The 111,244-nt window shown below is 72.5% G+C and carries 109 protein-coding genes (2 of these 109 only partly in view); 36 read left to right on the top strand and 73 right to left on the bottom strand.

The genetic code is table 11. From position 1 onward, the window contains the following. On the bottom strand, positions 1-79 hold the beginning of the coding sequence (locus AB0J42_RS06615) for an enoyl-CoA hydratase-related protein (protein ID WP_364289627.1). It extends 785 nt beyond the left edge of the window; the window shows 79 of its 864 coding nt (coding positions 1-79); the start codon lies at positions 77-79; its stop codon lies beyond the left edge, outside the window. A gap of 143 nt (positions 80-222) precedes the next feature. On the opposite strand from AB0J42_RS06615, the gene AB0J42_RS06610 reads away from it, so the two are divergent. Continuing rightward, on the top strand, positions 223-1,656 hold the full coding sequence (locus AB0J42_RS06610; RefSeq protein ID WP_364289626.1) for an LCP family protein: 1,434 nt from the start codon (positions 223-225) through the stop codon (positions 1,654-1,656). A gap of 64 nt (positions 1,657-1,720) precedes the next feature. Here AB0J42_RS06610 and AB0J42_RS06605 read toward each other — a convergent pair whose 3' ends face one another. From AB0J42_RS06605 to AB0J42_RS06570, 8 genes are all read right to left on the bottom strand, one after another. Further along, positions 1,721-2,731, bottom strand: coding sequence for an enolase C-terminal domain-like protein (locus tag AB0J42_RS06605; RefSeq protein ID WP_364289625.1), 1,011 nt, complete (start codon positions 2,729-2,731; stop codon positions 1,721-1,723). 11 nt (positions 2,732-2,742) lie between these two features. Beyond that, positions 2,743-4,110: an MFS transporter gene (locus AB0J42_RS06600; RefSeq protein WP_364289623.1), complete on the bottom strand. Its 1,368-nt coding sequence runs from the start codon at positions 4,108-4,110 to the stop codon at positions 2,743-2,745. A 194-nt stretch (positions 4,111-4,304) separates the two neighbouring features. Further along, on the bottom strand, positions 4,305-5,474 hold the full coding sequence (locus AB0J42_RS06595; protein ID WP_364289621.1) for a VWA domain-containing protein: 1,170 nt from the start codon (positions 5,472-5,474) through the stop codon (positions 4,305-4,307). Beyond that, on the bottom strand, positions 5,467-7,695 hold the full coding sequence (locus AB0J42_RS06590; protein ID WP_364289619.1) for a DUF5682 family protein: 2,229 nt from the start codon (positions 7,693-7,695) through the stop codon (positions 5,467-5,469). Before AB0J42_RS06590 ends, AB0J42_RS06595 begins: the two co-directional genes overlap by 8 nt. Further along, positions 7,692-8,756 (bottom strand): AAA family ATPase, encoded by a 1,065-nt coding sequence (locus AB0J42_RS06585; protein ID WP_364289617.1) that lies wholly within the window; start codon positions 8,754-8,756, stop codon positions 7,692-7,694. Before AB0J42_RS06585 ends, AB0J42_RS06590 begins: the two co-directional genes overlap by 4 nt. After that, positions 8,753-10,090, bottom strand: a complete 1,338-nt coding sequence (locus AB0J42_RS06580) for a DUF5691 domain-containing protein (protein ID WP_364289615.1) — start codon at positions 10,088-10,090, stop codon at positions 8,753-8,755. Before AB0J42_RS06580 ends, AB0J42_RS06585 begins: the two co-directional genes overlap by 4 nt. 121 nt (positions 10,091-10,211) lie before the next feature. Beyond that, complete coding sequence (locus tag AB0J42_RS06575; RefSeq protein ID WP_364289613.1) at positions 10,212-11,144, bottom strand: hypothetical protein; 933 nt, start codon at positions 11,142-11,144, stop codon at positions 10,212-10,214. Between the two features lie 35 nt (positions 11,145-11,179). Further along, the gene (locus tag AB0J42_RS06570; RefSeq protein WP_364289611.1) at positions 11,180-11,557 is read right to left on the bottom strand and encodes a hypothetical protein; all 378 of its coding nucleotides are present in this window, start codon (positions 11,555-11,557) and stop codon (positions 11,180-11,182) included. Positions 11,558-11,624: 67 nt separating this feature from the next. On the opposite strand from AB0J42_RS06570, the gene AB0J42_RS06565 reads away from it, so the two are divergent. Next, positions 11,625-12,188: a cupin domain-containing protein gene (locus AB0J42_RS06565; RefSeq protein ID WP_364289609.1), complete on the top strand. Its 564-nt coding sequence runs from the start codon at positions 11,625-11,627 to the stop codon at positions 12,186-12,188. On the opposite strand, the gene AB0J42_RS06560 is transcribed toward AB0J42_RS06565, so the two are convergent. Continuing rightward, positions 12,160-13,209 (bottom strand): alpha-hydroxy acid oxidase, encoded by a 1,050-nt coding sequence (locus AB0J42_RS06560; protein WP_364289607.1) that lies wholly within the window; start codon positions 13,207-13,209, stop codon positions 12,160-12,162. The two genes, AB0J42_RS06565 and AB0J42_RS06560, sit on opposite strands and share 29 nt — an antisense overlap. Before the next feature lie 208 nt (positions 13,210-13,417). On the opposite strand from AB0J42_RS06560, the gene AB0J42_RS06555 reads away from it, so the two are divergent. Then, the gene (locus AB0J42_RS06555; protein ID WP_364289605.1) at positions 13,418-13,783 is read left to right on the top strand and encodes an STAS domain-containing protein; all 366 of its coding nucleotides are present in this window, start codon (positions 13,418-13,420) and stop codon (positions 13,781-13,783) included. On the opposite strand, the gene AB0J42_RS06550 is transcribed toward AB0J42_RS06555, so the two are convergent. The 5 genes from AB0J42_RS06550 to AB0J42_RS06530 all read right to left on the bottom strand — a co-directional run bounded on the left by AB0J42_RS06550 (position 13,780) and on the right by AB0J42_RS06530 (position 19,240). Then, complete coding sequence (locus tag AB0J42_RS06550) at positions 13,780-14,262, bottom strand: MarR family transcriptional regulator (protein ID WP_364289603.1); 483 nt, start codon at positions 14,260-14,262, stop codon at positions 13,780-13,782. The genes AB0J42_RS06555 and AB0J42_RS06550 overlap by 4 nt on opposite strands. Before the next feature lie 51 nt (positions 14,263-14,313). Further along, positions 14,314-15,927, bottom strand: a complete 1,614-nt coding sequence (locus AB0J42_RS06545; RefSeq protein ID WP_364289601.1) for a sulfatase-like hydrolase/transferase — start codon at positions 15,925-15,927, stop codon at positions 14,314-14,316. A 97-nt stretch (positions 15,928-16,024) separates the two neighbouring features. Next, the gene (locus AB0J42_RS06540; RefSeq protein WP_364289599.1) at positions 16,025-16,906 is read right to left on the bottom strand and encodes a sulfotransferase; all 882 of its coding nucleotides are present in this window, start codon (positions 16,904-16,906) and stop codon (positions 16,025-16,027) included. A gap of 109 nt (positions 16,907-17,015) precedes the next feature. Beyond that, a complete protein-coding gene (locus AB0J42_RS06535; protein WP_364289597.1) occupies positions 17,016-18,863 on the bottom strand; it encodes an alpha/beta hydrolase in 1,848 nt (615 codons plus the stop codon). Positions 18,864-18,934: 71 nt separating this feature from the next. Beyond that, positions 18,935-19,240, bottom strand: a complete 306-nt coding sequence (locus tag AB0J42_RS06530; RefSeq protein ID WP_364289595.1) for a hypothetical protein — start codon at positions 19,238-19,240, stop codon at positions 18,935-18,937. A 161-nt stretch (positions 19,241-19,401) separates the two neighbouring features. Between AB0J42_RS06530 and AB0J42_RS06525 the strand changes: the two genes are divergently transcribed. After that, the gene (locus AB0J42_RS06525; RefSeq protein WP_364289593.1) at positions 19,402-20,937 is read left to right on the top strand and encodes an aldehyde dehydrogenase family protein; all 1,536 of its coding nucleotides are present in this window, start codon (positions 19,402-19,404) and stop codon (positions 20,935-20,937) included. Positions 20,938-21,044: 107 nt separating this feature from the next. Then, the gene (locus AB0J42_RS06520; RefSeq protein ID WP_364289591.1) at positions 21,045-22,352 is read left to right on the top strand and encodes a CehA/McbA family metallohydrolase; all 1,308 of its coding nucleotides are present in this window, start codon (positions 21,045-21,047) and stop codon (positions 22,350-22,352) included. A gap of 3 nt (positions 22,353-22,355) precedes the next feature. Here AB0J42_RS06520 and glnII read toward each other — a convergent pair whose 3' ends face one another. The 3 genes from glnII to AB0J42_RS06505 all read right to left on the bottom strand — a co-directional run bounded on the left by glnII (position 22,356) and on the right by AB0J42_RS06505 (position 26,769). After that, positions 22,356-23,375 (bottom strand): glutamine synthetase, encoded by a 1,020-nt coding sequence (gene glnII / locus AB0J42_RS06515; protein ID WP_364289589.1) that lies wholly within the window; start codon positions 23,373-23,375, stop codon positions 22,356-22,358. Positions 23,376-23,488: 113 nt separating this feature from the next. Next, the gene (locus tag AB0J42_RS06510) at positions 23,489-26,110 is read right to left on the bottom strand and encodes an AAA family ATPase (RefSeq protein WP_364289587.1); all 2,622 of its coding nucleotides are present in this window, start codon (positions 26,108-26,110) and stop codon (positions 23,489-23,491) included. Between the two features lie 11 nt (positions 26,111-26,121). Further along, a complete protein-coding gene (locus tag AB0J42_RS06505; RefSeq protein WP_364289585.1) occupies positions 26,122-26,769 on the bottom strand; it encodes a hypothetical protein in 648 nt (215 codons plus the stop codon). A 233-nt stretch (positions 26,770-27,002) separates the two neighbouring features. On the opposite strand from AB0J42_RS06505, the gene AB0J42_RS06500 reads away from it, so the two are divergent. Continuing rightward, positions 27,003-27,335, top strand: coding sequence for a carboxymuconolactone decarboxylase family protein (locus AB0J42_RS06500; protein WP_364289583.1), 333 nt, complete (start codon positions 27,003-27,005; stop codon positions 27,333-27,335). 291 nt (positions 27,336-27,626) lie between these two features. After that, positions 27,627-28,370: an SDR family oxidoreductase gene (locus tag AB0J42_RS06495; protein ID WP_364289581.1), complete on the top strand. Its 744-nt coding sequence runs from the start codon at positions 27,627-27,629 to the stop codon at positions 28,368-28,370. Between the two features lie 202 nt (positions 28,371-28,572). On the opposite strand, the gene ugpC is transcribed toward AB0J42_RS06495, so the two are convergent. Beyond that, positions 28,573-29,793: a sn-glycerol-3-phosphate ABC transporter ATP-binding protein UgpC gene (ugpC, locus tag AB0J42_RS06490; protein ID WP_364289579.1), complete on the bottom strand. Its 1,221-nt coding sequence runs from the start codon at positions 29,791-29,793 to the stop codon at positions 28,573-28,575. 181 nt (positions 29,794-29,974) lie between these two features. On the opposite strand from ugpC, the gene AB0J42_RS06485 reads away from it, so the two are divergent. Next, positions 29,975-31,039: a LacI family DNA-binding transcriptional regulator gene (locus AB0J42_RS06485; RefSeq protein ID WP_364289577.1), complete on the top strand. Its 1,065-nt coding sequence runs from the start codon at positions 29,975-29,977 to the stop codon at positions 31,037-31,039. Between the two features lie 7 nt (positions 31,040-31,046). On the opposite strand, the gene AB0J42_RS06480 is transcribed toward AB0J42_RS06485, so the two are convergent. Continuing rightward, a complete protein-coding gene (locus AB0J42_RS06480; protein WP_364289575.1) occupies positions 31,047-31,532 on the bottom strand; it encodes a glutathione peroxidase in 486 nt (161 codons plus the stop codon). Between the two features lie 425 nt (positions 31,533-31,957). Here AB0J42_RS06480 and AB0J42_RS06475 point away from each other — a divergent pair, with 425 nt between their 5' ends. Beyond that, positions 31,958-32,449: a transglycosylase SLT domain-containing protein gene (locus AB0J42_RS06475; RefSeq protein ID WP_364289573.1), complete on the top strand. Its 492-nt coding sequence runs from the start codon at positions 31,958-31,960 to the stop codon at positions 32,447-32,449. A gap of 24 nt (positions 32,450-32,473) precedes the next feature. Here AB0J42_RS06475 and AB0J42_RS06470 read toward each other — a convergent pair whose 3' ends face one another. Together AB0J42_RS06470 and AB0J42_RS06465 are read right to left on the bottom strand one after the other, a co-directional pair. Further along, positions 32,474-33,115 (bottom strand): TetR/AcrR family transcriptional regulator C-terminal domain-containing protein, encoded by a 642-nt coding sequence (locus AB0J42_RS06470; RefSeq protein WP_364289571.1) that lies wholly within the window; start codon positions 33,113-33,115, stop codon positions 32,474-32,476. 43 nt (positions 33,116-33,158) lie between these two features. Further along, positions 33,159-33,632 (bottom strand): nucleoside deaminase, encoded by a 474-nt coding sequence (locus AB0J42_RS06465; protein ID WP_364289569.1) that lies wholly within the window; start codon positions 33,630-33,632, stop codon positions 33,159-33,161. A gap of 57 nt (positions 33,633-33,689) precedes the next feature. On the opposite strand from AB0J42_RS06465, the gene AB0J42_RS06460 reads away from it, so the two are divergent. Both AB0J42_RS06460 and AB0J42_RS06455 read left to right on the top strand, forming a co-directional pair. Continuing rightward, positions 33,690-35,471, top strand: coding sequence for an ABC transporter ATP-binding protein (locus tag AB0J42_RS06460; RefSeq protein WP_364289567.1), 1,782 nt, complete (start codon positions 33,690-33,692; stop codon positions 35,469-35,471). After that, positions 35,468-37,291, top strand: a complete 1,824-nt coding sequence (locus AB0J42_RS06455) for an ABC transporter ATP-binding protein (protein WP_364289565.1) — start codon at positions 35,468-35,470, stop codon at positions 37,289-37,291. The genes AB0J42_RS06460 and AB0J42_RS06455 overlap by 4 nt, the downstream gene beginning before the upstream one ends. Here the strand turns inward: AB0J42_RS06455 and AB0J42_RS06450 are convergent. The 5 genes from AB0J42_RS06450 to AB0J42_RS06430 all read right to left on the bottom strand — a co-directional run bounded on the left by AB0J42_RS06450 (position 37,288) and on the right by AB0J42_RS06430 (position 39,475). Continuing rightward, on the bottom strand, positions 37,288-37,698 hold the full coding sequence (locus AB0J42_RS06450) for a hypothetical protein (RefSeq protein ID WP_364289563.1): 411 nt from the start codon (positions 37,696-37,698) through the stop codon (positions 37,288-37,290). The two genes, AB0J42_RS06455 and AB0J42_RS06450, sit on opposite strands and share 4 nt — an antisense overlap. Positions 37,699-37,801: 103 nt before the next feature. Beyond that, complete coding sequence (locus AB0J42_RS06445; RefSeq protein WP_364289561.1) at positions 37,802-38,110, bottom strand: hypothetical protein; 309 nt, start codon at positions 38,108-38,110, stop codon at positions 37,802-37,804. A gap of 114 nt (positions 38,111-38,224) precedes the next feature. Then, positions 38,225-38,560: a DUF202 domain-containing protein gene (locus tag AB0J42_RS06440; RefSeq protein ID WP_364289559.1), complete on the bottom strand. Its 336-nt coding sequence runs from the start codon at positions 38,558-38,560 to the stop codon at positions 38,225-38,227. Positions 38,561-38,562: 2 nt separating this feature from the next. Beyond that, complete coding sequence (locus AB0J42_RS06435; RefSeq protein WP_364289557.1) at positions 38,563-38,889, bottom strand: DUF202 domain-containing protein; 327 nt, start codon at positions 38,887-38,889, stop codon at positions 38,563-38,565. A 190-nt stretch (positions 38,890-39,079) separates the two neighbouring features. Beyond that, positions 39,080-39,475 (bottom strand): hypothetical protein, encoded by a 396-nt coding sequence (locus AB0J42_RS06430; RefSeq protein WP_364289555.1) that lies wholly within the window; start codon positions 39,473-39,475, stop codon positions 39,080-39,082. Positions 39,476-39,557: 82 nt separating this feature from the next. Between AB0J42_RS06430 and AB0J42_RS06425 the strand changes: the two genes are divergently transcribed. Continuing rightward, positions 39,558-39,815 carry a UBP-type zinc finger domain-containing protein gene (locus tag AB0J42_RS06425; RefSeq protein WP_364289553.1) on the top strand — a complete coding sequence of 86 codons (258 nt, stop codon included), beginning with the start codon at positions 39,558-39,560 and terminating at the stop codon, positions 39,813-39,815. 10 nt (positions 39,816-39,825) lie between these two features. On the opposite strand, the gene AB0J42_RS06420 is transcribed toward AB0J42_RS06425, so the two are convergent. Further along, entirely contained in the window at positions 39,826-40,965 is a 1,140-nt protein-coding gene (locus AB0J42_RS06420; protein WP_364289551.1) for a hypothetical protein, read from the bottom strand. A gap of 225 nt (positions 40,966-41,190) precedes the next feature. Between AB0J42_RS06420 and AB0J42_RS06415 the strand changes: the two genes are divergently transcribed. Continuing rightward, positions 41,191-43,173: an ATP-dependent DNA helicase gene (locus tag AB0J42_RS06415; RefSeq protein WP_364289860.1), complete on the top strand. Its 1,983-nt coding sequence runs from the start codon at positions 41,191-41,193 to the stop codon at positions 43,171-43,173. A gap of 7 nt (positions 43,174-43,180) precedes the next feature. Here AB0J42_RS06415 and AB0J42_RS06410 read toward each other — a convergent pair whose 3' ends face one another. The 18 genes from AB0J42_RS06410 to AB0J42_RS06325 form a co-directional block, all read right to left on the bottom strand. Further along, positions 43,181-43,936, bottom strand: coding sequence for an SGNH/GDSL hydrolase family protein (locus tag AB0J42_RS06410; protein WP_364289549.1), 756 nt, complete (start codon positions 43,934-43,936; stop codon positions 43,181-43,183). 91 nt (positions 43,937-44,027) lie between these two features. Continuing rightward, complete coding sequence (gene aroB / locus AB0J42_RS06405; RefSeq protein WP_364289547.1) at positions 44,028-45,104, bottom strand: 3-dehydroquinate synthase; 1,077 nt, start codon at positions 45,102-45,104, stop codon at positions 44,028-44,030. Next, entirely contained in the window at positions 45,101-45,601 is a 501-nt protein-coding gene (locus AB0J42_RS06400) for a shikimate kinase (protein ID WP_364289545.1), read from the bottom strand. The genes aroB and AB0J42_RS06400 overlap by 4 nt, the downstream gene beginning before the upstream one ends. Next, complete coding sequence (gene aroC / locus AB0J42_RS06395) at positions 45,598-46,779, bottom strand: chorismate synthase (RefSeq protein WP_364289543.1); 1,182 nt, start codon at positions 46,777-46,779, stop codon at positions 45,598-45,600. The genes AB0J42_RS06400 and aroC overlap by 4 nt, the downstream gene beginning before the upstream one ends. A 44-nt stretch (positions 46,780-46,823) precedes the next feature. Continuing rightward, on the bottom strand, positions 46,824-47,504 hold the full coding sequence (locus AB0J42_RS06390) for an A24 family peptidase (protein WP_364289541.1): 681 nt from the start codon (positions 47,502-47,504) through the stop codon (positions 46,824-46,826). Positions 47,505-48,092: 588 nt separating this feature from the next. After that, complete coding sequence (locus AB0J42_RS06385) at positions 48,093-48,623, bottom strand: SseB family protein (RefSeq protein ID WP_364289539.1); 531 nt, start codon at positions 48,621-48,623, stop codon at positions 48,093-48,095. A 100-nt stretch (positions 48,624-48,723) separates the two neighbouring features. Further along, positions 48,724-49,380, bottom strand: coding sequence for a GntR family transcriptional regulator (locus tag AB0J42_RS06380; protein ID WP_364289537.1), 657 nt, complete (start codon positions 49,378-49,380; stop codon positions 48,724-48,726). Positions 49,381-49,426: 46 nt separating this feature from the next. After that, on the bottom strand, positions 49,427-50,581 hold the full coding sequence (locus AB0J42_RS06375) for a 4-oxalomesaconate tautomerase (RefSeq protein WP_364289535.1): 1,155 nt from the start codon (positions 50,579-50,581) through the stop codon (positions 49,427-49,429). Further along, positions 50,578-51,375, bottom strand: coding sequence for a DUF1932 domain-containing protein (locus AB0J42_RS06370; protein ID WP_364289533.1), 798 nt, complete (start codon positions 51,373-51,375; stop codon positions 50,578-50,580). Before AB0J42_RS06370 ends, AB0J42_RS06375 begins: the two co-directional genes overlap by 4 nt. 125 nt (positions 51,376-51,500) lie before the next feature. Continuing rightward, positions 51,501-52,202, bottom strand: coding sequence for a 4-carboxy-4-hydroxy-2-oxoadipate aldolase/oxaloacetate decarboxylase (locus AB0J42_RS06365; RefSeq protein WP_364289531.1), 702 nt, complete (start codon positions 52,200-52,202; stop codon positions 51,501-51,503). 12 nt (positions 52,203-52,214) lie between these two features. Further along, positions 52,215-52,940 (bottom strand): PIG-L deacetylase family protein, encoded by a 726-nt coding sequence (locus tag AB0J42_RS06360; protein WP_364289529.1) that lies wholly within the window; start codon positions 52,938-52,940, stop codon positions 52,215-52,217. Between the two features lie 67 nt (positions 52,941-53,007). Next, complete coding sequence (locus AB0J42_RS06355; RefSeq protein ID WP_364289527.1) at positions 53,008-53,181, bottom strand: hypothetical protein; 174 nt, start codon at positions 53,179-53,181, stop codon at positions 53,008-53,010. Positions 53,182-53,245: 64 nt separating this feature from the next. After that, on the bottom strand, positions 53,246-54,331 hold the full coding sequence (locus AB0J42_RS06350) for an FUSC family protein (RefSeq protein ID WP_364289525.1): 1,086 nt from the start codon (positions 54,329-54,331) through the stop codon (positions 53,246-53,248). Positions 54,332-54,381: 50 nt separating this feature from the next. Beyond that, positions 54,382-55,065 carry an alpha/beta fold hydrolase gene (locus tag AB0J42_RS06345; RefSeq protein ID WP_364289523.1) on the bottom strand — a complete coding sequence of 228 codons (684 nt, stop codon included), beginning with the start codon at positions 55,063-55,065 and terminating at the stop codon, positions 54,382-54,384. 10 nt (positions 55,066-55,075) lie between these two features. Beyond that, the gene (locus AB0J42_RS06340) at positions 55,076-55,468 is read right to left on the bottom strand and encodes a hypothetical protein (RefSeq protein WP_364289521.1); all 393 of its coding nucleotides are present in this window, start codon (positions 55,466-55,468) and stop codon (positions 55,076-55,078) included. Then, complete coding sequence (locus AB0J42_RS06335; protein ID WP_364289519.1) at positions 55,465-55,911, bottom strand: hypothetical protein; 447 nt, start codon at positions 55,909-55,911, stop codon at positions 55,465-55,467. Before AB0J42_RS06335 ends, AB0J42_RS06340 begins: the two co-directional genes overlap by 4 nt. 10 nt (positions 55,912-55,921) lie before the next feature. Next, complete coding sequence (locus AB0J42_RS06330) at positions 55,922-56,713, bottom strand: carbon-nitrogen hydrolase family protein (protein ID WP_364289517.1); 792 nt, start codon at positions 56,711-56,713, stop codon at positions 55,922-55,924. Next, the gene (locus tag AB0J42_RS06325; protein ID WP_364289515.1) at positions 56,673-57,617 is read right to left on the bottom strand and encodes a DUF418 domain-containing protein; all 945 of its coding nucleotides are present in this window, start codon (positions 57,615-57,617) and stop codon (positions 56,673-56,675) included. The genes AB0J42_RS06330 and AB0J42_RS06325 overlap by 41 nt, the downstream gene beginning before the upstream one ends. A gap of 22 nt (positions 57,618-57,639) precedes the next feature. On the opposite strand from AB0J42_RS06325, the gene AB0J42_RS06320 reads away from it, so the two are divergent. Further along, positions 57,640-58,806 (top strand): pyridoxal phosphate-dependent aminotransferase, encoded by a 1,167-nt coding sequence (locus AB0J42_RS06320; RefSeq protein WP_364289513.1) that lies wholly within the window; start codon positions 57,640-57,642, stop codon positions 58,804-58,806. On the opposite strand, the gene AB0J42_RS06315 is transcribed toward AB0J42_RS06320, so the two are convergent. The 3 genes from AB0J42_RS06315 to AB0J42_RS06305 form a co-directional block, all read right to left on the bottom strand. Continuing rightward, positions 58,803-59,912 (bottom strand): ring-opening amidohydrolase, encoded by a 1,110-nt coding sequence (locus tag AB0J42_RS06315; protein ID WP_364289511.1) that lies wholly within the window; start codon positions 59,910-59,912, stop codon positions 58,803-58,805. The two genes, AB0J42_RS06320 and AB0J42_RS06315, sit on opposite strands and share 4 nt — an antisense overlap. A gap of 98 nt (positions 59,913-60,010) precedes the next feature. Further along, entirely contained in the window at positions 60,011-61,501 is a 1,491-nt protein-coding gene (locus AB0J42_RS06310; protein WP_364289509.1) for a carboxyl transferase domain-containing protein, read from the bottom strand. Positions 61,502-61,541: 40 nt separating this feature from the next. After that, a complete protein-coding gene (locus tag AB0J42_RS06305) occupies positions 61,542-62,699 on the bottom strand; it encodes a CoA transferase (RefSeq protein ID WP_364289507.1) in 1,158 nt (385 codons plus the stop codon). 73 nt (positions 62,700-62,772) lie between these two features. Between AB0J42_RS06305 and AB0J42_RS06300 the strand changes: the two genes are divergently transcribed. From AB0J42_RS06300 to AB0J42_RS06290, 3 genes are all read left to right on the top strand, one after another. After that, on the top strand, positions 62,773-63,309 hold the full coding sequence (locus tag AB0J42_RS06300) for a hypothetical protein (protein WP_364289505.1): 537 nt from the start codon (positions 62,773-62,775) through the stop codon (positions 63,307-63,309). Between the two features lie 279 nt (positions 63,310-63,588). Next, positions 63,589-63,825, top strand: coding sequence for an LD-carboxypeptidase (locus tag AB0J42_RS06295; protein ID WP_364289503.1), 237 nt, complete (start codon positions 63,589-63,591; stop codon positions 63,823-63,825). A gap of 41 nt (positions 63,826-63,866) precedes the next feature. Beyond that, on the top strand, positions 63,867-64,472 hold the full coding sequence (locus AB0J42_RS06290) for a hypothetical protein (protein WP_364289501.1): 606 nt from the start codon (positions 63,867-63,869) through the stop codon (positions 64,470-64,472). Here AB0J42_RS06290 and AB0J42_RS06285 read toward each other — a convergent pair. Continuing rightward, entirely contained in the window at positions 64,453-64,989 is a 537-nt protein-coding gene (locus AB0J42_RS06285) for an NUDIX hydrolase (protein ID WP_364289499.1), read from the bottom strand. The two genes, AB0J42_RS06290 and AB0J42_RS06285, sit on opposite strands and share 20 nt — an antisense overlap. Positions 64,990-65,116: 127 nt before the next feature. Here AB0J42_RS06285 and AB0J42_RS06280 point away from each other — a divergent pair, with 127 nt between their 5' ends. After that, on the top strand, positions 65,117-66,349 hold the full coding sequence (locus tag AB0J42_RS06280) for a hypothetical protein (RefSeq protein ID WP_364289497.1): 1,233 nt from the start codon (positions 65,117-65,119) through the stop codon (positions 66,347-66,349). 316 nt (positions 66,350-66,665) lie between these two features. On the opposite strand, the gene AB0J42_RS06275 is transcribed toward AB0J42_RS06280, so the two are convergent. From AB0J42_RS06275 to AB0J42_RS06265, 3 genes are read right to left on the bottom strand one after another with little or no spacing between them, the layout of a single operon-like run. Beyond that, positions 66,666-68,474 carry a hydantoinase B/oxoprolinase family protein gene (locus AB0J42_RS06275; protein ID WP_364289495.1) on the bottom strand — a complete coding sequence of 603 codons (1,809 nt, stop codon included), beginning with the start codon at positions 68,472-68,474 and terminating at the stop codon, positions 66,666-66,668. Beyond that, positions 68,467-70,470 (bottom strand): hydantoinase/oxoprolinase family protein, encoded by a 2,004-nt coding sequence (locus tag AB0J42_RS06270; RefSeq protein WP_364289493.1) that lies wholly within the window; start codon positions 70,468-70,470, stop codon positions 68,467-68,469. Before AB0J42_RS06270 ends, AB0J42_RS06275 begins: the two co-directional genes overlap by 8 nt. A 6-nt stretch (positions 70,471-70,476) precedes the next feature. Then, on the bottom strand, positions 70,477-70,848 hold the full coding sequence (locus tag AB0J42_RS06265; RefSeq protein ID WP_364289491.1) for a hypothetical protein: 372 nt from the start codon (positions 70,846-70,848) through the stop codon (positions 70,477-70,479). Between the two features lie 74 nt (positions 70,849-70,922). On the opposite strand from AB0J42_RS06265, the gene AB0J42_RS06260 reads away from it, so the two are divergent. Next, positions 70,923-71,576: a thymidine kinase gene (locus AB0J42_RS06260; protein ID WP_364289489.1), complete on the top strand. Its 654-nt coding sequence runs from the start codon at positions 70,923-70,925 to the stop codon at positions 71,574-71,576. Here the strand turns inward: AB0J42_RS06260 and AB0J42_RS06255 are convergent. The 3 genes from AB0J42_RS06255 to AB0J42_RS06245 all read right to left on the bottom strand — a co-directional run bounded on the left by AB0J42_RS06255 (position 71,561) and on the right by AB0J42_RS06245 (position 74,001). Next, on the bottom strand, positions 71,561-72,229 hold the full coding sequence (locus tag AB0J42_RS06255; RefSeq protein ID WP_364289487.1) for a DsbA family oxidoreductase: 669 nt from the start codon (positions 72,227-72,229) through the stop codon (positions 71,561-71,563). The two genes, AB0J42_RS06260 and AB0J42_RS06255, sit on opposite strands and share 16 nt — an antisense overlap. Positions 72,230-72,267: 38 nt before the next feature. Further along, on the bottom strand, positions 72,268-73,164 hold the full coding sequence (locus AB0J42_RS06250; RefSeq protein ID WP_364289485.1) for a hypothetical protein: 897 nt from the start codon (positions 73,162-73,164) through the stop codon (positions 72,268-72,270). A 156-nt stretch (positions 73,165-73,320) separates the two neighbouring features. Further along, positions 73,321-74,001, bottom strand: coding sequence for a carbon monoxide dehydrogenase subunit G (locus tag AB0J42_RS06245; RefSeq protein WP_364289483.1), 681 nt, complete (start codon positions 73,999-74,001; stop codon positions 73,321-73,323). A gap of 181 nt (positions 74,002-74,182) precedes the next feature. On the opposite strand from AB0J42_RS06245, the gene AB0J42_RS06240 reads away from it, so the two are divergent. Continuing rightward, positions 74,183-75,526: a cytochrome ubiquinol oxidase subunit I gene (locus AB0J42_RS06240; RefSeq protein WP_364289481.1), complete on the top strand. Its 1,344-nt coding sequence runs from the start codon at positions 74,183-74,185 to the stop codon at positions 75,524-75,526. A 10-nt stretch (positions 75,527-75,536) separates the two neighbouring features. Continuing rightward, positions 75,537-76,421 (top strand): cytochrome d ubiquinol oxidase subunit II, encoded by an 885-nt coding sequence (cydB, locus tag AB0J42_RS06235; protein WP_364289480.1) that lies wholly within the window; start codon positions 75,537-75,539, stop codon positions 76,419-76,421. Here cydB and AB0J42_RS06230 read toward each other — a convergent pair. The 7 genes from AB0J42_RS06230 to AB0J42_RS06200 all read right to left on the bottom strand — a co-directional run bounded on the left by AB0J42_RS06230 (position 76,415) and on the right by AB0J42_RS06200 (position 84,342). Beyond that, positions 76,415-77,275, bottom strand: coding sequence for a leucine-rich repeat domain-containing protein (locus AB0J42_RS06230; RefSeq protein ID WP_364289478.1), 861 nt, complete (start codon positions 77,273-77,275; stop codon positions 76,415-76,417). The two genes, cydB and AB0J42_RS06230, sit on opposite strands and share 7 nt — an antisense overlap. Before the next feature lie 63 nt (positions 77,276-77,338). Then, positions 77,339-79,687 (bottom strand): aerobic carbon-monoxide dehydrogenase large subunit, encoded by a 2,349-nt coding sequence (cutA, locus tag AB0J42_RS06225; RefSeq protein WP_364289476.1) that lies wholly within the window; start codon positions 79,685-79,687, stop codon positions 77,339-77,341. Next, entirely contained in the window at positions 79,684-80,166 is a 483-nt protein-coding gene (locus AB0J42_RS06220; protein WP_364289474.1) for a (2Fe-2S)-binding protein, read from the bottom strand. Before AB0J42_RS06220 ends, cutA begins: the two co-directional genes overlap by 4 nt. Then, a complete protein-coding gene (locus AB0J42_RS06215; protein ID WP_364289472.1) occupies positions 80,163-81,035 on the bottom strand; it encodes an FAD binding domain-containing protein in 873 nt (290 codons plus the stop codon). The genes AB0J42_RS06220 and AB0J42_RS06215 overlap by 4 nt, the downstream gene beginning before the upstream one ends. Next, the gene (locus tag AB0J42_RS06210) at positions 81,032-82,390 is read right to left on the bottom strand and encodes a solute carrier family 23 protein (protein ID WP_364289470.1); all 1,359 of its coding nucleotides are present in this window, start codon (positions 82,388-82,390) and stop codon (positions 81,032-81,034) included. The genes AB0J42_RS06215 and AB0J42_RS06210 overlap by 4 nt, the downstream gene beginning before the upstream one ends. A 141-nt stretch (positions 82,391-82,531) precedes the next feature. Then, the gene (locus AB0J42_RS06205) at positions 82,532-82,735 is read right to left on the bottom strand and encodes an RNA-binding S4 domain-containing protein (protein WP_364289468.1); all 204 of its coding nucleotides are present in this window, start codon (positions 82,733-82,735) and stop codon (positions 82,532-82,534) included. Positions 82,736-82,746: 11 nt separating this feature from the next. Then, positions 82,747-84,342 (bottom strand): PucR family transcriptional regulator ligand-binding domain-containing protein, encoded by a 1,596-nt coding sequence (locus tag AB0J42_RS06200; protein WP_364289466.1) that lies wholly within the window; start codon positions 84,340-84,342, stop codon positions 82,747-82,749. Positions 84,343-84,473: 131 nt separating this feature from the next. Between AB0J42_RS06200 and AB0J42_RS06195 the strand changes: the two genes are divergently transcribed. The 6 genes from AB0J42_RS06195 (at position 84,474) to AB0J42_RS06170 (ending at position 92,803) form a co-directional block, all read left to right on the top strand. Beyond that, complete coding sequence (locus AB0J42_RS06195) at positions 84,474-85,325, top strand: DUF2877 domain-containing protein (protein ID WP_364289464.1); 852 nt, start codon at positions 84,474-84,476, stop codon at positions 85,323-85,325. After that, complete coding sequence (locus AB0J42_RS06190) at positions 85,322-86,677, top strand: FdrA family protein (RefSeq protein ID WP_364289462.1); 1,356 nt, start codon at positions 85,322-85,324, stop codon at positions 86,675-86,677. The genes AB0J42_RS06195 and AB0J42_RS06190 overlap by 4 nt, the downstream gene beginning before the upstream one ends. Beyond that, positions 86,674-88,071 carry a DUF1116 domain-containing protein gene (locus tag AB0J42_RS06185; protein WP_364289460.1) on the top strand — a complete coding sequence of 466 codons (1,398 nt, stop codon included), beginning with the start codon at positions 86,674-86,676 and terminating at the stop codon, positions 88,069-88,071. Before AB0J42_RS06190 ends, AB0J42_RS06185 begins: the two co-directional genes overlap by 4 nt. Before the next feature lie 134 nt (positions 88,072-88,205). Beyond that, the gene (locus tag AB0J42_RS06180; protein WP_364289458.1) at positions 88,206-90,518 is read left to right on the top strand and encodes a protein kinase; all 2,313 of its coding nucleotides are present in this window, start codon (positions 88,206-88,208) and stop codon (positions 90,516-90,518) included. Between the two features lie 123 nt (positions 90,519-90,641). Further along, entirely contained in the window at positions 90,642-91,457 is an 816-nt protein-coding gene (locus AB0J42_RS06175; RefSeq protein ID WP_364289456.1) for an MOSC N-terminal beta barrel domain-containing protein, read from the top strand. Positions 91,458-91,510: 53 nt separating this feature from the next. Then, positions 91,511-92,803 (top strand): MFS transporter, encoded by a 1,293-nt coding sequence (locus AB0J42_RS06170; RefSeq protein ID WP_364289454.1) that lies wholly within the window; start codon positions 91,511-91,513, stop codon positions 92,801-92,803. On the opposite strand, the gene AB0J42_RS06165 is transcribed toward AB0J42_RS06170, so the two are convergent. Beyond that, positions 92,778-94,343, bottom strand: coding sequence for a bifunctional 3'-5' exonuclease/DNA polymerase (locus AB0J42_RS06165; RefSeq protein WP_364289452.1), 1,566 nt, complete (start codon positions 94,341-94,343; stop codon positions 92,778-92,780). The genes AB0J42_RS06170 and AB0J42_RS06165 overlap by 26 nt on opposite strands. Before the next feature lie 20 nt (positions 94,344-94,363). Next, complete coding sequence (locus AB0J42_RS06160) at positions 94,364-95,848, bottom strand: metallophosphoesterase (RefSeq protein ID WP_364289450.1); 1,485 nt, start codon at positions 95,846-95,848, stop codon at positions 94,364-94,366. 144 nt (positions 95,849-95,992) lie between these two features. Between AB0J42_RS06160 and AB0J42_RS06155 the strand changes: the two genes are divergently transcribed. After that, positions 95,993-96,394, top strand: a complete 402-nt coding sequence (locus AB0J42_RS06155; RefSeq protein WP_364289448.1) for a hypothetical protein — start codon at positions 95,993-95,995, stop codon at positions 96,392-96,394. Between the two features lie 298 nt (positions 96,395-96,692). On the opposite strand, the gene AB0J42_RS06150 is transcribed toward AB0J42_RS06155, so the two are convergent. After that, positions 96,693-98,246 carry an FAD-binding oxidoreductase gene (locus tag AB0J42_RS06150; protein WP_364289858.1) on the bottom strand — a complete coding sequence of 518 codons (1,554 nt, stop codon included), beginning with the start codon at positions 98,244-98,246 and terminating at the stop codon, positions 96,693-96,695. A 31-nt stretch (positions 98,247-98,277) separates the two neighbouring features. On the opposite strand from AB0J42_RS06150, the gene AB0J42_RS06145 reads away from it, so the two are divergent. The 4 genes from AB0J42_RS06145 to AB0J42_RS06130 all read left to right on the top strand — a co-directional run bounded on the left by AB0J42_RS06145 (position 98,278) and on the right by AB0J42_RS06130 (position 102,188). Continuing rightward, the gene (locus AB0J42_RS06145) at positions 98,278-98,820 is read left to right on the top strand and encodes a helix-turn-helix domain-containing protein (protein ID WP_364289446.1); all 543 of its coding nucleotides are present in this window, start codon (positions 98,278-98,280) and stop codon (positions 98,818-98,820) included. Then, complete coding sequence (locus AB0J42_RS06140; RefSeq protein ID WP_364289444.1) at positions 98,817-100,316, top strand: glycerol-3-phosphate dehydrogenase/oxidase; 1,500 nt, start codon at positions 98,817-98,819, stop codon at positions 100,314-100,316. The genes AB0J42_RS06145 and AB0J42_RS06140 overlap by 4 nt, the downstream gene beginning before the upstream one ends. 587 nt (positions 100,317-100,903) lie before the next feature. Continuing rightward, on the top strand, positions 100,904-101,776 hold the full coding sequence (locus tag AB0J42_RS06135) for a sucrase ferredoxin (RefSeq protein ID WP_364289442.1): 873 nt from the start codon (positions 100,904-100,906) through the stop codon (positions 101,774-101,776). 100 nt (positions 101,777-101,876) lie between these two features. Continuing rightward, on the top strand, positions 101,877-102,188 hold the full coding sequence (locus AB0J42_RS06130; RefSeq protein WP_270159808.1) for a WhiB family transcriptional regulator: 312 nt from the start codon (positions 101,877-101,879) through the stop codon (positions 102,186-102,188). A 223-nt stretch (positions 102,189-102,411) separates the two neighbouring features. On the opposite strand, the gene AB0J42_RS06125 is transcribed toward AB0J42_RS06130, so the two are convergent. After that, positions 102,412-102,645 carry a DUF397 domain-containing protein gene (locus tag AB0J42_RS06125; RefSeq protein ID WP_364289439.1) on the bottom strand — a complete coding sequence of 78 codons (234 nt, stop codon included), beginning with the start codon at positions 102,643-102,645 and terminating at the stop codon, positions 102,412-102,414. A 125-nt stretch (positions 102,646-102,770) separates the two neighbouring features. After that, positions 102,771-103,673 (bottom strand): helix-turn-helix transcriptional regulator, encoded by a 903-nt coding sequence (locus tag AB0J42_RS06120; protein ID WP_364289437.1) that lies wholly within the window; start codon positions 103,671-103,673, stop codon positions 102,771-102,773. Positions 103,674-103,796: 123 nt separating this feature from the next. Between AB0J42_RS06120 and AB0J42_RS06115 the strand changes: the two genes are divergently transcribed. After that, complete coding sequence (locus AB0J42_RS06115) at positions 103,797-104,279, top strand: ATP-binding protein (protein WP_364289435.1); 483 nt, start codon at positions 103,797-103,799, stop codon at positions 104,277-104,279. On the opposite strand, the gene AB0J42_RS06110 is transcribed toward AB0J42_RS06115, so the two are convergent. Continuing rightward, the gene (locus tag AB0J42_RS06110) at positions 104,276-104,938 is read right to left on the bottom strand and encodes a phosphoribosyltransferase family protein (protein WP_364289433.1); all 663 of its coding nucleotides are present in this window, start codon (positions 104,936-104,938) and stop codon (positions 104,276-104,278) included. The genes AB0J42_RS06115 and AB0J42_RS06110 overlap by 4 nt on opposite strands. 59 nt (positions 104,939-104,997) lie before the next feature. Further along, positions 104,998-106,095, bottom strand: a complete 1,098-nt coding sequence (gene rsgA, locus AB0J42_RS06105; protein WP_364289430.1) for a ribosome small subunit-dependent GTPase A — start codon at positions 106,093-106,095, stop codon at positions 104,998-105,000. Between the two features lie 283 nt (positions 106,096-106,378). On the opposite strand from rsgA, the gene AB0J42_RS06100 reads away from it, so the two are divergent. The 3 genes from AB0J42_RS06100 (at position 106,379) to AB0J42_RS06090 (ending at position 108,402) form a co-directional block, all read left to right on the top strand. Continuing rightward, positions 106,379-106,927: a sigma-70 family RNA polymerase sigma factor gene (locus tag AB0J42_RS06100; RefSeq protein WP_364289428.1), complete on the top strand. Its 549-nt coding sequence runs from the start codon at positions 106,379-106,381 to the stop codon at positions 106,925-106,927. Then, positions 106,924-107,628, top strand: coding sequence for a zf-HC2 domain-containing protein (locus tag AB0J42_RS06095; protein WP_364289426.1), 705 nt, complete (start codon positions 106,924-106,926; stop codon positions 107,626-107,628). Before AB0J42_RS06100 ends, AB0J42_RS06095 begins: the two co-directional genes overlap by 4 nt. Before the next feature lie 507 nt (positions 107,629-108,135). After that, complete coding sequence (locus AB0J42_RS06090) at positions 108,136-108,402, top strand: hypothetical protein (RefSeq protein ID WP_364289424.1); 267 nt, start codon at positions 108,136-108,138, stop codon at positions 108,400-108,402. A 260-nt stretch (positions 108,403-108,662) separates the two neighbouring features. Here AB0J42_RS06090 and glyA read toward each other — a convergent pair whose 3' ends face one another. From glyA to AB0J42_RS06075, 3 genes are all read right to left on the bottom strand, one after another. Beyond that, the gene (glyA, locus tag AB0J42_RS06085; protein WP_364289422.1) at positions 108,663-109,913 is read right to left on the bottom strand and encodes a serine hydroxymethyltransferase; all 1,251 of its coding nucleotides are present in this window, start codon (positions 109,911-109,913) and stop codon (positions 108,663-108,665) included. A gap of 178 nt (positions 109,914-110,091) precedes the next feature. Then, positions 110,092-111,039 (bottom strand): YihY/virulence factor BrkB family protein, encoded by a 948-nt coding sequence (locus AB0J42_RS06080; protein ID WP_364289420.1) that lies wholly within the window; start codon positions 111,037-111,039, stop codon positions 110,092-110,094. A 61-nt stretch (positions 111,040-111,100) separates the two neighbouring features. Beyond that, positions 111,101-111,244, bottom strand: the 3' end of a protein-coding gene (locus tag AB0J42_RS06075) for a YccF domain-containing protein (protein WP_364289418.1). The gene runs 231 nt beyond the window's last position; only the last 144 of its 375 coding nucleotides appear in the window; the start codon falls outside the window, past its right edge; the stop codon is at positions 111,101-111,103.

Here is a 111,244-nt window from a genome sequence, read left to right as displayed (position 1 = left end):
CGTTGAGGCGGTCGGGGCGGTTGAGGGTGATGGTGGCGACCTGGTCGGCCACCTCGTACGTGATCTCGGTGAACGCCATGAACCGAATCTTATTCGGCTCCAGATGTTCATCTGTTCATAAACGTGGATTTCGTATTTTGTCCGTAGGCTCCCGCCTCGAATTCGGCCTATGTGGTGGTTCGCGGGGAAGCGGGGGGAACGTTGTTTCAGGGGAGGATTCGGGTGGGTGCGTTGCGGCTTGTCGGGTGGTTGGTGCTGTCCGCGCTGGCGCCCGGAGCCGCCCACCTGAAGGCGGGGTGGCGCAGGACGGGCCTGACGCTGCTCGGCTGCTACGCCGCCGCCCTGCTCGGGCTCCTCGCCGTCGTGCTCACCATCGGCGACCTGCGGGTCGCGGTGGGCACGCTGGTGAGCGACGCCTGGCTCACCGTCATCCTCGTCGTGACGGCGCTGCTGGGCGTCGCGTGGTTCGCGCTGATCGTGCACTCGTTCACGGTGCTGCGGCCGGGGCGGCTGCGCCAGGCCGAGCAGATCGTCACCGGCGCGCTCGCCGGGCTGGTCGCCGTCTCGGTGCTCGCGCCGTTCGCGGTGGCCTCGCAGTACGTGTGGACGGGGCGGGAGACGCTCAACGAGATCTTCAAGAACCCCGGCACCGACCCGCTGGCCCAGGGCGACGGGCAGGTGCCCGCCGAGGACCCCTGGGCCGGCCGCGAGCGGGTCAACATCCTGCTGCTGGGCGGCGACGCCGACGACCACCGGCCCGGCGTGCGCACCGACAGCATGCACCTGGCCAGCGTGGACGTGAAGACGGGCAACACGGTGCTGTTCAGCCTGCCGCGCAACCTGGAGAACGTGCGGTTCAGGCCGGGCACGCCGATGGCCGAGCGCTTCCCCGACGGCTTCCGGCTTCCCCCCGACCCCGGCGGCGGGCGCAGCGACCTGCTCAACAGCGTCTGGGAGTACTCCGACGCGCACCCGGAGATCTTCGGCGGCCGGCGGAACATGGGCCCTGAAGTGCTGATGGACACCATCGGGTACACGCTGGGCCTGGAGGTCGACTGGTACGCGCTGGTCAACATGTGGGGGTTCGCCCGGCTCATCGACGCGATCGGGGGCGTCACGCTCACCGTCGAGCAGGACGTGATCTTCGGTAAGTACAACGAGGGGCTGGTGAAGGCGGGCACACGCAGGCTGAAGGGCGCCGACGCCATGTGGTACGCGCGTTCCCGCACCAACAGCGACGACTACACCCGTATGCGCCGCCAGCGGTGCGTGATCAGCGCCCTGCTCGACCAGGCGGACCCGGCGACGGTGCTGACCAGGTTCACCGCGATCGCCGGGGCGACCCGGGAGCTCATCCAGACCGACATCCCCCGCGACATGCTGACCCACCTGGTGCCGCTGGCGCTGAAGGTGCAGGACGCGAAGGTGACCAGCATCCAGTTCGTGCCGCCGCTGATCAAGACGTACGACCCGGACTGGCGGGAGATGCGCCGCCTCGTCCGCCGCTCCCTCCGCGAATCGGGCAGCACCACGCCGGTCGCGGCCTCGGCCACCCCCGAAGCCACCGCCACGCCGGACCGTACGAAGACCCCGAAGAAGAAGGGCCGGGACCGCCCCTCCGCCACCGATCTCGCCGAAGGCTGCGGCCAGGCCTGACCCCCCTCCGGCACCGGCCCGGCGCGATGAGGGTCTTCGCCCGTACGAGAAACCCGCCGCGGGGTCAGGCGGTGAAGGTGAAGTAGTCCTTGGCCAGGCGGCGCAGCCGGGTCTCGTCGACGGTGTGGCCGAGGCCGGGCTGGGTGAACGGGACGGCGATGACGCCCGCGTTGGCGCCGACGATCGGGGTGACGATCTGGTTGTTGCGCGGCGGCTGCGTGACGTCGCAGGGCAGCGTGCAGCCCGGCAGGCTGGCGACGGCGACGGTGGCCGCCCGGGCCAGACCGGCGCCCTGGCCGCCCGCGCACTGGATGTCCCAGCCCGCCGCCACGGCCCGGTCGTGGGCGCGGCGGGCCTCGCTGAGCGACGGGAACGCGGCCGGCCGCAGCAGCAGCACCCTGGCCGCGCGCAGCGTCAGATAGTCGTCGAGCTCGGCGGTCCGGCTGACCTCGACCGCGACCGAGGCGCTCACCTGGTCCTGGAGGTCGGCGTGCGCGTACACGTCACCGGCCTGGAAGGGGCGCTCGATGACCTCCAGCCCGTAGGCGTCGAGCGCGACGAGCTGGGAGCTGTCGGTGTAGGCGTTGCCGCAGTCGACGGCGAGGGTGAGCGCGGGGTAGGCGGAGCGCACCGCCCGGACCGGCTCGACGTCCCAGCCGGGCCGGACGTCGAGCGTCACGTGGCCGTAGCCGGCGCACACCTGCTGGTTGACCCGCGTCACCAGGCTCTCGATGGACGTGTCGGGGGTGAGCCGCACGGTGGCCATCAGGGAGGTGCGGGTGCCGCCGAGCGCGTCGGCGAGCGGCACGCCGCGCATCCGCGTCCACAGGTCCCAGCAGGCCATGTCGACGGCCGGATCGCCGCTGGGCACGCTGTCGGGATGCTCCCAGTCGACGCCGATGAGCAGCGCCCCGAGCGTCTCCTCCAGCCTGGACCAGGACTTGGGCGCGGGGCTGACGGCCTCGCCCCAGCCGGTCATGCCGCCGTAGTCGGTCAGCTTGACCAGCAGGCTCTCCGTGCGCCCGCCGTACGGCAGCACCACACGGAGCACCTCCAGCTCCCGCACTCGCGGCATGAACCCCCCTTTTAAGGCTCGGTAACCTCCAGTGTGCCTTCCGTCGCGGGGTGAACGAAACGGGGAGCCACCCACGCGGCGCCGAGGGCGAGCAGCACGGTGAACCCGAACGCGATCAGGTAGCCCTGCCCGGTGGCCGTGAACAGGGCGCCGCTGATGGCGACGGCGGCCACGGTGAACACCGATTCGCCGACCCCGAGCGCGGCCGCGTTGGCGCCCTCCTCCCCCTTCGCCGACATCTCCAGCACCAGCACCGACACCGTCGGATGGAGCATGCCGATGCCGAACCCGGAGATCGCCATCGCCACGTGCGCCAGCCCGACCGGAACCCCGTCGATCAGCACGAACGACACCAGCACGATGCCGGTCGCGATCAGGAGGGCGCCGCCGCGCAGCGCCGTCAGGTGGCTGATCGAACCGCGGCCCTTGATCCAGGACCCGGCCGACCAGCCGAGCGCGCCGACCGTCAGCACCACACCGGCCGCGGGGATCGACAGGCCGCGCTCGCGCGTGAGCATGAGCGGGATGAGGACCTGCGCGGCCATGAGCGAGCCGTAGGCGAGACCGCGCAGCACGGGCCCGCTCGGCAGGCCGCGGGCGGCCCGGAGCGCCCCTGGGAGCAGCAGCCGGGGCAGCGCGACCGCCAGCAGGACACCGCCGGCGGCGAGCAGCGGCACACCGGCCAGCTTGAGCGCGCTGCCGTACTGGATGAGCGCGGCGGCCACGGCGGTGAGCCCGCCCCGGACCAGCTTGGCGCCGATCCCCGGCCCGTCCGCCGCGCCCATGCCGCCCTTGACCTCGTCGCCGGTGCCCCGCCAGAGCAGCAGCGCCGCCGGGACCACGATGATGGACACGCCGTAGAAGATCCACCGCCAGTCCGTCTGGGCCACCAGCCCGGCGATCGAAGGTCCCACCATCGACGGCACCACCCACGCGGCCGAGAACAGGGCGAACACCTTCGCGTGCAGCTCCTGCGGATACACCCGGGCCACGAGCACGTACAGCGCCACCTGCGTGAGACCGCCCCCGAGGCCCTGCACGAACCGGCCCAGGACGAGGACCTCCATGGTCGGGGCCGCGCCCGCGATCAGCAGCCCGGCGACGAACGCGGTCACCCCGGTGGCGATGGGCGGCATCGGCCCGCTCCGGTCGCCCCACCGCCCGCCGAGCACGGTGCCGACCACGCTCGCCGCCAGGGTGGCGCTGAACGCCAGGTTGTACAGGTGCAGGCCGCCGAGGTCGGCGACCACGGCCGGCATCGCCGTCGTCACCGCCATCGCCTCGAAGGCCACCAGCATGATCAGGGCGACCAGCCCCACGCTGAGCCCGCGGTATCGGGAGGAGAGCACGCCGGGGGCGCGCCCCGCAGTCGTCGTCATGATCGCCAAGCTAACGCCATCCGCGGGGTCGGCACATCGGGCGCAGGACGTACGCCCCCAGCCCTAGAGCACCCACAGCCATACCGCTCCACGTACGCCCCCGGCCCTGGAGAGCGCCCACCGCCATACCGATCCACCCATCCGCTGCGCTCGGGACCCGGCGGTCGAGAACCGGGCCGTCGTGTCCGGTCAGTTCAGGGGCCGGTCCGGCCCTGGTCGCCGAGGTTGTGCTCCGCCCAGCAGCCGATGTCGCGGCGTTCGAGCGCCGCCGCCATCAGGCCGGGGAAGGCGTCCGGGGTGCACGCGAAGACCGGTACGCCGATCGCCGCGAGCGCCGCCGCGTTGTCGTGATCGTAGGACGGCGCGCCCTCGTCCGACAGCGCCGGCAGCACGATCACCTGGACCCCGGCCTGCGTCATGGCGGCCACCCGGCGCAGCATCTCCTGCCGGATCCCGCCCTCGTACAGGTCGCTGATCAGCACGAAGACGGCGTCGGCCGGCCGGGTGACGAGGCCCTGGCAGTACGCGATCGCCCGGTTGATGTCGGTGCCGCCGCCGAGCTGGGTGCCGAACAGCAGCTCCACCGGGTCGTGCAGCCGGTCGGTCAGGTCGGCGACGGAGGTGTCGAACGCCACCAGCGACGTCTTGAGCGAGCGCATCGAGGCCAGCACCGCGCCGAACACGCCCGCGTACACCACCGAGGCCGCCATCGACCCGCTCTGGTCGACGGCCAGCACCACCTCCCGCTGGAGCGCCCGCTGCCGGCGGGCGTGGCCGACGAGCCGCGACGGGACCACCGTCTCGTGCTCCGGCAGGTAGTTCTTCAGGTTGGCCCGGATGGTGCGGTCCCAGTCGATGTCGGCCACCCGCCTCGGGCGGTGGGTCCGGGCGCTGCGGTCGAGGGCGCCGGTGACGGCCGCCCTGGTCTTCTGGGTGAGCCGCCGCTCCAGGTCGGCCACCACCGCGCGGACCACGGCCCTGGCGGACTCGCGGGCCTGGTCGGGCATCACCCGGTTGAGCGACAGCAGAGTGCCCACCAGGTGGACGTCGGGCTCGACGGCCTCCAGCATCTCCGGCTCCAGGAGCAGGCGGGTGAGGTTCAGCCGTTCGATGGCGTCCTTCTGCATCACCTGGATGACCGTGGCCGGGAAGTACGTCCTGATGTCGCCCAGCCAGCGGGCCACCCTCGGCGCGGACGCCCCCAGCCCGCCGTCCCGCCCGCCCGGCTTGCCCTGCCCGTACAGGGCGGTCAGCGCCGCGTCCATCCCCGCGTCGGCGCCGCTCAGGCCGTGGCCGGTGCCGTCGGCGTCGCCGCCGCCCAGCACCAGCCGCCACCTGCGCAGCCGCTCGTCCCGGTCAGCCATCCGCCCTCCCCAGGATCTCCAGCACGGTGCGCGCGGCCGCCGCCGCCCGCCGTTCGTCCAGCTCCGGCTCCGGCCCGGCCGCGCGCCCGCCCCGCCGCACGCGCTCCCCCACCGCTCTTCTCTCCGGTACGGAGAAACCGGCGAACGTCCGCCTGAGCAGGGGCAGCACCTCGACGAACCGGTCACCGCCGAGCCCGGTGATCCACTCGTCCACCAGCGCGAACAGCCGCGGATCGTGCACCAGCAGCAACCCGCCACCGGACAGGAACCCCTCCACCCAGGCGGCCGCCCGCGCCGGCGACTCCCCGGCGGACACGGCCCTGGCCATCCGATCGGCCGCATCGCCGATCACCCCGGCGTCCAGCAGAATCCGGGTCAGCCGCCCCTCGACCAGCCCGTGCAGATCCCGCCGCCCGCACAGCCCCCGCAACGTCCCCAGCCACCGCTCCCGCGACGACGCCACCCCGGGCTGCCGGTCCCCTTCCTCCCGCGTGTCTTCGTCCAGCAGTCCCACGGCCGCGTGTACGAGGTCGATGTGGGTGAGAATCCCGGCCGCCGCCTCGTCGTCCAGGCGGGTGACCGCGACGGGCAGGCCCACGCAGATCCGGTCCAGCATCGACCGCACGATCGCCGCCAGCCCTTCGGCGGGAGTCCCCCGTACGTCGCCGTACCGGTGGGCGCGGACCATCGCCGGCAGCGCCGCCATGAGCTGGGTGACGTCGGCGCCGAGCGCGGCCCTGGCGGACAGCGCGGCCAGCACGTCGGGCAGCGCCTCGGGCAGGTCGGCCAGCAGGCACCGCTCCACCAGCTCCGTCAGCTCGGCCAGCGACACCCCGCCCCCGGACCGCGGGTCCGCAGGGGACGGGGCGCCGGTGGCGCGGTCGCGGGCGGCGCGGGTGGCCGCCGCCTCGACCGTGGTGCCGAGGGCCGCCCGCTCGATCAGCGCCAGGTCGTACTCCGGCTCCCACCGCAGCCGCCACGTCTCCCGGAACGTGCCCTTGCCCCGCGCCTCCCCCGGCTCGCCCCAGCCGGCCCCGAGCAGCCGCAGCCGGTGGAGCAGGTGGCTGCGGGCCAGGTCGAGCGGTTTGCGCAGGTCCAGGTCGAGCTCCCGGTCCTCCGCCTCCGGCCTGAGCCGCACCTTGCGCTGCTGGTCGCGCAGGTCACGCTGGAGCGGCACCAGCGGCGTGCCGTCGGTGACCCGCCCCAGCCGGTCGCCGACGACCAGCCGCCGGTGGACCAGCTCGACCATGAGCTCGTCGCCCTCGCACAGCACCGCCCGGACCGCCTCGGTGACCTCGCTCAGCCCGGCCAGCGGCCGTCCGCGCAGCGCCGCCAGCCCGTGGGCGAGCCGCGACGCCTCGATCACGTGCGCCGGCGACACCGCCAGCCCCTCCTCGCGCAGCACCCCGGCCGCCCCGGTCAGCCAGCGTTCGATCGGCTGGTCGGGGGCGGTGAACAGGTGGTCGTACCAGCCGGGCGAGGAGATGCCCGCCCCGTAGCCGCTCCACCAGGCCAGCCGCCCGTACGTCCACGGCACCCAGGTCAGCTCGGCCTTGACCCGGGGCATCCCGCGCAGCACCGCGTTGTCGTCCTTGACGGGCGGCAGCGGCCCGGTCAGCGCGGGGACGTGCCAGGCGCCGCAGATCACGGCGATCCGTTCGTGGCCTTCCTTGACGGCCGCGCGGAGCGTCCTGCGCATGTACGCCTCGCGCCTGGCCTCACGCCCTTCCGGCGCGTATCCCTCCCGGACGGCGGCCACGGCCTCGGCGATCACCTCGAACGGCGTGTCGCCCCGGTGCTCGACCACGTCCTCCCACCACCGTTCCGGGTCGTCGTAACCGGCGGCGCCGGCCAGCGCCGCGATGGGGTCGATCCGTACGCTCTCCCCCGGTGGCTCAGGCTCGGCCTCGGCGAGGCTGTGGGCGGCGGGCAGGTCGCAGAACCGGACCGGGACGCCCGCCGTGACCCCGTACAGGATCGCCTGCCACTCCGGCGAGAAGCGGGCGAACGGCCAGAAGGCGGCGCGCGTCGGGCTGCCGGGGACGTGGGCCAGCAGCGCGACCGGCGGCTCCAGGTCCGGTGCGAGGCGGACGAGGGCGTCGGCCTCCGGCGGGCCCTCGACGAGGACGAGGCCGGGCCGCAGGCGTTCGAGCTCGGCCCGGACGGCGCGGGCCGAGCCGGGGCCGTGGTGGCGGACCCCCAGGACGGAGACGCCGGTCATGAGACCTCGCGGCAGGCGCGGTAGAAGTCGCGCCAGTCGGACCGTTCGCGGACGACCGTCTCCAGGTATTCGTGCCACACCACCCGGTCGGACACCGGCTCCTGCACCACGGCGCCGACGAGGCCGGCGGCCACGTCGGCGGGCCGCAGCACGCCGTCGCCGAAGTGGGCGGCCAGGGCGATGCCGCTGGTCAGGACCGAGATGGCCTCGGCGGTGGAGAGGGTGGCGCTGGGCGACTTGACCTTGGTGCGGCCGTCCTCGGTCAGGCCGGCCCGCAGTTCGCGGAAGACGGTCACCACGCGGCGGATCTCCGTCAGAGCGGTGGCGGTCTCGGGCAGTTCCAGGGAGCGGCCGAGCTGGGCGACGCGGCGGGCGACGATGTCGACCTCCTCCTCGGCGGTGGCCGGGACCGGCAGCACGACCGTGTTGAAGCGGCGGCGCAGCGCGCTGGACAGCTCGTTCACGCCGCGGTCGCGGTCGTTGGCGGTGGCGATGACGTTGAACCCGCGCTCGGCCTGCACCTCGCGGTTCAGCTCGGGGATCGGCAGCGTCTTCTCCGACAGCACGGTGATGAGCGCGTCCTGCACGTCGGACGGCATGCGGGTCAGCTCCTCGACCCGGGCCACCCGCCCCTCGGCCATGGCCCGCATCACCGGGGACGGGGTCAGCGCGTCCAGGGACGGGCCCTCGGCCAGCAGCCGCGCGTAGTTCCAGCCGTACCGGATGGCCTCCTCGGCGGTGCCGGCGGTGCCCTGGACGAGCAGGGTCGAGTCGCCGCTGATGGCGGCGGCGAGGTGTTCGGACAGCCAGGTCTTGGCCGTGCCGGGGACGCCGAGCAGCAGCAGCGCCCGGTCGGTGGCCAGGGTGGCGACGGCGACCTCGACGATGCGGCGGGCTCCGATGTACTTGGGCGTGACCCGGTCGCCGTCGCCGAGCACGTAGGTGGCGACCGCCCACGGCGACAGCTTCCAGCCGGGCGGGCGCGGCCGGTCGTCCTCCTTGGCGAGCAGGGCCAGTTCGTCCGCGTACTGGTCTTCGGCGTGCGGACGCAGAACGGTCATCGGATCTCCTTGAACATGTCGGCACGGAAGCGCAGCATGGCGGCCACCTGCTGGACGGGAGGCGCGGGCGAGAAGCTCGCGGCCAGCGGGGCCAGGCCCGGGTCGAGGCGTTCGCCGGCCAGCCGGACCAGCTCGCCGAGGTTCCACGGCTGGGTGGCGGCCACCTTGACGATCTTCCGCAGGACGGCCGAGGCGAGCGGCTCCCGCCAGCAGGGCGCCACCCCGCCCAGCACCATGATCAACTGGCTGTCGAGCTCGTGGTCGCGGGTGAAATCGGCGGCGAGCTCCTGCTGCTCGTCCGGGCCGAGCGCCTCCAGCAGGTCCGCGATCGGGTCCCACGCGAACATCGCCCGCGCCCACGCCGGGTCGCGCTGCAGCACCGCGGCGCGCACCCAGCCCGCCTTCACCTCGCCGTCCCACTCGGGGATGCGCCGGGCGAGCAGGTCCGCGGGCTCGCCCCACATCGTCAGCGGCGCGCGGGCGATGACCTGCTGCAGCCACCAGGCCCGCTCGCCGAACCCGCGCGGCGGCCTGGCCCGGATGCCGTCGCGTTCCATCTCCCTGTCGCAGGTCGCGGGCGGTTCGGCGAGGACGACGCCGGGGCTGACGGTCAGGCAGGCGCGGGCCCGCTCCGCCATCCGCCGCGACAGCCTCGACTCCGGCAGCCGGGTGAGCAGGTTGGCGGCCTCCTGACGGACCTCGCGCCGCCGGTCGTCCAGCGCCGACTCCAGGAACGGCTCGTCGGCCATGGACAGCCCGTCGGCCAGCAGCTCCACGAACGCCGCCCGGTCGTCGGGCGTCTCCCGCTCCCACGTGCTCTCCAGCAGCCGCCGCGCCCCGGCCGGGTCGCGCTTCCGGAGCCGCCGCAGGTAGGCGCGCCGGTCGGCGGCGCTGCCCAGCTCCCAGGTCTCGCCGGTCGGCTCGTCCAGGAGGTAGGCCCAGGCGGGGTTGCGCGCCGCCAGCCACCTTCCGCGCCGCCCGGCGATCACGCCGAGGTGGGCGCGGACCGACCGGTCCCAGCGTCCCCGTTCGAGCAGTTCGGGCAGCACGTACGGGGGCACCCGGCGGCCGGTGGCGGCGGCGACGGCCAGCCATTCGGGCAGGAGCCGCTCGTACTCGCCGCCCAGGATGCGCGTCAGCCGCTCCGCGGCCGGCCTGCCGACCGGCTCCTGCTCTTCCTCGGGCGCGGCCTCCCCGCCCCCGGTCTGTACGGGTCTGCGCCCGGCACGCCGCCTGGCCACCTCCACGGCGGCGGCGCCCAGCAGGTCTCCGTCGTACGGGCGGCGATCGGTCCCGACGAGGGCCGTCGAGGCCAGCTCCTCCCATGGGCTCACGGACGCTCACCGCCGGTTGACCCGTTCCCCGCCATCAGGTTCTCGTCAGGAAGCACTCGGATGTTCAACCGCCGTTCCGCACCGGATCGCGGGCCCCCGCTGTCAGGGAGCATTCGGGTGTTCAGAGGATCACCACCGTCCCGTCGTCGTTCCAGGTCGTCAGGGGGCGCAGACCGCGCGGCGTCCACTCGGCCGCCACTGTCACCGGCCGCCCGCCGGACACGGCGAGCAGCCGCCACACCCCGCGCCAGGAGGGCAGCAGCGGGAACCCGGCCAGCGTGTCCTCCCCCGGCACCACGCCGGTCAGCACGAGCGGCCAGGACTCGGTCCACGGATCGGCGGCCAGCGCGGCGGCGACCTCACCCATCGCGTCGTCGGCGCTCAACCCGGGCGGCGGCCCCCCGGAACCGGAGGGCGATCCCATGGAACCCGGCTGCGGTCCCCCTGAACCGGGCTGCGGTTCAGGGGAGCCGGGGGGCACGTGCTCATGGGCCACCAGCGCGCGGAGCGGGGCAGCGCCGGGGTAGAAGGCGAGATCGGCGTCGATCGCGGTCCCCGTCACCAGAGAGTCGTCCAACGCCTGGCCGGTCGGCGCGAACGTCAGGACCAGCGCCGCCCGCCCCGTCTCCCGGCCACGCAGCCAGACGCGGCGGGCCGTGATCCGGTCCTGTTCCTCGTCGCGGCTGCCCAGCACGTCCCACCGGTCGCGGACCCTCGGCCGGGCCAGCACCTCCTCACGGGTGACCGGAAACCCGACCCGCATCAGCACCGTCTCGGCCAGATCCGGCGGCAGTTCGGCCCGCTTCCGGTAGGCGACGGCGAGCAGATGAAGCAGGGCGTACTCCTCCAGCAGCCGCCCCGGCCACTCATCCTGCTCCCTCACCCGGGCGAGCCTCGACACCATCCCGGCCACCCCGGGCGCCTGCGCGTCGATCAGCCGCTTGGCCAGCCCCTCCCACTCGGACGGCCCCGCCGTGGCCAGCCCCTGCCGGACCTGATCGGCCAGCCACCGCTCCAACTCCGCCAGCCCGGCCGCCACCCGCCCATGCCGCACCGACTCCCCACCCCGACCCGGGGGTGTCACGTCGCTCAGTCGCACAGCGCGCCCCCACGCCATTCTGGCCGCCCCAGGACGACGCTCTCTTCGGGGACGGCGAACCGATCGCCGCTTCGCCGCAAGGCAGCGCTGTGCCGGTCACCGCAGCCCGTGTCGCCGAACCGCTCCCGGCCCACCGCTTTCGTGCCGATCGGGGATGACTGCTGCGCCTGGCAAGACCAGCTCCGCCCCAGGACGGCGGGCGTGTACCGGAGGGCGGGCGAGGCCAGGTCGACGCAGGTGGTCCCGTCGTACGGGCGCTCGTCGTACAGCGTCGCGCGCGGTCGCCGCCGGCCCGGTGTGCAGACCTGCGGGGAGGGCTGGCCGGGGGCGGGGGAGAGGAACCGATCGCGGTTCCACCGTTCGATCACCCGCCGCACATTAGCCACGCCGACCGACATTTCGCGAGCGTGCGACCGCCGACCGTAGAATCCGCGGATGGAGCTGATGATCTACCCGGACGGGCCGGTGTTCGAGGTGGCCGACGAGGAGGACGCGCTGGCGCGGGGCCTGGAGGGGCAGCTCGTGCTCGACCGTACGCGCTTCCTGCGGCGGGACGTGACCGGGGCGCCGGTGGGGTTCGTGCCGCGCCCGCCGGTCGCGCGGGCGCTCGATCTGCTGCCGCATCCGGAGGGCGGGTGGTTCCGGGAGACGTGGCGGGCGGGCGTCACGTTCCGTCCGGACGGGTACGGGGGCGAGCGGGCGAGCGCGACCGGAATCTACTTCCTGCTCCAGCCGGGCGAGGAGTCGGTGCCGCACATGGTGCGGTCCGACGAGGTGTGGCTGTGGCACCGGGGCGGGCCGCTGCGGCTGGTGATCGGGGACGAGAGCGTGATGCTGGGGCCGGACGTGGAGCGGGGTCAGGTGCCGCAGGCGGTGGTGCCCGGCGGGGTGTGGCAGTCGGCCAAGCCGGCCGGGGACCGGGAGGTGCTGGTCAGCTGCGTGGTCTCGCCGGGGTTCGACTTCGCCGACTTCACGGCGCTGCCGCCGGACCGTCCGTGACCACCAGGTCGCGCGGCACCTGACGGGCCGAGCCGACGCCGCACAGGGTGAGCGCGTTGGCCAGTTCGGCGCGGAGCATCTCCAGCACGCGGGAGACGCCTTCCTCTCCTGCCACGGTCAGCCCCCACAGGACGGGCCTGCCGACGGCCACCGCGGTGGCGCCGAGGGCGAGTGCCTTGACGACGTCGGTGCCGCGCCGTACGCCGCCGTCCAGCAGGACGGGCACGCGGCCGCGGACCGCGGTGGCGATCAGCGGGAGCCGGTCGATGGTGGCGGGGGCGGAGTCGAGCTGGCGTCCGCCGTGGTTGGAGACGATGATCGCGTCGGCGCCGTGCGCGACGGCGAGGTCGGCGTCGGCGGGGTGCAGGATGCCTTTGAGTACGATCGGCAGCGACGTGATACCGCGCAGCCAATCCAGCTCTTTCCAGGAAATATCCGGAGAAAGGGTGACCTGCCGGATGTCACCGTCTCCGCCCAGGTTCGGGCATGACAGCCCCGGCGGCAGTTCCAGCAGCGCGCTCCTGGCCCGCTCCCCGGGCCGCAGCGCGGGCGAGTCTACGGTGATCACCAGCGCCTTGCAGCCCGCCGCCTCGGCCCGCCGCACCAGAGACTCGGTGTACCCGAGGTCCGGCTGCAGGTAGCACTGGAACCACAGGTCCACCCCGGTGGCCGCGACCTCCTCCATCGCCACCGTCGACAGCATCGCGGTGATCATGACGACCCCCGCCCCGGCGGCGGCCCGCCCGGTGGCCAGCTCCCCCTCGGGGTCGGCCAGCCGGTGGAAGGCGGTGGGCGCCACCAGCACCGGCATCGACGCCGCCGTGCCCGGCAGCGTGACGTCCAGCGCGGGCTCGCCGGCGCCGGTCAGCACCCGGGGCACCAGCATGAGCCGCCGGAACGCCGCCTCGTTGGCCCGGAGCGTGACCTCGTCCTGGGCCCCGCCGGCGAAGTAGTGGTAGATGTCGGGGTCGAGCTTGTTCTTGGCAGCTTCTTCGTACTCGCGAAGGTTGACCGGATTCACCCACCCAATGTGCTCTTAACCGGCGGGGCTGGCAATGACAAGTCTCAAGGCGTACGCTCCAGTAGCGCAGAGTGACACCGTTGACGCGCAGCGGCGAGAATCGCGGGACTTGGCGCATGTAAGTCGCGATTCTTGGGTACGGCATGGATTCATTGCACTGTGCAATGATGATCAAGGGTGAAATGTCACACTTCTGGAGGGCGGAGACGTGCAGCCCGGCTTCTCCTGGCTCATCACCCCGAACGGCGGCGCCGCGGTCCTCAGCCTGATGGGCGAGCTCGACATCTCGACGTCGGCCGAGTGCGCCCGGGCCATGGCCGAGGCCATCGCGAGCACGGAGCCCGCGCGCGTCGTCGTCGACATGAAAGGCGTCGAGTTCTGCGACTCGTCCGGGCTCAGCGTGCTGGTCTCGGCTCTCACCGGGGCGGAGGCGTCCGGCGGCGTCCTCGTCCTCTGCGAGCTCCATCCGCGCGTCCAGCGGGTGCTCGGCATCACGGGCCTGCACCGGCGGTTCCGGACGTACGACACCGTGCCGGAGGCGGTCGCCGCCCTGCCCCGGCCGATCACGTCCTAGGCGTCGGGCCAGCCCATCGGGTGCGGCCCCTCCCCCGGAGGTTCCCCGGCCGCCTCGTTGAAGGCGTTCATGGCCGCGACCAGGGCGCGGCACTGCTCGGGTGACATGCGTGCCACTATCGCCGCTATCTCGTCGCGGCGCCGGGCGGTCACCTCGTCCACGACATGCCGGCCCTCCGGGGTGAGCCGCATCAGGCTCTCCCGGCGGTTGAGCGGGTTGACCTCGCGCACGACGAGGTCCGCGGCGGCCAGCCGGTCGGCCATCCGCATGGCGGTGGACGGGTTGACGCCCAGCAGCTCCGCCATCGTGACGAGCTTGGTCTCACCCAGGGTGGCCAGCACCACCAGCATCCGGAACTGCGACAGCGTGACCTGACCGGCCACCGCGCCGAGCGAGCGCGCGGCGATGCCGACGAGCAGGCGGGTGCCCGTCAGCACCGCCGACGTCACCGCGGAGAGCTGGTCCGCCCGCTCCGACATAGCCCCCTTTGTACACGCTTCACATCACGGGCTTCCCCACTGTGCGACATATCACACGACGGAGCGGTGGCGATGGACCCGGCGGAACGTGTGCCGCCTGTTCTTCGCCCGGAAGACCGCCGACCCGGTGACCTGCCCGCGCCCGGGCACCCGGAAGGTCGCGCTGACCTCCTCGCCCGGCAGCAGCTCGGCCACCTCCCGCCGGGACGTCACCTTCTGCCCGCCCGGCGGCTTCAGCCCGAGCCGCACCCGCCGCCACGGGACGGCCGAGCCGTTGACGAGCGTCACGGTGACCCGGTCGCCCGAGCTGGTCACCCGGAGCCCGTACGGGCGGCGCGGGTCGTCGCCGATCGCCGCGTCGAGCAGCTCCATCAGCTCGGCGACCACCTCGGGGTGCTCGGCCGCCAGGTCATGCCGCTCGCGGATGTCCTCGTCCAGGTCGTACAGCTCGATGCGGCCCTCGGGACCGGCGCCCGCGATGCCGGGCTCGAACCTGATCAGCTTCCACCGGCCGCGCCGGATCGCCTGCGCCTTGCGCGGCCGGTTCCAGATCAGGTGGTCGTGGTCGGGCCCGTCGCCGCCGTGGAGCATGCCGCGGAAGGAGCGGCCGTCGATCCCGTCGGGCGCCGGCACGCCCGCCAGGTCGGCCAGCGTCGGCAGCAGGTCCCAGTAGGCCACCGGCCGCTTCTCCACCCGGGGGCGCAGCTTCGGCGACCAGGCGATCAGCGGCACCCGGATGCCGCCCTCGTACAGGTCGCGCTTGTCGGCCCGGAACGGGCCGTTGGAGTCGAACAGCCGGGGCGTCACGCCCTTCTCCCGGTGCGGGCCGTTGTCGCTCATGAACAGCACGATCGTGTCGTCGGCCACGCCCGCCTCGCGCAGCGCGGCCAGCAGCTTGCCCACGTACGTGTCGAGCAGCGTGACCTGGGCGGCGTGGCGGCGGTTGGGGCGGGTCCACGGCTTGTTCTTGTAGCGCCCGGCGTTGCCGGGGACCTCGCTGGGCGCGTGCGGCAGCGGAGTCGGGAAGTAGAGCAGGAACGGCCGGTCGGACGGCTGCTTGATGAAGTCGATCGCCTGCCGCAGGAACAGGTCGGGCGCGTACTTCCGGCCGGTGATCGACACCTTGCCGCCGTTGTGCCACAGGTAGGTGGGGAAGTACTGGTGGGCGTGGCGGTGGGCGATGTAGCCGAAGAACTCGTCGAAGCCGCGCTCGTTCGGGTGGGACGGCTGGCCCGGCAGCTCGGGGCCGAACCCCCACTTGCCGATGCAGGCGGTGCGGTAGCCGGCCATCTGGAGCAGCTCGGCGAAGGTCAGGTCGTTCTCGTTGAGCGAGCGCTGCGGGCCGCCCTCGGGGTTCTCCCGTACGGTGGCGTGCCCGGCGTGCAGGCCGGTGAGCATCGAGGCGCGCGACGGCGCGCAGAGCGGCGCGCCCGCGTAGGCGGCCTCGAAGCGCACCCCCTGGGCGGCCATCCGGTCGATGACGGGGGTGGCGATCTTCTTCTGGCCCTGGACACCGATCTCGCCCCAGCCCAGGTCATCGGCGAGGATGATCAGAAAGTTGGGCCGGGAGGCGAGCGCGGCCTGCGCCGGCGCCGCCATGGCGGGGACGGACAGGCCGGCCAGCGCACCCGCGAGGAGGGTGCGGCGTGAGGGAGCGGGGATCATGCAGGACACCTTCGAAGCATCGTGAGACCGGGGTGCGAACCGCGGGAGAACGGCAAGCGAACTCTGCCGGAGCCGTGTAACGAAACGGCCGTGCTCGTCAGCAGTAGTCCCAGAGCCTGCAGATCTCCTCGAGCTCGGGCGGCAGCTCGTCGTTCGAGGGCAACGGGCGGCCAGCGACGACGGTACCGGCCTTGATCTTGTCACGCCAGTCACCTACTCCTTTCTCGAACGCACCGTGATCCTTGTCTCCGTAGCGGAGCATGCCGGGCTCCCACTCCACGCCCAGGAACGCGCAGAGCCTCCTGAGCTCCCCTTCGGGGTCCGCCACCAGGTCCTCGTAGCGCAGGGTGTGGCCCTCCAGGTGGGTGCGGGCCTCCTGGAGATAGGTCATGTACGCGAGAGTCCGCGGCACGGCCTCGGCCATGGGCCGCTTGACGGGGTCGGCCTCGTGCCAGGACTGCACGATCGACGCCGGGTGCCGCAGCAGGAACACGAACCTGGCGTCCGGCCAGCACGTCCTGAGGCGCTTCCACACGAACACGTTGCTCGGCGTCTTCTCCACCAGGATCGGCTTGCCGCTGCGGGACAGCTCCCGGTGGAGCATCCGGTCCCAGACGAGGTGCTCGACGTCGGCGTGCGTATGGCCGAGCAGCCGCATCGCCTGCCGGACGGGGTCGGTGGTGAACGCCACCGTCATGCGGCGGAAGTGGGTCTCGATCGGCGAGTGGATCCGGCTGTGGGTGTTGAGCATCACCCGCAGCAGCGTGGAGCCGGACCGCACCGACGCCAGCAGGAAGACGGGTTCGCGCAGCAGCCGGTCGTGAACCGGGTCGACCGGCCCGCGCACCTCGTCGCCGGGCAGCCGCCGCGTCTCCGGAGCCGGCTGCGGCGCCTTCACCGCCCGCTTCCTCCCGGCCCTGGTGATCGTGTAACCGGTCAGTCCCTCAAGCGTCGCGTTGGCCCTGTACTTCCAGCTCATGGCCCGCCAACGTACGGGCGGCCGGTGAACCCCCGGTTAACCCGAGCGCGTCGCGAGGTGTCCCCCCGGCGGCCATGCCCCCGCATCGGCCGCCGGGTGTACGGACTGACTACACCGTCGGTCCCGCCTGCCGGGGAGCGCTGAACCGTACGCCGTCGAAGGTCCCGGTGATCGCCGGCCGGTCTTCGGCGGTGAACGCCGCCCAGCTCATCCGCACGTCATGGACCCGCCTGCCGGCGGAGACCCGCAGCTCCGCGGCGGCCGTCCCGTCGCCGCCGAGCCGGATCTCCCCGCTGACCTCGACACCGGGGACGTACCGAACCCGGTCCAGCCCGACCGAACCGTCCCCGAACGTCACCCGGCCCCCGCGCAGCCCCGGCTCATCCGTGGCTCCGGCGTAGAGCATCGTGGCCGGGTTACGCCGGGCGACAGCGTCGGCCGCCGTCGCGAAAGCGCCTCCGAGCAGCGCCCGCCGCCTGCCGTCCAGCCCGGCGGCGGGCACGGCGGCGACCTGCGCCGGCGACCGCGGGAAGGCACCGACGGCGCGGTAGTTCTCCGCCGTGCACGAGGCACCACCCGTCACCGGCCCGTCCCGGTCCTCGGCGTGAAGATCACCCGGCACCCGGCCTTCGGTGAGGAAGTCCCGCATGACGCCGCGCACGCACTCCGTCATGTCGCCCCGCCCCATCGCGAGGCTGTGGCCGCCGAACGGGACGCGCAGGAACGTGGCACCCGGGAAGGCTTGCAGCGCCTCGGCGACCTCGGCGGGCCGCATGGTGTCGAAGTCGCCGCCGACGGCGAGGACCGGCACGTCCGGCAGGGCGAGACCGGGCGGCACCGGGGCGCCTGCACCGGCCGGCACGGGCCAGTGCAGGCAGAAGTCGAGATCCGTCAGCGCGCCCACGTCGGAGGGCTCGTACGGGGCGAGCGGCCGCTCCTCGCGGAAGTGGCGCTCCAGCTGCTCCAGCCGCTCGGCCGGGGAGGCGTCCCGGTCGTAGACGAACGCCTCGTCGTTGCAGCGGTGCGCCAGATAACCGGCCCACTCGGGGCCTTCCAGAGGCGGCCCCACGGTGTCCGGCACGCGGCGGGCCAGGCGCCGCAGCGGTTCCCGGTCGCCGCGCAGATAAGCCGTGGCGGCGGCGGTGGCCTCCCGGCCGATCACCGGTTCGTACGCGGAGCCGAGGGACACGAGCCGGGCGATCGACACCTCCGGGTCGGGGTGCGCGCGGACCTTCTTCACCAGCCTGGACCAGGTGCCGCTCGCCGACCCGGGCAGCGTCCGGCAGGCCCGCGACCGCTCGCACACCAGGTCGAGCCCGTGGACGGCGCTGCGGAGCGGCCAGCGCGCGTACCCCTCGGGCGAGACGGTGACGGTGCTGTCGAGGAAGACGGCGTCCAGCGCGCCGGGGTGCCGCGCGGCGTACGCCTGCGCGTACAGGGTGCCGTAGGAGTTGCCGTAGAAGGCGACGGAGGGGACGCCGAGCGCCCGCCGCACCGCGTCCATGTCGTTCACCACCTGCCCGGCGGTGAAGAACAGGGCGCGCGGCCCGAGATGATCGGCGCAGGCGGCGACGCTCGCCGGATCCGTCAGCTTCAGGCCCGGGCAGAGCAGCGGCGAGGACTCCCCCAGCCCGCGCGGCTCGACGACCAGCAGGTTGTGGTGGTCGAGCACGGGACCGAGCGCCTGCTGGACGGCGGGCAGGGCGGATAAGGCGGGGGCGGGCCCGCCGGGGTTGGCGAGGACGGTGCCGCGCGCCCGTTCCTTCGCCGGGATCCACGCGAACGCGACGCTGATCCGCTCCGACGCCGGGTCGTCCCAGTCGAGCGGCACCGAGATCGTCCCGTCGCATCTGGTCACCGCCCCGGCGCACTCGCGGACGGCGGAGGCGGCGGCGGGCACGGGCTGGGCGATCGATGCGGCCGCCACGAGCCCGGCGGCCAGGGTTCGAGTGAGCATGCGTTCATCGTCCGGCGGCGGATCGCCCCTTTCCTCCGCCACCGGCACGAAATCCACCTAGGAGCGAGCTCCTACGCGCTGGCGAACAGGTCGTAGTGGTCCACCGTCAGCTCCTTGCCGACCAGGAAGCGCTCGTCCTCCGGGTAGAAGACCGCCACCGACGGGTCCTCACCGGCGAACGCTTTGACGGCCTCCCACGAGTCCCACATGGTGATGAGGAAGAACTCGGTGCGCTCCCCCGCGTCGCGGCGGGTGAAGTAGGCGCCCCGGTTGCCGGGGGTGGCGGTGTACTCGGCGAACCCGGTGCGCATCAGGTACGCCTCGTAGTCGGCCGCGTCGGCGGCGCGCGTCCAGCCTCTCCAGGTACGAATGATCATAGGCGTCACGCTAACTCCCGGCTCTCCAGCGCGCGTCCGGCGGAAGCCGGGAAAATACGCCTGTGCGCGGCGAAGACCAGGTTTTCAGGGGTTACGCCCCGAGGGTTGGGGATTTTCCTGGGAGATGATTGTCTGTCCGGAGAACCTGCGAGGAGGCACCGGTGACCCGTCAGATTGTTTCGGTCGTAGGTGGCAAGGATGCCGCCGGCGAGGACACGTACACCTCGGTCAATCCCGCCCGGCTAGGCGAGGTGGTGGCGCGGGTGGGCCTGGCCGGCGCCGACACGTTCGCCGGCGCCTGCCGGACCGCCGGGGACGCCCAGCGGGAGTGGGCGAAGGTCCCGGCCCCGGTCCGCGGCCGGGTGGTCGCCTCGATCGGCCGGCTGGTGGAGGCCAACGCGGAGAGCCTGGCCGCGCTGGTCACCGAGGAGATCGGCAAGCCGTACGCGGAGGCGCTCGGCGAGGTGCGGGAGATCGTCGACACGTGCGACTTCTTCCTCGGCGAGGGCCGCAGGCTGTACGGGCAGACGGTCCCGTCGGAGATGCCGGACAAGAACCTGTTCACCTTCCGCAACCCGGTCGGCGTGGTCGCGGTGATCACGGCGGGCAACTTCCCGGTGGCGGTCCCGTCGTGGTACCTGGTGCCGGCCCTGCTGTGCGGCAACGCGGTGGTGTGGAAGCCGGCCGAGTACGCGGCGGCGTCGGCGCACGCGATGTACCGGCTGTTCGCGGCGGCGGGCCTGCCCGACGGGGTGCTGAACGTGGTCTTCGCCGACGGCTCGCAGACCTTCGCGGGCCTGGAGAAGGCGCTCGGCGAGGGCACCCTGCACAAGATCGGGTTCACCGGGTCGAGCGAGGTGGGCAGGAAGATCGGCGAGCTGGCGGGCCGTCACCTGCAGTCGCCCTGCCTGGAGCTGGGCGGCAAGAACCCGATGGTGATCATGCCGGACGCCGATCTGGACCTGGCGGTGGAGGGCGCGCTGTTCTCCGGGTTCGGCACGGCGGGCCAGCGCTGCACCAGCCTGGGCACCGTGATCGTGCACGAGAGCGTCCACCGGGACTTCACCGACCGCTTCGCCCGGGCGCTCGACGCCGCCCGCGTCGGCGACCCGCGCGAGGACGTGCTGGCGGGCCCGCTGCTCGACCGGAAGTTCGCCGACCGGTTCGAGGAGTTCCTGACCTGGATCCAGCCCCACCACCGGGTCGTCTCGGGCCCGACCGGGCGGATCACCGCCGACAACCCGCGCGGCGGCTTCACCGGCGACGGCGGGCTCTACTACCACCCGGTGGTGGTCGACGGGGTCCGCCCGGACGACCGGATCTTCCTGGAGGAGACGTTCGGCCCGATCGTCGGCGTCACCACGTTCACCGGCATGAGCGAGGCGATCGAGCTGGCCAACCGGCCCGGCTACGGCCTGTCCAGCTCCATCTACACCACCGACCCGAAGCACGCGTTCGCGTTCCGCGAGGGCGTCTCGGCGGGCATGGTCAGCATCAACAACTCGACGTCCGGGGCCGAGGCGCACCTGCCGTTCGGCGGCAACGGCAAGTCGGGCAACGGCAGCCGCCAGTCGGGCATGTGGGTGCTCGACCAGTTCACCCGCTGGCAGTCGATGAACTGGGACCACTCCGGGCGGCTGCAGAAGGCGCAGATGGACGTGGCGGAGATTACCCCCGATCTCGGGTTCCGGCTCTAGGTCTTTACCACGTGGTGTAAGAGAAGCCACCCCGCCGGGCAGGGGGCCCTTCCCGGCGGGTGACGGCCATGTCACGATAGGCAACCTTCGATCACGGGGAGAAGCCGATGCGTGACTATCTGAGACCATTACCTGGTCGGCCGGTCCTCCGCCTGCGGGCCGGCTTCCCGTGCCGCTGGAGCGTGCGCACCCGCGACGGGCGCGGCTGGTGCCCGCCGGGAACGGTCCCGGCGCGCGATCTCGGCGGCCTGCCGTACTTCCACGGCGACGATCTCGTCCTGCCGGTGCCCCGCGAACCGGTCACGGTCCGGGCGGCGAGGGGCACGGAGTACGGGTGCGCGGAGACGACGCTGCTGCCCGGCGACGGCGAGACGCTGGTGGAGCTGACCCCGCCGCGGCTCTACGACGCGGCGGCGCGCGGCTGGTACGGCGCCGACCTGCACGTCCCGCTGACCCGGCCGCCCGCCTGGGTGGCCGCCGCCCAGCAGGGCGAGGGCCTGCACGTGGTCAACGTGGCCCCGGGCGACGGCGAGACGCTGGAACACTGGTCGGGCCGCGACCTGCCCTGGTCGGACGACGGGCGCCTGGCCCGGGTCGACCTGGTCCTGCCGATGCCGGGCCTGGACGCCTGGCCGCTGTCCAGCGTCGCGCGGCGCGAGCTGCGCGCCCGCGGCACCCTCGTCGGCTACGCGAACGCCTGCGACCGGCCCGACAGCACGGCCGACCAGCTGATGAGCGGCGGCGACCCGGGCTTCGACGCGCGCCTGGCCGTGGTGGACGCCGCGCTGGGGCTGGCCGACGCCTTCCCGTCGCCGCTCGGCTCGCCGCGCGCCTACCGGCGGCTGATCGGCGCGGGCAACCGGGTGGCGGCGGCCGGCGGCCGTACCCGCCGCCTCGGCCCGATAGGGCGGGAACGCACGTACGCGCGCGTCGACGGGCCGCTCACCTCCGGCGCTTACGCGGAGGCGGTGCGGCGGGGCCGCACGTTCGTCACCACCGGCCCGTTCCTGGAGCTGGAGGTGGACGGCCGGGGGCCGGGCGACACGCTCGACCTGGCCCCGGGCGGCACGGCCGGGGTGACGGCGCGGGTGCTCGGAGACGGGGTGACGCGGGTGCGGCTGCTGACCGCCGACGGCGAGCTGGCGTCGGGGCCGCCCGGCGAGGTGGCCGCCGTCCTGCCGGCGGAGCGTCCGACGTACGTGGTCGCGGTCGCCGAGGGCGGCGGCCGGGTGCTCGCCCACACCAGCCCCGTCTACCTGGACGTGCGTCACCGGCGGGTGACCAGGGAGGAGGACGTGACGTACTGCCTGCGCTGGCTGGACCTGCTGGAGAAGGAGATCAGGGACCGGGCCGCCGAGGAGGGCCTGGAGGTGCTGGACGAGGCGCGCCGCGTCTACCAGGCCCGGCTGCGCTGACGGTCAGACCTGGCCGGCCTTCTCCAGGGCGGCGCAGCAGGTGCCGACCAGGAGGCGGGTGACCACGTACGGGTCGACGTTGGCGTTCGGGCGGCGGTCCTCGATGTAGCCCTTGCCGTCGGCCTCGACCTGCCACGGGATGCGCACGGACGCGCCGCGGTCGGCGACGCCGTAGGAGTACTCGTGCCAGGCGGAGGTCTCGTGCGCCCCGGTCAGGCGGCTCTCGATGTCGGCGCCGTACTGGCTGACGTGCTCCATCGGCTTGTCGCCCTCGCCGAGCGCCTCGCAGGCGGTGATGACCGCGTCGTAGCTCTCCCGCATGGCCCGGGTGGAGAAGTTGGTGTGGGCTCCGGCGCCGTTCCAGTCGCCGCGGGCGGGCTTGGCGTCGAGCGTGGCCTCCACGCCGAACTCCTCGGCGGTGCGGTAGAGCAGGTAGCGGGCCACCCAGACGTGGTCGGCGACCTCGACCGGGCCGGCCGGGCCGATCTGGAACTCCCACTGGCCGGGCATCACCTCGGCGTTGATGCCGGAGATCTTCAGCCCGGCGGCGAGGCAGCGGTCGAGGTGCAGCTCGACGATGTCGCGGCCGAACACGGCCTCGGCGCCGACGCCGCAGTAGTAGTGGCCCTGCGGGGCGGGGAAGCCGCCCTCGGGGAAGCCGAGCGGGCGGCTGCCCTTGAAGAAGGTGTACTCCTGCTCGATGCCGAACCACGAGTCCTGCTCGGCGAACTGCTCGGCGACCGGGCGGAGCATGGCGCGGGTGTTGGTCCGGTGCGGCTCGCCGTCGACGTGCTCGACCTCGCACAGGACGAGCCGGTCGGCGCCGCCGCGGATCGGGTCGGGGCAGGTGAACACGGGGCGGAGTACGAGGTCGGATCTGGGGCCGGCGGCCTGGTTGGTGCTGGAGCCGTCGAAGCCCCAGACCGGCGGCTCCGCTCCGTCGGCCAGGATCCGGGTCTTCGAGCGCAGCAGGGCGGTGGGTTGGGTGCCGTCGATCCAGATGTACTCGGCCTTGTAGGTCACAGCGGTCCTCTCCCCGTAAGCGTCAGCCACGCCGAGTCTTGCCGACCACCGTTTCCCGATTTTTGCCCTTATGTGACAGGCGTGTTAACCCGCGCGTCTTTTCCGGATTCCGGTCAGGCGGTCCCGTGCCGCCGGTTCCCGTCGTAACCGAGCAGGCGCATCGCGGTGTCCGGGTCCAACGCCGCCGCCAGGAACTGGGCGCGGGCGTGCGCCTCGTCCCGGTCCCGCTCCGCCTTCGCCTGAGCCGTACGCATCGCCTTGACGGCTGCGGAGGTGAGCCCGACCCCGGCCACCACCGCGACCACCACCACGAACAGCGTGATCAGCAGCCACGGCGAGGCGGCGGCCAGCGGATCGGGCGCGGCGGCAACACCACTCTCCGACCCTGCGGCAGGCGTCGTGGCCAGCACCCCGGTCAGCGCCAGCGCGAAAATGATCGCCACCCCGACCAGCGTGAACACACTCCCCGCGACCACCCACACCCGCCCCCGGCCCGCACTCTCCGTGTCATGCGATCCCCCAGCCCACGGCAGAAACTCCGCCGACATGTCAGATCTCCCTCCGGAAGAGACCGCGGCCCCCACGCCGGGGATGGCCAGTTGGCTCCTGCCTGCAAAACCCCCACCGGGAGCCGTGCCAGGGGGAACCTCGCCGTGGAAGGTCGTGGTGGCGTTCACCGGGGTCGGGGGACGCTTTCCTGGCACGTACGGAAGCTGCCGGGCTGGGCGGCGGCGTTCCCGGTGCGCGCTGACCGCTTCCGCGTGATACTCCTCCAGTTCCCGGAAGAGGTCGTCGGAGGCGTAGGCCGCGCCGTCGACGAGCGGTCCCCGCCGCCGCTGGAAGATCGCCACCACGTCGGCGGCGCTCACCGTCCGGTGCGTCTCCAGCGCGTGTGCCAGGCACAGCACCTCGCGCCGGTGCTCGCGGAGCAGTTCTCCCGTCTTCTCCAGCAGGCGCACCAGCCTGTCCTCGATCCGCTCTGCCAGGGGCGGTTCGCCGATCTTCAGGTCCCGGAGGGCGGGAAGCGAGGAGACGTTCGTCCCCATCCCCCAGGACGACTCCATGAGCGCGCTCAGGAAAGTAGCCGCGTGCAGGTCCCCCGAGACGTCCGAGGAGCTGTCGTCATCGAAGAACATCCGCTCCCCCGCCAGGGAGGCGAGCGAGACCATCACGTCCGCCTCGTACTCCGACCTCCAGCGCATCGCCCGGCCCCCAGTCCCGGCGACGGCGACTTTCTCGATGGTGACGACGTCGGTCTCCAGGTGGCGGCGCGTCACGTACGCGACCACCGCGTGGCAGGCCTCGTGCACAGCGGCCGCGTGCCGCTCGCGCTCGACCTGATCGGCGGGCGTGCCGAGCCGTCTGACCCGCAGGGCGTGCAGGACGTCCGCCCAGGTGACGCCCTCCCGCCCGTCGCGGAGTGCGGCGAGCAGCGACTCGTTGACCAGGTCCTCGATGGCGGCGCCGGTCGCGCCCGGGGTGAGCGCGGCGAGCCGGTCGATCTGGTCCGCGGTCAGCGTGTGCGCCACCTTGCCCAAGTAGCCGCGGTAGGTGCGCACCCGCCCGGCCCAGGACGGGTGGCCGACCTCGCAGACCCGGTCGACGCGCCGCAGCAACTCGTCATCCAGGCCGTCCGGCCGCCCGGCGGTCAGCACGACGAGGACGCGGTACGGCGGAGCGGACCGCATCCCCAGCAGCCGCCCGACCACGGTCGGCCTGCGCGGCCCGCGCAGCGCGGCCAGTTCGCTGACCAGCGCCCGCCCGCCGCCGGTGAGGGACCCGTCTTGTGAGGCGAGCAGCGCACGGCTCTCCTGCGACAGGTGGCCGAGGCCGTGACAGCCCGAGAAGTCGGCATCCCGCCTCGCCGGGCCGAGGGCGTCCAACCCGTCGAAGAGGACGACCACCCCGCCGTAGCGGCGCGCCAGCCGGCGGAGCCTCCAGAAGAGCGCCCTGACTTTGAGCCCGCCCGCCTCCGCTGGCCCGCCGGTGAGCGCGCCCGCCTCCACGACCACATACGGTGTGCCGGTCTCTCCGGCGACGGCCTCGGCGATCAGTTTCTTGCCGGTGCCCGGCGGCCCCCACAGCAGCAGCGTGCCTGGCGCGTACCCGCCCCGCTCCTCGATCGCGCCGGGTCTCGCCAGGAAGAGGGCGCTCTCCCGGGCCCGCTCGACCGCGCGGTCCTGCCCCCACACGTCGGCGAAGCGGACCCGGATGTCGCCGGGAAGACACGTCCGCACGCCGCCCCTGGACAAGATCAAGACCAGTCCGGCCGCCAGAGCAATGGCCAGCAAGGACACCAGCACGGCCTGCACCGCGAACGGCAGCGGCCCGAACAGCATCGCCGGGACGTGGAACAGCGCCTGCGGCGGGCTGGTGCCGAGCATCACGGCGAGCAGCCCCACCAGCAAGGCGATCTTCATAACGCGTGCGAGCCTCGGGTCGGCACGGCCGGAGACGCCGCCCCAGAACCGGCGGTAGGCCGCCCAGCGCTCGCTCATCAAAAGATGGGCCTGCCGGGCCGCTTCGGCCCCCATCAGCCAGAAGATCCACGGGTGCTCGCCGGAGACCGTCCGCGCCCCGTCGGCGAACGGCATGACGCCCGCGTACTCCGCCGTCACCTTCCAGGTGAGCAGCAGGTGTACCGCGGCCAGCCCGAGGAGGATCTTGACCCGGTCCCAGAGCCGCGTCCTCGTGGCACCAGGGGCGCGCAGCTCGTCATGGCGCGTGGTCGTCACGGGATGCCCCCTCATCCGGGCAGTCTGAGCAGGCGGAAGGAACCGGCGATCTCGTCGAACTCGCCGGCGCGCGCGGCGAAGCAGTCCGCCTCGCAGGCGAGGAGCATCACCGCCAGGCTGGTGCCGGTGTCGTCCAGGATGGCCGTCTGGTCGAACGTCTGGACGGTGCCGCCGATCCGGTAGTTGTAGCGGACCCGCACGCCCCTGGCCCCGCCGTCGAGGGCGAGCTCCAGGTCCATGAGCGGCTCGAAGTGGCTGAAGGCCGGTGCCCGGCCCGACTCCAGCTCCGCCGTCAGGTAGGCGGTGCGGGTCCGGTCGGTGACCGGCAGGAGGAAGTCCCGCATCCGGTTGAGCGAGATCTCGTTCCGCTGGCGGTCGGTCAGGCGGTGGACGGTCACGTACACGAACGGGTCCGCCGAGCCGAACAGGTGCTCGGGCGCGGGGCTGGCCGCCTGGTCGAAGGCGGCCGACCAGGACGCGGGGTCGGCGGGGGCGTCGCGGGACAGCACCCGTTCGAGCGCGTAGGCGTCCACCCGGGAGAAGGAGGCGGGCACCTTGAAGTAGGCGGTGCCGTCCCGGTCGCGCACGTAGTGGAAGGCGGGCTGGCCGCACGCGGGCAGGGTCACCGCCACGGCGACGAGCGCGACCCACTTCTTCACCAGGGCTGACCTCCGCTTGACGAGGCACCGCAGTTGTTGTGCCCGCTTTCTCCGGAATTGAGCCCTGCACTTTGCGGAAATCTTGACCAAATCTTGGCCTTAGATTGGTCTCGACCGTTACAGATCAGCAGGATTACCTGTCGTCATGGCCTGACTTCCGCTCGCCCCTCTTGGTCACCGCGAAGGAGTGGCCCAAGATGAAGCCACCCCCCTTCACGCGACCGGAGCGCACGATGACAGAACCGGCAGGCCCGGCCACGGAGACCGTCGACTCGTACGGCATGACGGCGGAGCGCGCCTTCGCCGACCTCTGGTCGCGGGAGACGCTCTCCCTCCGAGAACGCCGCCTGCTCCTGCTCGGCCTCCTCGTGGGCCTGGGCATCGACGACCAGGTGGCGATCCACCTCGACGCCGCCCTGCGCACCGGCGACCTGGACGAGACAGAACTGCGCGAGGTCGTCGTCTTCCTCACCCACTACGCCGGCTGGGCCCGCGGCACCCAGCTCAACACCCAGGTCGAGAACCTGATCGAGACGGTCAGACGCGAACGCGCCCCCAGACACTGACGCCCCTCCACGCCACCTTCCGGGTTCTCACCACCTACGCCCACACCTCCTGTTTTCCCCACCCACGCCCACGCCTTCCGGTTTCCCCACCTACGTCCACACCTCCCGGTTTTCACCCTTACGGCGGAGCAGGCGGGCCGAAGGCTCGCTAACGGCGCCCAGCCCGAGGGGTTTCCCAAATGGCCTTTGATTTTTGCCCTTGGCTTTTGGGTTTCCACCCCTGCACGAACAGCACTTCCAGAGCAACCACCGCCGCGACGGAGCCCCTCGCACCCGCGTTAAGGTTTCAGCATGCCTACCGCACTGATCACCGGCGCCACCGCCGGCATCGGCGCCGCCTTCGCCCGCCGCCTGGCCGCCGACGGTTTCCGACTGGTCCTGGTGGCCCGTGACGAGCAGCGGCTCGGTGAGTCCGCCGAACGCCTGAGGATGAGGTACGGGGTCGAGACCGAGGTCCTGCCGGCCGACCTGTCCACCGACGAGGGCCTGGCCCGGGTGGAGGAGCGCTGCCGGGCGGGCGTCGACCTGCTGGTGAACAACGCCGGTTTCGCGCAGCGGCACGACTTCCTCGACACGCCCGTGGAGGACGAGCTGCGCATGCTCAAGGTCCACTGTGAGGCGGTGCTGCGGCTGACGCTGGCGGCGCTGCCGGGGATGCGCAAGCGCGGCAAGGGCGCGGTGGTCAACGTCGGTTCGGTGGCGGGGTTCTTCACCCGCGGCACCTACAGCTCGTCCAAGGCCTGGGTGGCCAACTTCAGCGAGTCCACGGCGGCGGCGATCCCCGAGCCGGGTGTCAAGGTGATGGTGCTCTGCCCGGGGTTCGTGCGGACGGAGTTCCACCAGCGCGCCTCGATGGACATGTCCGGCATGCCGGGGTTCATGTGGCTGAACGCCGACAAGGTCGTGGCCGAGGCGCTGCGCGATCTGGCGCTGGGCAAGTGGGTCTCGATCCCGAGCCTGCGCTACAAGGCGATCGTCGCGGTCGGCAGGTTCCTGCCGCGCCGCCTGGTCGCGGAGCTCTCCGCCCGCATCTGACGCGTGCTTCTCACCGCGACACGGCTTCAAGAACACAGAACCCTTTTGGGGAAACCCCTCGGGCTGGGCGCCGTCAGCGAGCCTTCGGCCCGCCTGCTCCGCCGTAGGCGGTGAAAATCACGGAACCACAGGGAACGGGACGGGCCCTCGCCGCGGGAGGGGGTCGCGATGAGGGCCCGGGAATCGGAAGCCGGAGTGCGGGTCAGCGGCCGACGTTGGCCGGGTGGCCGATGGCCAGGCCGCTGGCCTTGTCGAAGAAGTGCAGGTTGTGGGTGTCGACGACGAGGTCGATGGACTGGCCGTGGCGGACGTGGCTGCGGGCGTTGACCCGGGCGGTCCACAGCGACTTGTCGCCCGACAGCGGCAGCGAGGCCTCCTCGTCGTCGCCCGTGTCGGCGGCGGCGACGGTGTCCTTGTGCTCGACCGGCGGGGCGTCGATCAGGAACAGCACGTTGATCTCGGAGCCGAGCTCCTCGGTGACCTCCGCCTTGGCGGTCAGGGTCGCCCAGCCGTTGTCGGCGTGGGCGCCGGCGGAGGCGGCGTCCTCGAAGTCGGACGGGCGGATGCCGAGGATGACCTTCTTGCCGAGGTACTGCTCGAGGCCGGGCTTGTCGTTGAAGGTGGAGTCGGGGATGGGCAGCCGGTAGCCGGCGAAGGCGACCGCGACGCCGCCGTCGCGGACCAGCTCGGCCTCGACGAAGTTCATCGACGGCGAGCCCATGAACCCGGCGACGAACAGGTTGACCGGCCGGTCGAAGAGGTTCTGCGGGGTGTCGACCTGCTGGAGCAGGCCGTCGCGGAGGACGCAGACGCGGTCGCCGAGGGTCATGGCCTCGACCTGGTCGTGGGTGACGTAGACGGTGGTGACGCCGAGGCGCTCGTGCATCTGGTTGAGCGAGGCGCGCATGGAGACGCGGAGCTTGGCGTCGAGGTTGGACAGCGGCTCGTCCATGAGGAAGGCCTGCGGCTCACGGACGATGGCGCGGCCCATGGCGACTCGCTGGCGCTGACCACCGGACAGGGCGGCGGGCTTGCGCTTGAGGTAGGTCTCCAGGCCGAGCATCTTGGCCGCTTCCTGGACCCGCTGCTGGATCTCGGCCTTGGGCATCTTGCGCAGCTTGAGGCCGAAGGCGAGGTTCTCCTCGACCGTCATGTGCGGGTAGAGCGCGTAGTTCTGGAACACCATCGCGATGTCGCGGTCCTTCGGCGGCAGGTGGTTGACCACCTTGTCGCCGATGGAGATCTCACCGGCGCTGATGTCCTCCAGGCCCGCGATCATGCGGAGCGCGGTGGACTTACCGCAACCGGAGGGGCCGACCAGCACCATGAACTCGCCATCCTTGATCTCAAGGTTGAGCCCGTTCACAGCTTTGACGCCACCGGCGTAGATCTTGTCGACATTGTTCAGAACGATGGATGCCATGACAGTCCTTCACACTGCAGGGCAAGGCCCCGGTTTGTCGGTGCGGAGAGTCCACACGCGTGGATACGTTTTCAAGCATCCCACCGCGAAGGCGACATACCTGTCAAGCGTTTCCGGCTAATCCGGCCATACAGGAACGACGAACTTCCCGAAACGGCGAAAGCGTGATGGAATCGTTTCCATGGAAAAGCGGGCGACGATCAAGGATGTGGCCGAGGCGGCGGGCGTGGGCATCGCCACCGTCTCCAGGGTGCTGTCCGGCGGTTCGGCCAGCCCCGAGACCCGGGAGCGGGTGCTGGCGGTCGCAGCGCAGCTCGACTACCGCCCCAGCGCGACCGGGCGCAACCTGCGCCAGCGCCGCACAGGCGGGCTCGGGCTGCTCGTCCCCGACGTGACCGACACGTTCTTCGGGCGGCTCGCCGACGGCGTGCTCGCCTACGCCCGCTCGGCCGGGGAGCCGGTCGTGCTGGCCGCGACCGGCGCCGACCCGGAGCAGGAGTCGGAGATGATCGGCATGCTGCTGGAGCAGAGCGTGGACCGGGTGGTCGCGGTCCCGGCGGGCGACGCCGAGACGTGGCGGCCGGCCGTCAGGGCGGGGATGACCGTGGTCTTCGCCGACCGCCTGCCTCTGGAGTCCGCCGACGGCGCCGAGCCGGACGACGACGCCCCCGACCGCGACCTCCTGCTCCTCGACGGCCTGCCGGTGGCCGCGCCCCCGCGCCCGCTGGACGCCCCGGCCGTCCTCGCCGACGACCGGTCGGGCATCCGCACGGCGGTGCGCTACCTGACCGGGCTCGGCCACCGGCGCATCGCCTACCTGGGCGGGCCCGGGCACCACGGGCGGGTGGAGGCGTTCCGCGAGGCGCTGGGGGCGCCGGTGGACGAGGAGCTGATCGTCTTCGCCACCGGGACCCGCGACTCCGCCTACGCCGCCGCGTCGGGGCTGTTCCAGAGCCGTCCGGACGTGACGGCGGTGGTGGCGGGCGGCAACGTGCTCGGCGAGGCCGCGGTGCTCGCGGCCAGGGAGCTGGACCTGCGGGTGCCGCAGGACGTGTCGCTCATCATGTTCGACGACGTCCCCTGGGCTGAGCTGTGCTCGCCGCCGCTGACGGTGATCGCCCAGCCGGGGCGCGACATCGGCTACCGCGCGGCGGAGCTGGCCCTGCGCACCGGCGCCCGCCGCCCGCGCACGGTGGTGCTCCCCACGGAGCTCATCGTGCGGGCCAGCTGCGGCCCGCACCGCTGAGGAGGCGTCAGAGGACCTTCTCGATGGCCGCCACGACCGCCGGGTCGGTGGGTGCCGTCCGGGGGCGGAAGCGGGCCACCACGGCGCCCTCGCGGTCCACGAGGAACTTCTCGAAGTTCCACTGCACGTCGCCGGCCTCGCCCTCGGCGTCCGGCGCCTGCACCAGCCGCTCGTAGAGGGCGTGCCGGCCGGGGCCGTTCACCTCGGCCTTGGCCAGCAGCGGGAAGTCCACCCCGTACGTGGTCGAGCAGAACTCCTGGATCTCCTCCGCGCTCCCCGGCTCCTGCCCCATGAACTGGTTGCAGGGCACGCCGACCACGCTGAACCCGCGCGGCCCGTACTCCTGGTGGAGCTTGACGAGGTCGGTGTACTGCGGGGTGAGGCCGCACTTGGAGGCCACGTTGACGATGAGCAGGGCCTTGTCGCCGGCGAGGGCGGCGAGGGTGGTCGGCTCGTCCGCCAGGGTGCTGACCGGAATTTCACGAAGGTTCATGGCCTGACCATATGAGATGCCGCCGGTCCCGCCGGAACCGCGTGTCGCGTCCAGGGACCGTGCCAATCCCACGGCTGGGGCTGATCCAAACCCCAGGCTTGCGCGTGTTTCCCGGAAAGCGTGGGCCATGATCGCGCCGGGCCGCTCCATCCGGGCCCAACGAGACCGCCCATTGTCCGCATCGATCCCGCAAACACCTGTCCTTCGCGTGTCCCGGGTTCCGGAGACGCGTGCTCGCGCGTACTAGAAATCCGGCTAACAGGACATGTCGTGGAGCTCTCCGGGCCGGTCGGCGAAAGCCGGCCGGAGCAAGGATCCCGGAGGGCCGCGCGGACCTGTCCCGTCCGAGCCACGGACGCGGACCGGCAGGGCGCCGGGGAAGCGAAGCGCGCCCGTCCGCACGCGACCCGACCGCGAGGATCGAATTGGACAGCAAGCGCACACTACGCAGCACGATCGTGACCCTGGCCGCCGTCACCGCCGCGCTCGGCGGGATGGAGCTGGCGGCACGAGCCGACACGGAGAGCCGCGAGGGCGGCTACGCCGAGGCGCCGGTGACGCAGGTCCGTACGTGGCGGACCAGCGCGGAACCCCGGGTCACGGCCCGCCTCCCGCGGCACAAGAGCAAGCGTTTCGCCCTCGACCAGGTGGTGCGCAGGTCATGGGGCCTGCGCGAGTACAAGTGCCTGGACAGCCTGTGGACCAGGGAGAGCGGCTGGAACCACCGCGCCGTCAACCGTTCGTCCGGCGCCTACGGCATCCCGCAGGCGCTGCCCGCCGGCAAGATGCGGGGAGCGGGCAAGGACTGGCGGCACAATCCGAAGACCCAGATCCGCTGGGGTCTGGCCTACATCAAGGGGAGATACGGCAGGCCGTGCGGCGCCTGGGGGCATTTCAAATCACACAACTGGTACTGACCGGCACCGGAGGGCATCCGCGGCTCACCGGGTGCCCTCCCTCCGGGCGGGGTGGACCGCGATCGCCTGGATGAGCAGCTCGACCCCGAACTCGAACTCCGCCTCGGGATCGTCGTGGCCCAGCAGCTCCGACAGCGCGCTCACCTCGGGGAACAGCTCCGGATCGACCTCGCCCGCGTCGATCGCCGAGCCCCGGGCGGGGGCGAAGCCGGGCGTCACGCCGACCTCGCGCAGCAGCGAGCCGACGATGAAGGTGATGAACAGCCGCATCACCCGCACCGCGTCGGCCCCGTCGAACCCGGCGCTGCGCAGCGTCGCCAGGGCCCGCTCGACCGGCAGCAGCACGGCGTGGCCGTGGAGCTGGCGGCTGACGACGAGCATCGTGCAGCGCGGGTAGTGGTGGGCGATCTGGCGGAAGGCGCGGGCCTGCATGCGGACCCGGTCGGTCCAGTGGGCCTCGGGGTCGTCGGTGAACTCGATCTCGCTGAGCACGCTCTCGGCCACCGCGTCGAGCAGGGCGTTCTTGCTGGGCACGTGGTTGTAGAGCGACATGACGCCGACGCCCAGCTCGGAGGCGATGCGCCGCATGGAGACGGCGTCGGCGCCCTCGCGTTCGACGAGTTCGACCGCGGCGGCGACGATCCGGGCGCGGGACAGCGGGGCCATGCCTCATTCTAGGCAGCCGCCGCGCGCCCGGGCGCCGCCAGGTCTAGGAGTGGAAGCGGCGGTGCAGGTCCTTGACCTGGTCGGCGAGCTCGGGCACGGGACCCTCCACCACCGCGCCCGGCACCACCTCGCGGATCGGCAGCGTGCGCACCGGCGGCGCCGGGACCCCCAGCTCGCGCAGCCACTCGGCCAGCTGCGCGGAGGAGGAGGCGTAGACGATCCTGCCGAGCCCCACCCAGCCGTGGGCGGCCGCGCACATCGGGCAGTGCTCCCCCGAGGTGTAGACGGTGGCCGCGGCGCGTTCCTCCGGGCTCAGGTGGGCGGCGGCCCAGCGGGCGAGCTCGAACTCCGGGTGGCGGGTGTGGTCGCCGGTCTCCACCACGTGGTTGTGGTCTTCCTGCAGGACCGTGCCGTCCGCGCTCACCAGCACGGAGCCGAAGGGCTCGTCTCCGGCGGCTAGCGCCTGGGCCGCGAGCTCGACGCATCTGCGCAGGTGACGAAGGTCTGTCTCGTTCATGAGACCCACCATGCCATGCCGGAAAACGGCTTGAGGTGCCGTACTAGCCTTGGAGGAATGCCTCCTGATACGCGCGTTCCCCGTCGTTCCCTGCTCGAAAAGGTATCTCTCTGGCGGTTACGAGGCTATCTCCGCCCTTATGTCGGAAAACTCATCTTCTGCTGGCTGGCCGCGGTCGCCGGCATCGCCGCCAGCATCGCGTTACCGCTGGTAGGCGAGCGGGTCGTCGACGGGCCGGTCCGCGACGGAGACGCCGGGGCGCTGCTGCTGCTCGGGTCCGTCGCGCTGGGGCTGGGCATCGTCGAAGCGCTTCTCATCTTCCTGCGCCGGTGGACGCAGATCGGCCCGGTGCTCGGGCTGGAGACGCGCATCCGCGACGACCTGTACGCGCACCTGCAGCGGCTGCCGATGAGCTTCCACGGGCGGTGGCAGTCGGGCCAGCTGCTCTCACGGGCCACCACCGACCTGTCGACGATCCACCGGTTCCTCGGCTTCGGCATGCTCTTCCTGGTCATGAACATCCTGCAGCTGGTCACGGTGACCGTGCTGCTGCTCAACATGTACTGGCCGCTGGGCGTGCTGGTGACCGTCTCGGCGGTGCCGATCGTCACGCTGTCGCTCCGGTTCGAGAAGCGCTACATCCGCATCTCCCGTCAGGTGCAGGACGAGCAGGGCGACCTGGCGACGCTGGTGGAGGAGTCGGCCCTGGGCGTCCGCACGATCAAGGCGTTCGGCCGCCGCCACCACGTGTTCGAGCGCTACGACGAGGCGGCGCGCAAGCTGTACGGGACGTCGATGGAGAAGGTGCGGCTGTCGGCGCGGTTCTTCACCTTCCTGGAGGTCATCCCGAACGTCACGCTGGCGCTGGTGCTGCTGCTCGGCGCGCTGGCCGTGGGGCAGGGCTCGCTGACGCTGGGCGCGCTGTTCGCCTTCACCACCCTGATGCTGCAGCTGGTGTGGCCGATCGCCAGCCTCGGCTACCTGCTGGCCATGGCGCAGGAGGCGATGACCGCCGCCGACCGGGTCCTGGAGGTCCTGGACACGGTTCCGGAGATCCAGGGCGGCCGGGCCCGCATCGAGCGGCCCCGCGGCCACCTGCGGTTCGAGGGCGTGGAGTTCCGCTTCCCGGGCGCCGACCGGCCGGTGCTGCGCGACCTGTCGCTGGAGGTGCGGCCGGGCGAGACGGTCGCGGTGGTGGGCGCCACCGGGTCCGGCAAGACCACGCTGACCGCGCTGGTGCCGCGGCTCCTCGACGTCACCGCGGGCCGGGTCACGATCGACGGCCACGACGTGCGCGACCTGGAGCTGACCGAGCTGCGCTCGATCGTGGCGACCGCGTTCGAGGAGCCGACGCTGTTCTCGATGAGCGTGCGCGAGAACCTGACGCTCGGCCGCCGCGACGCGACCGAGGAAGAGCTGGAGCGGGCGATCCGCACCGCGCAGGCGATGTTCGTGTACGACCTGCCGTGGGGCCTCGACACCCGGATCGGCGAGCAGGGCATGTCGCTGTCGGGCGGCCAGCGGCAGCGGCTGGCCCTGGCCCGGGCGGTGCTGAGCAAGCCGCGGATCCTGGTGCTCGACGACACCCTCTCGGCGCTGGACGTCGAGACCGAGGCGCTGGTGGAGGCCGCGCTGCGCGAGGTGCTGCGCGAGGCGACCGGGATCGTGGTGGCGCACCGGGCCTCGACCGTGCTGCTGGCCGACAAGGTGGCGCTGCTCGCCGGCGGCACGATCACGCACGTCGGCCGCCACCACGACCTGCTGGCCGAGGTGCCCGAGTACCGGGAGCTGCTGGCCCAGGACGCCGATCTCGACCCGTCGGAAGGAGCCCTGCGTTGACCACCGCCACGACCGGCTGGCGCGGCGTCGCCTCCGAGAACCAGGACGAGCTGTCCGACCAGGTGAGCGGCCTGCTGCGGGCCCGTTCGCGCAGGCTGCTGGGCGACCTGCTGGCCCCGCACCGCAAGACCATCGCGCTGCTCACCGCGGTCGTCATCGCCTCCAGCGGGGCCGGGCTGGCCATCCCCTACCTGGTGAAGGTGGGCATCGACGAGGGCATCCCGCCGATGCAGCGCGGCGCGGGGCCGGGCACGCTGCTGATGGTGGTGGGCGTGATCCTGGCGGCGGCGGCCGCGCAGGCGCTCACCCGGCAGGCGTTCCTCACCATGTCGGGCCGGATCGGCCACGGCATCCTGCTGGAGCTGCGCCGGCGGGTGTTCGACCACTTCCAGCGGCTGTCGCTGAGCTTCCACGAGAAGTACACCTCCGGCCGGGTCATCTCGCGGCTCACCTCCGACGTCGAGGCGATCGCCGAGCTGCTGCAGGCCGGTTTCGACCGGCTGGTCACAGCGGTGCTGACGATGGCCGGCACCGCCGTGCTGCTGCTCGTGCTGGATGTGAAGCTGGGGCTGGTGGCGCTGGTCCCGCTGCCGATCCTGCTGCTGTTCACCCGGTGGTTCCGCCGGCAGTCGGCGATCGCCTACCGGCGCGCCACGGAGACGGTGGCGCTGGTCATCGTGCACTTCGTGGAGTCGATGACCGGCATGCGGGCGGTGCAGGCGTTCCGCCGCGAGCCGCGCAACCAGGAGATCTTCGCACGGCTCAACGACGACTACCGCGAGGCCAAGGCGCGCAGCATGAGACTGGTCGCGCTCTTCACGCCGGGCGTCAAGCTGATCGGCAACGTGACGGTGGCGGCCGTGCTCTTCTACGGCGGCTGGCTGGCCTTCCACGGGGAGGTCACCGTGGGCGTGCTCACCGCCTTCCTGCTCTACCTGCGCGGCTTCTACGAGCCGATGCAGGAGATCAGCCAGTTCTACACCACGCTGCAGTCGGCCGGCGCGGCGCTGGAGAAGCTGTCGGGCGTGCTGGAGGAGGAGCCGTCGGTGCCCGAGCCGCGCGCGCCGCGCCCGCTGCCGGGGGCGCGCGGCGAGGTGCGCTTCGAGGGCGTACGGTTCGCGTACGTGCCGGAGATGCCGATCCTGCCCGGCCTGGACCTGACAGTGCCCGCCGGGCAGACCGTGGCGCTGGTCGGCTCCACCGGGGCGGGCAAGACGACGCTGGCCAAGCTGATCTCCCGCTTCTACGACCCGACCGCCGGGCGGGTGCTGCTGGACGGGGCCGACCTGCGCGAGCTGGACGAGACGACGCTGCGCCGGGCGGTCGTCATGGTGACCCAGGAGAACTTCCTGTTCAACGGGTCGGTGATGGACAACATCCGGTTCGGCCGGCCGGACGCCTCCGAACGGCAGGCGCGGGAAGCGGCGCAGGCGATCGGCGCGCACGACTTCATCATGTCGCTGCCCGACGGCTACGACACGGACGTGGGCAAGCAGGGCGGGCGGATGTCGGCGGGCCAGCGGCAGCTGGTGGCGTTCGCGCGGGCGTTCCTGGCCGACCCGGCGGTGCTCATCCTGGACGAGGCCACCTCCAGCCTGGACGTGCCGAGCGAGCGGCTGGTGCAGCGGGCGCTCCGCACCATCCTCGCCGACCGCACGGCGCTGATCATCGCGCACCGGCTGTCGACCGTGGAGATCGCCGACCGGGTGCTGGTGATGGAGCACGGCAGGATCGTCGAGGACGGGCCGCCGGACCGGCTGATCCGCTCCGACGGCCGCTTCGCCGGCCTGCACCGCGCCTGGCTGGAGAGCCTCTCCTAGTGCGGGTGCGCGGTGGCCGCCCACTCCACGACCCGGTACGCCTCGTACGCGGCCGCCACCAGCGCCGGCACCCCGAGCGCGACCAGCAGCCGGTGGTGGCGCGGCGCCCGTCTCGCCGTCACCGGCGGCGGGACGGCGCCGGGCGCCGCCGGGTGCGCCGGTTCCGGATCGGCCGCCGAGATCAGCTCCGGGTGACGGGCGAGATAGCCGTCGGGGAACGTGGTCACCGCGAAGGCGCCGCAGGCCGGGCAGCACGCGCCCGACCAGGGAGGCTGCACGACGACGCCGTCCCTCAGCCAGGTCTCGCCCCGGTCGCCGAGCCTGACCGTGTAGACCTCCTCCCAGACGTGCCAGCAGCGCAGGCACTCCAGCGGCCAGAGCCTGCGGGCACCGGATTCGTCGTGCATGGGAACCTCCCCCGGGGGTCAGGGATCGTCATCCGCACGAAGTGTCCGCCCGGGCCAAGGCTCCGGCAAGACGGAATTTACGACACTCTCTGTTAGAGAAATATCACCATCTGTTACGCCTCCAGCCGGGGAGACGCCTCGGCGCCGGGCTGACCAGCGGGGTGCTGTCGGGTTCGGCGGGCCGTGGGATCAGCTCCGGATGATGGGCGAGATAGCCGTCGGGGAACTGGACCGTCTGATGGCAGCCGCACCGCGGGCAGATCTCGGCGGCCGAAGGCGGCGGCACCTGCACCCCGCCCCGCAGCCAGATCTCGCCGTCGCGGCCCTCCACCTGCCGGACGAGGTACTCCTCCTCCCACACGTGCCAGCAGGCCCGGCACTCGAAGGGGACCTTCCTGATCTCGTCTTTCATGAGGTCACCTCCCTCTCCTCCGAGTGTCCGCCTCGCCCCCGGGACCCCGCAAGCGGTCGTCACCGCACGAAACCAACCGGTCGGGATAGTCCCGTACTCACGCCCGCCTCGTCCTCACCGCACCGTCAGCACGAACACCAGCGCCCCAGCGACCACGGCGAGCGTGCCGAGCCAGGCGACCACCGCGTCGGCCTTGGCGTTCAGCGGCGCGCCGCCGTGCAGCGCCCGCTGCACCTGACGGAAGCGCGCCCCGGTCCGGATGAGCAGGATCGCGCCGCAGAACGCCGCCAGCGCGAACAGCACCGCGGCCGGGCGCGGCAACCCGGCGGGCACCGCCAGCGCGGCGGCGCCCAGGCCGCCGGTCGCCAGGATGACGGCGGTGCGTACCCAGGCCAGCCGGGTGCGCTCGCTCTGCAGCCCTCGGTCCCAGATCCGGAGCGGATCCTCCATGGTCAGGCCGCTAGCAGGATCATCACCAGGGCCAGCACTGCCACGGTGGCGACCCCGTACCCGAAGACCGACGCCAGCGCGGGCGGCGGGAGAGGCGCCTGGGCGCTCAGCGCGCGCTGGATGTTGCGCCAGCGCGGGTAGGCCATGCCGGCGGCCAGCGCCGACAGCACGACCAGGATGACGGCCAGGGTGGTGCGCAGCCACGGCTCGAACGCCGTGTCGGGAACCGCGGCCATCGCCACCCCGCCCGCGCTGAGCGCCAGAGAGGTGCTCAGCCAGGTGAGGAACGTGCGCTCGTTGGCGAGCGTGAATCGCGGGTCAGGCTCCATGGAAGCACGATATTTCGCGCCTATTCTCCCTAGAGAAAGCGGGTTGACTTGGGTGGTCAGGACCCGGCGCGACGCGCTTTCTCCGTCCACGACCAAGGCTTTCAAAGCAGGACGGCGCGTCCTCGTCTCAGGCCCTTCGAGCAGTACGGCGCGTTCTCGTCTTCCCGGAGAAAGCGATCGACTCCGGCGGTCAGCCGCCGGCGCAGGCCTCGGCGACGCGCTTGACGTAGGCGGCCGTGTCGGTGCCGACCTTCTGGACCGCGTCCACCGCGTCGTTGACGTTCTGCACGTCGATGTTCTTCAGCGTGGTGGCGAGGTTGTCGGAGGCTTCCTTGATGGTGGTGTTGGCGGCCTTGTCGGCCAGGTCGTTGAGCTTGGCGGCGGTGTCGTCGAGCGCCTTCTCCATCGCCTGCGGGTCGTTAGCCAGGTCGGCGAGCTTCGACGTCAGCTCCGTGACGATCTTGGGAGCCTCCAGGCACGCCTGGGCCCGGTCGACCGTGTCGTTGACCTCGGCGCAGCCGGTCATGACGAGCACGAGAGCGGGGACGGCGGCGAGGGACGCGAACCGGCGGTAGCGGCGGGGCATGCCCCGACCCTACCCATCGCGGCCGACACGCGGCGCGGGCCCCGGATGTGATCGGCGTCACGCGGTGTCTAGGATCGCGGACATGGCTATGTGCGAGCATCTGACCGAGGCGGGAGACCCCGAGGCCCGCACCCCCGAGGGGTGCGAGGAGTGCCTGGCGGCGGGCGGCCGATGGGTTCACCTGCGCCGGTGCCTGTCGTGCGGCCACGTCGGCTGCTGCGACTCCTCCCCGGGCAAGCACGCCACCGCCCACTTCCGGGCGACCGGGCATCCGGTGGTGCGCTCGTACGAGCCGGGCGAGACCTGGTGCTGGTGCTACGCCGACAGCCAGATGGGCTGACGGCGGGCGCTCACCACTCGCGGCGGTCGTGCTGCTCCTCCTGGTCGGGGCGGAGGCGTTCGCCGGTCGAGAACAGCGGCTCGTCCAGGTACGGGCGGCTCCGGTCGGGTTCCTGGTGGCCCATGGACATCAGGGGGTCCGCCGGGTTGGGGGCGCCGTTGTAGTGGTCCTGGCCGTAGCCGGTGTTCTGGCCGTAGCCGGGGTCCTGCCCGTAGGAGGGGTCGACGCCGTAGCCGGGGTCCTGGCCGTACGAGTGGTCGCGCCGGTAGCCGGAGTCCTGGGTGTACGAGGGGTCCTGGCGGTAGCCCTGGTCCTGGTTGTAGTCCTGGCCGTACCCGGGGTCCTGGTTCTGGAACGGGTCCTGGCGGCGGCCCGCGCCCGGGATGCCGTGCATGGGCGTGCCCACGCCGGGCCCGCTGCTCGGCACGGTGCGCGGCTGCTGCTGGTACTGGCCGCCGCCGTAGGAGTCGCCGCGCTGCTCGTAGGAGGGCTCGGCCGGGAAGCCGAGCGGGTCGGTGTGCGGGGGCTGGCCGCCGGGCATCTGGTAGACCGGCTCGGCCTGCTCGTCGGCGTACTGGGGGCCGCTGAAGGGCTGCTGGTCCTGCTGGACGTACTGCGGGCCCGAGTAGGGATCGCGGTAGCCGCCGTCGGGCGCGTACTGGGGGCCGGTGAACGGCTCGTTCGCCTGGTCGGCGTAGTGCTGGCCGCCGTACTGGGGCGTGGCGGTGCCGCGCGGCGGGGTGTTCTCGCCGTGGGAGGCGACGAGCTTGTCCTGGTGGCCGGGGTTGCCCCGGGCGACGAGCACGTCGTTGGGGCCGAGCGGCGCGGCCGGCCGTTCCTCGTGCGGCGGCCGCTGGGCGGGCCGGTGGTAGGTGCCGGTGCCGGGGATCGCCTCGGTGCCGGGGTCGGGGGCGGCGTCGGCCTCGCCGGGCTGGGTCTCGCCGGTGGCCTCGGCATACCCCTCGTCGAGGGTGTCGATCAGGCGGTCGACGTCGTCCAGTGGCATGCGGAAGCTCGCGGTGCACATCTCGCCGCGCCACAGGCTGAGCACGAGCGTGCCCTCGTGCCAGGTGACCCGGAGGCACCGCTCCTGACCTCGGGCATCGAAGAAGACTTCGCCGAACGACGGCAACGGGACAACTTCCGACATGGCAGACATCCTGCTAGTACCAGCCTTTATCCGTCCACTCAACCCCGGAAAACCCTACTAAACCGGACTTCCCATCCCACTCATGAACCCCTCGTTCATATGGCCCCCCGTTGGAGTTGCACCGCCAGTGTCCCACGGGACGCGGCGGCGGGGTCCGCGAATACCCGGATGCGCATGCCCGATCACACAGCCGATCCCATCGCGTCCGGCGCGGCGGACCCCGGAATGCGGGTAGCGTTTAGTGCCGTGCCGGACTCCCATCTCCCACCAGTCGACTCCCTGCTCGCCGCCGCCGTCAACGCTCTCGGAGGGAGCGAGCGGCAAGGTCAGATCACGATGGTCAAGGCGGTGCAGCAGGCCATCGACGACGGCGACCATCTCGCCGTCCAGGCCGGCACCGGCACCGGAAAGTCGCTGGCCTACCTGGTGCCGTCGGTCCGCCACGCGATGCGTACCGACAAGCCCGTGGTCGTCTCCACGGCCACGATCGCGCTGCAGCGCCAGCTCGTCGACCGCGACCTGCCCCGGCTCGCCGAGGCGCTCGGCAAGGAGCTGCCGCACGAGCCGACCTTCGCCATCCTCAAGGGCCGCCGCAACTACCTGTGCCGCTACAAGCTGACCGCCGCCTGGCCCGAGGAGGACGAGCAGGACCAGCTGTTCGACGCCCGCGACGTGAGCGCCACCGGCCGGATGGTCCAGCGCATCCAGGAGTGGGCCGAGGAGACCGAGACCGGCGACCGTGACGAGCTGGTGCCCGGGGTGAGCGAGCAGGCCTGGCGGCAGTTCTCCGTCAGCGCCCAGGAGTGCCTGGGCGCCAGCCGCTGCCCCAGCGGCGCCGAGTGCTTCGCCGAGCTGGCCCGGGCCCGGGCGGGCGAGGTCGACGTGGTCGTCACCAACCACGCGCTGCTCGCCATCGACGCGATGGGCGAGCTGCCGGTGCTGCCCGAGCACGAGCTGGTGGTGGTGGACGAGGCCCACGAGCTGGTCGACCGGGTCACCTCGGTCGTCACCGGCGAGCTGTCGGAGACGTCCGTCGCGCTCGCGGTGCGCCGGGTCGGCCGGCTGATCGACCAGCCGATCGCCGACCAGCTGATGGAGGCGAGCGAGGACCTCAAGGCGCTGCTGGCCGCCGCCCCGCCGGGCCGCGTCGACGAGCTGCCGGAGGTGCTGGCCCTGACGCTCGCGCTCGTCCGCGACAGCGCCGCCCGCTGCCTGACCGCGCTCGGGCCGCGCGGCGGCGACAAGGACGACCCCGACAAGGCCGGCCAACGCAAGGCCGCCTTCACCGCGCTCGACGAGGTCCACGACACCGCCGTGCGCATGCTGGAGGCCTACGGGCACGCCTCCGAGACCGACCGGGCCGAGGTCGTCTGGCTCGACGGCGCCACCGACCGGCGGCCGCCGACTCTCCGCATCGCCCCGCTCAACGTCGGCGGCATGCTCCGCGACAAGCTCTTCGGCGAGCGCACCGTCGTGCTCACCTCCGCCACGCTCGCGCTCGGCGGCAGCTTCGACGGCATGGCCCGCCAGTGGGGGCTCGGCGACGACGGCTGGCAGGGCATCGACGTCGGCTCCCCGTTCGACCACCCGCGCGCCGGCATCCTGTACGTGGCCAAGCACCTGCCGCAGCCCGGCCGTGACGGCCTGCCGCAGGCCTACCTCGACGAGATCGCCGAGCTGATCGAGGCGGCGGGCGGGCGCACGCTCGGCCTGTTCTCCTCGATGCGCGCCGCCAAGGCCGCCACCGAGGCCCTGCGCGACCGCCTCGGCGTGCCGCTGCTCTGCCAGGGCGACGACTCGACGATGCTGCTCGTCAAGCAGTTCGCCGAGGACGAGGAGACCTGCCTGTTCGGCACGCTCTCGCTCTGGCAGGGCGTCGACGTGCCGGGGCCGGCGCTGCGCCTGGTCATCATCGACCGGGTGCCGTTCCCCCGCCCCGACGACCCGCTCACCTCCGCCCGGCAGCGCCACGTCGCCGCCAAGGGCGGCAACGGCTTCATGACGGTCGCCGCGACCCACGCGGCGCTCCTGCTCGCCCAGGGCACGGGCCGGCTGCTGCGCTCCCAGGACGACAAGGGCGTCATCGCGGTGCTCGACCCGCGGCTGGCGACCGCGCGCTACAGCGGCTTCCTCCTCAGCTCGCTGCCGCCGTTCTGGCGTACGACCGACCCGGCCATTCCCCGGGCCGCGCTGCGCCGCCTGCGGTGAGCCGGGGTCACGACCACTGGGAGAGCTCCGGGCGCTTCGGGGACAGCCCGTCGCCCGAGGAGACGCCCCGGATGCGCCGGGCGACCCACGGCACCAGATACTCGCGGATCCACTGCGCGTCCTCGCGGCGCCGGGCGCGCGGGTCGACGCTCCGCTCCGGCCACACCTTGTGCCAGTCGTCGAACGGCACGCCGAGCACGTCGAGGACGCGGGCCGCGACCAGCCGGTGGCCGTCGGCGTTCATGTGGAGGCGGTCCTCGCTCCACGCCCGCCAGTCGCGCAGCCCCTGCATGGACCACTGGTCAACCAGGCGGCACCCGTACAGGTCGGCGATCGAGCGGATGTGCAGGTAGTAGATCGCGAAGCGGCCGCGCAGGCGGCGCATCAGCGGCGTGTCGCGCGGGTCGACCCCGGTGAACAGCAGCACGTCGGCGCCGGTGGCGCGCAGGTCGCGGACGGCGCGCGACAGCTTCTTGGCCATCACGTCGGGGTCGCTGCCGGGGCGCAGCAGGTCGTTGCCGCCCGCGCAGAAGCTGATCAGGTCGGGGGACATCTCGATCGCCAGCGGCACCTGCTCGGCCACGATCTGGTCGAGCAGCTTCCCGCGGACCGCCAGGTTGGCGTAGCGGAAGGACGGGTCGTCCTGGGCGAGCCGTTCGGCGACGCGATCGGCCCAGCCGCGGAAGTGGCCGTTGCTGCCGGGGTCGTTCAGGCCTTCGGTGAAGCTGTCACCGAGAGCGACGAAGGAGCCGTAGTGCCTCATGACCGGGTGTTCATCTCCGCGTTTCTCGTGCTGCGGCGGGGGCCCCACGACTTTAGTGGGTCGGCCGCGCGGACGCCCGCCGCCGCCCGTTTCATGACCGGGCGATGACCTTGTACGCGCTCTCCAGGAGCTCCTCGGGCGGCCCTTCCAGCCGGGCGGGCACGGCGAGCTCGTCCAGGACGACGAAACGCTGCTTGGCGCCGCGGTTCTTCTTGTCGAGGCGCATGTGGTCGCGGAGCGCGGGCCAGGCACCGGCGTCGTAGGTGACGGGCAGGCCGACCGAGGTGAGGATCGACCGGGTGCGGCCGACCAGGTCGGCACGGCCGTCGAGCCGGGACAGCTCGGCCGCGTACATCATGCCGATGGCGACGGCCTCGCCGTGACGCATCCGGTAGTCCTCGGCGCGCTCGATGGCGTGGGCGAGCGTGTGGCCGTAGTTGAGGATCTCGCGCAGGCCGGACTCGCGCAGGTCGGCGCCGACTACTTCGGCCTTGACGCGGATCTTGCGCTCGATCAGCTCGCGGGTGTGGGGCCCATCGGGGCGGGTGGCGCCGTCCGGGTCGGCCTCGATGAGGTCGAGGATGACGGGATCGGCGATGAACCCGCCCTTGATGATCTCGGCCAGGCCCGCCACGTAGTCGGCCCGGGGCATGGCGTCGAGGACCGACAGCTCGCAGAGCACCCCCGCCGGGGGCAGGAAGGTGCCGACGAGGTTCTTGCCCTCGGGGGTGTCGATGCCGTTCTTGCCGCCGACCGCGGCGTCGACCATGGCGAGCAGGGTGGTGGGCACGAGCACCACCTGGACGCCGCGCAGCCAGGTGGCGGCGGCGAACCCGGCCAGGTCGGTGGTCGCGCCGCCGCCGACGCCGACGACCGCGTCGGAGCGGGTCATGCCGTGGCGGCCGAACGCCGACCAGAGCCCGGCGGCCACCTCGGCGGTCTTGCACGCCTCACCGTCGGGCACGGGCAGCGCCACCACGTCGTATCCGGCCTCGGACAGGGCGCCGGTGACGGGGCGGGCCAGCTCCGGCAGGCCCTCGGGGTGGATCACGGCGACCGTGGAGACGCCGGGCCTCAGCAGCCCGGGCAGCTCGGCGTAGACGCCGGTGCCGACCACGACCTCGTACGGGCTCTCCCCGCCCACAGGGATCCTCGTCGCTCCGCTCATCGGCCCAGCCCCTTCACGATCTCGTCGGCGAGCTCGGCCGGCTCGCGCTTGTCGGTCACCACCGTGAGCGCCGCCAGCCGCTCGTAGACGGGCCGCCGCTCCTCCATCAGCTTCCTGAGCTGACTGCGCGGGTTGAGCACGAGCAGCGGCCGGGCCGAACCGAGGCCGACCCGCTGGACCGCGTCGGCGAGGCCGACCTGGAGGTAGACGACGGGCAGGCCGTCGAGCAGGGCCTGGGTCTCCTCGCGCAGCACAGCGCCGCCGCCGAGCGAAAGCACGCCGTCGTGCTCGGCCAGCGCCTTGCGCACGGCCTCCAGCTCCAGCTCGCGGAAGTGTTCCTCGCCGTCGTCGATGAAGATGTCGCTGACGGGCTTGCCGGCGACGGCCTCCACGTCGGCGTCGGTGTCGCGGAAGGCGACGCCGAGACGCTCGGCGAGCAGGCGGCCGACGGTGGTCTTGCCGGACCCGGGCGGGCCGATCAGCACGGCCTTGATCATTTGATCACCATGGAAGAGAGGTAGCCGGACAGGTTGCGCGCGACCTCCTCGACGGAGTCGCCGCCGAACTTCTCCACCGCCGCGTCGGCCAGCACCAGCGCCACCATCGCCTCGGCGACGATGCCCGCGGCGGGCACCGCGCACACGTCGGAGCGCTCGTGGTGGGCCTTGGCCGCCTCGCCGGTCTTGACGTCGATGGTGGACAGCGCCCTGGGGACGGTGGAGATGGGCTTCATGGCGGCGCTGACGCGCAGGATCTCGCCGTTGGTCATGCCGCCCTCGACGCCGCCCGCCCGGTTGGTGATGCGCCGCACACCGTCCGCGGAGGTGTACTCGATCTCGTCGTGGGCCTGCGAGCCGGGCCTGCGGGCGGTCTCGAAGCCGTCGCCGACCGCCACCCCCTTGATCGCCTGGATGCCCATGAGGGCGGCGGCCAGGCGGGAGTCGAGCCGGCGGTCCCAATGGGTGTAGCTGCCGAGGCCGGGCGGCAGGTTGTAGGCGAGCACCTCGACCACGCCGCCGAGGGTGTCGCCGTCCTTGTGGGCCCGGTCGATGCGCTCCACGATCGCGGCGCTGCCCTCCGGGTCGGCGCAGCGGACCGGGTCGGCGTCGATGCGCTCCAGGTCGCCGGGGCCGGGCAGGGTGGTCGCGGGACTCTCGACGCCGCCGATCGAGGTGACGTGGCTGAGGATCTCGACACCCAGCGCCTGCTTGAGGAAACGGCGGGCGACCTCGCCGAGCGCGACGCGGGCCGCGGTCTCGCGGGCGCTGGCCCGGTCGAGGACGGGGCGGGCGTCGTCGAATCCGTACTTCTGCATGCCCGCCAGGTCGGCGTGGCCGGGGCGGGGCCGCGAGCGCGGCGCGTTGCGGGCCAGGCCCTCCAGCTCGGCCGGGTCGACCGGGTCGGCCGCCATGACCTTCTCCCACTTGGGCCACTCGGTGTTGCCGATGCGGATGGCGACCGGGCTGCCGATGGTGCGGCCGTGGCGGACGCCCCCGACGATCGTCACCTCGTCCTGCTCGAACTTCATCCGGGCGCCGCGGCCGTAACCGAGGCGGCGGCGGCGCAGGGCCTCGTCGATGGCGGCCGTGGTCACCTCCACGCCTGCGGGCAGGCCCTCCAGGATGGCGACGAGCTCAGGGCCGTGGGACTCTCCGGCGGTCAACCAGCGCAACATGCGTCCAAGTCTTCCATGTGCGGCCGGGTGGAATGTCCGCGCGTTCACCTGCCGAGACAGAGCCCGGCCAGGGCGCCGAGCAGCATGAAGGGGCCGAACGGGAACTCGGTCCGCCGATCGCCGCGCCTGGTGACGAGCAGCAGGACCGCGTAGAGAGCGCCGAGCAACTGCCCGCCGACGGCGGCGACCACCCACGACTGCCAGCCCACGGCCGCGCACGCCATGCCGATCAACCCGGCCAGCTTGACGTCGCCCAGCCCCAGGTCAGCGGGCCTGATCACCCAGAGCAGCCCATAACAGACGGCCAGCGCCAGCCCGCCCGCCAGTCCTCTGGGCAACTCCCCGGTCGGTAACAGAGTGAGCGCCAGAATCGGATACGACGGCAACGTGATCACGTCAGGCAACCGCGCCGTACGCCAGTCGACCGCCGCCAGCGCCGTCCCCACCACAGCCGCGTACGCATACGCAGGCCCTGCCCGCCACACCACCACCGCCAGCACCCCAGCGGTCATCAGCTCGTACGTAGGAGGCCACACAGGCAGAGGCACCGTCCGCAGCACGGCCCTCAGCGCGGCCCGCCCCTCAGCCCGCGGATCGTCCGGCTCCGCCTCGAACCCGCCCACCAGCGTCCGCACATACCGCCCGGCGACGACCCCCACCAGCCCGGCCACCACGACCACCGCGAACTCCGGCACCACACCCCACACCGCCGGATTCAGGAGCACGCCCGGAACTCTACGCCCGCCGCCGCCCCTCCGCCGGTCGAACCCTCACGCCGCCCGCCTTGCCTCCACCGGTCGAACCCTGGCGCCGCCCGCCTCATGGTCGAACCGTCACGCTGCCCGCCTTGCGAGGCGACACCACGGAACCTTCGCGCGCACGCGCCCCCGCCTCACTTCCGCCCATGCCCTCGTCCGCCGCACTTCACTGCGGACACCAACCTGGCGGACCCCATCCGGCGCACCCCTGCACGGCCCGACTTCCCGGCGGGTAGTCCCCTGAGAAACGGAGGCACACCGGCCGAGACCCCGCCTGGCACTGCTCTCGTGCGGCACGACCTCACCTGTCGTGCGGCGCGCCCCACCCCCCCCTGGCCCAGCCTCGCGCGGCGCATTCCCGGAGCAGTGGACGCGGCATCCTCGACCAGCGGGTCCCTGGCGTGCGGTTTCCCCGCATGACTAGGGGTCGGCTCGTCGTCTCCCTTGCGTGGCAGGTCCACTGCGACGGTTCCTCGGGGTGGCAAGACCTCGGGTTGGCAGGTCACCTGCGGATGGTTTCTCGCGGTGGGGAAACCTGGGGGTCCGGGAGCGTGGTCAGGAACGAGAGGTCTTTCTGGAGAACCAGCGGCGTTTTCTGGGGGGTTCGGGGCGGGCGACGGTGAGGCCGTCTAGGGTGCCGGACTTGATCGCGGCCAGGGCGCGGAGCACTTCGCCCTCGATGACGAAGGGGATCGGGCCGGCGACGTCGATCACTACGGCGGCGGCCTTCTCCTGGGTGGCGGCCTCGCAGATCTGGAGGGCGGTGGCCTGGATGGGACGGGCGTCGGGGCGCCAGCGGCGCAGGGGGTCGGTGCCGGTGAAGGCGAGCACCGCCTCGCGGCCGTCCTTGCCGACCAGTTTGGGGAGCGCCATCTCGCTCTCCTTCTCCTGCCGCAGCCCGTTCGCGCCCACCTCGGACGAGATCAGCAGGGCGACGACGGGCACCAGCAGCCGGTTCCCGGTGAGCGCGTTGAGCACCCGGTCGGGCCCGGCGGTGCCCGCCTGGTAGGCGGCCAGGGCGGCGCTCACTTCCGGCGGCGTGCTGCCGTCGTCGCCGGCGTCGAGAGGAACGGGAATGGTCAGCACGCCTTCGACCCTATCCGGGCCGCGGCCTGCCCGGTCCGTCAGGCCCGGGCGAGGGCATCTGCCGCCGTCGACTTGGCGATCTGACGGCCTGCCCGGTCCGTCAGGCCCGGGCGAGGACGTCCGCCGCCGTCGACTTGGCGATCTGGGTGATCACGTCGCGGAGGTGGTCGCGCATCGCGCTCTCGGCGGCGGCGGGGTCGCGGGCGACGATGGCGTCCACGATCCTCTCGTGCTGGACGAGGGAGGCGGCGGCCCGGCCCGGCTGCAGCGACAGGCGGAACTGGTGGCGGACGAGCTGGCCCTGGAGCCGGACGAGGATGTCGCGGGCGGTGCGCTGGGCGGCGATCTCCCGTACGAGGGCGTGCAGTTCGGCGTTGAGGTCGGAGTAGGCGAGCGGGTCGTGGGCCTCGACCCGTTCGCGCATGGCCCGTTTGAGGTCGAGGAGCCGTTCGGCCTGCTCGGGGGTGACGCGTTCGGCGGCCTTGGCGGCCAGCAGGCCCTCGACGACCATCCGCACCTCGGTGATCTCGACCGCCTCCGCCGTGGTCACGACCCGGACGCGGGCGCCCTTGTTCCGTTCGACCTCGACCAGGCCTTCGCCGACGAGTTCGCGCAGCGCCTGGCGGACGGCCGATCGGCTCGCCCCGTACAGTTCGCACAGATCGGCCTCGACCAGCCGCTGTCCGGGGGCGAAGTCGCCGGAGAGGATCGTGCGGCGGATCCTGGCGGCCACGTCGCCGGTGGCCCCGGCAGCCATTGGGTCACCTCCTGTGAGCGGATTGTGAACATTCTAGTTGACGATCTCAGCCGGGCCGGGGCCAGACGAGGCCGTCGAAGAGCTTGCGCGCGGTCCGTACGACTCCCGCACGGCGGACGCGCGGCCCGTCCATCTCGATCGAGGCGTCGAGGAAGCCGGTCGGGTGCTCGATCCTGACCGTCTCCCCCGTACGGACCGTGAGCCCGGCCGCGACCGAGCCGCCGAGCAGGGCGGCGGTCGCGACGGAGACGGCGCCCAGCACGCCGATCGAGGTGTGCACGCGGTGCGGGATGAAGGTGCGGGTCGACAGCGCGCCGCCGTCGCGGGGCGGGGCGACGAGGGTGACCTTGGGCACGGTGGTTTCGCGTACGTCTCCGAGCCCCATCAGTTCGCCTGCCCGCAGGCGGACGCGCTCGACCTTGGCCCTGAGCACGGGGTCGGCCTCCAGGGCGGCGGGCGTTTCGTACCCGGTGACGCCGAGGGAGGCGGCGGGGGCCAGGACCACCGGCATGCCGTTGTCCACGCAGGTGACCGGGACGCCGTCGATCTCGTCGGCGGGCGAGCCGGTGGGCAGGAGGCTGCCGCAGGTGGCGCCCTCGGTGCCGGTGAAGTAGAGGGTCACCGGGGCGGCGGGGAACGGCACGCCCGAGATGGCCGTGCCGCCGTCGTAGCGGACCCTTCCGCCGGGGGTGGCGACGACGGCGGTGGCCGTCCCGCCGCCGTTGCGGATGCGGACGCGGACCTCGGTGGTGTCGCCGGTGGCCGGGCAGAGGCCGCGTTCGATGGCGAACGGGGCGACGCCTGCGAGCAGGTTGCCGCAGGTCTGCCGGTCGGAGACGCGTGGCTCGGCGGTGCCGATCTGGAGGAACAGGTAGTCGACGGTGCCGTCCGGGCCGGGTGAGACCACCGCGACCTTGCTGGTCAGGGGGTGGCCGCCGCCGATGCCGTCGATCTGCCGCTCGTCCGGGGAGCCCATGATGCGCAGCAGCAGGTCGTCGCGGCGGGCCGGGTCGGCGGGCAGGTCCTCGGCGAGGAAGTAGGCCCCTTTGGAGGTGCCGCCGCGCATCAGCATGCAGCGAATGCCGTCCGCGCTCACGGGCGGGGTACTCGGCGGGTGGGCACGGATGCCCGCCGTACTGACAGGCGGGGCGGTCCGCGGGTGGGCGCCGATGTCGTCCGCGCTGATGCCGTCTGTACTCACGGGCGAGGTACTCCGCGGGTGGGGACCGACTTCAGGATCTCGGCGGTGGCCAGGGCCATCGCGCCCGGCTCTCCGGCGGCTGCGGCCATCTCGGCGGCGGCGTCCATTTCGGCGGCCCGGCGGACGCTGTGAAGGGCGGTGCCGTCGAGGAGGCGGCGGATCATCTCGCCGTCGAGCTCGGTCAGGGTCTCCACGAGGTGGTCGTGGCACCAGCGGCCCAGGCCCTGCGCGTCGGCCACCCGCAGGGACTCGACCAGGAGCGCGGTCAGGCCCTTCACCACGATGCTGCGCAGCAGCTTGCGGGCGGCCGCCTCGCCGACGTCGGTGCCGAGCGGGGTGACGTCCATGCCGGCGGCGGTCAGCAGGGCGGCTGCCTGGGCGGCGCCGGGGCCGGCGGCCAGGACGGGCGTCTTCTCCCGCAGCCGGGGCACGGGTGCCATCAGGACGCCCTCGGCGAAGGTCAGCCCGTGCGCGGCCGCCTCCGCCGCCAGTTCGCGCTTGAGGTGGGGGCTGCCGGTGGACAGGTCGAGGTAGACGGCGCCGCCGGCGGTGTGGCCGAGCGCGGACTTCAGCGCCCCGGTCGCGTCGGCGGCGGCGGTCAGCGACATGATCACCTCGGCGTCCGCCACGGCCTGCTCCGCACTGTCGGTGACCGTGAAGTCCACCGGCCGGTCCGTCCAGGCCGGGTCGTATCCGGACACGCGCGCGTACGGGCTCAACCCCGCCGCGATCGCGGACCCCGCCTCCCCCAGCCCGAGCAGCGCCAGCCGCGGCCCCGCAACCCCTCTGTCCACCGGCCCTCCTTCACCGCTCCCTCGTTCCACGGCCCGTTCCTCCCCTCGCCTACAGCCGCCTGCCGTTCACGGCCCGCGCCGTCATCCTCCGGCCGTCTCTCCTCCACCCCAGGGCGGCCTGCCGTTCATGGCGGGTCTTCCGGCAGGTGGTCGACGTAGCGGACGCCGAGGCGTTCCAGCACGTCGCGCAGCCCGTACATGTCGACGCCGAGGACGCCGGACTCCAGCTGGGCGCGCTTGCCCTCCTCGGCGGCGATCCTGGCGCGGGAGGCGGCCAGCACCTCGGCCGCGCGGGCCCGGGGGACGCACATCACGCCGTCGTCGTCGGCGACGATCACGTCGCCCGCGCGTACGATCTGGCCGCCGCAGACGACGGGGACGTTGACCGAGCCGGGGCTGGCCTTGACGGTGCCCTGCGCGGAGACGGCGCGCGCCCAGACGGGGAAGCCCATGCCGCGCAGCGTGGCGATGTCGCGCACCCCGGCGTCGGTGACCAGCCCGATGACGCCGCGGGCGCGCAGCGAGGTGGCGAGCAGGTCGCCGAACATGCCGTCGGTGGAGGGCGAGGTGGTGGTGACCACAAGGACGTCGCCCTCCCGGCACATCTCCACCGCCGCGTGGATCATGAGGTTGTCGCCCGGGTGGCTCGACACCGTCACCGCGGGGCCCGCGATGACGGCTCCGTCCTGGCGGGGCAGGATCGCGGGGTCCACGAGCCCGGTGCGGCCCGCGGCCTCGTGGACGGTGGCCACTCCGGCGTCGCGCAGTCCCGCGACGACGTCGGCGGGGACGCGCGTCACGTTGCGTACGACGTAGTGCCCGGCCATGCGCAGCCCCTCTCAGGCCAGCTCGGTGGTGACCTGCGGGTAGACCCGCTGGTAGGCCTCGGCGTAGGTGTCGACGGGCAGCCCCAGGTTGGGGCCGCTGTTGCGCTTGGCCTGGACTCCGCGCCGGCGTCCCAGATCGGTGTAGTACTCGACGAGGTGCCCCTGGGCGCCGAGCACCCGCATGGCGGCCTGCTTCTGCTCCCACACCGGCGTGATGTCCAGCAGCACGTCGGGCCGGAAGTCGCAGACCTCCGGCTGGTGGGGTTCGAAGCAGAAGACGGGCGGCGCGCCGATCACGTCGCCGTCGCCGGGGACGCCGGGCGCCTGGGCGAGGATGCGCGTCTTGCGGGCGATCTCGCCGGCGACCGGGTGGTCGATGTTGTACGGGTCGTTCGGGGCGTGGGTGAGCACCGCCGAGGGCCGTACGGTCCGGTAGAGGTCGATCAGGGACTGGATCAGCTCGGGCGTCTCGGTGAGCGGGTAGTCGCCCGCGTCGTAGAAGACCACTTCGGCGCCGAGCACGGCGGCGGCCTTCTCGCCCTCCTCGCGGCGGACCGCCTTGACCTCCTCCAGGGTGTGTCCCCGGCGCCAGAGCCGGGCGGACTCGCCGCGTTCGCCGAAGCTGAGGCAGGCGATGACCGCCCGGTTTCCGCTCTGTGTGGCCAGCGCGATGGCGCCGGCGGCCCGCCAGACGAAGTCTCCGGGGTGGGCGGTGACGACCAGTAACGACCCTCGCATGCCATGCCTCCTAGATCAGCGGCAATATTGTTGACAATATCGCCGCCAAATCGGGTCGACAATAGGCTCAGGTGAGGTCGCCGAGCTTCTTGCCGGAGGCGCGCAGGGCCCGTTCCATCGCCTCCCTGCCCTGGGTCCTGGGCTCCCGGCCGGGCTCCTCCACCGGTTCCCCGTCGTCTTCCGCGGCATCCAGCAGCGGTTCCTCGTCGGTGCGGGGAGGGTTCTCGTCGGGCGTGCTCATCCGGAGTCCTTCCTGGTCAGAGCCATGACTGCGCTCTTCTACCCGCCCGGGGACCAGGAAACCGTCAGCCGTCCACGGGCGGCAGCGCCCCGGCGGTCTCCTCCTGGCCGGCGCCGGTGGCGTGCAGCAGGTCGACGACGATGGACCGCAGCTGCGCGAGGATCACCGACGAGGAGAAGCCGACGCCGTCGTCCGGGCGCTGCCGGGTGGCCACGGCCAGCAGGGCCTGCCGGGCCAGCACGGGCTCCCGGCCCGCCCCCAGCTCCAGCTGGAGCAGGAGCGCCGCCTCCGACACCTCGCGCATCGACTCCGCCAGCGACGCCGGGGGCGGCTGCGGCTCGCCGAGCGCGGCGAGTGTGCGGCGGGCCAGCACCCTGGCGTTCCTGAGCGCGTGGTCCACCGGCTCGGCCGCGGTCTCGTACCGCGCCAGGATGGCCCGCCGGTGCCAGTGCAGCGGCGAGATGAGGATGATCTCCTTGCTGGTCTCCAGCGCCTGCTCGAACTCCTCCACCGCCGTCTGCGTGCCGCGCGCCTCCTCCAGCGCCGCGGCGGCCAGGTCGGCGTCGCGCTTCTCGATGGCCTCGGCCGCCTGCTCCAGCGCGGTGGAGAGGGCGTCGAGCACCCCTGAGGCGTGCTTGGCCGCCAGGGCGAGCGGGCTGGCCGGCATCAGCGCGACCGCGACCAGGCCCACGGCGCCGCCGACGAGCGCGTCCAGCATCCGGTCCAGGCCGCCCATGTCGTCGCCCGGCAGCACGGCCGCGACGAGCACGGCGGACGAGGCGACCTGGGCCACGAACAGCGCCCCGCTGTCGAGCAGCACCGCGGTGGCCATGGCCAGCGCCACCACCAGCGCGATCTGCCAGGCCCCCGACCCGATCCAGGCCACCAGCAGGTCGCCCACGCCGACGCCGAGGCTGACGCCGACGACCAGCTCGGCCACCCGGCGCAGGCGCTGGCCGAGCCCGATGCCGACGCTGATGAGCACCGCGATGGGGGCGAAGAACGGGCGGGCGTGGCCGAGCACCTGGGTGGCGACGATCCAGGCCACGCCGGCTCCGACGGAGCTCTGCGCGATCGCGGGGGCCATCAGGCCGAACGTGCCCAGACGTTCCCGCATGTGATCGCCGAACTTCGCACCCACCCTTGTCATCCCTGCCGATCATACGGAAATTCCGGTCACACCGGCCATCCCGGCTGATATCAGCCCGAAAAGGCAGGGCCGTCCAGGAAAGCATCCACCGCGCGCCGGAAAGCCGCCCGCTCGGTGACGTGCACCAGATGACCGGCCTCGATGGTGACCAGCTTGGCGCCGGGGATGCGCTCGGCCAGCAGGCCGGCGCGGAACGGGCTGGCCTCGCCGCCCGAGATGACCAGGGTGGGCGCGGTGATCCGGGCCAGCCCGTCGAGCCAGGCCGGGTCGGGGTGCCGGAACTGCCGCTCGGTGTCGTGCATCATGCGCCAGTCGAAGCCGACCGAGCCGTCCTCGACGAGGGCCGGCCGGTCGCGCATCGGCGCGGGCAGCGCCGTGTCCTCCAGCACCAGCCGCGCCACCCGCTCCGGATGGCGCATGGCCAGGTGGTAGGCGACCATCCCGCCGAGCGAGTGGCCGATCACCGTGGCGGTCGCGGCGCCGTGCCGGTCGAGCAGGGCGGCGACGTCCTCGGCCATCTCGGGGATCGGGTACGTGCCGGGGAAGTCGCTGAGGCCGTGACCGCGCAGGTCGGGGACGAGGACGTGGTAGCGGGCGGCGAAGTGTTGCGTGAAGCCGTTCCAGTCGTTGTGGTCGGCCGTCCGGCCGTGCAGCAGCACCAGCACCGGCGCCGCCGGATCACCTTCCTCCCGGTAGGCCAGCCTGATCCCGTTGACATCGGCTTCGCGTATCACATGAGGGACCCTACGGCACCGGGACACGCTCGACACGAAGGGAGAAAACCTCCTCGCGCGGCACCACGACCTCGTAGGCGCCGTGGTCGACCATCCAGTAGCCCAGCGCCTCGGCCTTCATCCCGCTGTGGCCGGTGTAGGCGATGTGCAGGCCGTCCTCGTCCTCGTCGAGCACGATGCACGGCTCGCCGCCGAACGTGCCGACGGTACGGATGAGCACCAGCCACTCCAGCTCGCCCCGGGCGACCGTGCGCCGCCAGTAGCCGGAGGCGTGCTCGAACCCCTCCAGCTCCTCCTCGCTGAACAGCACCACCCGGTCGTCGGGACCGAGCGCGGCGGGCAGCGTCAGCTCGCCTAACCGGGCGGCGAACCCGGAGGCGACCGGCGTGATCTCCTCGCTCATGCCGCCGGCCGCCAGGTCAGCCCGTCGTACTCGGCGAACGGCCGCTCGCCCGAGCCGGTGATGTGGACGATCCGGGCGCCTGCCGGGATCGGCATCGGGACGGTGTGGAACTGCGGCACCACGTGCTCGCGCGAGGTGGTGAACCCGTTGCCGGCGAACGGCGGTGCATCGCTCCAGTCGCCGCCCATGTGCGGGCCATAGGGGACGGAGTAGGTGTCGACGTCGCGGGCGTGCCAGCGCAGCACATACAGCTCGGGCACGCCGGGGGTCAGCTCCGAGCCGTCGAACGACAGGTCGAGGCCGAGGAAGTAGTCGCGCGGGGTGGTCAGCCGGGCGCAGTCCTGCACGCGGTAGACGTACCCGGAGATCACCGTGCGCTTGCCCGACAGGTACGGCACGAGCAGACGCGGCGGGACCACCTTCTGCATCTGCGTTCCGCTCACGATTACCACTTTACGATCGGTCGACCCCGAGAACCCGATGTTCGAGGCAGGGCAAGGTCGCCCGCGCCCAGGCGGTGACCTCCTGGTCCACCTCGACCACCCGAACCCCGGCGGGGGTGCCGAGGTCGGCGCGGACCACGCCCATCGGGTCCACCAGCATGCTCCGCCCTACCCCGAATCCGTCGGAAGACTCGGCCGGGTTGGGGGCCTGGCCGACGGCGGCGGTCCACATGGTGTTCTCCAGGGCGCGGGCCCGCACCAGCGTCACCCAGTGGTCCTCCTTGAGCGGCCCCGAACCCCAGGCCGCGATCACCGCGAACAGCTCGGCGCCCCGGTCGACCAGCGCCCTGGCCAGCTCGGGGAAGCGGATGTCGTAGCAGGTGATCAGCCCGATCCGGAGCCCCGCCAGCTCCACCACGACCGGCTCCGCGCCCGGCGCGACCATGTCGGACTCCTTGGCGCCGAACGAGTCGAACAGGTGGATCTTGCGGTAGGCGGCCTTGATCTCGCCGGAGGCGTCCAGCGCGACGGCGGTGTTGTGGACCAGGCCCTCCGCCGGCTCGAACACGCCCGCGATCACCGCGAGGCCGTGCCGCTTGGCGGCCTCGGCCATCCCGGTGACGAACGGGCCGTCGAGCGGCTCGGCCAGGTCGGTCACCCGCCGGCCGATGCGGGTGAGCGTCGCCTCCGGAAAGATCGCCAGGTCGGCTCCCTCCGCTCTGGCGAGCGCTTCGCGCACCCGCCGGAGGTTGACAGACGGATCAGGCGACACCGGGATCTGGCAGAGGGCGATTCTCGTCACGGCCCGACTCTAACCGGTTGGGCACGTAACGGAACCTGGTGAGCATGCGCCAGATCCACTCCAGCGGCCCGTAACGGAACCGGCTCAGCCACCACCGGCTGAACGCCGCCTGCGCGGCCAGCGTCACACCCGCGACGGCGAGGACCCGCCACCGGGTGGGGTCGGCGTCGACCAGCCCCGCGGTGAAGACGATGACCAGCGTGCCGGAGACGTAGTTGGTCAGCGCCATCTTGCCCATCGGCTCCAGCACCGCCGACAGCCACGGCCGCAGCACCAGCACCAGCCCGGTCGAGTAGGCGGCCACCGCGGCCAGGTCGGACAGCAGCACCAGCGTCGGCGTCCGGCCCGGGCTCGACGCGGCCGCCGTCAGCAGCACCGCCGCCACCGCGCTGACCCCGAAGGCCGGCAGCAGCAGCCCGCGCGGCGGCCTGAGCTGCATGAGCGCCATGCCCAGCAGGAACATGCCGGGGATGAGCAGCACCCCGCCGCCGATGAAGAACACCGCCCACGCCACGGCCCCCAGCCCGAGCAGCAGCACCGGCAGCCCGGGCGACAGGAAGGAGACGGGCAGCAGCACCAGCGCGCCGTAGAAGGCGTAGTCCGTCAGCACCTCCCCCTCGTACCAGGTGTGCTGGATCAGCCCGAACACGAACAGCCAGAAGAGCCGCGACAGCAGCATCCACCGGCCGGCCCGCTCCATGAACAGCACGAAGCTGATGCCGAACAGCAGCGAGAAGATCGGGTAGAAGCGGCCCTGGAGCAGCGCGTCGATCGGCCAGTCGAGCGGGACGGGCAGCCCCTTCTGGGCGTGCTGCCAGGTGTTGACCACCATGATGCCGCCCACCGCGAAGCCGCGGAGGGCGTCCAGCTCACGAATGCGCGACAGGGAACTCAGGGGATCCACCTTAGCGCCGTACATTGAGCATGTGACGGAACCACTTGTCTCCCGGATGCGCTCCTTCGGCACCACGATCTTCGCCGAGATGAGCGCGCTAGCCGTACAGACCGGAGCGATCAACCTCGGCCAGGGCTTCCCCGACACCGACGGCCCGGCCGCCATGCTGGACCGCGCGGTGCGCGCGATCCGTTCCGGCGCCAACCAGTATCCTCCGGGCCCCGGCGTGCCGGAGCTCCGACAGGCCGTCTCCGAGCACCGCGACGCGCACTACGGCCTCTCCTACGACCCCGACGGCGAGATCCTGGTCACGGTCGGCGCCACCGAGGCCATCGCCGCCGCGATCCTGGCGCTGTGCGAGCCGGGCGACGAGGTGGTCGCCTTCGAGCCGTACTACGACTCGTACGCGGCCTCGATCGCGCTCGCCCAGGCGCGGCTGGTCGGCGTGACGCTCCGCCCGCACGGCGGGCGGTTCGCGTTCGACCCGGACGAGCTGCGCGCCGCGATCACCCCGCGCACCCGCCTGATCCTGGTCAACTCCCCGCACAACCCGACCGGCACCGTCTTCACCGGCGAGGAGCTGGCGCTCATCGCGGAGCTCTGCCGCGAGCACGACCTGATCGCCGTCACCGACGAGGTGTACGAGCACCTGACGTTCGACGGCGTCGGCCACGTCCCGCTGGCCACCCTGCCGGGCATGCGCGAACGCACGGTGATGATCTCCTCGGCCGGCAAGACGTTCTCGGTGACCGGCTGGAAGACCGGCTGGATCTGCGCCCCGGCCCCGCTGGTGACGGCGGTGCAGACCGTCAAGCAGTTCCTCACGTTCACCGCGAGCGCGCCCTGGCAGGCCGCGGTCGCCTACGGGCTGCGGCACGAGCGCGCCTGGGTGGCCGCGCTCCGCTCCTCGCTGCAGGACAAGCGCGACCGGCTCATGGAGGGGCTGGCGGCGGCCGGGTTCGAGGTGTTCAGGCCGGCCGGCACGTACTTCGTGCAGACCGACATCCGGCCGCTCGGCTTCGACGACGGGCTCGCCTTCACCCGCCGGCTGCCCGAGCTGGCCGGTGTCGTCGCCATCCCCACACAGGTGTTCTACGAGCACCCCGAGCGGGGCCGCCACTTCGTCAGGTTCGCCTTCTGCAAGAAGGACGAGGTCATCGACGAGGCGGTGGCCCGGCTCAAGCGGCTGTCGGGCTAGCCCTGGTCGTCGCCGAGGTCCACGATCGCGGCGACCGGGCCGCCGCCCGAGGGGCCCTGGTGCACGGCGGCCACCGACACGAACACCGCCGGGTCGCCGGTGACGGAGGCCGTCACGCCGCCGACGGTCGCCTTGATCTGGCGGTGCCAGTGGACGTCGGAGTCGTCGAGCATGATGTTGCGCCGGCCGCGCACCCGCCCCGACGGGTCGGCCTCGCACTTCAGGAACACGTTGACCAGGCGCCCGCCGAGGTCGGAGTGGTGGGGGCGGTCCGGCAGCGCCAGCCCGGCGTCGCGGATCGCCTCCCAGATGCCGTCGGCGTCGAGCGCGTCGCGCATGACGCTGTGGCCGATCCGGAAGCGCCCGCCGATGCCGCGCACGTTGCCCACCAGCACGATCTGCGCCCGGTCCAGCTCCACGCCGGACGAGCAGGACGCGACCGACGAGTAGAGCGACAGGTCCTTGTGGATCTGCTCGGCGGTCGGCATGTCGATCTCGCCGAGCGCGACCGCGATGCCGAGCGCGGTGGTCGAGTTGGACAGGTCCATCGACGGGCCCGTCTCCTCGATCACGGTGTCCTTGCCGCGGCTCTTCGCGTCGGTGATCGTGGCGAGCGTGAGCAGCGGCGTCTTCGTCTGCACGTAGTGGACGTCGCGCGGGTCGTCGATGCCGGCGATCTTCATCGCCTCGCGCACCCCGGCCGCGACCTTCTCCACCATCGCGGGCCTGCCGATGTCCTCCGGCAGGATCACGTCGCTCATCGCCACGCCGACCGACAGCCGGGGCTCGTCCGTCTGCTCCGCCTCCGCCGGGTCGGTGGTGGCGAAGATCGTGGCGTGCGGGCTGAGCACCCCGTCGGTGCCGCCCGACCAGACCAGCGGCACGCTCTCCGGCGACGGGTGCCCCTTGGCGGCCAGCACGTCGCGGAAGGCCCGGTCGGCGAGGATGCGGGTGTAGTCGTTCACCCCGCCGTTGCCCTCGGTCTTGCCGATCACCGCGAGCACCCGCCGCGCCTCGATCACCCCGTCGTCGATCAGCCGCTCCAGCCCCGAAGCGTCCGTGACGCTCTCGATCGGAACCTTGCGCACGTCAATCGGATCCGGCATCCCGCGCCCTTTCTCACCAGTGCAAACCGCGTCAGCGGCATACCCGTGGTTCACATTAGTGACGCAGGATCCGGCATTTCACTGGCAATGTCTGCCAACTAGCCGCCCAGGTTGCGGTAGCGGTCGAGCCTGGCCGCCTTGCGGTCGGCCGGGCTGCGCCGCAGCAGCATGCCGATCTCGTACTCCAGGGCCCGCCCCACCCGCTCGCAGAACGCGCGGTGCTCGTACGCGGCGTCCGGCCGCTCCGGGATGATCCGGTCCACGATGCCGTCCTCGCGCAGGTGGGTGGCGCGCACCCGCTGGGCCTGGGCGATCTCGGGGGCGAAGTCGACGCTGCGGTACAGGATCGTGGAGGCGCCCTCCGGCGGCAGCGGCGACAGCCAGCCGTGCTGGGCGCTCAGCACCCGGTCGGCGGGCAGCAGCGCCAGCGCCGCGCCGCCCGCGCCCTCGCCCAGCAGCAGGCAGACCGTGGGCGCGTCGAGCGTGACCAGCTCGGCCAGGCTGCGGGCGATCTCGCCCGCCAGGCCGCCCTCCTCGGCCGCCTTCGACAGCGCCGCCCCCGAGGTGTCGATCACCGTCACCAGGGGCAGCCGCAGCTCCTCGGCCAGCCGCATGCCGCGCCTGGCCACCCGGAGCCCGCCGGGGCCGAGCGGGGCGCGGGCCCGCTGGCCGTACCGGTCCTGCCCCAGCACCACGGCCGGGGCCCCGCCGAACCGCGCCAGGGCCAGCAGCAGCCCCGGCTCCTTCTCGCCCGCGCCGGTGCCGCTCAGCGGCGTCACGTCGGTGGCCGCCAGCTTCAGCAGCTCGCGCACCCCCGGCCGGTCGTCGCGGCGCGAGCGGGTGATCGCGTCCCACGCCTCGACCGGCCGCAGGTCCTCCTCCGGCTCCTCGCCGGGCGGGACGTGCTCGCCGCCCGCCGCCAGCACGCTGAGCGCCCGGATCGCCACCTCGCGCACGTCCTCCGGCGGCACCACCGCGTCGATCAGCCCGTTCTCGTACAGGTTCTCCGCGAGCTGGACGCCCGACGGGAACGGGTAGCCGTACAGCGACTCGAACACGCGCGGCCCCAGGAACCCGATGAGGGCGCCCGGCTCGGCCGCCGTGACGTGACCCAGCGAGCCCCACGAGGCGAACACCCCGCCGGTCGTCGGATGCCGCAGGTAGACCACGAACGGCAGGCCCGCCGCCCGGTGCGCCTGCACCGCCACGGTGATCTTGATCATCTGGGCGAAGGCCAGCGCGCCCTCCTGCATCCGGGTGCCGCCCGAGGCGGTGGCGGCCAGCAGCGGCAGCCGCTCCCTGGTGGCCCGCTCGATCGCGGTGACGAGGCGCTCGGCCGCCGCCACCCCGATCGACCCGGCCATGAACGAGAACTCGCACGCCACCACCGCCACCCGGCGGCCGTCCAGCAGCCCCTCCCCCGAAACCACGGCCTCGTCGTAACCGGACTTGGCCCGCGCCGCCGCCAGTTCCTCGGCGTACGAGGAGCCCGGCTCGGCCGGCTGGTCGGGGGGCGCGTCCCACGACCGCCACGACCCCTCGTCGAGGACCGTCTCGATCATCGTGCGCGCATCCGGACGGCTCACCATCACTCCCTCGTAGTCACCCGCGGGCGGAACCAGTTCCTGGTCATCGCTCGCGCTCTTCGAGCCAGCTCAGCACCGCGTCCTCGTCCTGGCCGAGCATCGGCGGCGCGGTGTGGCTCACCCCGGTCAGCCCGTCGAAGCGCAGCGGCGGGCCCGGCAGCTCGATCGGGCCCAGCACCGGGTGGTCGACCTCGACCAGCAGGCCTTGTGAGCGGGTCTGCTCCCACGCGTACACCTCGTCGATCGTGCGGATCGCTCCGGCCGGGACCCCGGCCTCGCTCAGCTTGGCCAGCCAGTGGGCGCGGTCGTGGGCGGCCAGGGCCTTCTCCATGTCGGCGATCAGCTCATCCCGGTGAGCGAATCTGTCCCTGTTGGTGGCATATTTCGCCATATTTGGATCAATGTCGAGTAGCTCGGCGACCTTTCTCCACTGGCCGTCGTTCGCCGCCGCGATCTGCAGCATCCCGTCGGCGCACCGGAAGGCGCCGTACGGGGCGATCGAGGCGTGGTGGTTGCCGTTCGCGCCCGGCACCTTCCCGCCCACCGTCCACGCCGTGCCGTGGTACGCGTGGACGCCGGTGACCGCCGCCAGCAGCGACGTCCGCACCACCCGGCCCCGGCCCGTGCGCTGCCGCTCGTACAGCGCCGCGACCACCCCGTACGCGCCGTGGATGCCCGCGAGCAGGTCGGCGATCGACGCGCCCACGCGGTACGGCTCGTCGGCGGACGGGCCGGTCAGCGACATCAGCCCCGCCTCGCCCTGGGCGATCTGGTCGTAGCCGGGACGGCCGCCCTCCGGGCCGTCGTGGCCGAACCCGGTGATCGACAGGAGCACCAGGCGCGGGTTCAGCTCGTGCAGGCGGTCGGCGGAGAAGCCCAAGCGGTCGAGCACGCCGGTGCGGAAGTTCTCCACCAGCACGTCGCTCTGTTTCACCAGGCGTTCGACGAGGGTCTTGCCCTCCGCGCTCTTCAGGTCGACGGCGATGGACTGCTTGTTACGGTTCGCCGCCAGAAAGTAGGTGGATATGTCGTGATCTGGGCCTACGAAGGGCGGTCCCCAGCCACGCGACTCGTCACCCCCGTCCGGATGTTCCACCTTGATCACCCGCGCCCCCAGATCGCCCAGCATCTGCGCGGCATGCGGGCCGGCCAAGGCCCGCGACAGGTCGAGCACCACGATGTCACCGAGGGGTCCGGGCAACGTCAACCTCCTGCGTCCGGTCGGAGTGGGGACACATTCTCCCCCATCACCTCAGTCATCTACCCTGGGGGCCGTGGAAACCCTGGCCCGCCGCATCCGGGCGCTCCCCCCGTCATGCGGCGCCGTACGGCTCATCGCGGTCGACGGTCCGGCCGGATCCGGCAAGACCACCTACGCCGGCGCCCTCGCGGCCACGCTCGAATGCCAGGTCATCCACGCCGACGACTTCCCCGTACCCTGGCACGAAGGCCCCGCCACCTGGTTCGCCGCCCTCTTCGACCAGGTCCTGGAACCGCTCCGGCAGGGGCGCCCCGGCGGCTTCCGCCGCTACGACTGGGTCCGCGGCGCCTACGCCGAACACGTGACCGTCCCCGTCGCCCCGGCTCTGATCATCGAGGGCGTCGGCACCGCCCGGAAGTCCGCCGCCCACCTGCTGGCCTACGTCATCTGGCTGGAGGCCCCCGACGACCTCCGCCTCCGCCGGGTGCTCGACCGCGACGGGCCGGGGCTGGAGGAGCGGTGGCGGGAGTGGTTCGCCGCCGAACGAGACTGGTTCACCGCCGACGACACCCGCGCCCGCGCCGACCTGATCGTCTCCACGGCGAGCTGAGGGCCCCTTTACAAAGTAGACCTGGAAAGGGTTAAGCCACACCGCGCCTGCTGGACCGGCCCACCGCGCGCGTCCTTCCTAGCGGCAGTCTGGAAACGCGCATCCGCGACCACGCTGTGGTGAACGGACGGGGCGCCGCACTGGGCCGGTCGCGCGGCAGTACGGAAGTTTCACGCGTATCCGCCGCACCCGCGAACACACTGGGGTGGACGGACGGAACGCCGCGCCGGGCCGGATATTGCGTGGTTTGGCGCGCAGGGGCTGTGTTAGGACTCGGGGATGAGATATCCCCCTCCCCTGCGTCCCGGTGACCGGATCGGCGTCACCGCCCCCTCCTCCGGTGTCGACGAGAGCCTGCGCGAGCGGTTGAAGGTGGCGATCCGGGCCGTCGAGGCGCGGGGTTACGAGGTGGTCGTCGGCTCCTGCATGGACGGCGGCGGGCATGTCAGCGCTCCGGCGGCCGAGCGGGCGCGGGAGCTGACGGGCATGCTGACCGATCCCACGATACCCCGCTGACCCTGCTCACCGGCGTCGCGACCGTCCACGGCAACAACCTCATGGACACCCCGTACAAGATCCCCGAGGGCCTGGCCGGCTGGCTGGACATCGTGACGATGCCGCCCGGCGCGACTTTCACGCAGACCCCGCCCGGACGCTACCGGGCGCAGGGCTATGACGACTTCCGGCACGAGCCGGAGGTGGACGAGTACACCCTCGACACCCCGGGCCGGTGGACCCGCCTGGACGGGGACGGCGCCGTGACCGCCGAGGGCAGGCTGATCGGCGGCTGCGTCGAGATGCTGATCAACCTCGCCGGGACCCCGTACCTGGACGTCACGCCGCTGGCCGGCGACGGGCTCGTGGTCTACCTCGAGGCGTGCGAGGACGACGCGTACGCCATCTGCCGCAACCTGCACGGCATGCGGCTGGCGGGCCTCTTCGACCACGCCGCCGCGATCCTCGTCGGCCGCACCCGCGCCCCGGACATGCGCACGCTCACCCAGCACGAGGCGGTGCTCGACGCGCTCGGCGGCCTCGGCGTGCCGATCATCGCCGACGTCGAGTGCGGCCACGTCCCGCCGTACCTGCCGCTGGTCAACGGCGCCCGGGCGCGGGTCACGTACGACGGGGACCGGAACGAGATCACCCAGACTCTGGCGTGAGGCCGAGCAGCGCGTAGGCGGCGACCGACGAGGAGTCGCACACCTCGCCCGCGCGGACCATCCGCTCGAACTCGCCGCGGCTCACCCACCGCTGGCGCATGTCCTGCTCGGTGTGCTCCCGGACGGCCTGCCCGCGCTCCAGCCCGGTGGCGAGGTAGACGTGGAAACGCTGGCTGGTCAGGCCGTGGGCGTTGTCGAGCACGCCGAGCAGCCTCCAGTGCGCGGCCCGCAGCCCGGTCTCCTCCGCCAGCTCGATCCCGGCTTCCTCCTCGCGGGTCGGCGCGGTGGCCGTGCCCTGCGGGAAGCTCCAGGTACGGCGGCGCACCGGGTAGCGGTACTCCTCCACCAGGTGGAACCCGTCGTCCTCCATCGGGATGATCAGCACGAAGTCGGGCTTGTCGGCGTACGCGTAGACGCCGCGGGAGCCGTCGGGGCGCTCGATCTCGTCCTCCCGGACTGTCATCCACGGGTTGTCGTAGACGACCTTCGTCGAGATCTGCAAGATCGTTTCGCTCATGGCCCGAGCCTAACCGGAAGAGATCGCCGCGGGTGCAGACACGGGCCGCGTTCTGCGCCAAGATGGGCGGCAGCGCCGCGCGCCCGGCCTCGCCGCCGGGCGGCCTTCCGCGCCTCGGAGACAGCCCGTGACGAGCGAGACGGAGACGTGGGTGACGGTCGTCATCGGTGTCGTCGGACCGCACGACCTGGTCGACCAGGTCGCGGCCACCTGCGAGGAGCGGCCGGGCGTCAGCGCCCTGCGGCTGGACTACGACCGCGAACCGCAGGCCCCCGCCATCGTGGAGGCGCAGGCCCCGGCCGTCGAGGGATGGCTGTTCACCGGCGCCGTGCCGCACCTGCTCTGCCGCGACGCCGGCGTGCTCACCCGACCGGCCGCGTTCGTCGACTACACGGGCGCGACGCTGCTCAGCGCCCTGGTACGGCTCCAGCACGAGGGCCAGGACGTGACCCGGCTGTCCATCGACACGCTGCCGGCCTCCGCCGTCGCCGCCGCCTTCGAGGAGGCCGGGCTGCCCGTCCGGGACGTGCGCGTCCTGCCGTACCGGCGGGAGCTGACGCCCGAGAAGGCCGCCGCCTTCCACCGGCGCGGCCCCGCCCACCCCGTGATCACCTGCCTGAGCTCCGTCCACGATGCGCTCCGCGGCGAGCTGCCGCACGTGCTGCGCCTCGCGCCCGCCGCCCACTCGGTACGGGTCGCGCTGCGCCGTCTGTTGCTGGCCACCGAGCGCCGGGCCCAGGAGGACGCCCAGATCGCGCTCGGGCTCGTCGAGGCGGACGACGACGACGGGCTGCTGCGGGAGGCGGCCGTGCTCGGCGGCACCGTCGCGGCCTTCCGCGGCGGCACCCACCTGCTGGTCACCACCCGCGGGCCGCTGCACGAGGCCACCGGCGGCTTCACCGCGCTGCCCATGCTGACCCGCCTGGCCGGCCGCAACCGGGTCGTACGGGCCGGTTTCGGCCTCGGCCGCAGCGCCGCCGAGGCGGAGAGCCTGGCCCGCCGCGCTCTCTCCCGCGCCCGCCGCATCGGCGACGTGGCCGCGGTCCTGTCACTGCGCGCCGACACCGACATCGTCCTGGAACCCGGCTCCCCCGCCCCGGCCGCCGACCAGAACCTCTCAGTGATCGCCCGCCGGGTCGGCCTCTCGGTGCCCACCCTGGAGAAGCTCATGAGCGCCCGCGCCGCCGCCGGCGACGAACCCCTGACCACCCGCGAACTCGCCCACCGCCTCGCGATCCAGCAGCGCACCGCCCGCCGCATGCTCCACCGCCTGGAGCTCGCCGGCCTCGCCCAGCGCACCGGCAACCTCACCAGCGGCGCCGGCGGCCGCCCCCTCACCCTCTACCGCCTCACCCTCTGACCCCACCGGAGGGCACGGTGGAACCCCGGGCTTCGCGCTCTCCAGCCGCCGCATTCCGGTGACACACCGTACACGGGCGGGTACTTTGGGCCTGCCGCCTCCTACGGGGGGATGAGAAGTGAGCCCGGGTGGACCGCCGGACGTCGGAAGCCCGGGCTTCGCGCCTGTTCGGTCTCCACCGGCGGTGTTGCGGCAGGCGGGCCGGCACGGTGGCGTCCGGTTTCCGCCGGAGCCACCTGGCCAGAGAGACCGCGTTTTCCGACGTGAGCGGTGAGCGGGGGTGAGTGACGAGTCTCGCCCCCGCTCACCGTTCGCCTTACAGTTCGTCCACCTCCGCGTGGGTCTTGCCGCCGGAGAGCCGCGCGAAGCCCGGGCCGCGGTCGAAGAAGCGGCCAGAGGCGCGCCGGAGGTTGGCGCGGAGCTCGGCGGTGGCCTGTTCGTCTATGCGCTCGCCGTCCAGGACGACGCCGTAGTCGCCGAGGGCGCCGGCGATGGACACCTTGCCGTCGCGGACGTCGGCCGCCACAGCGCGGGGGTCGCGGTCGTACGGGGAGCCCCAGCCGCCGCCGCCCGTGGTGCGGATGCGGATGATCTCGCCCGCCTGGACCGGGTGGTCGTCGACCAGCCCCTCCATCTCCTTGCCGCCGACCTCCACCCGGAAGGGCCGTCCGGCGAGGCCGCCGTTGACGCCCCAGCAGGACAGGATGGACCGGTCGGCGATGGACATGTAGGAGGCGTCGCGCAGCATCCGGATGTGCTTGTCGTAGCCGAGGCCGCCCCGGAACATGCCGGGGCCGCCCGAGTCGCAGGCGAGCCCGAGCCGTTCGACCCGGAAGGGCCAGCGGGCCTCGGCGAACTCCACGGGGATGTTGCGCGAGTCGGGCACGACGTGGATGGTGTCCTCGCCGTCGGCGTACCAGCGCCCGCCGGAGCCGCCGCCGAGCACCTCCCGCATCAGGTAGGGCTGCCCGTCGGCGTCCGTCCCGTACACGCCCGTGTAGCGGATGGTCTCCTGGTCGGCCGGCATCCGCCCGCCGGTGGCCTTGGCCAGCACTCCCGCCAGCACGCCGAGCAGGCGCAGGATGACGAAGGTGCGGGCGTTGGTCGGGGCGGGGAAGATCGGCGTGAGCAGGGTTCCCTTGGGCGGGAAGACCATCTTGATGAGCGGCACGACGCCTTCGTTGACGTCGAGTTCGGCCATCCGTTCGGGCGTGTCGGCCAGGTTGCGCAGGATGGGCGCGAGCCACTTCTTGAGGAAGACTCCGTCGGCGTAGTCGCCCGCGTGGTTGATCGGCCCCTTGGCCTGCGGTGACGTGCCGGTGAAGTCGATGGTGAGCGGCGCCTCGGCCGAGTGGTCGACGGTGAGGGTGATCCGCTGGGTGTGCAGGCGGGGTTCGTCGACGCCGTCGTGCTCGGCGTAGTCCTCCCAGACGTACGTGCCCTCGGGGATCTTGGACAGCAGTTCGCGGCGGAACGTCTCGGTGGTGTTGTCGATGATGGCGTCGAAGCACGCCTCCACCTCGTCGCGCCCGTACCGGTCGAACAGTTCGCCGAGCCGGCGGGCGCCCATGAGGCAGGCGGAGCACTCCGCGTCCAGGTCGCCGGCGAGCGAGTCCGGCATCCGGGAGTTGCGGGTCATGATCCGCAGCGCGGCCTCGTTGGGCACGCCCTGGTGCCACAGTTTGATCGGCGGGACCATCAGCCCTTCCTCGTAGGCCGACCGGGCGTCCGACGGCATGGAGCCGGGCACGGCGCCGCCGATGTCGTCGTGGTGCCCGAACGCCTGCACGAACGCCACCACCTCGCCGCGGTGGAAGACGGGCACGGTGACGCAGAGGTCGGGCAGGTGGCCGATGCCGCCTTCGGACAGGTAGACGTCGTTGTGGAAGAACACGTCGCCGGGCTTCATCGTCTCGATGGGGAAGTCCCGGACGACGGGCTGCACGAGCGCGCTGTAGGAGCGGCCGGTCAGCTTGCGCATCCGCCGGTCGTGGATGCCGGCGCGGAAGTCGTGCGCGTCGCGGATCATGGGAGATCGGGCGGTGCGCGCGATGGCGGTCTCGACCTCCTTCTCCACGGAGGCGAGTGTGCCTTCGACGATCTCGATGAGGATCGGGTCAGTCACGTCGGATCTCCACGTTGCCGTACTCGTCCACCGTGGCGGTGAAGCCAGGGTGCAGGGGGATGGTGGAGCCGTACTCCTCGATGACGGCCGGGCCGTGGATGACGGTGCCGGCCTCCAGCGCGGCGCGCTGGAGGATCGGGGTGTCGTGCGGCTCCTCGAAGATCACGCGCCTGGTCTCCTCGACGGGCTCGATCTTCTGGTACGGGTTACGCCGGATCGCCGGCCGGGTGATGGGCCCGATGCCGGAGACTCGCAGGTTGACCCATTCGACCGGGTGGCGCGGGTCGTCCCGGTAGGCGTACCCGTAGAGCTTCTCGTGCGCCTCGTGGAAGCGGTCGGTGACCTCCTGCCGCCATTCGTCGTCGAGCGGGCCGGCCGGGGCGGGCACCCGGACCTCGAACGCCTGCCCGTAGTAGCGCAGGTCGGCGCTGCGCGCGAAGACGGGCTCGGCGAAGCCCTCGCGTTCCAGGTCCTCGGCGGCCTGGCCCTCAAGCTCGCCGAAGATCTGCGCGGCCTTGCCGAGGGCGAGCTCGCGGGTGACGTACGTGCGCACGTAGTCGTTCTTGACGTCCACGGTGAGCAGGCCGAACGCGGAGACGTTGCCGGGCTCGGGCGGGACGAGCACGGCGGGCAGGCCGAGGATGTCGATGAGCCGGCAGGCCAGCAGCGGCCCCGACCCGCCGAACGTCACCAGCGGGAAGTCGCGCACGTCCAGGCCGCGCTTGACGGTGAGCTGGCGGATGGCGTTGCTCTGGTTGAACGCGCTGATCTCCAGGATGCCGTTGGCGGTCCGTTCGGGGCTGAGATCGAGCTTGTCGGCCAGCGCCTCGATGCCCATCCGGGCTGCGTCGTAGTCGAGCGGGATCTCCCCGCCGAGCAGGTGCGGCGGGATGCGGCGCAGGTAGACGTGGGCGTCGGTGACGGTCACCTCGGTGCCGCCGCGCCGGTAGCAGAGCGGGCCCGGGTCGGCGCCGGCGGAGCGGGGGCCGACCTTGAGCGTGCCCTCGGGCGAGATCCACGCGATCGAGCCGCCGCCCGCGCCGACGGTGACGATGTCGATCATCGGGATCTTGCACGGGAACCGGCCGATGGTGCCCTCGGTGGTGACGGACGGGTCGCCGTCGACGACCACGGTCACGTCGGTGGAGGTGCCGCCGCCGTCCAGCGTGATCACGCTCCCGTGCCCGGCGTTGGCGGCGATGAGCGCGGCGCCGAGGGCGCCGGCCGCCGGGCCGGACAGGACGGTGGTGATCGGCTGGTTGACGACCTCGCGGGCCGACAGCACGCCGCCGTTGGACTTCATCACCGAGAACGGCCGGCCGAGGCGGCCGGACAGGTTGGCGATGTAGGCCCGCATGGCGGGTTTGACCGCGGCGTCGACCAGGGTGGTGACGGCCCGCTCGTACTCGCGGTACTCGCGCAGCACGTCGCTGGAGAGCGAGACCACCGCCTCGGGGAACTCCCGTTCCAGGACCTCGCGCATGCGCCGCTCGTGGTCCGGGTTGGCGTACGAGTGCAGGAAGCAGACGCCGATGGCGGTGATGCCGCGTTCGCGGTACCAGCGGGCCACCTCGGCCGCCTGGGCCTCGTCGAAGGGACGCACCTCCTCGCCCCGGTGGTCGAGCCGCCCGCCGACGGTCTTCACCAGGTGTACCGGGACGATGCGGGGCGGTTTGACCCAGAAGTAGGAGTTGCCGTAACCGTCGGGCACGCTCTGCCGGCCGATCTCCAGCAGGAACTCGAAGCCCTCGGTGGTGATCAGCCCGAGGTTGGCGATGCGCTCCTCGAGCAGTTGGTTGGTGGCCACGGTGGTGCCGTGCACGATGGCGGCTGCTTCCAGCTCGCCGAGTTTCTCTATGCCGGCGACGAACCCGTCCGCGGGATTCGCGGGGGTCGAAGGGGTCTTGGTGGTGATGATGTCACCGGTCTGCTCGTCGACCGCGACCACGTCGGTGAACGTGCCGCCGGTGTCGACTCCGATTCGGACGCTACGCATGGCTCCTCAGCTTCGGCGCTTGCCAAGCACTTCGTCGATGACCCGGGGGGCGTTCTCAGTGCCGACGTACGCCGCCAGCCTGACCACGAGCTCCTGGGTCCTGCCGAGCTCGGCCTCGACTCTGGCCTTGCCCGACTGGCCCGCCTGGACGCCGAAGTACGCCCCGATGATGGTGCCGATCACGCCCGCGACCCCGGCGAACAGGGCGGCGGACTCCCCGGTCGCGAACACGGTCGCGGCGAAGGCGACGATGACCGCGATGATGCCCGTCAGCACCACGTAGAAGCCGTAACGCCACCGTGCCGCGTCGGCCTGGGCCGCGGTGCGGTCGTCCGGCGCCAGCATGGCGTCGAGCGTGGGGGGTTTGTCGGTGACCACTTGTTCCTCCTGATCCTCAGAGGAGAAATCTCCCATGAGGTCAGGTATGTAGCCAAGCGCTAAGGTGGCACCCCGTGACCGAACTGTCCGCCCTGTCCCCCGCGCCCCCTGGATCCCGCGACGCCGTCCTGAAGTTCTACTTCGGCCCGATGGACTGCGGGAAGTCCACTCTGGCCCTGCAGATGAACTACAACCACGGCCGTCAGGGCCGCCGCGGCCTGGTGCTCACCAAGCACGACCGGTCCGGCGAACCCAAGGTCACCAGCAGGATCGGGCTCGGCCGGGAGGCCATCGAGGTGGTCGACTCGATGGACCTGGTGGAGCTGGTCCGCGCCCACGACCGCATCGACTACCTGATCTGCGACGAGGCGTGCTTCTACACCGTCGAGCAGATCGAGCAGCTCGCCGACCTGGTCGACGGGCACGGCGTCGACGTGTACGCGTTCGGGCTCGCCTCGGACTTCCGCTCGGTGCTCTTCCCGGCCGCGCAGCGGCTCTTCGAGCTGGCCGACGAGGTGTGCCGGCTGCAGGTCGAGGTGCTGTGCTGGTGCGGGCGGCCGGGCCTGCTCAACGCCCGCGTGGTGGGCGGCGAGATGGTCCGTACGGGCGAGCAGGTGGTCATCGGGGACACCGACGCCTCACCCGTCCGCTACCAGGTGCTGTGCCGGCGCCATCACCGGGCGGGACTCCTCGGCGAGAGCGCCGGAACGGCTCAGACCGCGCAGTAGCCGTCGTCGCAGCCGTCGCCGGGGGTGGCGAGCTGCTGGATCGGCGTCTCACCGATGCGCTCGGCCACCTCGTCGATCGCGGCCGTCATCGTCTCGTACGGCTGCGCGCCCGACACCGCGAACTTCCCCTCGAACAGGAAGAGCGGCACGCCCGTGATGCCCAGCCGCCCGGCGCGGGCGATCTGCTCGCGGACCTCGGCGGCGCCCTCGCCGGTGTCGCGTACGCCCGCCTCGGCGGCGAGCTTGGCGAGCACCTCGGGGTCGCCGACGTTCAGGCCGTCCGTGAAGTGGGCGCGGAAGAGCAGGTCGGCCATCTCCTCGCCCTTGCCCTGGCCGGTGGCGACCTCGACGAGCCGGTGCGCCTCCAGGGTGTTGGCGCTGATCGCCTGGTCGAAGCGGAGCTCCAGGCCCTCGCCCGCGGCCACCTCCGTCACCCGGGAGGTCATCTGGGCCACGTTGCCGCCGAACTTGCGCTCCAGCGCGGGCAGCAGCGGCTCACCCTCGGCGGGCGCGTCGGGGTTGAGCTGGAACGGGCGCATGGTGACCTCGATGGTCCCGCCCTTGTCGCGGAACGCCTGCGCGGCACGGGCGAAACGAGCATGCCCGACATAGCACCAAGGGCAGACGACGTCGGAGAAAATCTCGACCTTCATACTTTTGGCAACGGCTTTGCCCGGCCGTCCATTCCGGATCAGCCCGCCGCCAGCTCCTCCAGCCGGAACGGAAGGTAGTCAGAGTCGTCGACCAGCGCGGACGCGCCGCGCCACCAGCCGAACCACTCGCCGCTGCGCCACATCCAGTCGGCCCGCTCGATCGCGGCCACCACATCGCCGACGGTGTCCCAGCGCTCGCCGAGCTCCTTGACGGTGGCGCCGTGGCGCAGCCCCCAGTCGCGCAGGATCCGGGCCGCCCGGGCGTCCACCCTTCTCGCGTACGGGTCGGGCTTCTCCCCCGGCAGCCGGTGCGGCCCCAGGCCGGCGGCCACGCCCCAGCTCCACTGCGCCTCGGCGGGGCGCGAGTAGCGCAGCGAGTGGAAGTCCAGGTTGGAGCCCAAATCGCCGTCCGGGCGGCGCGTCACCACCGCGTCCAGGCGGCCGCCCGCGTCGAAGTGCACCACCAGCCGCTGACCCGGCTTCGCTCCCCGGGGCAGGGCGAAGCGGTCCTCGGCCTGCCACGAGTTCAGGTCCACCTCGGCGACCGGCCTGCCCCACAGCTCGTCGGCGGCGTCGTCGGACACCCAGGCGGCCAGCATCTCCAGCGCGGTCAGGTCCGTCCACGGCTCGATCGCCACCGCCGTGCGCAGCACCTCGTCGGGGGCGGGCAGCTTGCCGCCCCGGGGCCGGGTCCACCACCGTTCGCCCAGCTCACGGGTACCGACCAGCAGCGCGGCGAGCGCGGCCAGCTCAGCCGAGCGCCTGGTCAGCGGAGCGCCCAGCACCAGCCCGACACACCGATCGCAACGCTCGGCCCCGATCACCGGCCGGAGGCCGGCGATCAGCGCGTCGGCGGTCGGGGTCTCCTCGCCCAGCAGGTGACGCACCACCCGCCGGGCCTCGGTACGCGCGTCTTCAGCATGAGCCTGCCGCATACTGCCACGCTACGCCCGTAGATCCTTTTCTGCGAGATCCCTGACCTGCTCCTTTCCCTGCTTATCGGACCGCGCCGCGACAAGGGGCACGGACGGACCGCCCTCGGCCTCGGCGCAGGAAGGCGGGGCGTCCGTCCGTACGAACAGCGGGATGCGTCAGCGGCGGGAGCGGCCGAAGAGCCAGCCGATGGCGGCGCTGCCGAGTGCGACGCCGGCGCCCATGCCGAAGGCGGCCAGCATCACCCACGGCGGTGTCTCCGTGCGGCGTTTCGGCGGCGCGGCGGGGCGTTCGAAGACGGCGGGGCGGGGCGCCGCCGGGGTGCTCGGTTCCGCCTCGGCGCGGATTTCGGCAGGGGTCACCGCCGGAGCCGCGACCTCGGCGGGAGCCGTTTCAGGGGTTTCCGTGCAGAGGTGGCGTTCGACGGCGGCGAAGAACTCGCCGGCCGTCTTCCGGGCCACGGAGCCGAGCATGCGCTGCCCCACTCCGCCGATCATGCCGCCGATCACCGCGTCGGCGTCGTAGTCGACCCGGGTTCCGCCGTCGACCTCGCTCAGCCGTACCTGGACGGTGGCCTCGACCGTCCCCGGGGCGCCCTGGCCGCGCGCCCGCAGCACGAACCGCTCCGGAGCCGTCGGCTCCGCGAGCGCGACCTCGCCCTGGTAGACGCCCTTGAGCGACGCCACGCCGGCGTTGACGGTCATCCGGTACGTGTCGGGGCCGCACTCCTCCAGGCGCTCGCATCCGGGGATGGTCCGCACCAGGACCGCCGGATCCTGAAGGGCTGCCCACACGCGATCTCTTTCGACGCCGATCTCGGCGCTTCCTGCGACTTTCACACCGTCACTCTAGGAAGCGACCTCCCTCCGGGATAAGGGCAACACCTGACCAACGTTCGGGCGCCGCCCTGTGATCAGGTCCAGGGGCTCTTGTGACGAAGGTCGCACCACATTGCTCTACAGCCTGTAGTACTACTGCAAGTAGATTGAACTACAAGCCGTAGAGCTCGGTTGAGGGGACATGGACGCACTTGATCTCGCACGGTGGCAGTTCGGCGTGACCACCGTGTACCACTTCCTGTTCGTGCCGCTGACGATCGGCCTGGGCATCTTCGTGGCCGGGCTGCAGACCGCGTGGCACCGTACAGGAAAAGAGCACTATCTGCGGCTGACGAAGTTCTTCGGCAAGCTCTTCGTGATCAACTTCGCGATGGGCGTGGTCACCGGCATCGTGCAGGAGTTCCAGTTCGGCATGAACTGGTCGGAGTACTCCACGTTCGTCGGTGACGTGTTCGGGGCGCCGCTGGCGATGGAGGCGCTGCTCGCCTTCTTCCTGGAGTCCACCTTCATCGGCCTGTGGATCTTCGGCTGGGACCGGCTGCCCAAGCGGCTCCACCTGGCCTCCATCTGGGCGGCGGCGCTCGCCTCCAACCTGTCGGCGTACTTCATCCTCGCCGCCAACGCCTGGATGAAGCACCCCGTCGGCTACGAGGTGATCGACGGCAAGGCCAGGATGAACGACCTGTGGGCGGTGCTCACCAACTCCACCGCGCTCGCCCAGGTGCCGCACGTGGTCTCCGCCGCGTTCGTGGTGGCCGGCGGGTTCGTGCTGGCGGTCTGCGGCTACTGGATGCTGCGGAGCAAGGCCGAGATGTGGCGCAGCGCCGCCCGGGCGGCGCTGGTGATGACGGCGATCGCGGGCGCGGTCGTCGCGGGCACCGGCGACTGGTCCGCCAAGCTGATGTACGAGCAGCAGCCGATGAAGCTGGCCGCCGCCGAAGCACTGGAACACGACACCGCCGGGGCCGGCTTCACCGTCGTGCCCGGCATCGAGATCCCCAAGCTGCTCAGCTTCCTGTCCACCTACGACACCGAGGCCGTCGTCCCGGGCACCGAGGACCTGCAGCGCCGCTTCGAGCAGGAGTTCGGCCCCGGCGACTACCGCCCCGACCAGACCGTGGTCTTCTGGTCGTTCCGGCTGATGATCGGCTTCGGCATGGCGACCGCCGGCCTGTCGGTGCTCGGGCTCTGGCTGACCCGGCGCCGGCGGCGGATGCCCGACTGGCTGTCGCGGGCGTTCCTGCTGGCCCTGCCGCTGCCGCTGCTCGCCGTGACCGCCGGCTGGCTGCTGAGCGAGATCGGCCGGCAGCCCTGGACCGTGGCGGGCGAACTGCTGACGGCCGCCTCCGTCTCCCCCGGCGTGAGCCTGACCGAGGTGGCGATCTCCCTGACGGTCTTCACGCTGGTGTACGGCGCGCTCACCGTGGTCGAGATCATCCTGCTCGCCCGCCACGTACGCAAGGGCCCCGAGGAGACCGAGCACGCTCCCGCGGCCGAACAGCTCCAGCCGTCGCTCATGTACTGAGGAGCCCGCAGTGATCGACTTCTGGTTCGTCATCATCGCCTTCCTGTGGACGGGCTACTTCGTCCTGGAAGGATTCGACTTCGGCGTGGGGCTGCTGGCGCCGTTCGTCAGCCGTAACGACGCGGAGCAGCGGCAGAGCCTGCAGACCATCGGCCCCGTGTGGGACGGCAACGAGGTCTGGCTGATCACCGCGGTCGGCGCCATGTTCGCCGCCTTCCCCGCCTGGTACGCGGGCATGTTCAGCGGCTTCTACCTGCCGGTCATGCTGGTGCTGGTCGGCCTCATCGTGCGCGGCGTCGGCCTGGAGTGGCGCGGCAAGGTGGAGAACCCCGCCTGGTGCGACCTCGGCATCGTCGTCGGCAGCGCGCTCCCCGCCTTCGTCTGGGGCACCATCTTCGCCGACCTGCTGTACGGGAGCGCGGCGGCGGCCATGCTGGGCGGCGCGTTCTCCCTCTCGGTGTGCCTGCTCCACGGCGCCGTCTTCCTGGCGCTCAAGACGGACGGCCGGGTCCGCGCCCGCGCCAGGACGGCCGCGCTCGCCCTCAGCGCGGTGACGCTGCCCATCGGCGTCATCGCGCTGTCGGGCATGGGCACGATCCCCGCGCTCGCCGCGATGGCCGCCCTGGCCGCCGCCCCCGCCCTGGTGTGGCGGCACCGCGAAGGCTGGGCGTTCCTCGCCATGGCGGGCACGATCGTGCTGGCGTCCACGGCCGTCTTCACCCAGCTGCGGACGGCCCCGCTGCCCGGCCTGACCCTCGCGGAGGCCGCCTCCGGCCCCTACACGCTGACGATGCTGAGCTGGATCGGCCTGATCGCGCTCCCCTTCGTCCTCGGCTACCAGGGCTGGACCTACTGGGTGTTCAGAAAGCGGGTCCTGACCGCCGCCGGTCAGTAGCCGGAGCCGGCTTCCTTGCCGGGGGCGGGGGACTGGCTGACGCGGTGGTCGCTGAGGTGCAGGTCGCCGTCGAGCGGCACCTGGAGGGCTTCCAGGACCTCCAGGTCGCCCAGGACGGTCCACTTGGGGCCGACGAGGTGCGGTTTGTACTCGGGGGCCTGGTCCATCCAGGCGTCCTTGCCCTCCTCGGTGGCGAAGGTGCTCACGAAGAACTCGCCGTCCTCCGTCTTGCAGTAGCCGGTGCGGATGTCGGCGGCGTCGACCTGGATGCGGGGGGCGCAGCCCACCTTGTCGGCGAGCTGCTCCACGGTGAGTGCCGGGAGTTGCTCCTGTTTCTGGCCGGCGGCGACGTAGCTGCTGTCCCCGCCGCCGGGGCTGCATGCGACGAGGAGCCCGGCCAGGAGCGCGAAGGCGGGCAGACGTGGAAAAGTCGTCATGTGCGGAGATACGCGGGGTTCGCGAGGAGGGTTCACCGCAGGATGACGCAGCCGCGGGCGGCGAGATCGCGCAGGTCCAGCACGCGCGAGTCGGCCAGCCCGGCGGCGGACGGGGGCAGGGTGGTCAGCCGGTTGCCTCTCAGGTGGAGTTCGCGGAGGCGGTGAGAGGTCGGGCAGGGCGCGCAGCCTGTTGCCGTCGAGGCGCAGCTCCTCCAGCTCGGACAGGTCCCCGGTCCAGGCGGGCAGCTCGGTGAGTTCGTTCCACGCCAGGTCGATGAGCCGGGCCCCGGAGGGCGCGGCCCCGGGGAACCGGGTCAGGCCGGCGCCGGGCGCGCGCACCTCCGCCACGCCGCCGGACGGGTCCGGGGCGGCGGGCGGAGGTGGCTCGCCGGAGGGGCCGGGGTCACGCGTGCTCATGCCCGCGATCATGCCAGGCGCGGCCGATCAGGCGCGCGGGCCGCATGCCCGCGGCGAGGCCGGTCAGCCGCGCAGGTCGAACAGCTCCGAGGGGGAGATGGGCATGCGGTCGATGTCGATGCCTTCGGCGTCCTCGATGGCGGAGGCGATGACCGCCGACACCGGGATGACGCCCGCCTCGCCCGCGCCCTTGATGCCCAGGGGGTTGAGCGGGGAGGGGGTTTCGAGGTGGGCGGTTTCGACGTGCGGGACCTCCGTGGCGTAGGGCATGAGGAAGTCCATGAAGGAGGCGTTGACGAGCTGCCCGTGCGTGTCGTACGCCATCCGTTCGTAGAGGGCGCCGCCGATGCCCTGGGCGACCCCGCCGTGGATCTGCCCCTCGACGATCATCGGGTTGATCAGCTTGCCGCAGTCGTGCACGACCGCGTACTTGACCACCTTGATCTCGGCGGTGACGGGGTCGGTCTCGACGATGGCGGCGTGCATGCCGGAGGCGAAGGTGGAGCGGATCGGCGAGTAGTAGTCGCGGCCCTCCAGCCCGGGCTCGTCGCCCTCGGCGACCGGCGGCCGGTCCGGTGAGGAGGCGCCGGAGAACTGGGTGGCCTTGGCGGCCTCGTCGTCGAAGGCGTACCGCAGGGGGTTGGCCAGCACCGCCACCGTGGAGAGCGGGACGGCCGAGGAGGGGTCGCCGACCACGTGCACGACGCCGTCGGTGATCTCCAGGTCGTCGGGGTTGGCCTCCAGGGCGTCGGCGGCGATGCGCAGCGCCTTCTCGCGCACCTTGCGGCAGGCGAGGGCGATGGCGTTGCCGCTCATGACCGCGGCCCGGGAGGCGAAGGTGCCGACCGCGTACCCGAACCTGCGGGTGTCGCCGGTGACGACGGAGACCCGTTCGATGGGCACGCCCAGTTCGGTGGCGGCGATCTGGGCGAACACGGTCTGGTGGCCCTGGCCCTGGGAGGTGAGCCCGGTGGAGACGTGCACCCGCCCGTCGGAGGTGATCTGCACGTGCCCGCCCTCGTAGGGGCCGACGCCGGTGCCCTCGACGTAGCAGCCGATGCCGATGCCGCGGTTGGGCGCGGGTTCGAAGTCGTCCCAGCCGATCAGTTCCTTGACCATGCGGAGCATCTCGGGGTAGTCGCCGCTGTCGTAGATGAGCGGCCGCCCGTCCTGGAAGGTCATCCGCTGGTCGTACGGGAACTCGTCGGGCTGGATGAAGTTGGCGGCGCGCACTTCGGTGCGGTCCTTGCCCAGGTAGCGGGCGATCTTGTCCATCGTCCGCTCCATGCAGAACACGCCCTGCGGGCGGCCCGCGCCCCGGTACGGGGTGACCTGCACGGTGTTGGTGTAGACGGAGCTGAACTCCACGCGGTAGGCGCCGAGCTTGTACGGCCCGAGCAGCTGGGTGGAGGTGATGATCGGCACGATGATCCCGTACGGGGTGTAGGCGCCGTGGTCGTGCAGGATGCGCACGTCCAGGCCGAGCACCCGGCCGTCGTCGTCGAAGCCGACCCGCACGTGCTGCACCTGGCCGCGCTCGTGGGCGGAGGCGATGAAGTGCTCGCGCCGGTCCTCGGTCCACTTGATCTCCCGGCCGAGGAGCCTGGCGGCCCACGGCACCAGGATCTCCTCCGGCCACGGGTGCATGATCTTGACGCCGAAGCCGCCGCCGACGTCGGGCGCGATCACCTCGACGTTGGTCAGGGGCAGGTCGAGCGCGGCGGCGATGGCCATGCGGACGCTGGTGGAGGTCTGGGTGCTGGAGTAGACGCGCAGGTCGGAGCCGTCCCAGCGGGCGTAGACGCCGCGGCCTTCGAGCGGCATGCTGGCGCTGCGCTCGATGTCGAGCCGGAACGTCAGGGTGTGCGGGGCGGCGTCGATGGCCTCCCCGGCGCTCAGCCCGGCCGTGGAGGGCACCTCCTGGACGAGGTGGGCGCCGACGTTGCCGGGCACGTCCTCGTGCACGAGGTGGCCGCCCTGCACCGCGTCCTCGACGCCGACGACCGGCTTGAGCGGCTCGTACTCGACCTCGATGAGCGCGCAGGCGTCCTCGGCGAGGTAGCGGTCGGTGGCCACGACCATGACGACCGGCTCGCCGACGTGCCGGACGACGTCCTTGGCGAGCGGGTAGGCGGTGCGGCCGTGGGTGAGCGCCGGGTGCGGGATGAGCAGCGGCAGCGGCCGGCCGACCCGCTCGGGCAGGTCCTCGTACGTGTAGATGGCGATGAGGCCGTCCACGTCGAGCGCGGCGCTGACGTCGATGTCGCGGATGCGGGCGTGCGCGTGCGGGGAGCGCACGAACGCGGCTGCAAGCGCGTCGGAACCCAGGTCGTCGACGTAACGGCCCTGCCCGGTGAGCAGCCTGGGATCCTCGCGGCGCTGCACCGGCTCACCGAACAGCCTGGTGGTCATGACTCCTCGGCCTTCAGTTCGGCCGCGCGGTGCACGGCCTTGACGATGTTCTGATAACCCGTGCAGCGGCACAGGTTGCCGGAGATGCCCTCCAGCACCTCCTCGTCGGTGGGCGCCGGGTTCTCCTCCAGCAGCGCGGTCACCGTACAGAGGAAGCCGGGCGTGCAGAAGCCGCACTGCAGGGCGTGGCACTCGGCGAACGCCCGCTGTACGGGCGACATGCCGTCCGGCCCGGCCAGCCCTTCCACGGTGGTGATCTCGTGCCCGTCGGCGGTGACGGCCAGCATCAGGCAGGAGCGCACCGGCCGGCCGTCGAGCAGCACCGTGCAGCAGCCGCACACGCCGTGCTCGCAGCCGACGTGGGTGCCGGTCAGGCCGAGGTCCTGGCGCAGGCAGTCGGAGAGCAGCCGCCTGCCCGGCACCCGCGCCCGGCGCGTGGTGCCGTTCACGTTGAGGGTGATCTCGTGCTCCGAATTCATCCAGCCGCCTCCCTGGCCGCGTCCTTGAGCGCCTGCTCGGCCAGCACCCCGACCAGGTGGAGCCGGTAGGCGGCCGAGGCGTGCACGTCTCCGTCCGGTTCGGCGCGTTCCCGTACGGCCCCGGCGGCGTCCGGCCAGGGGACGGTCGCGGCGGGCCGGTGGGCGCAGGCCTCGGTCACGTCGACCACGACCGGGACCGGGCCGACGCCGATGCAGCCGACCTTGGCGGCGCTGACGCACAGGTCGTCGTCGAGCGTCACCACGGCGCAGACCCCGGCCAGCGCGTAGTCGCCGTGCCGCCGGGCCACCTCGCGGAAGGCGGTGCCGGTGCGCGGCGGCAGCTCCGGGAAGAACGCCGAGACGGCCAGCTCTCCCGGCTCTGCCGCCGACTCCATCGGGCCGGTGAAGAACGCGTCCGCGGGCACGTCCCTGGTCGCCGTCCCCGACCCGCCGTCCGCGCGGCGGGCCAGGCGGACCGAGCCGCCGAGTACGGACAGGACGGCGGGCAGCTCGGCGGCCGGGTCGGCGTGCACGAGGCTGCCCACCACGGTGCCCCGGTTGCGGATCACCGGGTGGGCGACCAGCCGGAGCGCCTGGGCGAGGAGCGGGTGCGGGTCGGCCCGCTCCACGTCGGCGTGCCGGGCCAGCGCGCCCACCGTGACCCCGCCGGGGCCGGTGCCGACCGTGCCGAGGCCGGGCAGGCGGTTGATGTCGACGATGTGGTCCGGCGCGGCGATCCGCATGTTGAGCATCGGGATGAGGCTCTGCCCGCCGGCGAGCACCTTGCCGCGCTCCCCCGCCTCGGCCAGGATCTCCAGCGCCTCGCCGAGGTCGCGGGGGGCGTGGTACTCGAACGGCGGCGGCTTCACCCGGCCTCGCTCCCGACGGTCTGGGGGGAGCGCCGGGCGATGGCCCGGAGCAGGTGCCAGCCGCCCACCACCACGATGGTGCCGAGCGCGATGCCCTCAAGCCTGAAGTCGCTCGTGATCACGTGCTTCACCGGTCCGATGGCCAGGATGATGCCCGCGCCGATCGGGACCATGTTCACCGGGTCGGCGAAGTCCACCCGGTTCTCGATCCAGATCTTGGCGCCGAGGAGCCCGATCATGCCGTACAGGATGACCGTGATCCCGCCCAGCACGCCGGACGGCGTGGCCGAGACCAGCGCGCCGAACTTCGGCATCAGGCCGAAGAGGATCGCGATGACGCCGGCGATGTAGTAGGCGGCGGTGGAGTAGACCTTGGTGGCCGCCATGACGCCGATGTTCTCGGCGTAGGTGGTGGTGGGCGAGCCGCCGACCGAGCTGGCGACCACGGTGGCGAGGCCGTCGGCGGCGACGGCCCGGCCCATGTACGGGTCGAGGTCCTCGCCGGTCATCTCGCCGACGGCCTTGACGTGGCCGATGTTCTCCGCGACGAGCGCGATGACGGCGGGCAGGACCAGCAGTACGGCCGAGGTCTCGAAACTGGGCCAGGTGACGGGCGGCAGGCCGATCCAGGCCGCGTCCGCCACCCCGCTGAGGTCGACCCGGAAGTGGGCGGCGATCTGCGTGGCCCCGTCGTCGTAGGCGGGCACCATGCCGAAGATCCGGTCGGCGCCCCACGAGAGCAGGTAGCCGGCGACGAGCCCGACGAGGATGGCGATCCGGCCGATGAAGCCCTTGAACGCCACCACCACGACGAACGTGATCAGCATCGTGATCAGGGCCATCCACTGGTCCTGCGGCCAGTAGACGTCCGCGACCACGTACGCGAGCCCGAATCCGATGAGCATGACCACCGCGCCGGTGACCGGCGGCGGGAAGATCTTGTTGAGTATCTGGACGCCGAGGAAGTGGACCGCGAGGCCGACCAGGGCCAGGACGAACCCGGCCACCAGGATCGCGCCGACCACGATCGAGCTCGCCTCGGGGCTGTCGCCGCCGAACAGCGCCCTGATGGCCAGGACGCCGCCCACGAAGGAGGCGCTCGTGCCCAGGTAGCTGGGCACCCTCCCCTTGACGATCAATAGGAAGAGAATGGTGGCGACCCCGGACATCATGATCGCCATGTTCGGGCTGAGCCCCATCACCAGGGGGAAGACGAACGTCGCGCCGAACATCGCGACCACATGCTGGGCGCCGAAGCCCACCATGCGGGGCCAGCTCAGCCGTTCGTCGGGTTTGACCACCTCACCGGGAGCCAGAGTCTTACCATCGCCGTGTTTGGTCCACCCGAATGCCATGTGAACCCCTTTTCACCGGGCCGCGTGCTTGCGGGCACATTAGGCGAGCGCGCGTATTGGTACACGGGCATGATCTGCCAAATTCGCCGGGCGGGCCAGTGTCCCCGTTGCGCACATCTGCCAACGGGGCCCGGTGATCGTTCAGTGGACGTGGATGGTGAAGCCGTCGCCGCTGACCCGCTGACCCGATCGGATCTTGGCCGTCTTGCGCAGCTCCACCTCGCCGTCCACCTGCACCATTCCTTCGGCGATCAGCATTTTGGCCATGCCGCCGGTCTCGGTCACCCCGCAGTACTTCAGCAGGTCGCAGAGCGGGATGTAGTCGGAGCGCAGTTCGAAGTCCACGCCTGCCAAGACTAGATGCCGCGCATGCGCAGCACGTGCAGGGCCAGGGTCAGGTTGAGGCGCAGGTGCGGGTCGTCGGTGAAGTTGCCCAGCATCCGCTCCAGCTTCCCTATGCGGTAGCGCAGGGTGTTGTAGTGGAAGTGGAGCCGCCGGGCGGTCTCGGCCACGTTGAGGTTCGTCTCCAGCAGGACCTGCAGCGTGCGGCGCAGGTCGGCGTTCTCGGCGTCGTCGTCGGCGGCCAGCGGGCCGAGCGTCTCGCGGACGAACGCGTGCAGCTCGGCGGTGTCGCTGACCAGCGACAGCAGCCGGTAGACGCCGAGCTGGTCGAAGTGGGCGACCGCGCCGGGGCCGTGCAACTGGCGGCCCACCCGGGCCGCCTTCAGCGCCTGGGAGTACGCCTCGGGCAGCGTCTCGGGGCCGCTGCTGGGGCGGGAGGTGCCGGTGGAGAACGTTATGGGCGGCGTGTCCGCGAAGGCCGAGGCGGCGTCCTTGGCGACGCGGGCCGCGTCCACGGCGGCGTCCAGCACCGCCACCACCTCGTGGGAGAAGCCCGCCACGGCGCCGCGCGGGTCGTGCCGGCGCATCGCGGCCGTCCAGCAGGTGACCAGCCGGTCCTGGGCGGTGCGCTCGTCGGCCTCGGGGTCGAGCTCGGCCACCAGCACGGTCACCGGCCGCTCCAGGTCCCAGCCGAACGCCCGCGCCCTGGCCACCACCCGCTCACCCGACCCGGCCCGGCCGGTGAGCACGTCGCGCAGGAAGTCGGCGCGGTACTTGCTCTCGACCGCGTTCACCGCCTCCTGCCGGGTGACGGCGAGCGCGGCGACGGTGGCGGCCCGTTCCAGGATGCTCACGTCGCTGTCGCGGATCGCCCCGGCCGGGCTGTAGGCGATGATCCGGCCGTGGTGGTGACCGCCCGCGATCACCGGCACCGAGACCCAGGCGCGGGCGCCGGAGCCGGTCGCCGCCTCGCGGGCGAGGTCGCGGGTGACGGAGTCGCGCAGCGCCGCCTCGTGCCGCCCGGCGGACGCCAGCACCCGGCCGCGGCCGTCCACGGCGGCCACCGATATGTCCAGCAGCTCCGCCACCTCCGCGGTGACCTCGTCCAGCCCGCCGCCGGCCAGCACCACGTGAACCAGCGCGCGGTGTGCCTCCTCGGCGCGGACGAGCACGGCCGCCTGCCGGTTGAGGATGTCGGTGAGCACCTGGTTGAGGATGTCGTCGAAGCCGACGTCGTTCGGCAGCAGGATCAGCGGGAAGCCGAGCCGGTCGGCCTGCTCGACCATCTCCGGCGGCAGCTCGTCGACGTACCGGCCGAGCTTGATCGCGAGCGCGGCCAGCCCGCGCTCGTCCAGGTCGGCCACCAGCCGGCCGAGCGACTGCGGGGTGTTGCGCAGCGGGTAGCCGGTGGTGAGCAGCAGCTCGTGCGGCTTCACCCAGGGCAGGATGTCGGGGACTTCCATGACGTTGAGGCGCTGCACGACGCGGCCCAGCCCGCTCTCTCCTGCGATCAGCCGGGCCTCCGCGAGTGTCGACACGCCCAGCAGTTCTCCGACGGACACACCGTGGATGATCGTTCCTGTACTGGCGAGACGGACGGGGGGCTCCATGGAGTGATTGTGGCCGACGGGGCCGTCTGTCAGGAAGAGCCCAGTCTTCCCGCTGACTGTTGGCAAATTTCTCCGTACGGAGGGTTGCGCCGCCGTTCTACGGTCAGGTCCAAGGTCGGTAGGGAGGTCCGGTGACGGTCGGTACTCACGCGAGACGGGTACGCACACACGTCACGGGCGCCGCGAGCACCGCGGTCCGCCCGGTCCTGGAGGCTTCGAGGCGGCCCGCCCGGGTGCTCGCCGCGTTCCCCGCGGGGATCTACCTGGAGGTCCGGACCGAGCTGGAACCCTCCGTGATCGCCGTCGTGACGGGGCTCGCCACCCGGCTGCCGAACTCGGTGCTGCTCGCCGGGGCCCTGCCGCGCGTGACGATGGGTGACGAGGCGTTCGTCGGCGACGGAACGGTCGAGGTGGGCGGGCTGATCCTGCGCGCCCGCCGCTGGTGGGATCCCTCGCCACCGCTGGGCGCGGTCGATCCCGCGGCGCTGCCGCCGTCGTCGGCGCTGGCCCGGCGGGGCAGGCCGGGCCTCGACGGCAACGACGCGGTCGAGTTACTGGCGACGAGCTGTGCCTCGGAATGGCTGCTGGGCGCGGTGACGGCGGCCGAGAAGCTGGTCGGCCTCGGCCCCGGGCTCACGCCCAGCGGCGACGACGTGCTGGCCGGGCTGCTGGTGACGCTGCGCCACCTGGGCGCGGCGACCGGATGTCAGAAGGCCGTCGATCTCGCCGGGTGGCTGGGGGCGGCCGTGACGTTCGACGCGCGCACCCGTACCACCCCCATCTCCGCCACGCTGCTGCACTGCGCGGCGCGCGGCGAGGCCTGCCCGGAGGTGCTGGCGGTGCTGCGCGGGCTGGCCGGGCGCCGGCCGCTGGAGGCGGCGCTGCGGCGGCTGCGCGGGCTGGGCCACACCTCGGGCGCCGACCTGGCGCAGGGCATCGCGATCGGGCTTGAGACGGTACGGGCGCTGGGAGGACGGAAATGAGCGACGCGGTCTTCGTCCGCAAGGGCGTCTACCACGACTCGGTGACGCTGATGCGGGTGAGCAGGGCGCTGTCGGAACTGCCGGGCACGGAGGTGGCCGTGGTCGCCATGGCCACCGAGCTCAACCTGGGGCTCGCCCGCGACCTGGGCTTCGAGCTGCCCGCGGCCGACCCGGGCGATCTGCTGGTCGCGCTGCGCGGGCCGGACACGGCCACGGCGGCGCAGGAGCTGGACCGCCACCTGGCCGCGCTCTCCGCGGCGGGGCCGGGGCAGGAGACCGAGCAGCCGCCGCTGACCACCCGGTCCGCGGCCCGGCGCGGCGGCGACCTGGCGCTGGTGTCGGTGCCGGGCGAGCACGCCTTCGCCGAGGCGATGGACGCGATCGAGTCCGGGCTGCCCGTGATGATCTTCAGCGACGGGATGCCCGCCGAGCGGGAGCGGCTGCTGAAGGAGCGCGCCGACGAGCGCGGCGTGCTCGTCATGGGGCCCGACTGCGGCACGGCCGTGGTCGGCGGGGTGGGGCTGGGCTTCGCCAACGTGCTCCGTCCCGGGCCCGTCGGGCTGGTGGCCGCCTCCGGGACCGGCGCCCAGCAGGTGAGCTGCCTGCTGGACCAGGCCGGGGTGGGGGTCAGCCACGTGCTGGGCGTCGGCGGCAGGGACCTGTCGGCCGAGGTCGGCGGCCTGTCGACGGTGCGGGCGCTGCGCATGCTGGACGAGGACCCGGCCACCGAACTGATCGTGCTGGTCTCCAAGCCGCCGGACCCCGAGGTGGCGGGCCGGGTGCGGAAGGTGGTGGAGTCGCTGCGGACGCCGGTGGTGGAGGCGCTGCTCGGCTCCGGCGCCGACCTCACCGCCGCCGCCGAGGACGCGCTGCGCGCGCTCGGCCGCCCGGTGCCGGACTGGCTCTCCTGGGACGGTTCCCGCCCGGACGGCGTACGAGGGCCGCTCGTCGGGATCTACTCCGGGGGGACGCTCTGCTCGGAGGCCGCGCTGATCGCCGGGACCGGGGAGTTCACCGACTACGGCGACGACGCCTACACCCGCGGGCGCGCCCACCCGATGATCGATCCCACGCTGCGCCTGGAGGCCCTGCGCGAGACGCCGCCGGGCGCCGTGGTGCTCCTGGACGTGGTGCTCGGCCACGCGGCCGACCCCGACCCCGCCGCCGCGCTCGCCCCGGCGATCGCCGCCCGGCACGCCACCGTGGTGGTCGCGCTGATCGGCACCGAGGCCGACCCCCAGGACCTGCGCCGGCAGGCGGAGACGCTGCGCGACGCCGGCGCCGCCGTGTTCACCTCCAACGCGCGAGCCGCCCGGCACGCCGCCTCGATCCACCGGGGGAACCAGTCATGACTCTGCTCGACGGCCCGCCTCACGTCATCGCCGCCGGCGCGGGCCTGCTCGCCGACGCGCTGGCCGAACAGGCCGCCGCGGTGACCGGCGTCACCTGGCGCCCGCCCCTGGCGGGCACCGCCGGCGACCTGGCCAGAGTGCTCGCCGACCCGCGCAGGCAGGCCGCCAACGACCTGGCCGTGCGCCGCCTCACCTCCGCCCGCCCGCACCTCACCGGGGTACGGCGCGCCTCGGAGGTGCTGCGCCAGGCGGAGCCCACGTTCCTGCACGCCGGCCCGCCCATCACGTGGGAGCGGGCGTCCGGGCCGATGCGCGGCGCGCTCGTGGGCGCGATGCTCTTCGAGGGGTACGCGCACGACGAGGAGGAGGCGGTGGCCCGGCTCGCGGGCGGCGAGGTGCGGCTGGAGCCGTGCCACCAGCACGCGGCCGTCGGCCCGATGGCGGGCGTCGTCAGCCCGTCGATGTGGCTGTACGAGGTGCGCGACCTCGAACACGGCGGCACCGCGTACTGCTCGCTCAACGAGGGCCTGGGCAAGGTGCTGCGGTACGGCGCGTACGGGGCCGAGGTGCTCGACCGGCTGCGCTGGATGGACACCGTGCTCGGGCCGGTGCTGTCGGCGGCCATCGAGCTGGCCGGGCCGATCGACCTGCGCAACATGATCGCGCAGGCGCTGCAGATGGGCGACGAGCTGCACAACCGCAACCGGGCGGCGACCTCGCTGATGCTGCGCGAGCTGGCCCCGGCCATCGCCGACGCGGCCCCGGGCAGCGCCTCGGAGGTGCTGCGCTTCATCGCGGGCAACGACCACTTCTTCCTCAACGCGGGCATGGCCGCGGCCAAGGTGAGCACCGACGCGGCCCGGGACATCCCGGGTTCGAGCATGGTCGTGGCGATGGCGCGGAACGGCACGGACTTCGGGGTGCAGGTGTCGGGGCTGGGCGGGCGGTGGTTCACCGGGCCGGCCGGGGTGCCCGACGGGCTGTATCTGGGCGCGTACGGGCCGGAGGACGCCAACCCGGACATCGGCGACTCGACGATCACCGAGACGTCCGGGCTGGGCGGGTTCGCGATGGCCGCCGCTCCGGCCATCGTCCGGTTCGTGGGCGGCGAGGTCGCCGACGCGGTGGCGGCCACCCGGTCGATGTACGAGATCACGCTGGCGGAGCATCCGGCCTACCAGATCCCGGGGCTCGGCTTCCGCGGCACGCCCACCGGGATCGACGTCACACTCGTCGCCCGTACCGGGCTGCTGCCGGTGGTGAACACCGGGATCGCGGGGAAGGTCGCGGGGACCGGCCAGGTCGGCGCGGGGCTCGTGAGCCCGCCCGTGGAGGCGTTCACGGCGGCGCTGCGGGCGCTGGCCGAGAACGCGGCCGACCCCTCCGATCCATAGCCGATCCGCACGTCGGCCTGGGTAAAAGTGGGACCACGGTTCCCACCCGGTTCACCTGCCTATATGGTGGCGAATCCCATAACGTGAACCTATGGCGCGACTTGTGACGTTCGAGGCTTGAGATGGGAGCGGACATGTCAGCCGACCGCGTGCTGAGCGGCCCCGGCGCTGAAGGCGGTGCTCCAGACAGCCAGGGCAAGCTCATCGGCAGGCGCTACCGGCTGATGTCTCCTGTGGGCCGGGGCGGCATGGGCGTGGTGTGGCACGCCCACGACGTCCTGCTCGACCGGGACGTGGCCGTCAAGGAGCTCCTGCTGCCCTTCGGGCTGGACAACGCGGGCAAGCAGGCCGCGCACCGGCGGGTGCTGCGCGAGGCCAGGTCAGCGGCCCGGCTGCAGCACCCGGGCATCGTCACCGTGCACGACGTGGTCGAGGAGGACGGCCGCCCCTGGATCGTCATGGAGCTGGTCCGCTCCTGGTCGCTGGAGCAGGCGGTGCGGCAGAGCGGCCCGCTGCCCGTCATCCAGGCCGCCGAGATCGGCATCCGGGTGCTCGACGCGCTCCGGCACGCGCACGCGGCCGGCATCCTGCACCGCGACGTCAAACCGGGGAACGTGCTGCTCACCTCCGACCGCGTCGTGCTGACCGACTTCGGCATCGCCGCCATCGAAGGCGACGTCACCATCACCCAGACCGGGCTGCTCATGGGCTCGCCCGCGTACATCCCGCCGGAGCGCCTGTCGGGGCAGCCGATCTCGGCGGCGGCCGACCTGTGGTCGTTCGGCGCGACGCTGTACGCCGCCGTCGAGGGGCGGCCGCCCTACGAGGGGCCGGACGCGGTCGCGGTGCTCGGCGCGGTGATGACGCAGGAACCGACCAGGCCGCAGCGGGCGGGCGCGCTGCTGCCGGTGATCGAGGGGCTGCTGCACAAGAACCCCGCCGAACGGCTCACCTCCGACCAGGCGGCCGACCTGCTGGAGCGGGTGCTGCTGGCGCACGGCTCGACCCGGCCGCGCACCCCGGAGGCTCCGTCTCCGCTGCCCTCCATCGACGATCCGGCGGCCTCCGGGGCGCTGCCGCCGTTCGACACGCCGTCCGGGCCGCTGCCCTCGCGGATCGTGGAGACGCCTTCAGGTCCGGTACGCGTCCCGTACGAATCCGAAGGCGGCACGTCCGGCGGGTACGCGGCGCCGACCGGCGGCCAGTCTCCCCCGGCTTTCGACGCGTTCTCCTCGGGCCCGCAGTCCCTTCCGGGGCTGGGCGGGTCGGCCTCGCGGTCGCTGTCGGACCCGGCCCCGGGCGCCTACTCCGGTCCGGGCAGCACCTCCGGGCCGTACCCGATGCCGGACCAGAGCACGTCCGGCCCGTACCCGATGCCCGATCAGAGCACGTCGGGGCCGTACCCGGGACAGGACCACGGCACGTCGGGACCGTATTCGAGACCGGACCACAGCACGTCGGGGCCCTACCCGATGCCCGGCCAGAGCACGTCCGGCCCTTACTCGATGCCCGGGCAGAGCACGCCGGATCCGATGCCTGGGGCGCCCGGAGCCGGGGGCGGCCCGTCCTTCTCCAGCGGGGACCGGCCCTGGCAGTCCAGCGACACCGGCGAGCAGACGGCGCCGCCCATCCTGCCGCTGACCAGCGACAGCCGGAGCGCGGGCGTCTCCGCGCGCTGGCCGCTGGCCACCGACGACGACCTGCGCGACCAGGCGCACCAGCTGTCCAAGGACATCAGCCGCAGCCGCCTGGCCCAGCTGCCGGGCGGCCCGCAGCGGCCCGCCCCCAAGCCCGCCCCCAGGCCCGCCACCAGCCGGCGCAGGCCCGAGGAGACCGGCAACGCGTGGGTGCGCGACGGGCGGCCGACGCCGCTGCTGATCGCCGCCGCGGTGGGCGCGGTGGCCGCCGTGGTGGCCGTGCTGGTGCTGTTCTCGTCGGTGGGGTCCGAGGCGCCCGCGGCCAGCCCGCTCGCGGCCACCGACAGTCCCGCGCCCAAGGCCGAGGCCTCCCCCGTGCTCGACGGGTACACCGAGGAGACCGGGCCCGGGTTCAGCGTCGGGCTGCGCCAGGGCTGGAAGATGAGCACGTCGGACGGCCTCACCAAGATCACCGGGCCGAAGGACTCGGGCATCGAGGTGGTCGTCTCCCAGGTGGCGCCCCAGCCCGACGGCGGCCTGTCCGAGCTGACCCGCGAGGAGGCGGACGGCGGCAAGGACGGCTACATCCAGGTCCAGCTCCGCAACGTCAACTACCGCGGCTGGAAGGCGACCGACTGGGAGTACACCTACGCCTCGGAGAACGAGGTGCCCATGCACGCCCTCACCCGGTTCGTCACCATCGACGACCAGACCGCCTTCAAGATCACCTTCGACATGCCGGAACTGGTCTGGGACGACCAGGCCCGCGCCCGCAAGGTCTTCTTCGACACCTTCCGCCAGACCACCTGACAGGCGACCGCCGACCCCCAGAGGTGGCGTGCCTTCGGTCACCCCCTGCCCCCGCGCGGAGACGGCGCTCGCCGTAACACCTGACCCTGCCGGAGGCGGGGGTCGTTGTTGTACCGTTCGGGGATGCGGCTGGGGAGCATCTTCTTTTATCCGGTCAAGTCCACCTCGGGTCACGAGGTCGCCGAGGCCGAGGTGGAGCCGTGGGGGCTGGCCGGCGACCGGCGCTACATCGTGGTCGACGAGCGCGGCGAGCCGCTCACCGCGCGTGAACACCCGATCATGCTCGCCTGCGCGGCCCGGCCGACCGGCGGGACGATCGAGCTCACCGGCCCGCACGCGGACCCCCTCCTGGTCACCCCCGGCACGAGTCTGGTCGAGATCAGCGTCTGGGGCACCCCGGTGGAGGTCACCGACTGCGGCGAGGACGCGGCGAAGTGGGTGTCGGCGCTGATCGGCCGCCCCGCGCGGCTGGCCTGGCTGGACGACCCGACCCGCCGCCCGGTCGACCCCGCCTACGGACGGCCGGACGACCGGGTGAGCCTGGCCGACGGCTACCCGCTGCTGCTGACCTCGACGGCCTCGCTCGCCCAGCTCGACGACTGGATCGCGGAGACCGCGGCCGAGCGGGGCGAGGAGCTTCCGGGGCCGCTCCGGATGCGCAGGTTCCGGCCGAGCGTGGTGGTGGAGGGCGCGGACGAGCCGTTCGCCGAGGACCGGTGGCGGCGGCTGCGGATCGGCGCGGTGGAGTTCCGGGTCGTCAAGGGGTGCGACCGCTGTGTGCTGACGACCGTCGATCCCGCCACGTACGTCAAGGGCAAGGAGCCGATCCGCACCCTGAGCCGCCACCGCAAGTGGGACGGCAAGGTGTGGTTCGGGGTCAACCTGATCCCCGACGGCACGGGCGTCATCAGGCAGGGCGACCAGGTCACAGTGCTCTAGCCCGAGAAAGATCCCTTTTGAGGCGATCTCTGGGGTTATGCGAGACTTCACGGGTGACCAGCGCCCCCGCAACCTCCGACGCCTCGCCGTCCGCCGCCCGCCTCCGGGCGGTCCAGCGCAGGACCTTGGCCGTGCTCTCTGCCGCGCAGATCCTCGGCGGCGTCGGGGTCGCCGTCGGGCTGGCGCTCAGCTCCGTGGTGGTGGACCAGCTCTCCGGCTCGACCATGATCAGCGGGTTCGCGGGCACGGCGACGGTGCTCGGGGCGGCCCTGCTGGCGCTGCCGACCGCCAAGGCCTCGGGCCGCGGCGGCAGGCGGACCGGCCTGTCGCTGGCGTACCTGGCGGCGCTGCTCGGCTGCGTGGTCTCGGTCGTCGCGATCGGCCTCGGCTCCTGGCAGCTTCTCCTGGCCGGGCTGGTGCTGGTGGGCGGCGGCAGCGCGGGCAACCTGGCCGCGCGCTACTCTGCCACCGACCTGTCGCCGAAGAACCACGCCGCCCGGCACCTGTCGCTGGTGGTGTGGGCGGCGACCGTCGGCTCGGTGGCCGGGCCCAACCTGGCCGAGCCCGCCGACCGGATCGGCCTGGCCGCGGGGATGGCGGGCAAGGCCGGGCCGTTCGCGTTCGCGGCGCTGGCGTTCGCGCTGGCGCTGCTGGTCGTCTTCGCCGGGCTGCGGCCCGACCCGCTCAAGCTGGCCAGGGAGCACGACGGCAGGAAGCCCACGACGGAGGCGGGCAGCCGGACGATCCGGACCGCGTGGCGGATCCTGCGCACTACGCCGGCGGCCCGCCAGGCCCTGATCATGATCGCCGTCAGCCACACGGCGATGGTGTCGATCATGTCGATGACCCCGGTCCAGCTCCACCACGACGGCGCCGACCTGGACGTGATCGGCATCGTGATCAGCCTGCACATCGCCGGCATGTACGTGATGTCGCCGGTGGTCGGCTGGCTGGCGGACCGGGCGGGCCGGGTGCCGGTGCTGCTGCTCGGCATGGGCCTGCTGCTCGCCTCCGCCGTGCTGGCGGCCACCGCCGACCACCGGGTGTGGCAGGTGACGGTGGCGCTGTTCGTGCTCGGCCTGGGCTGGTCGTGCGGGCTGGTCGCGGGCTCCGCGCTGGTCAGCGAGTCGGTGGAGATCGAGGGCCGGCCCGCCGTGCAGGGCCTGTCGGACCTGCTCATGAACGTCTGCGGGGCGTCCGGCACGGTCGTGGCCGGCGTGATCGTGGGCGGTCTGTCGTACGGGGTGCTGGGTGTGGGCGTGGGCGTGATGGTGGCGCTGGCGGGGATCTGGCTGGCCCTGGCCGCCCGGCAGACCGGCCCTACTTCGCGTCCGCGTAGCAGCTGACCGCGACCGCCTCCATCGGGAACCGCACCGGGGTGGCCCCGAACAGCAGCCTGGTGGCCTCCGCCGCGGCCTGGCGCACCGCCTCCGCGACCTGCTCGGCCAGGCCGAGCGGGCAGTGCACCATGACCTCGTCGTGCTGGAAGAACACCAGCCTGGCCGGGCCGGGCAGCAGCCCGCGCAGGATGGCCAGGAGCGCCAGCGCCCACTCGGCGGCGGTGGCCTGGACCACGAAGTTGCGGGTGAACCGGCCCCGGTCGCGCGCCGCCCGGGCGCCCTCCGGCCCGGAGACGAGCTCGCGCCAGGACGCGGACGGCGGCGGGCTGGTGCGCCCGAGCCAGGACCGCACCAGCCGCCCCTCCTCGCCGGCCTTGGCCGCGTCCTCGACGAACTGGTAGGCCTTCGGGAACCGCTGGCGCATGATCGGCAGGAGGCGGGCGGCGTCGCCGCTGGTGCCCCCGTACATCGCGGAGAGCATCGCGATCTTGGCGTGGTCGCGCTGCCCGCCGAACGAGGCGGCCAGCGCCGAGTAGAGGTCGATCTCCCCCGCCGCGGCGGCCAGCCGGGCGTCGCCCGCCATCGCGGCGAGCACCCGCGGCTCCAGCTGGGCGGCGTCGGCGACGACGAGCGTCCAGCCCTCGTCGGCCACCACCACCTTGCGCATCACCTTGTGGATCTGCAGGGCGCCGCCGCCGCTGGTCGCCCAGCGGCCGGACACCACGCCGCCGACCACGTACTCGGGCCGGAAGCGCCCGCCGCGCACCCACTGGTCGGCCCACGCCCAGCCGTGGAAGCTGTGGAGCCGGGCCAGCTCCTTATAAGCGAGCAGCGGCTCGACCGCCGGGTGGTCGATCCGCTTGAGCTCCCACGACCGGGTGGACTTGATCGCCACCCCGGCGTCCTTGAACGCCTTGACGAGCTGCCGCACCGAGTCGGGGTTGACCGGGCGGCCGAACGCGGCCGAGACCTGGTCGGCCAGCGCCTGCAGCTTGGCCGGGCGCATGCCGTGGACCGGCCGCGGCCCGAGCATCTCGGTGAGCAGGGCGTCGTGCACGTCACGGCGCCAGGGCATGCCGTCGTGGGCCATCTCGGCGGCGGCGAGCGCGCCCGCGGACTCGGCGGCCACCAGCAGCCGGAACCGGCCGGGAGCGGGCAGCGCGGCGATGCGGGCGAGCTGGTCGGCCAGCACCTCGGCCGCCGCCTCGGCGGGCAGCGGCTCGGGCGGGAACAGCGTGCCGGGATCGTCGGGCGGCTCGTCGGGGACCGGCAGGCCGTGGAGCCTGGCGTGCGCCGCCCGGGCCGAGCGCGGCTCGCCGTAGCGGCCCTCGTAGGCGAGGAGCAGGCCCTCGGTGAGCGCGAGGTCGTGGCAGCGGCTCACCCGCACCCCGGCGGCGAGCAGCGGCGGGTAGGCGTCGCGGGTGTCGGCCCACACCCACCGGGGCCGCGCCGCCTCCAGCTCGCGCACCGCGCCGGGCAGGTCGCCGGCGTGGCGGGGCGGCTCTCCCTCGGGGAGCAGCCGCTCCCCGGCCAGTACGACGTGCACGCCACCAGAGTGCCAGGCGGCTACGACAAAGAGATCCGCACCTCGTCCTCCACCGGCGGTTCGAGCTCCTGCTGGAGGCATCCGGTGGCGGCGAGGCAGCGGATGGTGAGCGTGCCGGGCGTGACCGACAGCCGCAGGAACTGCTTGAAGAACGGCGGATGGTCCCAGTCGGACAGCTCCGACAGGAAGTGCTGGAACACCCGGTCCACCGGCAGCCGGAACGGCCACGGCCAGGCGCCGAGCAACCGCGCCGCCCACCGCATCCGCCGGGTGATCGTCACCGGCCCGCCCACAGGCCGCACCGGCGTGTTCTCGATCTGGCCGGCCATGATGCAGGCCGCCTCGTCCGGCGTGAGGTAGAGCCACTTCATCCGCAGCCGCCTGGCGTACAGCTGGCTGTAGAACGACAGGGAGTCGCCGCGGAGCGGGTAGCAGCGGAAGTCGTCCTCGTGCACGCCGCCCACCCCGACGCGCCGGATGGTGTGGGTGGCGTGCATGAACGCGCCGCCGCCGCCGGCCACGACGTACTGGATCACCCGGTCGCCGACCTGGACCGGGTAGCGCTGGTAGTTGTGCACGTCGCCGCCGATGGCGGCCACGTAGCGGTGGCGGGGGTCGCGCACGATGTCGTCGATGGTGCCGCCGCCCTCCAGCCGGGACGGCTTGTACGCGTTGCCGGTGTAGATCGGCTTGCCGGTGACGAGCAGCTTCGGGCGCGGGTCGAGCGACACGCGGCGCAACCACGCGGTCTGCCCTGCGTCGATGGTCCCCTTGATGCCGGTGTCGACGCCCACGATCAGCAGGCTCGGGGTGTCGATCACCCAGTACGGGCCGGGCTGCGTGGCCTGCTGGGCGGGGCGGCCCCGCAGCGCGCGGGCCTCCTCCAGCGCCTGCTCGTCGATCGTCTCCGGCTTGCGCCACAGCAGCCCGCGCAGCCCCCGGTCGGGGCGGGGCTTGAGGGTGGCGTCGCAGAAGACCCGCATGAAGCCGCCGAGCCCGTCGTACCAGTCGTGGTTGCCGGGGATGGCGTAGATCGGCGCGTCGTAGTCCTGGTAGGGGCGGAAGAACTTGTCGCGGTAGTCGTTGCCCGACCCCGCCGGGTAGATGATGTCGCTGGCCAGGATCGCGAACGCGGTGCCCTCGCCGGCCTTCAGCATGCCGGGCACCACCGCGTACTGGGAGGCGTCGCCCTCGCCGGTGTCGCCCAGGAGCAGGAAGTCGAAGCTGTCGCCGACCCCGGGGGTGATCCGGAAGCCGGGGTCCGCGCCGCGCGCGTGCAGGGCCGCCACCCACTCCTCGCGCACCTCCCCGGACGGGTCGCCGAACAGGCCGGCGAGGACCTCGTTCCTGGACTTCCAGAGGGTGACCGGGTTCAGCCAGGTGAAGCCCTTCCGATGCGGCCGGAGCCGGTCGAACGTGCCGATCTGCCCGCAGACCCATCCGGCGCCCTCCTGGGACACCCGCGACGACGCCTGCTTCCCGCGTTCAGCCGTTGATTCCGCCATGACCCCATCTTTACGTTCCCGATCACTTCGCGCGCGCCCGATCGGGACGTCCCAACGCAGCGTGCCGTTGCCGACACGGGTGGTTCACGATGGTGTAGCCTCAACGCCCCAAGCAAGCGGTTGTCGTCGCCAAGGGGGGCTGGCATGGCCCGGAACGGTTCCGATGACGCGCTCAGGCGTGACACCGCCCGGGTGGATGCCATCGAGGGGCTGCTCGCGTACGCCGCGACCAGGAGCGCCCGTGAGGCGCTGCGGCAGGTCAGCCGGGCCGTGGCGATGAGCCGCGACCTGGCGGCCGAGCACCCCGAGCACACCTCCCTGCTGGTGCGCGCCCTGGTCATGCAGTCGGGGCTGCACCTCAGACGCAAACGCCCGAACCGGGCGCTCGCCCCCGCCGAGGAGTCCGTGCGCCTGGCCCGGAAAGCGGGCGGCGCGCCGCTGGCGCGCTCCCTGTTCGCCCTCTCGGCGGCGTACGAGGCGCTCCAGCGTTTCAGCGAGGCCGCCCAGGCCGCGGACGAGGCCAACGGCGTCATGGACCTCGACTGAGAGCACTCCGCGGGAACCACACGGCCTTCAACCCGGCGCGCCCCCTTCCTGGCACGCCGGCCCAGCCCGTGCGCCCCGCGACCGCACGCGATCTCCGGCCCGGCGCGCCCCGGATCGGCTCGGCGCCCGGCGCGTCGATCGCGGCCCCGTGAGGTCGCGGCCAGGACTCGCGCCCGTCCCTCAGACGCCTCCCCCGGCCCGCCCTCCTTCAGACGGACATTCTGATGAGCGCGCCCGGACCCTTCAGCACGCCCCTACAGGTCCACGCGGTCCTCCGGGTCGCCGGGTCCGCCGTCCGTCAGATGAGCGCGCCCGGGTTGAGCACGCCCTGGGGGTCCACCTGGTTCTTGACGGCGCGCAGGATCGCCACGCCGAGGGGGCCGATCTCGGCGGCGTAGGCGGCGCGGTGGTCGCGGCCGACCCCGTGGTGGTGGGAGATGGTGCCGCCCGCCTCGACGATCGCGGTGTTCACCGCCTGTTTGGCCCGGTCCCACTGCGCCACCGGGTCGTCCTCCTGGGCGGTGACGACGGTGAAGTAGAGCGACGCGCCGGTCTCGTACACGTGGGAGATGTGGCACATGACCAGCGGCGAGCCGAGCGAGCCGAGCAGCGCGAGCCGGACCGCGTCGTACAGGCGCGGCAGGTTCGCCCAGAAGCCGGCCGTCTCCAGCGTCTCCACGGTGGCGCCGGCGGCGAGCAGCGAGTCGCGCAGGTACGGCGCGGAGAAGCGGCCGTGCGCCCAGGCCCGCCCCGGTTCCTCACCGAGGGGGACGCCGCCGCAGCGGGACAGGACCGCGGCGGCGGCCTCGCGGCGGGCGGCGACGGACGCGCCCTCGTAGCCCGCGATCACCAGGCAGCCGGGCTCGCCGCGGCCGATCTCGTCGGGGCGGGCCAGGCCGATCATGGTCTCGGTCTCGTCGGAGAGCCGCAGCACCGTCGGCAGCGGGCCCTCCTGGGCGAGCGCCCGCAGCGCGGCGGTGCCGGTCGCGAAGTCGGGGAAGCGCCAGCCCTCGTACGCCTTCTCTGCCGGGGCGCGGCGCACCCGCAGCCGCAGGGAGGTGATGACGCCGAAGACGCCCTCGGAGCCGAGCACGAGCTGGCGCAGGTCGGGCCCGGCCGCCGACTTGGGCGCCCGGCCCAGGTCGAGGTCGCCTTCGGGGGTGGCGACGGTCAGCCCGGCCACCATGTCGTCGAAGCGCCCGTACCCGGCCGACGCCTGGCCGCTGGAGCGGGCCGCGGCGAAGCCGCCGAGCGTGGCGTACTCGAAGGACTGCGGGAAGTGGCCCAGCGTCAGGCCCTGCTCGCCGAGCAGGCGCTCCGCCTCGGGGGCCCGGACGCCGGGTTCGAAGACGGCGGTCAGCGACTCGGTGTCGACCTCGACCAGCCGGTTCATCCGGCTCAGGTCGAGCGAGATCACCCCGGTGAAGCCGTCGCGGGCGGCGGTGAGCCCGCCGACGACGGAGGTGCCGCCCCCGTACGGCACGACCGCGACCCGCTCGGCCGCGCAGAGCCGGAGCACCCGCGTCACCTCGTCGTGCCCGCCGGGCAGCACGACCGCGTCCGGGGCGCCGGTGCCGTCGCCCGCCCGCATCCGGAGCAGGTCGGGGGTGGACTTGCCGCGGGCGTGCCGGACCCGCGCCTCGTGCGTGGTCAGCACGTGCTCCGCGCCGACCAGCCCGGCCAGCGCCTCCAGCACCCGGGGCGTCAGTGCGGCGGGTGGCACCCGTACGGACTCCAGCTCGGCGGCGGGCACCGCCGGCGCGCGCACGCCGAGCAGGTCGTGAAGGAGCTTGCGGATCTGTTCTGGGAGCTCGCGGGCCTGGGCCGGGTCGCCCCAGCCGGACCAGAGCATGGGTTCCGATCGCACCGTTACACTGTGACACATGACGGCTATTCGTCACAATGACGGCGTGCTGGACGCGGCCCGTGACTGCGTGCTGGCCTACGGAGTGCGCCGCACCACGCTCACGGACGTGGCACGCCGGGCCGGGGTGTCGCGGATGACGATCTACCGGCACTGGCCGGACATGCGCGCGCTGGTCGCCGACCTGATGACGCGCGAGTGGGTACGGGTGATCGACGGGCTCGACCTGGCCGATCCGGTACGGGCGGTCGTGGCCGGGGTCCGCGGGCTGCGCGAGCACCCGCTCTGGCGCAAGATCGTGGAGGCCGATCCCGAGCTGCTGCTCCCTTACCTGCTCGACCGGCGGGGCACCAGCCACGAGGCGGTGCTCGCGGCGCTGGAGCCCGCGCTGGGCGACGCGGCCAAGGCCAGGGCGGTGCTGCTGGTGGCCCAGTCGTTCCTGCTGTCGGCGCCCACCATGCTGGACCCGGTCACTCTGGACGAGTTGGACGCCGAGCTGGCGGCTCTCCTGACGGCCTACCTGGGCCCGGGGGCCGCGTCCGAGGGCGGGGCCGAACTGTGAGGGGCTCGCTGAACGCCGCCAGGAGGGCGCGTGAGCTGGCCCGCGCCGCCGAGGAGCGGGTGGACGTGCTCGTGGTGGGGCTGGGGGCGACCGGGGCGGGGGCGGCGCTGGACGCGGCCTCGCGCGGGCTGCGGGTGGCCGCGATCGACGCGCACGACCTGGCCTTCGGGACGTCCCGGTGGAGCTCGAAGCTGATCCACGGCGGGCTGCGCTATCTGGCCAGGGGTCAGGTGGGGGTCGCCTACGAGAGCGCGGTGGAACGCGGGATCCTGCTCGCGCGCACCGCCCCGCACCTGGTGAGGGCTCATCCGTACCTGCTGCCGCTGACGCCGGAGGTCGGCGGGGCGCAGGCGGCGGTGGTGATGACCGGCTACCGGCTCGGCGACGGGCTGCGGCGCGCGGCCGGGACGCCCCGGCGGCTGCTGCCCGGCCCGTCCAGGCTGACGGCGGGGCGGGCCGGCGAGCTGGCCCCGGTGCTGCGGCGCCGCGGGCTGCGCGGCGGGCTGCTGTCGTGGGACGGGCGGGTGCTCGACGACGCCCGGCTGGTGGTCGCCGTCGCCAGGACGGCGGCGGCGCACGGGGCCGCGATCCTCACCCGCTGCCGCGCCCTGGAGCTGCGGGCGGGCGGGGCGCGGGTGCGCGACGAGCTGACCGGCTCGGAGTTCGAGATCAGGGCGCGGGCCGCGGTCAACGCCACCGGGGTGTGGGCGGGCGGGCTGGACCCGCGGGTGCGGCTGCGGCCCTCGCGCGGCACCCATCTGGTGCTCGCGCCGGGGACGCTGCCGGGGCTGCGGGCCGGGCTGCACGTGCCGATCCCGGGTGAGAGCAACCGGTTCGCGCTCGTCCTGCCCCAGGCGGACGGGCGGGTGTACGTGGGGCTCACGGACGTCGCGGTGGACGGGCCGGTCCCCGACGTCCCGGAGGCGCCCGAGGAGGACGTCAGGACGCTCTTGGACGTGCTGAACGGGATCCTGGAGATCGAGATACCCAGGGAGGCGGTGGCGGGCGCGTACGCGGGCCTCAGGCCGCTTCTGGCGGGCGGCGGGAGCGAGACGGCCGACCTGTCGCGGCGCCACGCGGTCCTGTCCTCGGACGGGCTGGTCACGGTCGTCGGCGGCAAGCTGACCACCTACCGGCGGATGGCCCAGGACGCGGTGGACCGCGCGGTCGCCCTCCACGGCCTGCCCGCCGGCCCCGGCCGCACGGCCTCCATCCCGCTCGTGGGCGCGGGCCGCCCGCCGTCCGGGGTGCCGCACAGACTGGCCGAACGCTACGGCACCGAAGCGGCCGAGGCCCTGCGGCTGGTCGAAGCCCATCCTGAACCGGTCGGCCTCGGCCTGACCCGCGGCGACCTCCTCTGGTCGGTACAGCACGAAGGCGCCCTCGCCGCCGCCGACCTCCTCGACCGCCGCACCCGCATCGGCCTGATCCCCGCCGACCGCGAACACGCCCTCGCAGCAGCGGAAGAAGTCCTCGCCTCGGCCACCCCGCCGTAACCGGCGAACTTCGCACAGCGTCGAAGACCCCGACCTACGGCCGCCGCGCCCGCCCACGGTGACTGGGAAAGTGTGCGCGGCGGCCCCCAGTCATAAGCCGGGGTCCCAGAGCACTGGACGGGCCGAGGCCGGGCTCCGGAACGTGAACGGCGAGCACACTACAGCGGAGCGCGTTCGTGTCGGCCCCCGGACCGTGGAAGACGAGTTTCCCGCGCGGCCCGGCAGCGCTGAACGCGACCATCCTTCTCGCCGCTACACCCACACCGGGCTTGGTCCGCCGACTGCTAACGCGCTGACGGCGACAGAGGGGAAGCGGCTTCCCGACCGTGAAGAGGACGCGGTTTCCCCACCCTGAAGAGCACGGGGCTTCCCAACCGTGAAGGGAGGGAGCGTTCGCGTCGTTCTGCCGAGAGATTGGGGAGTGTCGGGGCCGCTGTGAACGGGGGTGGGTGGGCCCGCGTAGCTGGGGGTGGTGGGGGGCCGGGCTTAAACTCTCCGTTCCGTTAGGTTAGTCTTACCTAAATACTGGAAGGGGGAAGGGTGTGGCGAAGGGCTGTGAGCACGCGAGGGGATGTCACACCGGGGGTGTGCCCACTCTGGCGAGCGCTACGGTCGGCGCGCGGCTCTGGCTTCTGATCGAGCACACCGGCCCGTGGCCGTCACACCTGGAAAGCTTCGAACTTCCTGAGAACATCGCCGAACTGGTGGCGCGGGCGCTCGACCGGGGCATCAGGCCGCAGCTCATCCGCCGCCCCGGCCGCCGGGTCCGCACGACGGACGAGGGCATCCGGGTGATGGTCGGCTACGGGACCGGGGAGCGGCCGTGGCTCGCCGGCGGCGTCATCGCAGGTCCTGACGATCTTGACCTGGACGCGCTGGTGGCCGGAGTGGTCCCCGAGTCCTGCATACTGGAAGACGAGCCGGTATTTCTGGTGTGCACGCACGCGAAGCGCAACGTGTGCTGCGCCCGCATTGGATTGCCCCTCGCCCGCGCTCTGGCGGATCAACTGCCGGACGGCAGGGTATGGGAAACGTCACATGTTGGCGGCGATCGGTACGCCGCCAACCTGGTGTGCTTGCCACACGGAATTTTCTACGGCAGCATGTCTCAGGCTGCTGCGATCGCAGCGGCTAACGCGTACCGGTCGGGCGAGATCATTCTCGACCGTTTCCGGGGACGCGCGGGCATCCCTGAGCCATTGCAAGCCGTCGAGCACTTCACCCGAGCCCATACGGGAGAGCGTTCGGTCGGCGCGGTGGCCGTGGAATCCTCCAAGTCGGACGGCGACGTCACCGAAGCCATCGTGCGCTGCGGCGGCGTCCGGCTCAAGGTTGTGGTCCAGCCTTCGGCGTGGCAAGCGCCGTGTGGCTCGGTTTGCGCCGACAAGGCCACCACCTACCGGCTGGTTTCGCTGGACAGGCTCTCGCCTGTGCGGTACGCCACGCCTGCCTTCGCCTGACCAAGGGAACATCACGGTCCTGCATTGCGTTGGAACAGTGACGTCCAAAGCGTCCAATGCGGCTCAAACCCGAAATACCTCTCACGAAGGTGGTTTTCTCATGTCTCAGGTACGTCGGCAGCTCGCCCGCCCGCGCCCCAGCTGGGGTTGGCAGGATGATGCCGCGTGCCGGGGTGAGGACCTCGTGCTCTTCTTCGGCCCCGACGGGGAGCGGCAGCCCGAGCGTGACGTACGTGAGCGGAAGGCCAAGGCGATCTGCGCCGGCTGTCCCGTCCGCACGGAGTGCCTTGACTACGCACTGTCCCGGCCCGAGAAGTACGGCACGTGGGGTGGCCTCAACGAGGACGAGCGCGCCTCCGAGCGTCGCCGTCGCATGCGCCGCGCCGCCAGCGCCGGCATCTCCGCCGCCTGACACACTCCCGGCAGCGTCTCGAACGATCGCGTGATCATGCAGTTGTCCCGATGACCCGGGGCCCGGCACGGCCGGGCTCCGGAGAACCCGGTCGGGACAACTGCCTGATCAGGCGCACCTCGACCCCGAGCACGAAAAAAGCCGCCGTCCGATCCGGACGGCGGCTTTCGCATGCCCGCGGAGCGGGCCTCTATGTGGTCAGACGAGCAGATCGTCCGAGTGATCAGACCAGCAGGTCGTCGAACTCTCCGTCTTTGGCCCCCAGGACGAACGCGGTGATCTCGGCCCGGGTGTAGACGAGCGCGGGACCCTCCGGATACCGGGAATTGCGCATGGCCACCTCACCTGAGGGCAGGGTCGCCACCTCGACGCAGTTGCCGTTGGGGTTGCTCCGCGCGCTCTTGCGCCAGTCGACGGGGAGGCGACCGGCGGGCGTTCCGTTGCGGAACTCGTGCATGGGTGTTGCTCCTCGGCCCTTACGGATGCACGTGCATCCGCGCTTACGAGCCGAGAATAGGGCGGCTTGCCCAATCGCATATAGCGGATGACCAAAAATCCCTATGTGATAGATCACAGGGATAGCTACCGGTTCAGGAGCCGTTCCAGGAATCTCCGGGTCTGCCGGGGCTGCTCCGCCTGCACGCTCAGCCGGTCCATGACCCTGATGTAGTGCTCGGAATCGGCCACCTTGTCCAGGTAGAGCGCGCTGGTCAGCTGCTCCATGTAGACCACGTCCGGCAGCTCGCGCTCGGGGAAGCGCAGGATGCTGAACGGCCCGCCGGCGGCGGCGTGCCCGCCCCGGTCGAACGGCATGACCTGCAGGGTGACGTTCTCGTGCGCGGTGAGGTCCAGCAGGTGCTCGATCTGCTCGCGCATCACCTCGGGCCCGCCCAGCACCCGGCGGACCGCGGCCTCGTCGATCACCGCCCAGAGCGTGAGCGAGTTCTCCCCGGTCAGCCGCCGCTGGCGGGCCGTGCGGAGCTGGACGCGGCGCTCCAGCTCCTCCTCGGGGGCGTGCTCGTGGGCCAGCTCGATCACCGCCCTGGCGTAGGCGGGCGTCTGCAGCAGGCCGGGCACGAACTGGTTCTCGTACGTACGGATGAGCGACGCCGCGCCCTCCAGCCCGATGTAGACCTCGAACCAGCTGGGCAGCAGATCGCTGTACTTGTGCCACCAGCCGGGCGCGTTGGCCTGCTTGGCCAGCGCGAGCAGCGGCGCCCGCTCGTCGGGGTCGGTGACGCCGTAGAGCGTGAGCAGGTCGGCCACGTCGCGTTCCTTGAACCTGACCTGGCCCAGCTCCAGCCTGCTGATCTTCGCGTGGGACGCGCGGATGGAGTAGCCGGCGTCCTCGCGGGAGATGCCCCGCTCGGTGCGGAGCCGGCGCAGCTGGGTGCCGAGCAGGATCCGCAGGACGGTCGGGCTGCCCGGCGAGTGCCGCAGAAGGTCGCTCCCCGGCCGCTCGGCCCGCTCCGCGCTCACCCTCATCGCTCCCTGTTCATCTGCACGTGCAGATGCGATCTGCATCCGTAAATCACGAAAGAGTCTTGCATCACAGGCGTCGCCCCGTAAAGATGGTCTTGGACACCAGAGCGCGCTTCGGGGGCCAGCATGACGACTTTCGACGCGGGACCGCAAACGACCAGCGGTCTCCGGCCGCCGGGATGGCTGTCGGCGGCCCTGACCGAAGGCCGGTCCCTCGAACGCGACCGCGTGTTCGGCTTCCACGAACTCAGCACGTTCGAGCCCGGGTGCGTCTCGGTGGCCAGGCGGTTCGTCGACCAGACGCTCGGCTCGTGGGGGGCCGAGCAGGCTGTGTTCGACGTCCAGCTCATCGTCTCCGAGCTGGTCACCAACGCCATGCGTCACGGCGGCGGAGCCATCGACCTGCGGCTGCTGTTATCCGAGGCCGAGCTTGCCTGCGTTGTTAGCGATCACAGTCCGGTTCCGCCGACGACGCCGGCGACCCGCGAGGCGGACGTGTTCGCCGAGTACGGCCGCGGGCTGCGCCTCGTCGAAGCCCTCTGCGGCGCCTGGGGCTGGCTCACGCCAGGCGGTTCGCGCAAGTTCGTCTGGGCGGTGCTGCCGGTCTAGCCCGGCGCCGGGTTCCGCCCGAGCACTGCCAGCACGTCGGCGTCGGAGAGCTGGTCGAAACGCTCGTACCACTGACCGACCGCCCGGAAGTCGGCCGGCGCGCAGAGCACCACCACCTCGTCCGCCTCGCCCCGCATGGCCTCGACCGTCTCCCTCGCGCCCACCGGCACGGCCAGCGTCACCCGGCCCGGCCGGGCCGCCGCCACCGCCCGGAGCGCGGCCCGCGCGGTCACCCCGGTGGCGAGCCCGTCGTCGGCCACGATCACCTCGCGCCCCGCCAGGTCCGGCAGCGGCCGGTCGCCCCGGTACGCCGCCACCCTCCGGGCCAGTTCCCGCCGCTCGGCGGCCACCTGGGGTTCCAGATCCTCGGGCGTCATCCCCAGCCGGTGCAGCATCGGCAGGTCGAAGACCGGCTCCCCGCCCTCCGCGATCGCGCCCACACCGAACTCCGGCGACGGCGGATAGCCGATCTTGCGGGTGACGAGCACGTCCAGCACCCCGCCGAGCCGGCGCACGATCGGCTCGGCCACCTCGACGCCGCCCCGCGGCAGCGCGAGCACCACGGGGTCGCGGATGCCCGCGAGCCGCGCGGCGAGCCGCTCCCCCGCATCCCGGCGGTCGGCGAAGAGGCGCTGCATAAGGGCCCCGTACCCGCTCATCCACGCCTCCATCAGGCGAATCCTCTCGAATCACCCGATGGAGGCAGGGACCGGGCGGATCACGGCCGGTTACGGCCCGACCGGCGCATGTCCTTGTGGATGGACTTCCACCTGCTCTGCAGGTCCTTGCGCAGCCTGGCATCCGTCCGGGCCGCCATCCACACCGCCTCGCGCTGGAGCTTGTGCCAGCTGTGCAGCCGCCGCTCCGGCAGCTCGCCGCTCTCCACCGCGGCCAGCACCGCGCAGCCGGGCTCGGTCTCGTGGGCGCAGTCGTGGAAGCGGCACCGCGCCGCCAGCTCCTCCAGGTCGGAGAAGACCCGGTCGACGCCCTCGTTCACCTCGTACAGCCCGACCCGCCGGATGCCCGGCGTGTCGATGACGAGCCCGCCGCCCGGCAGCGGGATGAGCTCCCGGTGGACGGTGGTGTGCCGGCCGCGCCCGTCGGCGGCGCGCACCCGCTGGGTCTCCATCACCTCGCCACCCGCGAGCGCGTTGACGAGGGTGGACTTCCCGGCCCCGGAGGGGCCGAGCACGACGGCGGTACGGGAGCCGTCCAGATAGCCGCGCACCAGCCCGACCCCCTCGCCGCGGAGCGAGGAGACCGCGTGCACGTCGACGCCCGGCGCGGCCTGCCGCACGTCGGCCAGCAGGTCGCCGAGGCCGAACCCGTACAGGTCGGACTTGGTGACGAGCACCACCGGCGTGCCGCCCGACTCCCAGGCGAGCGCGACCAGGCGCTCGATCCGGCCCAGGTCGGCCAGGTCGGTGGCGTGCATGGACGGCTCGGCGACGAACACGACGTCGACGTTGGCCGCGAGCACCTGGCCCTGGCCGTCGCCGGAGAGCCCGCCGCGGGAGTCGCGGCTCACGCCGCCGCGGACGAACGCGGTGCTTCTGGGCAGCACCCCGGCGAGCTCGTAACGGCCCTCGGGCAGCGGATGCAGCGCCGCCCAGTCGCCCACGCAGGGCAGCGCGACCGGGTCGGCGGCCGAGGCCCGGCGGACCCGTGCGCCGTAACGGACCTGATGCCGGCCGTCGGCGGCGATGACCTCGGCCGCGCCCCGATCGACGCGGGAGACCCGGCCCGGAACGGTGCCATCGGGCAGCTCGGCGGCACGGGATTCGGTCCAGCCGAGCAGAGAGAGATCGAAAGACAACGGAACACACCTTTGCAGGTCGAGAAGGACCCGGGTGGACTCAGGCGAGCACCCGGAGGGGGACTGAAAGCACGCGAACCAGGACGACCCGCATAGTCCTCACCTCCTCGATCCGTTTCGCGGTGACTCTACGCACCCCGCGCCCGGCGGCGCAACGGCTTTTCGGTCACCCCCGGTTGAACCGCGGCGGCGACCTCCCCGTACCACCTCCCGACGGACTTGAGAAAGGGGAATGATGCGACTGAGCGCGTATCCCCCACCCTCGGCCGAGGGAGCAGCCCCCATGGCCAAGCCACGATTACGGCACTGGTTGAGACGCTCACGGCCCGACCCCGAGCTGGTCGTCTCCGCTCTCTACCGGCAGTACCACCGGCCGTTGCTGGCCTTCGTGGTACGGCTGACCGCGGGTGACCGGCAGTGGGCGGAGGACGTCGTGCAGGAGACCATGATCCGTGCCTGGCGCAGCGCCGAACAGCTCGACCCGGAGGCGGCTTCGCTGATGCCCTGGCTGGCGACCGTCGCACGACGTATCGTCATCGATGACCGGCGGCGAAGGGACGCCCGCCCCCAGGAGCAGGGCGACGGCCCGCTGGAGCACATGCCCGTGCCGGATGAGATGGAGCAGCTGCTGCACCAGGTGGTCGTGTCCGAGGCGCTCAAGGCGTTGTCGCCGGCGCACCGCGAGATCCTCAACGAGACGATCCTGCGGGATCGCTCGGTGAACGACGCCGCGCTCAGGCTCGGCATCCCCGTGGGCACCGTCAAGTCCCGCGTCTACTACGCCATGCGGGCGCTCCGCGTGGCGCTGCAGGAGAGGGGGGTGACCGCGTGAGCTCGCGAGTGGAGCACACCGACGTGGGCGCCTACGCCCTGGGCCTGCTGGACGAGGACGACCGGCTGGCGTTCGAGACCCACCTGCTCGGCTGCCGGTCCTGCGCGGCGGAGCTGTCCGAGCTGGCAGGCGTCGCCCAGGCCCTGCACGGGCTGGGGCCGGTGCTCGGCGACCCTCCCGAGGAGGAGCCGGCCGAGGTGATCGACCTGCTCCACCGCAAACAGGCCGCCGACCGGCGCTCACGCAGGGGGACGTTCCTCACCGGCCTGGCGGCGGGCATCGCGCTGGTGGCGGGCGGGCTGGTGCTCGGCGCCCAGATCGGCGCGCAGAACGCCCCACCGGCCGCGCAGACCCAGCTCGGCCCCGCCGAGCAGTTCTACGCCATGGGCACGCCGGTGCCCGGCACCGGCAGGGACGGCGTGACGGGCGGGCTGGTGCTGGAGTCCAAAGGCTGGGGCACCCACGCGGCGCTCAAGCTCTCGGGGGTGCGGGGGCCGCTGGAGTGCGAGCTGGTGGCCGTCGGCAAGACCGGCGACCGGCGGGTCATGATGGGCTGGGCGGTGCCGCCCGGCGGCTACGGCACCGAGGCCAACCCGGAGCCCCTCTACATGCACGGGGCGGCCGCGCTGCCGCTCGACAAGATCGACCGGTTCGAGGTGGTCACCGCGACCGGCCGCAACCTGCTCACGGTCGACGTCTGACGTTTTTCGGTCGTACGGGAGAAATTCCCTCGATTCGTTGAACCCGGCGCGGCACGGGGGCCGTACAGCCTGACGGACAATTCCTCCAAGGAAGTGGCCGGCATGTCAGGGGACATGCCGGTCACCCCCTCCTCGGCGATCGGTCCGCCGGCACGTTCAGGAGCCGTCCGGCGAACCCCTCCGGCCGGTGGCGGCCCACCCCACACCCAGCCGCCGGCCGTCGCCGCCGGGTCCCCCCGGCCGCGACCACGCCCCGCCGCACACCGGGAGCCCGTGCGGCGGGGCGTCCCCTTCTCCGACAAGTCCTCGTACGGGTGAGCCTTTCCGGGCGCTTCCCCGTACGGACGAGCCTTCTTCTTGCACCGTGCCCGTGCAGGCGAGCCTCTTTTTCGGCACGTTCCCGTACAGTCGAGCCTTTCCAGCCCACGTTTCCGTACGGACGAGCGGAGTTGCAGTGGAGTTCTTCTGCTACCACCGTTACCGGCCCGGCTCCGCAGCACTCCGACCGTGCTGGAACGCACCATGTGGCATTTTCACGGCGGCGACCGGTATCTGGTGCTGGGCCTCGGTGCCGGGGAGGCGGCCGACCTCGATCCGGCCGGGCGGGGCGAGCTGATCGCTTATGGGCCGCTGCTGTCCGACGACGGCGCCATCTGGCTCGGTACGGCGCTGCTGGTGCGGGCGCCGGACCCGGACGCGGCCCGCGCCGTCCTGACGCCGGACCGCTACGCCGACATCGAGGTGCACCCTTGGATGTTCGGCGGGCGGCGGTGACGAACCGCCGGGACACGACAGCCTGACGGCGGTTCCAGCCACGGACTGAAGACGGCGGGGCTTTCCTACAGGACCGGCACCTGACACGGCGATCACGCCGCCCCACATCCAGGGCCACGTAGCGGCGCAGGACGGGGGCGCACGCCTCCGAGAAGACCTCCCAGGCGGTGCGGCAACGCGTGGAGAGGTTCTCGCCCGGTCGCGCCCCAGCGGTCGCCCGCCGGCCACAGGCGGAGTCGGGGGCGCGACCGGGTGGTGGATCAGAGGCCTGGGGCCGGGAACTGGGCGGTGAGCTCGCTGACCTCGTGGTGGACGCGGGTGATGACGTCCTCGGCGTCGCCCTTGGCCAAGGCGGTGACGACCTCGTCCATCCAGGCCCCGATCTGCCGCATCTCCGCCTCCTTCATGCCGCGCGAGGTGACCGACGGGGTGCCGATGCGGATGCCCGACGGGTCGAACGGCTTGCGGGTGTCGAACGGCACCGCGTTGTAGTTGGTCTCCAGGCCCGCCCGGTCGAGCGCCTGGGCGGCGGGCTTGCCGCCGATGCCCTTGGGCGTGAGGTCGAGCAGGATCAGGTGGTTGTCGGTGCCGCCGGAGACCAGGTCGAAGCCGCGCGAGCCGAGCTCGTCGGCGAGGGCCTTGGCGTTGGCGACGACCTGGTGGGCGTAGGCCTTGAAGTCGTCGGTGGCGGCCTCGCGCAGGGCGACGGCGATGGCGGCGGTGGTGTGGTTGTGCGGGCCGCCCTGGAGGCCGGGGAAGACGGCCTTGTTGAGCGCGGTGGCGTGCTCGTCGGACGTGGCCATGAGCATGGCGCCGCGCGGGCCGCGCAGGGTCTTGTGGGTGGTGGTGGAGATCACGTCGGCGTGGCCGACCGGCGACGGGTGGGCGCCGCCGGCGACGAGGCCGGCGATGTGCGCGATGTCGGCGGCCAGGACGGCGCCGACCTCGCGGGCGATCGAGGCGAAGCCCTCGAAGTCGATGGTGCGCGGGATGGCGGTGCCGCCGCAGAAGATCAGCTTGGGCCGGTGTTCCAGGGCCAGCTCGCGGACCTCGTCGAGGTCGACGCGGCCGGTGTCCTTGCGCACGCCGTAGCGGACCGGGTTGAACCACTTGCCGGTGGCCGAGACGGACCAGCCGTGCGTGAGGTGGCCGCCGAACGGCAGGCCCATGCCCATCACGGTGTCGCCCGGCTGCAGGAACGCCATGTAGATGGCGAGGTTGGCGGGCGAGCCGGAGTAGGGCTGGACGTTGGCGTGGTTGACCCCGAACAGCGCCTTGGCGCGCTCGATGGCCACGGTCTCGACCTGGTCGATGACCTGCTGGCCCTCGTAGTAGCGCTTGCCGACGTACCCCTCGGAGTACTTGTTGGTGAGCACGGTGCCGGTGGCTTCGAGCACGGCCTTGGAGACGTAGTTCTCCGAGGCGATCAGCTTGACCGTGTCGGCCTGACGGCGCTCCTCGGCCTTGATCAGCTCGGCGATCTCCGGGTCGACGCTAGCGAGAGAACTCATGACTCTCCTGTCATTGGTGACGTCCCTTGCGAAGACCCAGGCGCACGGCCTCCGCTCCTTCCCGCTCCCCGGTGGTCGTTCCCACCTGCTGCGCCAGTCGCGACGTACCGACGATAGCGGATCCGGCGCGGCTCCCCTCCGCCCCGATCTGCGCTGTTCGGGCGCCTGTGCGGCGTATTCACTTCGTCCGGCCGTCGCCGGGCCAGAGCCGGTCGACCTCGGCGTTGAGTATCGCGCCGATGAGCACGGCGAGGGCGGTGATGTAGAGCCAGAGCAGCAGGGCGATGGGCGCCGCGAGCGACCCGTACACGGAGACGGGCGAGAACCAGGCGGCGAGCACGGCGCGCAGCACGGCGGCGCAGACGATCCAGAGGAACAGCGCCAGGATGGCCCCGGGCAGCTCGCGGAACCAGCGGGTGCGGACGGGCACGCTGACGTGGTAGAGCACGCTCAGGAACAGCACCGAGCCGACGATCACCACGGGCCAGTAGAGCAGGTCGACGGCGACGGCGTACTCGGCGGGCAGCGCCCCTTTGAGCAGCGTCGGGCCGATGACCAGGATGGGCATCACCACGATGCCGACGACCAGCCCGATCACGTACAGGCCGAAGGACATCAGCCGGGTGCGGATGATGCCGCGCTCCTCCCCCAGCCCGTAGGCGACGGAGATGAGGTCGACGTACACGTACAGCGCCCGCGACCCGGACCAGAGCGACAGCAGGAAGCCGAGCGAGATGATCGACACCTTGCTGGCGTCGTCCCTGAGCACATCGGCGATGAGCGGCCTGACCACGGTGTCGATGGTGTCGGCGGTGAACAGCACGCCGGCCTGCTCGATGACCCAGACCTCTATGTCGCGTACGGCGCGCAGCCCTATCCAGCTGCCCAGCTTGGACAGCACACCGATCAGCCCGAGCACGAACGGCGGCAGCGACAGCAGGGCGAAGAACGCCGCCTCGCCCGCCAGGCCGGTGACGCGGTAGGTGACCCCGGCGTTGGTGGCGGCGCGTACGGTCGCCCACGACCTGGTGTCGCGCACCCAGCTCAGCCTGGCGCGGGCGAGGGAGGCGCGGGACCCTTTGGTCCTGGCCGCCTTCGGCCCGCTCGGTGCTTTCGTGGACGTCATGGCACCCAACGCTCTGTCGCAGTGACTCTCCGGCACAGCTTACGTCCCAGCTTGTCCTGCCCTAGTCGTTATCGACGATGCGGGCGCCGAGCGGCAGCAGCGACACGGGGATCATCTTGATGTTGGCCACGCCCAGCGGGATTCCGATGATCGAGACGAACAGCGGGATGGACGTGAGCACGTGCCCGATGGCCAGCCAGACGCC

It is taken from the genome of Nonomuraea sp. NPDC049649, from assembly GCF_040675175.1.
Lineage (GTDB): Bacteria > Actinomycetota > Actinomycetes > Streptosporangiales > Streptosporangiaceae > Nonomuraea.
Note: the sequence above shows the minus strand (reverse complement) of the source record. Positions and strands in the feature narration are given on the sequence as shown.

Excerpts from the sequence above, each read along its gene's own strand:
- AB0J42_RS06175 (WP_364289456.1), top strand. The coding sequence starts at position 90,642 with ATGCGGCTGGGGAGCATCTTCTTTTATCCGGTCAAGTCCACCTCGGGT.
- cutA (WP_364289476.1), bottom strand. The coding sequence starts at position 79,687 with ATGACCACCAGGCTGTTCGGTGAGCCGGTGCAGCGCCGCGAGGATCCC.
- AB0J42_RS06315 (WP_364289511.1), bottom strand. The coding sequence starts at position 59,912 with ATGCCGGATCCGATTGACGTGCGCAAGGTTCCGATCGAGAGCGTCACG.
- AB0J42_RS06520 (WP_364289591.1), top strand. The coding sequence starts at position 21,045 with ATGCGTGACTATCTGAGACCATTACCTGGTCGGCCGGTCCTCCGCCTG.
- AB0J42_RS06360 (WP_364289529.1), bottom strand. The coding sequence starts at position 52,940 with ATGCGAGGGTCGTTACTGGTCGTCACCGCCCACCCCGGAGACTTCGTC.
- AB0J42_RS06270 (WP_364289493.1), bottom strand. The coding sequence starts at position 70,470 with ATGCGTAGCGTCCGAATCGGAGTCGACACCGGCGGCACGTTCACCGAC.
- AB0J42_RS06535 (WP_364289597.1), bottom strand. The coding sequence starts at position 18,863 with ATGCTCACTCGAACCCTGGCCGCCGGGCTCGTGGCGGCCGCATCGATC.
- AB0J42_RS06480 (WP_364289575.1), bottom strand. The coding sequence starts at position 31,532 with ATGAACCTTCGTGAAATTCCGGTCAGCACCCTGGCGGACGAGCCGACC.
- AB0J42_RS06400 (WP_364289545.1), bottom strand. The coding sequence starts at position 45,601 with ATGATCAAGGCCGTGCTGATCGGCCCGCCCGGGTCCGGCAAGACCACC.
- AB0J42_RS06495 (WP_364289581.1), top strand. The coding sequence starts at position 27,627 with ATGCCTACCGCACTGATCACCGGCGCCACCGCCGGCATCGGCGCCGCC.
- AB0J42_RS06435 (WP_364289557.1), bottom strand. The coding sequence starts at position 38,889 with ATGGAGCCTGACCCGCGATTCACGCTCGCCAACGAGCGCACGTTCCTC.
- AB0J42_RS06430 (WP_364289555.1), bottom strand. The coding sequence starts at position 39,475 with ATGCCCCGCCGCTACCGCCGGTTCGCGTCCCTCGCCGCCGTCCCCGCT.
- AB0J42_RS06530 (WP_364289595.1), bottom strand. The coding sequence starts at position 19,240 with ATGATCATTCGTACCTGGAGAGGCTGGACGCGCGCCGCCGACGCGGCC.
- AB0J42_RS06125 (WP_364289439.1), bottom strand. The coding sequence starts at position 102,645 with ATGCACGAGTTCCGCAACGGAACGCCCGCCGGTCGCCTCCCCGTCGAC.
- AB0J42_RS06295 (WP_364289503.1), top strand. The coding sequence starts at position 63,589 with ATGAGATATCCCCCTCCCCTGCGTCCCGGTGACCGGATCGGCGTCACC.
- AB0J42_RS06110 (WP_364289433.1), bottom strand. The coding sequence starts at position 104,938 with ATGAGCGGGTACGGGGCCCTTATGCAGCGCCTCTTCGCCGACCGCCGG.
- AB0J42_RS06425 (WP_364289553.1), top strand. The coding sequence starts at position 39,558 with ATGGCTATGTGCGAGCATCTGACCGAGGCGGGAGACCCCGAGGCCCGC.
- AB0J42_RS06565 (WP_364289609.1), top strand. The coding sequence starts at position 11,625 with ATGGAGCTGATGATCTACCCGGACGGGCCGGTGTTCGAGGTGGCCGAC.
- AB0J42_RS06150 (WP_364289858.1), bottom strand. The coding sequence starts at position 98,246 with ATGCTCTGGTCCGGCTGGGGCGACCCGGCCCAGGCCCGCGAGCTCCCA.
- AB0J42_RS06130 (WP_270159808.1), top strand. The coding sequence starts at position 101,877 with ATGTCTCAGGTACGTCGGCAGCTCGCCCGCCCGCGCCCCAGCTGGGGT.
- AB0J42_RS06550 (WP_364289603.1), bottom strand. The coding sequence starts at position 14,262 with ATGTCGGAGCGGGCGGACCAGCTCTCCGCGGTGACGTCGGCGGTGCTG.
- AB0J42_RS06250 (WP_364289485.1), bottom strand. The coding sequence starts at position 73,164 with ATGCGGCAGGCTCATGCTGAAGACGCGCGTACCGAGGCCCGGCGGGTG.
- glyA (WP_364289422.1), bottom strand. The coding sequence starts at position 109,913 with ATGAGTTCTCTCGCTAGCGTCGACCCGGAGATCGCCGAGCTGATCAAG.
- AB0J42_RS06365 (WP_364289531.1), bottom strand. The coding sequence starts at position 52,202 with ATGGCCGGGCACTACGTCGTACGCAACGTGACGCGCGTCCCCGCCGAC.
- AB0J42_RS06440 (WP_364289559.1), bottom strand. The coding sequence starts at position 38,560 with ATGGAGGATCCGCTCCGGATCTGGGACCGAGGGCTGCAGAGCGAGCGC.
- AB0J42_RS06540 (WP_364289599.1), bottom strand. The coding sequence starts at position 16,906 with ATGAGCTGGAAGTACAGGGCCAACGCGACGCTTGAGGGACTGACCGGT.
- AB0J42_RS06470 (WP_364289571.1), bottom strand. The coding sequence starts at position 33,115 with ATGGCCCCGCTGTCCCGCGCCCGGATCGTCGCCGCCGCGGTCGAACTC.
- AB0J42_RS06450 (WP_364289563.1), bottom strand. The coding sequence starts at position 37,698 with ATGCACGACGAATCCGGTGCCCGCAGGCTCTGGCCGCTGGAGTGCCTG.
- AB0J42_RS06145 (WP_364289446.1), top strand. The coding sequence starts at position 98,278 with ATGACGGCTATTCGTCACAATGACGGCGTGCTGGACGCGGCCCGTGAC.
- AB0J42_RS06160 (WP_364289450.1), bottom strand. The coding sequence starts at position 95,848 with ATGGCGGAATCAACGGCTGAACGCGGGAAGCAGGCGTCGTCGCGGGTG.
- AB0J42_RS06185 (WP_364289460.1), top strand. The coding sequence starts at position 86,674 with ATGACTCTGCTCGACGGCCCGCCTCACGTCATCGCCGCCGGCGCGGGC.
- AB0J42_RS06240 (WP_364289481.1), top strand. The coding sequence starts at position 74,183 with ATGGACGCACTTGATCTCGCACGGTGGCAGTTCGGCGTGACCACCGTG.
- AB0J42_RS06460 (WP_364289567.1), top strand. The coding sequence starts at position 33,690 with ATGCCTCCTGATACGCGCGTTCCCCGTCGTTCCCTGCTCGAAAAGGTA.
- aroB (WP_364289547.1), bottom strand. The coding sequence starts at position 45,104 with ATGAGCGGAGCGACGAGGATCCCTGTGGGCGGGGAGAGCCCGTACGAG.
- AB0J42_RS06255 (WP_364289487.1), bottom strand. The coding sequence starts at position 72,229 with ATGAAGGTCGAGATTTTCTCCGACGTCGTCTGCCCTTGGTGCTATGTC.
- AB0J42_RS06290 (WP_364289501.1), top strand. The coding sequence starts at position 63,867 with ATGGACACCCCGTACAAGATCCCCGAGGGCCTGGCCGGCTGGCTGGAC.
- AB0J42_RS06380 (WP_364289537.1), bottom strand. The coding sequence starts at position 49,380 with ATGGCTGCCGGGGCCACCGGCGACGTGGCCGCCAGGATCCGCCGCACG.
- aroC (WP_364289543.1), bottom strand. The coding sequence starts at position 46,779 with ATGTTGCGCTGGTTGACCGCCGGAGAGTCCCACGGCCCTGAGCTCGTC.
- AB0J42_RS06585 (WP_364289617.1), bottom strand. The coding sequence starts at position 8,756 with ATGACCGTTCTGCGTCCGCACGCCGAAGACCAGTACGCGGACGAACTG.
- AB0J42_RS06600 (WP_364289623.1), bottom strand. The coding sequence starts at position 4,110 with ATGACGACGACTGCGGGGCGCGCCCCCGGCGTGCTCTCCTCCCGATAC.
- AB0J42_RS06310 (WP_364289509.1), bottom strand. The coding sequence starts at position 61,501 with ATGGTGAGCCGTCCGGATGCGCGCACGATGATCGAGACGGTCCTCGAC.
- AB0J42_RS06415 (WP_364289860.1), top strand. The coding sequence starts at position 41,191 with ATGCGGGTAGCGTTTAGTGCCGTGCCGGACTCCCATCTCCCACCAGTC.
- AB0J42_RS06100 (WP_364289428.1), top strand. The coding sequence starts at position 106,379 with ATGGCCAAGCCACGATTACGGCACTGGTTGAGACGCTCACGGCCCGAC.
- AB0J42_RS06350 (WP_364289525.1), bottom strand. The coding sequence starts at position 54,331 with ATGACAAGGGTGGGTGCGAAGTTCGGCGATCACATGCGGGAACGTCTG.
- AB0J42_RS06230 (WP_364289478.1), bottom strand. The coding sequence starts at position 77,275 with ATGAGCACGCGTGACCCCGGCCCCTCCGGCGAGCCACCTCCGCCCGCC.
- AB0J42_RS06605 (WP_364289625.1), bottom strand. The coding sequence starts at position 2,731 with ATGCCGCGAGTGCGGGAGCTGGAGGTGCTCCGTGTGGTGCTGCCGTAC.
- AB0J42_RS06500 (WP_364289583.1), top strand. The coding sequence starts at position 27,003 with ATGACAGAACCGGCAGGCCCGGCCACGGAGACCGTCGACTCGTACGGC.
- AB0J42_RS06120 (WP_364289437.1), bottom strand. The coding sequence starts at position 103,673 with ATGAGGGTGAGCGCGGAGCGGGCCGAGCGGCCGGGGAGCGACCTTCTG.
- AB0J42_RS06115 (WP_364289435.1), top strand. The coding sequence starts at position 103,797 with ATGACGACTTTCGACGCGGGACCGCAAACGACCAGCGGTCTCCGGCCG.
- AB0J42_RS06485 (WP_364289577.1), top strand. The coding sequence starts at position 29,975 with ATGGAAAAGCGGGCGACGATCAAGGATGTGGCCGAGGCGGCGGGCGTG.
- AB0J42_RS06410 (WP_364289549.1), bottom strand. The coding sequence starts at position 43,936 with ATGAGGCACTACGGCTCCTTCGTCGCTCTCGGTGACAGCTTCACCGAA.
- AB0J42_RS06080 (WP_364289420.1), bottom strand. The coding sequence starts at position 111,039 with ATGACGTCCACGAAAGCACCGAGCGGGCCGAAGGCGGCCAGGACCAAA.
- AB0J42_RS06590 (WP_364289619.1), bottom strand. The coding sequence starts at position 7,695 with ATGACCGGCGTCTCCGTCCTGGGGGTCCGCCACCACGGCCCCGGCTCG.
- AB0J42_RS06545 (WP_364289601.1), bottom strand. The coding sequence starts at position 15,927 with ATGATCCCCGCTCCCTCACGCCGCACCCTCCTCGCGGGTGCGCTGGCC.
- AB0J42_RS06220 (WP_364289474.1), bottom strand. The coding sequence starts at position 80,166 with ATGAATTCGGAGCACGAGATCACCCTCAACGTGAACGGCACCACGCGC.
- AB0J42_RS06595 (WP_364289621.1), bottom strand. The coding sequence starts at position 5,474 with ATGGCTGACCGGGACGAGCGGCTGCGCAGGTGGCGGCTGGTGCTGGGC.
- AB0J42_RS06465 (WP_364289569.1), bottom strand. The coding sequence starts at position 33,632 with ATGAACGAGACAGACCTTCGTCACCTGCGCAGATGCGTCGAGCTCGCG.
- AB0J42_RS06180 (WP_364289458.1), top strand. The coding sequence starts at position 88,206 with ATGTCAGCCGACCGCGTGCTGAGCGGCCCCGGCGCTGAAGGCGGTGCT.
- AB0J42_RS06200 (WP_364289466.1), bottom strand. The coding sequence starts at position 84,342 with ATGGAGCCCCCCGTCCGTCTCGCCAGTACAGGAACGATCATCCACGGT.
- ugpC (WP_364289579.1), bottom strand. The coding sequence starts at position 29,793 with ATGGCATCCATCGTTCTGAACAATGTCGACAAGATCTACGCCGGTGGC.
- AB0J42_RS06420 (WP_364289551.1), bottom strand. The coding sequence starts at position 40,965 with ATGTCGGAAGTTGTCCCGTTGCCGTCGTTCGGCGAAGTCTTCTTCGAT.
- AB0J42_RS06155 (WP_364289448.1), top strand. The coding sequence starts at position 95,993 with ATGGCCCGGAACGGTTCCGATGACGCGCTCAGGCGTGACACCGCCCGG.
- AB0J42_RS06355 (WP_364289527.1), bottom strand. The coding sequence starts at position 53,181 with ATGAGCACGCCCGACGAGAACCCTCCCCGCACCGACGAGGAACCGCTG.
- AB0J42_RS06445 (WP_364289561.1), bottom strand. The coding sequence starts at position 38,110 with ATGAAAGACGAGATCAGGAAGGTCCCCTTCGAGTGCCGGGCCTGCTGG.
- AB0J42_RS06190 (WP_364289462.1), top strand. The coding sequence starts at position 85,322 with ATGAGCGACGCGGTCTTCGTCCGCAAGGGCGTCTACCACGACTCGGTG.
- AB0J42_RS06285 (WP_364289499.1), bottom strand. The coding sequence starts at position 64,989 with ATGAGCGAAACGATCTTGCAGATCTCGACGAAGGTCGTCTACGACAAC.
- AB0J42_RS06210 (WP_364289470.1), bottom strand. The coding sequence starts at position 82,390 with ATGGCATTCGGGTGGACCAAACACGGCGATGGTAAGACTCTGGCTCCC.
- AB0J42_RS06340 (WP_364289521.1), bottom strand. The coding sequence starts at position 55,468 with ATGAGCGAGGAGATCACGCCGGTCGCCTCCGGGTTCGCCGCCCGGTTA.